This window comes from Corticimicrobacter populi (assembly GCF_003123725.1).
In the GTDB taxonomy this organism is placed as follows: Bacteria; Pseudomonadota; Gammaproteobacteria; order Burkholderiales; family Burkholderiaceae_B; genus Corticimicrobacter; species Corticimicrobacter populi.
This window is the reverse complement of sequence record NZ_QETA01000005.1, coordinates 173,014-271,485: the sequence shown is the minus strand read 5'-3', so window position 1 is coordinate 271,485 and position 98,472 is coordinate 173,014. Positions and strand designations below refer to the sequence as shown.

General features: G+C 62.1%; 97 protein-coding genes, 2 tRNA genes, 1 other RNA gene, 1 pseudogene and 1 riboswitch (1 of these 102 only partly in view). Of the genes and pseudogenes, 67 read left to right on the top strand and 34 right to left on the bottom strand.

The genetic code is table 11. The features are described 5' to 3' along the window. Positions 1-145: 145 nt before the first annotated feature. Positions 146-688, bottom strand: a complete 543-nt coding sequence (msrA, locus tag DD235_RS13065; protein WP_109062529.1) for a peptide-methionine (S)-S-oxide reductase MsrA — start codon at positions 686-688, stop codon at positions 146-148. A 172-nt stretch (positions 689-860) separates the two neighbouring features. Between msrA and lgt the strand changes: the two genes are divergently transcribed. Further along, entirely contained in the window at positions 861-1,655 is a 795-nt protein-coding gene (gene lgt / locus DD235_RS13060) for a prolipoprotein diacylglyceryl transferase (RefSeq protein WP_109062528.1), read from the top strand. On the opposite strand, the gene DD235_RS13055 is transcribed toward lgt, so the two are convergent. The 5 genes from DD235_RS13055 to DD235_RS13035 all read right to left on the bottom strand — a co-directional run bounded on the left by DD235_RS13055 (position 1,609) and on the right by DD235_RS13035 (position 4,060). Further along, a complete protein-coding gene (locus tag DD235_RS13055) occupies positions 1,609-2,382 on the bottom strand; it encodes an SIMPL domain-containing protein (protein ID WP_109062527.1) in 774 nt (257 codons plus the stop codon). The genes lgt and DD235_RS13055 overlap by 47 nt on opposite strands. A 79-nt stretch (positions 2,383-2,461) precedes the next feature. Then, a non-coding RNA gene (ssrS, locus tag DD235_RS13050) (6S RNA) lies at positions 2,462-2,646 on the bottom strand. A gap of 4 nt (positions 2,647-2,650) precedes the next feature. Then, entirely contained in the window at positions 2,651-2,947 is a 297-nt protein-coding gene (locus tag DD235_RS13045; protein ID WP_109062552.1) for a cell division protein ZapA, read from the bottom strand. Continuing rightward, on the bottom strand, positions 2,947-3,396 hold the full coding sequence (locus DD235_RS13040; protein ID WP_109062526.1) for a hypothetical protein: 450 nt from the start codon (positions 3,394-3,396) through the stop codon (positions 2,947-2,949). The genes DD235_RS13045 and DD235_RS13040 overlap by 1 nt, the downstream gene beginning before the upstream one ends. A 124-nt stretch (positions 3,397-3,520) precedes the next feature. Next, the gene (locus DD235_RS13035) at positions 3,521-4,060 is read right to left on the bottom strand and encodes an RNA pyrophosphohydrolase (protein ID WP_109062525.1); all 540 of its coding nucleotides are present in this window, start codon (positions 4,058-4,060) and stop codon (positions 3,521-3,523) included. 98 nt (positions 4,061-4,158) lie between these two features. On the opposite strand from DD235_RS13035, the gene DD235_RS13030 reads away from it, so the two are divergent. The 25 genes from DD235_RS13030 to DD235_RS12910 all read left to right on the top strand — a co-directional run bounded on the left by DD235_RS13030 (position 4,159) and on the right by DD235_RS12910 (position 28,659). Further along, a complete protein-coding gene (locus DD235_RS13030; RefSeq protein WP_109062524.1) occupies positions 4,159-5,895 on the top strand; it encodes a proline--tRNA ligase in 1,737 nt (578 codons plus the stop codon). 20 nt (positions 5,896-5,915) lie between these two features. Further along, entirely contained in the window at positions 5,916-6,356 is a 441-nt protein-coding gene (gene ybgC, locus DD235_RS13025; protein ID WP_109062523.1) for a tol-pal system-associated acyl-CoA thioesterase, read from the top strand. Positions 6,357-6,425: 69 nt separating this feature from the next. Beyond that, a complete protein-coding gene (gene tolQ / locus DD235_RS13020; RefSeq protein ID WP_109062522.1) occupies positions 6,426-7,103 on the top strand; it encodes a protein TolQ in 678 nt (225 codons plus the stop codon). Beyond that, positions 7,103-7,558 carry a protein TolR gene (gene tolR / locus DD235_RS13015; protein WP_109062521.1) on the top strand — a complete coding sequence of 152 codons (456 nt, stop codon included), beginning with the start codon at positions 7,103-7,105 and terminating at the stop codon, positions 7,556-7,558. Before tolQ ends, tolR begins: the two co-directional genes overlap by 1 nt. Positions 7,559-7,577: 19 nt before the next feature. Then, positions 7,578-8,705: a cell envelope integrity protein TolA gene (tolA, locus tag DD235_RS13010; RefSeq protein WP_109062520.1), complete on the top strand. Its 1,128-nt coding sequence runs from the start codon at positions 7,578-7,580 to the stop codon at positions 8,703-8,705. A 21-nt stretch (positions 8,706-8,726) separates the two neighbouring features. After that, positions 8,727-10,043 carry a Tol-Pal system beta propeller repeat protein TolB gene (gene tolB / locus DD235_RS13005; protein ID WP_109062519.1) on the top strand — a complete coding sequence of 439 codons (1,317 nt, stop codon included), beginning with the start codon at positions 8,727-8,729 and terminating at the stop codon, positions 10,041-10,043. Positions 10,044-10,096: 53 nt separating this feature from the next. Continuing rightward, positions 10,097-10,609 carry a peptidoglycan-associated lipoprotein Pal gene (gene pal / locus DD235_RS13000; RefSeq protein ID WP_109062518.1) on the top strand — a complete coding sequence of 171 codons (513 nt, stop codon included), beginning with the start codon at positions 10,097-10,099 and terminating at the stop codon, positions 10,607-10,609. A 149-nt stretch (positions 10,610-10,758) separates the two neighbouring features. Beyond that, positions 10,759-11,427: a tol-pal system protein YbgF gene (gene ybgF / locus DD235_RS12995; RefSeq protein ID WP_109062517.1), complete on the top strand. Its 669-nt coding sequence runs from the start codon at positions 10,759-10,761 to the stop codon at positions 11,425-11,427. A gap of 8 nt (positions 11,428-11,435) precedes the next feature. Further along, positions 11,436-12,497 (top strand): FecCD family ABC transporter permease, encoded by a 1,062-nt coding sequence (locus DD235_RS12990; protein ID WP_109062516.1) that lies wholly within the window; start codon positions 11,436-11,438, stop codon positions 12,495-12,497. A 77-nt stretch (positions 12,498-12,574) separates the two neighbouring features. Continuing rightward, positions 12,575-13,384, top strand: coding sequence for an ABC transporter ATP-binding protein (locus DD235_RS12985; protein WP_109062515.1), 810 nt, complete (start codon positions 12,575-12,577; stop codon positions 13,382-13,384). Then, on the top strand, positions 13,381-13,944 hold the full coding sequence (locus tag DD235_RS12980; RefSeq protein ID WP_109062514.1) for a TlpA family protein disulfide reductase: 564 nt from the start codon (positions 13,381-13,383) through the stop codon (positions 13,942-13,944). The genes DD235_RS12985 and DD235_RS12980 overlap by 4 nt, the downstream gene beginning before the upstream one ends. Positions 13,945-14,013: 69 nt before the next feature. After that, on the top strand, positions 14,014-14,457 hold the full coding sequence (aroQ, locus tag DD235_RS12975; RefSeq protein WP_109062513.1) for a type II 3-dehydroquinate dehydratase: 444 nt from the start codon (positions 14,014-14,016) through the stop codon (positions 14,455-14,457). 86 nt (positions 14,458-14,543) lie between these two features. Next, positions 14,544-14,990, top strand: coding sequence for an acetyl-CoA carboxylase biotin carboxyl carrier protein (gene accB, locus DD235_RS12970; protein ID WP_109062512.1), 447 nt, complete (start codon positions 14,544-14,546; stop codon positions 14,988-14,990). An 8-nt stretch (positions 14,991-14,998) separates the two neighbouring features. Continuing rightward, a complete protein-coding gene (accC, locus tag DD235_RS12965) occupies positions 14,999-16,345 on the top strand; it encodes an acetyl-CoA carboxylase biotin carboxylase subunit (protein ID WP_109062511.1) in 1,347 nt (448 codons plus the stop codon). A gap of 30 nt (positions 16,346-16,375) precedes the next feature. Continuing rightward, positions 16,376-17,290 (top strand): 50S ribosomal protein L11 methyltransferase, encoded by a 915-nt coding sequence (prmA, locus tag DD235_RS12960; RefSeq protein ID WP_109062510.1) that lies wholly within the window; start codon positions 16,376-16,378, stop codon positions 17,288-17,290. Positions 17,291-17,304: 14 nt separating this feature from the next. After that, positions 17,305-18,381: a zinc-ribbon and DUF3426 domain-containing protein gene (locus DD235_RS12955; RefSeq protein ID WP_109062509.1), complete on the top strand. Its 1,077-nt coding sequence runs from the start codon at positions 17,305-17,307 to the stop codon at positions 18,379-18,381. Between the two features lie 12 nt (positions 18,382-18,393). After that, the gene (locus DD235_RS12950; protein ID WP_109062508.1) at positions 18,394-19,332 is read left to right on the top strand and encodes a carbohydrate kinase family protein; all 939 of its coding nucleotides are present in this window, start codon (positions 18,394-18,396) and stop codon (positions 19,330-19,332) included. Between the two features lie 11 nt (positions 19,333-19,343). Next, entirely contained in the window at positions 19,344-19,784 is a 441-nt protein-coding gene (locus DD235_RS12945) for a YbhB/YbcL family Raf kinase inhibitor-like protein (protein WP_109062507.1), read from the top strand. A gap of 5 nt (positions 19,785-19,789) precedes the next feature. Continuing rightward, positions 19,790-21,226, top strand: a complete 1,437-nt coding sequence (gene mpl, locus DD235_RS12940; protein WP_109062506.1) for a UDP-N-acetylmuramate:L-alanyl-gamma-D-glutamyl-meso-diaminopimelate ligase — start codon at positions 19,790-19,792, stop codon at positions 21,224-21,226. A 30-nt stretch (positions 21,227-21,256) separates the two neighbouring features. After that, positions 21,257-23,149 carry a ribonuclease catalytic domain-containing protein gene (locus tag DD235_RS12935; protein WP_109062505.1) on the top strand — a complete coding sequence of 631 codons (1,893 nt, stop codon included), beginning with the start codon at positions 21,257-21,259 and terminating at the stop codon, positions 23,147-23,149. Between the two features lie 43 nt (positions 23,150-23,192). Beyond that, positions 23,193-24,095 (top strand): energy transducer TonB, encoded by a 903-nt coding sequence (locus DD235_RS12930; protein ID WP_109062504.1) that lies wholly within the window; start codon positions 23,193-23,195, stop codon positions 24,093-24,095. Continuing rightward, positions 24,092-24,976, top strand: a complete 885-nt coding sequence (aroE, locus tag DD235_RS12925) for a shikimate dehydrogenase (protein WP_109062503.1) — start codon at positions 24,092-24,094, stop codon at positions 24,974-24,976. The genes DD235_RS12930 and aroE overlap by 4 nt, the downstream gene beginning before the upstream one ends. Before the next feature lie 20 nt (positions 24,977-24,996). Continuing rightward, complete coding sequence (gene mtgA, locus DD235_RS12920; protein WP_109062502.1) at positions 24,997-25,716, top strand: monofunctional biosynthetic peptidoglycan transglycosylase; 720 nt, start codon at positions 24,997-24,999, stop codon at positions 25,714-25,716. Positions 25,717-25,727: 11 nt separating this feature from the next. Then, a complete protein-coding gene (pgi, locus tag DD235_RS12915; protein ID WP_109062501.1) occupies positions 25,728-27,296 on the top strand; it encodes a glucose-6-phosphate isomerase in 1,569 nt (522 codons plus the stop codon). Positions 27,297-27,369: 73 nt separating this feature from the next. Continuing rightward, complete coding sequence (locus DD235_RS12910) at positions 27,370-28,659, top strand: NCS2 family permease (protein WP_109062500.1); 1,290 nt, start codon at positions 27,370-27,372, stop codon at positions 28,657-28,659. 91 nt (positions 28,660-28,750) lie between these two features. Here DD235_RS12910 and DD235_RS12905 read toward each other — a convergent pair whose 3' ends face one another. Both DD235_RS12905 and DD235_RS12900 read right to left on the bottom strand, forming a co-directional pair. Then, positions 28,751-29,650 carry a TPM domain-containing protein gene (locus DD235_RS12905; RefSeq protein WP_109062499.1) on the bottom strand — a complete coding sequence of 300 codons (900 nt, stop codon included), beginning with the start codon at positions 29,648-29,650 and terminating at the stop codon, positions 28,751-28,753. Then, a complete protein-coding gene (locus tag DD235_RS12900; protein ID WP_109062498.1) occupies positions 29,650-30,270 on the bottom strand; it encodes a LemA family protein in 621 nt (206 codons plus the stop codon). The genes DD235_RS12905 and DD235_RS12900 overlap by 1 nt, the downstream gene beginning before the upstream one ends. 382 nt (positions 30,271-30,652) lie before the next feature. Between DD235_RS12900 and DD235_RS12895 the strand changes: the two genes are divergently transcribed. The 5 genes from DD235_RS12895 (at position 30,653) to DD235_RS12875 (ending at position 38,340) form a co-directional block, all read left to right on the top strand. Next, positions 30,653-32,092, top strand: coding sequence for a catalase (locus DD235_RS12895; protein WP_109062497.1), 1,440 nt, complete (start codon positions 30,653-30,655; stop codon positions 32,090-32,092). A gap of 89 nt (positions 32,093-32,181) precedes the next feature. Continuing rightward, positions 32,182-32,985 carry an exodeoxyribonuclease III gene (locus DD235_RS12890; RefSeq protein WP_109062496.1) on the top strand — a complete coding sequence of 268 codons (804 nt, stop codon included), beginning with the start codon at positions 32,182-32,184 and terminating at the stop codon, positions 32,983-32,985. A gap of 242 nt (positions 32,986-33,227) precedes the next feature. Next, entirely contained in the window at positions 33,228-34,571 is a 1,344-nt protein-coding gene (gene gdhA, locus DD235_RS12885; protein WP_109062495.1) for an NADP-specific glutamate dehydrogenase, read from the top strand. Between the two features lie 96 nt (positions 34,572-34,667). Continuing rightward, positions 34,668-37,442: an HAD-IC family P-type ATPase gene (locus tag DD235_RS12880; protein WP_109062494.1), complete on the top strand. Its 2,775-nt coding sequence runs from the start codon at positions 34,668-34,670 to the stop codon at positions 37,440-37,442. A gap of 19 nt (positions 37,443-37,461) precedes the next feature. Continuing rightward, the gene (locus DD235_RS12875; protein WP_109062493.1) at positions 37,462-38,340 is read left to right on the top strand and encodes a universal stress protein; all 879 of its coding nucleotides are present in this window, start codon (positions 37,462-37,464) and stop codon (positions 38,338-38,340) included. Here DD235_RS12875 and DD235_RS12870 read toward each other — a convergent pair. The 3 genes from DD235_RS12870 to metX all read right to left on the bottom strand — a co-directional run bounded on the left by DD235_RS12870 (position 38,319) and on the right by metX (position 41,525). Then, positions 38,319-39,554 carry a muropeptide transporter gene (locus DD235_RS12870; protein ID WP_162300494.1) on the bottom strand — a complete coding sequence of 412 codons (1,236 nt, stop codon included), beginning with the start codon at positions 39,552-39,554 and terminating at the stop codon, positions 38,319-38,321. The two genes, DD235_RS12875 and DD235_RS12870, sit on opposite strands and share 22 nt — an antisense overlap. Beyond that, a complete protein-coding gene (metW, locus tag DD235_RS12865) occupies positions 39,551-40,168 on the bottom strand; it encodes a methionine biosynthesis protein MetW (RefSeq protein WP_239990147.1) in 618 nt (205 codons plus the stop codon). Before metW ends, DD235_RS12870 begins: the two co-directional genes overlap by 4 nt. A gap of 91 nt (positions 40,169-40,259) precedes the next feature. Continuing rightward, a complete protein-coding gene (gene metX, locus DD235_RS12860; RefSeq protein ID WP_109062491.1) occupies positions 40,260-41,525 on the bottom strand; it encodes a homoserine O-succinyltransferase MetX in 1,266 nt (421 codons plus the stop codon). Then, positions 41,515-41,593: riboswitch (SAM riboswitch) on the bottom strand. Its footprint overlaps the gene before it by 11 nt. 383 nt (positions 41,594-41,976) lie before the next feature. On the opposite strand from metX, the gene DD235_RS16880 reads away from it, so the two are divergent. Next, complete coding sequence (locus tag DD235_RS16880) at positions 41,977-42,189, top strand: helix-turn-helix domain-containing protein (protein WP_420810466.1); 213 nt, start codon at positions 41,977-41,979, stop codon at positions 42,187-42,189. Positions 42,190-42,222: 33 nt separating this feature from the next. Beyond that, positions 42,223-43,806 (top strand): glutamate--cysteine ligase, encoded by a 1,584-nt coding sequence (gshA, locus tag DD235_RS12850; RefSeq protein WP_109062490.1) that lies wholly within the window; start codon positions 42,223-42,225, stop codon positions 43,804-43,806. Here gshA and DD235_RS12845 read toward each other — a convergent pair. Beyond that, complete coding sequence (locus tag DD235_RS12845; RefSeq protein ID WP_109062549.1) at positions 43,764-44,660, bottom strand: LysR family transcriptional regulator; 897 nt, start codon at positions 44,658-44,660, stop codon at positions 43,764-43,766. The two genes, gshA and DD235_RS12845, sit on opposite strands and share 43 nt — an antisense overlap. Before the next feature lie 161 nt (positions 44,661-44,821). Here DD235_RS12845 and DD235_RS12840 point away from each other — a divergent pair, with 161 nt between their 5' ends. Continuing rightward, complete coding sequence (locus DD235_RS12840; RefSeq protein ID WP_239990141.1) at positions 44,822-45,556, top strand: sulfite exporter TauE/SafE family protein; 735 nt, start codon at positions 44,822-44,824, stop codon at positions 45,554-45,556. Here DD235_RS12840 and DD235_RS12835 read toward each other — a convergent pair. From DD235_RS12835 to DD235_RS12805, 7 genes are all read right to left on the bottom strand, one after another. After that, positions 45,501-46,952 (bottom strand): sensor histidine kinase, encoded by a 1,452-nt coding sequence (locus DD235_RS12835; RefSeq protein WP_239990140.1) that lies wholly within the window; start codon positions 46,950-46,952, stop codon positions 45,501-45,503. The two genes, DD235_RS12840 and DD235_RS12835, sit on opposite strands and share 56 nt — an antisense overlap. Next, on the bottom strand, positions 46,942-47,610 hold the full coding sequence (locus DD235_RS12830; protein ID WP_109062488.1) for a response regulator transcription factor: 669 nt from the start codon (positions 47,608-47,610) through the stop codon (positions 46,942-46,944). Before DD235_RS12830 ends, DD235_RS12835 begins: the two co-directional genes overlap by 11 nt. A gap of 14 nt (positions 47,611-47,624) precedes the next feature. Beyond that, positions 47,625-47,924: a PepSY domain-containing protein gene (locus DD235_RS12825; protein ID WP_109062487.1), complete on the bottom strand. Its 300-nt coding sequence runs from the start codon at positions 47,922-47,924 to the stop codon at positions 47,625-47,627. 107 nt (positions 47,925-48,031) lie between these two features. Further along, complete coding sequence (locus DD235_RS12820; RefSeq protein ID WP_162300493.1) at positions 48,032-48,292, bottom strand: hypothetical protein; 261 nt, start codon at positions 48,290-48,292, stop codon at positions 48,032-48,034. A gap of 156 nt (positions 48,293-48,448) precedes the next feature. After that, a tRNA-Arg gene (locus tag DD235_RS12815) sits at positions 48,449-48,523 on the bottom strand. Between the two features lie 40 nt (positions 48,524-48,563). Then, the gene (gene bfr / locus DD235_RS12810; RefSeq protein ID WP_109062486.1) at positions 48,564-49,037 is read right to left on the bottom strand and encodes a bacterioferritin; all 474 of its coding nucleotides are present in this window, start codon (positions 49,035-49,037) and stop codon (positions 48,564-48,566) included. Between the two features lie 217 nt (positions 49,038-49,254). Further along, positions 49,255-49,557 (bottom strand): (2Fe-2S)-binding protein, encoded by a 303-nt coding sequence (locus DD235_RS12805; RefSeq protein ID WP_109062485.1) that lies wholly within the window; start codon positions 49,555-49,557, stop codon positions 49,255-49,257. 135 nt (positions 49,558-49,692) lie between these two features. Here DD235_RS12805 and rpoN point away from each other — a divergent pair, with 135 nt between their 5' ends. The 20 genes from rpoN to DD235_RS12705 all read left to right on the top strand — a co-directional run bounded on the left by rpoN (position 49,693) and on the right by DD235_RS12705 (position 71,700). After that, on the top strand, positions 49,693-51,021 hold the full coding sequence (gene rpoN / locus DD235_RS12800) for an RNA polymerase factor sigma-54 (protein WP_109062484.1): 1,329 nt from the start codon (positions 49,693-49,695) through the stop codon (positions 51,019-51,021). Between the two features lie 56 nt (positions 51,022-51,077). Then, complete coding sequence (locus DD235_RS12795) at positions 51,078-52,766, top strand: ShlB/FhaC/HecB family hemolysin secretion/activation protein (protein WP_109062546.1); 1,689 nt, start codon at positions 51,078-51,080, stop codon at positions 52,764-52,766. A 323-nt stretch (positions 52,767-53,089) separates the two neighbouring features. Beyond that, positions 53,090-54,406 carry a collagen-like triple helix repeat-containing protein gene (locus DD235_RS12790; protein WP_109062483.1) on the top strand — a complete coding sequence of 439 codons (1,317 nt, stop codon included), beginning with the start codon at positions 53,090-53,092 and terminating at the stop codon, positions 54,404-54,406. A gap of 212 nt (positions 54,407-54,618) precedes the next feature. Next, the gene (locus DD235_RS12785; RefSeq protein WP_420810465.1) at positions 54,619-54,801 is read left to right on the top strand and encodes a Flp family type IVb pilin; all 183 of its coding nucleotides are present in this window, start codon (positions 54,619-54,621) and stop codon (positions 54,799-54,801) included. Between the two features lie 85 nt (positions 54,802-54,886). Then, positions 54,887-55,387 (top strand): prepilin peptidase, encoded by a 501-nt coding sequence (locus DD235_RS12780; protein ID WP_109062481.1) that lies wholly within the window; start codon positions 54,887-54,889, stop codon positions 55,385-55,387. Continuing rightward, a complete protein-coding gene (locus DD235_RS12775) occupies positions 55,384-55,956 on the top strand; it encodes a TadE/TadG family type IV pilus assembly protein (RefSeq protein ID WP_109062480.1) in 573 nt (190 codons plus the stop codon). Before DD235_RS12780 ends, DD235_RS12775 begins: the two co-directional genes overlap by 4 nt. After that, the gene (locus DD235_RS16830; RefSeq protein ID WP_162300492.1) at positions 55,953-56,483 is read left to right on the top strand and encodes a TadE/TadG family type IV pilus assembly protein; all 531 of its coding nucleotides are present in this window, start codon (positions 55,953-55,955) and stop codon (positions 56,481-56,483) included. The genes DD235_RS12775 and DD235_RS16830 overlap by 4 nt, the downstream gene beginning before the upstream one ends. Continuing rightward, positions 56,480-57,448, top strand: a complete 969-nt coding sequence (gene cpaB / locus DD235_RS12765) for a Flp pilus assembly protein CpaB (protein WP_109062479.1) — start codon at positions 56,480-56,482, stop codon at positions 57,446-57,448. Before DD235_RS16830 ends, cpaB begins: the two co-directional genes overlap by 4 nt. A 15-nt stretch (positions 57,449-57,463) precedes the next feature. After that, on the top strand, positions 57,464-58,810 hold the full coding sequence (locus DD235_RS12760) for a type II and III secretion system protein family protein (protein WP_109062478.1): 1,347 nt from the start codon (positions 57,464-57,466) through the stop codon (positions 58,808-58,810). Between the two features lie 31 nt (positions 58,811-58,841). Next, the gene (locus DD235_RS12755; RefSeq protein ID WP_109062477.1) at positions 58,842-60,116 is read left to right on the top strand and encodes a CpaE/TadZ family protein; all 1,275 of its coding nucleotides are present in this window, start codon (positions 58,842-58,844) and stop codon (positions 60,114-60,116) included. A 22-nt stretch (positions 60,117-60,138) separates the two neighbouring features. Next, positions 60,139-61,494: a TadA family conjugal transfer-associated ATPase gene (locus DD235_RS12750; RefSeq protein WP_109062476.1), complete on the top strand. Its 1,356-nt coding sequence runs from the start codon at positions 60,139-60,141 to the stop codon at positions 61,492-61,494. Continuing rightward, entirely contained in the window at positions 61,494-62,435 is a 942-nt protein-coding gene (locus DD235_RS12745; RefSeq protein WP_109062475.1) for a type II secretion system F family protein, read from the top strand. Before DD235_RS12750 ends, DD235_RS12745 begins: the two co-directional genes overlap by 1 nt. Positions 62,436-62,437: 2 nt before the next feature. After that, positions 62,438-63,430, top strand: coding sequence for a type II secretion system F family protein (locus DD235_RS12740; protein ID WP_109062474.1), 993 nt, complete (start codon positions 62,438-62,440; stop codon positions 63,428-63,430). Beyond that, positions 63,431-64,327: a tetratricopeptide repeat protein gene (locus tag DD235_RS12735; RefSeq protein ID WP_109062473.1), complete on the top strand. Its 897-nt coding sequence runs from the start codon at positions 63,431-63,433 to the stop codon at positions 64,325-64,327. 24 nt (positions 64,328-64,351) lie between these two features. Beyond that, complete coding sequence (locus DD235_RS12730; RefSeq protein WP_109062472.1) at positions 64,352-64,768, top strand: DUF3613 domain-containing protein; 417 nt, start codon at positions 64,352-64,354, stop codon at positions 64,766-64,768. Then, positions 64,746-66,962, top strand: coding sequence for a pilus assembly protein TadG-related protein (locus DD235_RS12725; RefSeq protein WP_109062471.1), 2,217 nt, complete (start codon positions 64,746-64,748; stop codon positions 66,960-66,962). The genes DD235_RS12730 and DD235_RS12725 overlap by 23 nt, the downstream gene beginning before the upstream one ends. A gap of 20 nt (positions 66,963-66,982) precedes the next feature. Beyond that, positions 66,983-68,401 carry a sigma 54-interacting transcriptional regulator gene (locus DD235_RS12720; RefSeq protein ID WP_109062470.1) on the top strand — a complete coding sequence of 473 codons (1,419 nt, stop codon included), beginning with the start codon at positions 66,983-66,985 and terminating at the stop codon, positions 68,399-68,401. 57 nt (positions 68,402-68,458) lie between these two features. Further along, the gene (locus DD235_RS12715) at positions 68,459-69,214 is read left to right on the top strand and encodes a DUF2968 domain-containing protein (protein WP_109062469.1); all 756 of its coding nucleotides are present in this window, start codon (positions 68,459-68,461) and stop codon (positions 69,212-69,214) included. Positions 69,215-69,607: 393 nt separating this feature from the next. Next, positions 69,608-71,323: a 2-isopropylmalate synthase gene (leuA, locus tag DD235_RS12710; protein ID WP_109062468.1), complete on the top strand. Its 1,716-nt coding sequence runs from the start codon at positions 69,608-69,610 to the stop codon at positions 71,321-71,323. A gap of 101 nt (positions 71,324-71,424) precedes the next feature. After that, positions 71,425-71,700 carry a YkgJ family cysteine cluster protein gene (locus DD235_RS12705; RefSeq protein ID WP_164497346.1) on the top strand — a complete coding sequence of 92 codons (276 nt, stop codon included), beginning with the start codon at positions 71,425-71,427 and terminating at the stop codon, positions 71,698-71,700. A 69-nt stretch (positions 71,701-71,769) separates the two neighbouring features. Here DD235_RS12705 and DD235_RS12700 read toward each other — a convergent pair whose 3' ends face one another. Together DD235_RS12700 and DD235_RS12695 are read right to left on the bottom strand one after the other, a co-directional pair. Further along, positions 71,770-71,991, bottom strand: coding sequence for a hypothetical protein (locus DD235_RS12700; RefSeq protein ID WP_204524242.1), 222 nt, complete (start codon positions 71,989-71,991; stop codon positions 71,770-71,772). 367 nt (positions 71,992-72,358) lie between these two features. After that, a complete protein-coding gene (locus DD235_RS12695; RefSeq protein ID WP_239990138.1) occupies positions 72,359-73,615 on the bottom strand; it encodes an MFS transporter in 1,257 nt (418 codons plus the stop codon). Between the two features lie 250 nt (positions 73,616-73,865). Between DD235_RS12695 and DD235_RS12690 the strand changes: the two genes are divergently transcribed. The 3 genes from DD235_RS12690 (at position 73,866) to DD235_RS12680 (ending at position 78,277) form a co-directional block, all read left to right on the top strand. Then, positions 73,866-74,993 (top strand): 5-methyltetrahydropteroyltriglutamate--homocysteine S-methyltransferase, encoded by a 1,128-nt coding sequence (locus DD235_RS12690; RefSeq protein ID WP_109062465.1) that lies wholly within the window; start codon positions 73,866-73,868, stop codon positions 74,991-74,993. A gap of 358 nt (positions 74,994-75,351) precedes the next feature. Further along, entirely contained in the window at positions 75,352-76,905 is a 1,554-nt protein-coding gene (locus DD235_RS12685) for a DEAD/DEAH box helicase (protein ID WP_109062464.1), read from the top strand. A gap of 151 nt (positions 76,906-77,056) precedes the next feature. After that, positions 77,057-78,277 (top strand): class I SAM-dependent methyltransferase, encoded by a 1,221-nt coding sequence (locus DD235_RS12680; protein ID WP_109062543.1) that lies wholly within the window; start codon positions 77,057-77,059, stop codon positions 78,275-78,277. A 16-nt stretch (positions 78,278-78,293) separates the two neighbouring features. Here DD235_RS12680 and DD235_RS12675 read toward each other — a convergent pair whose 3' ends face one another. The 5 genes from DD235_RS12675 to hemA form a co-directional block, all read right to left on the bottom strand. Next, positions 78,294-78,863: a UbiX family flavin prenyltransferase gene (locus tag DD235_RS12675; RefSeq protein WP_109062463.1), complete on the bottom strand. Its 570-nt coding sequence runs from the start codon at positions 78,861-78,863 to the stop codon at positions 78,294-78,296. Next, positions 78,863-79,189 carry a Grx4 family monothiol glutaredoxin gene (grxD, locus tag DD235_RS12670; protein ID WP_109062462.1) on the bottom strand — a complete coding sequence of 109 codons (327 nt, stop codon included), beginning with the start codon at positions 79,187-79,189 and terminating at the stop codon, positions 78,863-78,865. The genes DD235_RS12675 and grxD overlap by 1 nt, the downstream gene beginning before the upstream one ends. Before the next feature lie 143 nt (positions 79,190-79,332). Next, positions 79,333-80,193 carry a peptide chain release factor N(5)-glutamine methyltransferase gene (gene prmC, locus DD235_RS12665; protein WP_239990137.1) on the bottom strand — a complete coding sequence of 287 codons (861 nt, stop codon included), beginning with the start codon at positions 80,191-80,193 and terminating at the stop codon, positions 79,333-79,335. Between the two features lie 5 nt (positions 80,194-80,198). Next, the gene (prfA, locus tag DD235_RS12660; RefSeq protein WP_109062461.1) at positions 80,199-81,278 is read right to left on the bottom strand and encodes a peptide chain release factor 1; all 1,080 of its coding nucleotides are present in this window, start codon (positions 81,276-81,278) and stop codon (positions 80,199-80,201) included. Between the two features lie 150 nt (positions 81,279-81,428). Then, entirely contained in the window at positions 81,429-82,703 is a 1,275-nt protein-coding gene (gene hemA / locus DD235_RS12655) for a glutamyl-tRNA reductase (protein WP_109062460.1), read from the bottom strand. 294 nt (positions 82,704-82,997) lie between these two features. Here hemA and DD235_RS12650 point away from each other — a divergent pair. Next, positions 82,998-83,073 (top strand) — tRNA-Phe (locus tag DD235_RS12650). A 62-nt stretch (positions 83,074-83,135) separates the two neighbouring features. Here the strand turns inward: DD235_RS12650 and mqo are convergent. The 4 genes from mqo to DD235_RS12630 all read right to left on the bottom strand — a co-directional run bounded on the left by mqo (position 83,136) and on the right by DD235_RS12630 (position 87,945). Then, the gene (gene mqo / locus DD235_RS12645; RefSeq protein WP_109062459.1) at positions 83,136-84,851 is read right to left on the bottom strand and encodes a malate dehydrogenase (quinone); all 1,716 of its coding nucleotides are present in this window, start codon (positions 84,849-84,851) and stop codon (positions 83,136-83,138) included. Between the two features lie 140 nt (positions 84,852-84,991). After that, the gene (locus DD235_RS12640) at positions 84,992-86,479 is read right to left on the bottom strand and encodes a tripartite tricarboxylate transporter permease (RefSeq protein ID WP_109062458.1); all 1,488 of its coding nucleotides are present in this window, start codon (positions 86,477-86,479) and stop codon (positions 84,992-84,994) included. Next, positions 86,479-86,985, bottom strand: coding sequence for a tripartite tricarboxylate transporter TctB family protein (locus DD235_RS12635; protein WP_239990136.1), 507 nt, complete (start codon positions 86,983-86,985; stop codon positions 86,479-86,481). The genes DD235_RS12640 and DD235_RS12635 overlap by 1 nt, the downstream gene beginning before the upstream one ends. Further along, positions 86,986-87,945 (bottom strand): Bug family tripartite tricarboxylate transporter substrate binding protein, encoded by a 960-nt coding sequence (locus DD235_RS12630; RefSeq protein WP_109062457.1) that lies wholly within the window; start codon positions 87,943-87,945, stop codon positions 86,986-86,988. It abuts the gene before it with no gap. A 259-nt stretch (positions 87,946-88,204) separates the two neighbouring features. On the opposite strand from DD235_RS12630, the gene DD235_RS12625 reads away from it, so the two are divergent. Next, a complete protein-coding gene (locus DD235_RS12625) occupies positions 88,205-89,404 on the top strand; it encodes a ParB/Srx family N-terminal domain-containing protein (RefSeq protein WP_162300491.1) in 1,200 nt (399 codons plus the stop codon). Positions 89,405-89,439: 35 nt separating this feature from the next. Here DD235_RS12625 and ehuA read toward each other — a convergent pair whose 3' ends face one another. The 4 genes from ehuA to ehuB are packed head-to-tail and all read right to left on the bottom strand — an operon-like array spanning position 89,440 to position 92,510. Next, positions 89,440-90,291 carry an ectoine/hydroxyectoine ABC transporter ATP-binding protein EhuA gene (gene ehuA, locus DD235_RS12620; RefSeq protein WP_109062456.1) on the bottom strand — a complete coding sequence of 284 codons (852 nt, stop codon included), beginning with the start codon at positions 90,289-90,291 and terminating at the stop codon, positions 89,440-89,442. Next, the gene (ehuD, locus tag DD235_RS12615; RefSeq protein WP_109062455.1) at positions 90,288-90,980 is read right to left on the bottom strand and encodes an ectoine/hydroxyectoine ABC transporter permease subunit EhuD; all 693 of its coding nucleotides are present in this window, start codon (positions 90,978-90,980) and stop codon (positions 90,288-90,290) included. The genes ehuA and ehuD overlap by 4 nt, the downstream gene beginning before the upstream one ends. Before the next feature lies 1 nt (position 90,981). Then, complete coding sequence (ehuC, locus tag DD235_RS12610; RefSeq protein ID WP_109062454.1) at positions 90,982-91,653, bottom strand: ectoine/hydroxyectoine ABC transporter permease subunit EhuC; 672 nt, start codon at positions 91,651-91,653, stop codon at positions 90,982-90,984. Continuing rightward, complete coding sequence (gene ehuB, locus DD235_RS12605; protein WP_109062453.1) at positions 91,653-92,510, bottom strand: ectoine/hydroxyectoine ABC transporter substrate-binding protein EhuB; 858 nt, start codon at positions 92,508-92,510, stop codon at positions 91,653-91,655. The genes ehuC and ehuB overlap by 1 nt, the downstream gene beginning before the upstream one ends. A gap of 628 nt (positions 92,511-93,138) precedes the next feature. Here ehuB and DD235_RS17285 point away from each other — a divergent pair. The 8 genes and pseudogenes from DD235_RS17285 to cydD all read left to right on the top strand — a co-directional run. Next, positions 93,139-93,387: pseudogene (locus tag DD235_RS17285) on the top strand (methyl-accepting chemotaxis protein); the annotation flags it as partial. 45 nt (positions 93,388-93,432) lie between these two features. Then, positions 93,433-93,804 (top strand): CZB domain-containing protein, encoded by a 372-nt coding sequence (locus DD235_RS17280; RefSeq protein ID WP_239990145.1) that lies wholly within the window; start codon positions 93,433-93,435, stop codon positions 93,802-93,804. Positions 93,805-93,939: 135 nt separating this feature from the next. Next, on the top strand, positions 93,940-94,323 hold the full coding sequence (locus DD235_RS12595; RefSeq protein ID WP_109062451.1) for a DUF2946 domain-containing protein: 384 nt from the start codon (positions 93,940-93,942) through the stop codon (positions 94,321-94,323). Between the two features lie 78 nt (positions 94,324-94,401). Further along, positions 94,402-95,991: a cytochrome ubiquinol oxidase subunit I gene (locus DD235_RS12590; RefSeq protein WP_109062450.1), complete on the top strand. Its 1,590-nt coding sequence runs from the start codon at positions 94,402-94,404 to the stop codon at positions 95,989-95,991. 1 nt (position 95,992) lies between these two features. Beyond that, a complete protein-coding gene (gene cydB / locus DD235_RS12585) occupies positions 95,993-97,129 on the top strand; it encodes a cytochrome d ubiquinol oxidase subunit II (RefSeq protein ID WP_109062449.1) in 1,137 nt (378 codons plus the stop codon). A gap of 18 nt (positions 97,130-97,147) precedes the next feature. Next, positions 97,148-97,252 carry a cytochrome bd-I oxidase subunit CydX gene (gene cydX / locus DD235_RS12580; RefSeq protein WP_109062448.1) on the top strand — a complete coding sequence of 35 codons (105 nt, stop codon included), beginning with the start codon at positions 97,148-97,150 and terminating at the stop codon, positions 97,250-97,252. Next, complete coding sequence (locus DD235_RS12575; protein WP_109062447.1) at positions 97,242-97,841, top strand: Crp/Fnr family transcriptional regulator; 600 nt, start codon at positions 97,242-97,244, stop codon at positions 97,839-97,841. The genes cydX and DD235_RS12575 overlap by 11 nt, the downstream gene beginning before the upstream one ends. After that, a protein-coding gene (cydD, locus tag DD235_RS12570) for a thiol reductant ABC exporter subunit CydD (RefSeq protein WP_109062446.1) crosses the window boundary here: on the top strand, positions 97,838-98,472 show its 5' end (the start). Its footprint extends 1,168 nt past the window's final position; only the first 635 of its 1,803 coding nucleotides appear in the window; its start codon is at positions 97,838-97,840; its stop codon lies off the right edge, out of view. Before DD235_RS12575 ends, cydD begins: the two co-directional genes overlap by 4 nt.

Below are 98,472 nucleotides of genomic sequence, written 5' to 3'. Positions count from 1 at the left end.
TCTTCAGGTACCGCATCCGGCATATTTATTTCAAACCTCAAAACAAACCTGCCAAATCCCTTCACATCCCCAACTACCACCTGGGCGTTTGCCTCAAGGTCTGGTTCGTCTGAACTGCGAAGGAGCGAGACTATAGCACCGCAATTCAGGAAACGTCAAGAAGGGCGGAAAAACGTTTTCGAAACGCGGCCACCTTGGGTGCGATCACCATGTTGCAGTAGCCCTGCTCCGGGTGCTGCGCAAAATAATTGTGGTGATAATCTTCGGCCGGCCAGAATATTGGCGCAGGCAACACCTGTGTCACGATGGGTTTCGCATAGACCTGTTCACGCTCGAGCTCGGCGATCACTTCCCGCACTTGCCTATGCTGCATCTCATCCCGATAGAACACGACGGAACGATATTGGATGCCAGCATCCGCCCCCTGCCGGTCTTGCGAAGTCGGATCATGAGTCGCAAAAAAGATGCGCAGCAGGTCAGCATAGGACACCAGACCTGGGTCGTAAACGATCTCCACGACTTCGATGTGCCCGCCCTCGCCCCGACACACGGCCTGATAAGAGGGTGACGAAGTCGAGCCCCCCGCATATCCGGGCACGACAGCAGTGACACCACGCACATGCGAAAAAACAGCTTCGGTGCACCAGAAGCAACCACCGCCAAACAAGGCCTTGTCATGCTGACTCATAAGTTCTCTCCTCTTATATATATAGGCAACCACACGATGGCCCCTATCACTCACCCTGGCCCTATACGATACAGCCATCCGCCATCGACAGGCAGCGCACCCCCGGCAAGCATTGGTGCCGCCTCTCCACGATCCGGTTATGATGCCCTATCCATTTTCATCGCGACCTCCCATGCTGCAACATCCCGTCTTCGATCCCATTGCCTTCAGCATCGGCCCTCTGGCCGTCCATTGGTACGGCCTGATGTACCTGCTTGGCTTTTCCCTGGCCTGGCTGCTGGGGCGATGGCGCATCAACCATGGTCTGAGCAGGCTATCACTGCGCGATCTGGAAGATCTTATCTTCTATTGCGTAGTGGGCGTGGTCCTTGGCGGCCGCCTGGGCTATATCCTGTTCTATAAGTTCGATTATTACCTGGCACACCCCGCCGACATACTCAAGGTATGGGAAGGCGGCATGGCTTTCCATGGGGGGTTGCTCGGTGTTGTGATTGCATTGCTGCTGTTCGCCCGCAGTCGGAAAATGTCGTTGCTGGAAGTAGGCGACCTGACCGCCCCGCTGATCCCGCTCGGCCTTGCCGCCGGCCGATTGGGCAACTTCATCAATGGAGAGTTGTGGGGTCGCCCCACCGATCTCCCCTGGGGCATGGTTTTCCCGCAAGCCGGCGACGGCATTGCCCGCCATCCCTCCCAGCTTTACCAGATGGGCCTCGAAGGCCTACTGCTGTTTGCAGTGTTGTGGTGGTTTGCCCGCAAGCCCCGGCCTATCGGCCAGGTATCGGCAGTTTTCCTGATCGGATATGGGCTGTGCCGGTTTGTTGCGGAATTTGCCCGCGAACCGGATGACTTCCTCGGACTGCTGGCCGCCAACCTGAGCATGGGACAGTGGCTGTCCCTGCCCATGATCGCGGCTGGCGTCGTTATTTTCCTGTGGACCCGGCGCCCTGCAGCTCAACTTCACCATTGACAGACACGCTGACACTGACGGTATCGGCCTCGAGCGGCACCGGCGCACTATCGGCCTTGAGTGACATCATGGCCGGGGCCGCCCCCATCCGAACACGCGACTGCTCGTAGGCCATGCCGCTGCCACTCAGGTCAAGCTTGCGAATCTGGTAGCCGGCAAAGCCAAATGCCTCAGCCGCCTCCTGGGCACGCTCACGGAATGCCGTCGCAGCCTGGCGCAACAACTGCTTTTCCTGCGCAGCCCGGGCCTGCTCCGACAGCGAAAAGTAGATACCGGCAATCGGCATCTCAGCGCTGACCTCTGCCGCGAGCCGGGATGCCGCACCAAAATCCGTAGATTCCAGATTGACTTCGGCACGCCCCCGCCAGGCAGTAATCTTGCCATCCCGGTCCGTATTGGGCCAGATCCGATAGCTGCCAGTATGCGCCTTGACGTTCGGCACACGCTTGGCCGCTTCCATGACCTTGGCCATGCGCTGCGCCAGAGGCTCGCTGACCGCATCCTCGCTGGCCGCCTCCACCTCGGAAGCCAACGTAATATTGACGGTATCCTGCTGAACCTCCGTCGAAGCGCCGGCTTGCAATGTCAGTCGCGTAGCCCGCTCATGCCGCTCGAGCGGCCGTTCTCCGGGTGCGCCAATCGCAGCGCCCATGCTGCCTGTCAGCAGTAATGCGCCCAGCACCGCGTGCCTGCCGAATCGTGAGGTTGCAATGCGTGTGGTTGCCATGGGTATCCCCCTCTGGTTTCATGTGCCGAATCGGCAATAAAAAAAGGGCCTGCCAGCTTGATGCTGACAGACCCCATGTATTTGCCCCGCCTGTGCCGTCTAGGTCGGCATCTCGAACCCTCAGGTTCAAGTTGGCCACTTTCAGGGCCGCTTCGGGTTCGTCTGACTAGAGACGATCTCACCTACGACCGATCCTGCAGCCGTTTAGCCATATGGCATAGGTTCAGAGAATATATGACCAAGTCACGAACACGGCAGGGACTTAAACTTACGAATTCAGGACACCATCAATCATGGTGTTCATGTCTTCAATTTTACGCTTGAAGTCGCCAATCGCCAAGCCACCCAGGGGTCCGTCAGGTGCCTTCATGGTCAGCAACTCGCCGGCTATGGCAATCGCTGCCATGACCGCAATGCGTTCATTGCCAGAAATCTTGCCGGAAGCATGGATACTCCCCATCAGGCGATCGGCATGTTTTACGGCAGCCAGCAAGGACTCGCGCTCGGATGCGGCGCATACGAGCGAGTACTCCCGGCCAAGAATCGTGACATCAACGCGCTCCATCATGCACCTCCTTCCTGGACCTGGCCGCCGGGCAACCGGGCCAACAGTGCATCGACACGTTCGCGGGCCTGATGGGCCGCAAAACGCAATTGACCGGAATCCTGTTCCTGGTCCTTGATCTGACGAAGCAGTGCCTGCTCACGAGTCTCGGCAGCCGCACGCTCACTTTCGAGCTGGACCCGCAACTGCTCGGCTTGCCCTCGGGCATCCTGTTGCCCCGCTTCGAGCTGGGTACGCAGATCGGACATCTCGGACGCATGCTCGCCCGCCTTGGCGCTGAGCGTCATGAACTGTTCGTCGAGTTCGGCACAGCGACGCTCCAGCGCCTGCCGCTCGGTATCGGCCCGCGCCAGGCGAGCATGCAGGTCGGTGCGCTCGGCCTGGAGCTGGCGCACGGTCTGGACCAATTGCCCGATACGGGCGGCGAGTTTATCTAGGTCTTGCAACATGGGCGTTATCGTAAACCATCACAGTCCGGCACGCGGCGGTGCCCGGCAATTTGCCTTAATTTTTTACCGAACTTCACCTTCTGATCCAACCTCGGGTGCCTGCACGACAGACACCCGCCATCGGTCAGCTCTGGGCAGCCGCCGTTACAGCAGGCCGCACCCGCTGGCGGAGATAGCGGGCATCGCTCTGGCGACGAAACAGGATGCCGGAGAGCTCGTTGAGCGCCAGCGTATAGACCTCACGCTTGAATTCGATCACGGACTCCAGAGGAACCCAGTAATCGCTCCAGCGCCAGGCGTCGAACTCGGGATGCGAGCAGGCCCGCAGGCAGACATCGGAGTCCTTGCCAACCAACCGCAGCAGGAACCAGATCTGCTTCTGGCCTTTGTAATGTCCCCGGCAATCGCGCCGGATAAAATGTTCAGGAACGTTATAGCGCAACCAGTCACGCGTGCGCCCCAGAATGCGGACATGCTCGGGCCTGAGGCCCACCTCCTCGTGCAGTTCACGGTACATGGCCTGAGCGGGACTTTCACCATGCTTGATCCCACCCTGGGGAAACTGCCAGGAATGCTGCCTGATGCGTTTGCCCCAGAAGACCTCATTTTTGCCGTTTACGAGGATAATGCCGACATTGGGACGGTAGCCTTCACGATCCAGCATGGCCGCCTCCAGCGAATTCAATACAATTGAAGTTGATTATACGTACCTCCGACCCTTTTTAGAGTCTTTTCAGAACCGATCACTGGCAACAATCTTCCATGCGTGCATCCAAATATCACCTGAACACCCTCAAAGAGGCGCCTTCCGAAGCCGAAGTCGCCAGCCACCGCCTGATGACGCGGGCCGGCATGATACGCCGTCTGGCTGGCGGGATCTATACCTATATGCCGCTGGGCCTGAAGGTGCTGCGCCGGATCGAGAAGATCGTGCGCGAGGAGATGAACGCAGCCGGTGCCATCGAGCTGCTGATGCCCGTGGTGCAGCCCGCCGAGCTGTGGGTGGAGTCTGGGCGCTGGGAACAGTACGGCCCGGAACTGCTGCGCATCAAGGACCGTCACCAGCGCGACTTCGTGCTGCAGCCGACGTCCGAGGAAGTCATCACGGATATCGCCCGCAACGAAATTCACAGCTGGCGTCAACTGCCGCTCAATTTCTATCATATCCAGACCAAGTTCCGTGACGAACGTCGGCCGCGCTTCGGCCTGATGCGTGGTCGCGAATTCACCATGAAGGATGCCTACTCCTTCGACCGTTCGGCAGAGGCCGCACAAGCCAGCTACGATGCCATGTACGCAGCCTACCAGCGCATTTTTTCGCGCCTGGGGCTGGAGTTCCGCGCCGTGGCAGCAGATACCGGATCGATCGGCGGTTCGCGCAGCCATGAATTCCAGGTGATTGCCGACACCGGCGAAGATGTGATCGTGTATGACCCTGATTCGGACTACGCCGCCAACATCGAACTGGCCGCCGCACCATGCCTGATTGCCGAACGTGCCGCAGCCGCCGAACCTCTGATCAAGACCTCCACGCCCGGTGCCGCCAAATGTGAAGCCGTGGCCGACCTGCTGAGTCTGCCGCTGGCCCACACCGTCAAGTCGCTGGTACTGGCAACCGACCACGCAGACAAGGCTCCGACGATCTGGCTGCTGCTGCTGCGCGGCGATCACGACCTCAACGAGATCAAGGCAGGCAAGGTACCCGGGCTGGACCAGGGCTTTCGCTTTGCATCCGAATCCGAGATCGTCGAGCATTTCGGCTGCCTGCCGGGTTACCTGGGGCCAATCGGAACGACGCGCCCCGTCAAGGTGGTGGTCGATACCACGGTTGCCAACATGCACGATTTCGTCTGCGGTGCCAACGAAGTCGACTTCCACTACACCGGCGTGAACTGGGGCCGCGACCTGCCCGAACCTGAGCTGGTCACGGACCTGCGCAATGTGGTCGAAGGCGACGTGTCCCCTTCCGGCAACGGAAGCCTGCTGATGCAGCGTGGCATCGAAGTCGGCCATGTCTTTTTCCTGGGCGACAAGTACTCATCGGCGCTCAAGGCAACCTACCTGGACGAGAACGGCAAGCCGGCCGCCCTGCAGATGGGCTGCTATGGCATCGGCATCAGCCGGATCGCCGCTGCGGCCATCGAGCAGAACCATGACGAACGTGGCATTGTCTGGCCGCGTGCCCTGGCACCTTTCGAAGTGGTGATCTGCCCTGTCGGCTGGAACAAGAGCGAAGCCGTCCGGGCCGAAGCCGAGCGTCTGTACGAAGGACTCAAGGCCGAGGGCATCGATGTAATCCTGGATGATCGTGATCAGCGACCGGGTGTCATGTTTGCCGAATGGGAGCTGATCGGCGTGCCGCTTCGTGTAACAGTTGGAGAACGCAGTCTCAAGGAAAATATGATTGAATTGCAGGCACGCAAACAGGCCGAGAGCCAGCAGGTACAGACCAGCGACGCTCTCGACGTCATTGTGGCCCGCCTCACCGAGCTGGGCTGACCAAGGAGCACACGACCCTCATGAACCAGGCAGCAACGCACGCTTCGGGCTTTGTCTTCCCCGTACGTATCTATTATGAAGACACCGACGCGGGTGGGGTCGTGTTCTACGCCAACTATCTTAAATTCATGGAACGGGCCCGCACCGAATGGCTGCGAGCCCTGGATTTCCACCAGCACGAGATCGCCGAACGCGAACAGGCGATTTTCGTGGTCCGGGCACTGGACATGGATTACCGCAAGCCGGCCCGGCTGGATGACCTGCTCGAAATCCGCAGTGACATCTCCACGCTGGGCCGCGCATCGGTCACGTTTTTTCAGCAGGTCTGGCGCGACGGGGAACTGTTGACGCAAGGCAATATCAAAGTCTGTTGCGTGAACACATCCAGCATGCGGCCAGCTCCCATACCCGAGACGCTGCGCGCTACACTTGCGTCGCACGTCCGCCCGTCCCTTCCGTAGACGGTCCGGATTTTTTTACGCCCATACCTTTTACACGAACCGCTCTCGATCGAGGAATACCTCCCCATCATGGAAGCCACACACGATATGTCGATTCTTTCGCTGGTGCTGCAGGCCAGCGTGCCTGTACAGCTGGTGATGCTGTTGCTGGTGGCCATATCGGTCGTTTCATGGACCTATATCTTCAGCAAGCACCGCGCCATCAAGGATGCCGACGCGCAGACACGACGCTTCGAGAAGGACTTCTGGTCGGGTGGCGACCTGTCGATGCTCCAGCAATCCATCAGCCGCCAACGCGACGAGCATGGCCCGCTGGCGCGCATTTTCGATGCCGGCATGACCGAATTCCTGAAGGCTCGCAACAAATCCACGTCCGATCCCCACGCGCCGCTCGACGGTGCCCGTCGTGCCATGACGGCCGCGTACCAACGCGAAGTCGACGAGCTTGAGTCGCGCCTGAATTTCCTGGCATCGGCAGGCTCGGTCAGCCCCTACATCGGCCTGCTCGGCACGGTCTGGGGCATCATGCACGCCTTTGTCGGCCTGGCCAATGTGCAGCAAGCCTCGCTGGCCTCGGTAGCACCTGGTATTGCGGAAGCCCTGATCGCCACCGCCATTGGCCTGTTTGCCGCCATCCCGGCCGTGGTCGCCTACAACCGTTTCACGCATGCCGTCGATCGCCTGTCGATCCGCTTTGAAAGCTTTTCCGAAGAGTTCCTCAACATTCTGCAACGCCAGGTGCGCTGATGTCTTCGATACGTGCGGGCAGCCGCCGCGGCCAGCGGCGCATCAAAAACGAGATCAACGTCGTGCCCTATATCGACGTGATGCTGGTATTGCTGGTGATCTTCATGGTGACCGCGCCACTGGTCACCCCCGGTCTGATCAATCTGCCCACAGTCGGCCAGGCGGAAAGCATTCCTCGCAAGCCCTTTGAAGTGCAGATCGATGAAAAAGGGGCATTTGCCGTGCGCGACCGGGATACCGGCGGCGCAACCGAGCAGGTAGCCGCCGACCAGTTGACTGCCACGGTATTGGCCCGGCTGCAGCCTGAACAACCCGTGGTGATCGCTGCCGATGGCAAAGTACCCTATGAAACTGTCATGAAGGTGATGGACGACCTGCGCCGCAGCGGTGTCAGCCAGCTCGGCCTGCTGGTCGACCAGAAGAGCGAACACGCCCCCGGCCAACGCCGCCCCTGACACGGAGGCTCCTGCAGCCATGTCCCGCGATAACCACCCCTCCCAGTCAGACCATATCGAGCCCCCCCGGCACGAGGATAGCCGCCGCGCCCTGCTGCAATCTCTGGGCGTGCACCTCGGGCTGGTCCTGGTCATCTGGCTGGGCACGATGCTCAGCACACCCAACGATCCCAATCCGGTACAGATCACCCTCTGGGCCGACGGCAACTCGCCCGATAACGCCCCTGAGCCAGTGCCGGAACCGGAAAAGCCCGTGCCGACGCCGACCGAACCGGCCCGGCCCGAACCGCGTCCCGAGCCTCCACCAGAACCGGAGCCAGTGCCACAGCCAACGCCCGATGTCCGGCCGGATCCGCAGCCCGATCCGGAGATCGCGCTCGAGGAAAAGCGCAAGGAAGAAGCCCGCAAGCAGGAAGAAGAACGTCGCCAGGCTGAACAGCAACGCCGCGAGCAGGAGCGCCGCAACCAGGAACGCCAGGAGCAGCAGCGTCTGCAACAGGAGCGTCAGGCTGCGGAGCGCGCCGAGCGCGAAAAAATCGAGCAGGAGCGCAAGCAGGCCGAGGAAGAGCGCCAGAAACGCCAGGAAGAACAGCGCCAGCGCGAGCAGGCAGAAGCCGAACGCAAGGCGGCAGCAGACAAAGCCGCAGCCGAGAAAGCAGCGGCTGAGAAAGCGGCGGCTGAGAAGGCTGCTGCAGAGCGCAAGGCCGCCCAGGACAAGGCAGCCGCCGAGCGCCGCGCCCGCGAAGAGGCGGCACGGCGCGAGCAGGAAGCCCGCATGCAGCAACTGCGCGACAGCATGCGTGCCGACGCTACGGGCGCTGCGGGTATTCCTGGCGGCACCGCCGACCGCAACCAGGCGGGCGGCCAAAATGATGCCGGCTATGCAGGACAGGTTCGCGCCTGCATACAGCCCGGCGTCTCGTTCGCCTCGCCGGCGCGCACCGGATCCAACAATCCGGTTGCGCAATTCCGGGTACAACTCGACAGCAGTGGCCAGGTCACCAATCTGGCCCTGGCACGCTCGTCCGGCAACCAGGTGTTCGACCGCGCTGTCGAAACCGGTATCCGCCGCTGCTCGCCGTTCCCAAGGCCCCCGTCAGGACGGTATCCTTCGTCCATCGACGTTGTGTATAGAATGTACGACTAACCTTTCGGAGTGCACACCATCATGATAAAAGCCACCACAGGCGTTCGTTACGCCCCGACAGGCTGGGCTCGCGCAGCCGGCGCGGCGGCCTTGTTCGGCCTCGCCAGCATGACCCCGGCGCAGGCGCAACTGCGTGTCGACATTTCCGGCACGGGTGCCACGCAATATCCGATCGCCATTGCCGACTTTGGTGGTGCCGGTGCCGAAGGCACCGCCATGACCGAAGTGATCCGTGCTGACCTGACGCGCACCGGCCAGTTCCGACTGATCGGCACCGGCGGTGCCACGCTGTCTGCCGATACGCCGCCTGACTATGCCGAATGGCGCAACCGTGGTGCCGATAGCATTGCCTACGGCAGCATCAGCCTGGGAGCCGATGCCCGCTACGACATCCGCTATCGTCTGGCCGACACCATCCTGCAGGATCAACTCGACGGCGTGGCCTTCTCGGGTACGGCACAACAACTGCGCCGCATCAGCCACCAGATCGCCGACCGCATCTATGAAAAGATCACGGGCGTCCGAGGTGTCTTTTCGACCCGACTGGCCTACGTGCTCAAGCAGGGCAATACCTTCGAACTTCAGATCGCCGATGCCGACGGCCAGAACCCGCAGGTTGCACTGCGTTCGCGCGAACCGATCATTTCGCCGACCTGGTCGCCCGACGGTACGCGTCTGGCCTATGTCAGCTTCGAATCGGGCAAACCCGTCGTCTATGCACACAACCTGTCCACCGGACAACGCGTGCCGGTCGCCAACTACAAGGGCAACAACAGTGCTCCGGCTTGGTCCCCTGATGGCAGTCGCCTGGCCGTGGTACTGACCCGGGATGGCCTGTCCCAGATCTACACCATCAACTCCAGCGATGGCTCGGGCCTGCAACGTGTAACCCAATCTGGTGGAATTGATACAGAACCCGTCTTCACGCCCGATGGTCGTTCCATCATATTCACCAGCGACCGCAGCGGTAGCCCGCAGATCTACCGCGCCAGCCTCGATGGCGGCAACGCCCAGAGACTGACGTTTAATGGCAACTACAACATCTCGCCACGCATCTCACCGGATGGCAACACGTTGCTCTACGTTGCACGGCGAAACGGTGATTTCCGCATCGCATCACTGGATCTTGCGACAAATCAGGAAACATTGCTGACGAATGGTCGCGATGATCTTTCCCCCAGTTTTGCCCCCAATGGCATGCAAATCATTTATGCTGCGTCGCTAGGTGGGCGCAGTGTGCTTGCCGCCGTATCGAGCGATGGCCGGGTTCGTCAGACCCTGTCCGTTCTGAACGGTGAAGTGCGCGAACCGACCTGGGGACCTTTCCCCAACAACTGACAATTTGTGCATCAATCAATAAACCTTCGACCCTTCATCAGTAAGGAACCATCATGAAATTTCGTCTTGCCAAACTTGCCTCCCTCACTGTGTTGGCTTCTGCTTTGGCAGCTTGCAGCACGGTATCGCTGGATGACCAGGCCGCCAATGGCTCTGGCACATCCGGCAGCGGCACGGGTGCCGGCGCCAGCTCGGGTCAGATCCTGGACCCGTTCAATCCGCAAAGCCCCCTTGCACAGCAGCGCTCTGTCTATTTCGGCTTCGACAGCTATGTCGTCGAACCCGAATACCGCGACATGGTCGAACTGCATGCCCGCTACCTGACCAACAACCCGCAGCAACGGGTTCGTCTGGAAGGCAATACCGATGCGCGTGGCGGTACGGAATACAACCTGGCTTTGGGCCAGCGCCGCGCCGAAGCCGTGCGCCGCACGCTGACCCTGCTGGGCGTGAACGATGCGCAAGTCGAAGCCATCAGCTTCGGCAAGGAAAAGCCCAAGGCGCTGGGCAACACCGAAGCCGACTACGCGGAAAACCGTCGTACCGACTTCAACTATCAGCGCTGATTTTCGCGCAATGTGCGCTGGTCGCAAGGCCAGCGCACGCAAACCGCCGGCGGACCCCGGGTGCATCGGCATTCATTCTTGCGTGCCTGTAAAATGAATGCCGATGCATCCTGGCAATTCGCCGGCATTGTCATGACTGGAGTATCCGTATGCGCCTATTCTCTCGTTCCGTCCTGGCCGCAGCCCTGCTGGCCATCCTGCCTCTGCAGGCCCATGCATTCGCCGATGACGAATCGCGTCGCGCTATTCTCGAACTGCGCCAGCAGATCCAGCAGATGACAGAACAGAACCAGCGCGCACGCCTGCAACTGGCAGACCAGATCGAGAACCTGCGCCAGGAGATCACCCGCCTGCGCAATCAGGTTGAGCACCTGGACCAGCAAGCCGCACAGGCCTCTGCTCGCAATGCCCCCCCTGACGATGGCACACCGCGCGTCAGCGACGAGCAGGAACAACAAGCCTACGATGACGCCATCGACCATTTCCGCAATGGCCGATACCGCGAAGCCGCGGAACTCATGACAGCGTTCACTGCACTCTATCCAAGCAGCGCACTGGAGCCACTGGCCCGTTTCTATCTGGGCAGCAGCCACTACGCGCTCAAGGACTACAAGGCTGCCATCGAGTCCCTGGACGCCATGCTCAAGAGTGCGCCGACCAACCCGCGGGCACCTGACGCACTGCTGGTCATTGCAGGCAGCCAGATCGAACTTGGCGACTATGCCGCTGCCAAGACTTCGCTGCAACGCATCGTGCGCGAATATCCAGGCACACCCGCGGCCGAAACGGCAAACAACCGGTTGCAACTTCTGCGATAATCCGCAGCATGGCACCGGCAAAAGAATCTCATTCAGTCTCCTCTTCCGTTCTATATCGCAGTATGACCCGCCGGCGCGTGGTCATGCTGCTGGGCATGACGCTGGCAATCATCGGCGCACTGCTGCTGGATTTCACGATGGGAGCCACGGGCCTGCCTCTGGGCCAGTTGATCGACACACTGCTGCACCCCGGTGATGGTGCCGGCAACCCCATCCACGTCATTGTCTGGGATATCCGCCTGCCTTCGGCGCTGATGGCCGTGATCGTCGGCATGGCGCTGGGTCTGGCCGGTGCCGAGATGCAAACCATCCTGAACAACCCGCTGGCCAGCCCCTTCACGCTGGGGCTGTCCTCCGCTGCGGCCTTCGGTGCCTCGCTGGCCATCGTGCTGAACATCGGCATTCCCGGACTGCCGCCCGAGTGGTTCATCACGCTCAATGCTTTCGTCTTTGCCGTCATTTCAGCGTTGCTGCTTGATGCCGTGGCGCGCTGGGGCGGCATGAGTGCCTCCGGCGTGGTGCTGTTCGGCATTGCGCTGGTGTTCTCCTTCAATGCCCTGGTGTCGCTGATGCAGTACATCGCCAGCGCAGAGGCACTGCAAGGTCTGGTGTTCTGGACCATGGGCAGTCTGTCGCGGTCGACCTGGGCCAAGGTCGGAGCCCTGACGCTGGTGCTGGCACTGATCCTGCCACTCTCGCTGCGCAATGCCTGGAAGCTGACCGCGCTGCGCCTGGGCGAGGATCGTGCCGCCAGTTTCGGTATCGATCTGGGCCGAGTCCGCCTGGGCACGCTGGCGCGCATCAGCCTGCTGTCGGCCCTGGCCGTCTCTTTTGTCGGCACGATCGGCTTCATCGGCCTGGTCGCACCGCATATCGCCCGCAGGCTGTTCGGCGAAGACCATCGCTTCTACCTGCCAGGCAGCGCGCTGACGGGTGCACTAATCCTGTCGATGGCTTCCGTCGCCTCCAAGAACATTGTCGAGGGCTCCATCGTACCGGTCGGCATCGTCACTGCATTGGTCGGCATCCCCTTCTTCCTTGCCGTCGTGCTGCGACGCAGGCTGCCCTGATCCAGCATCGAACCGCCATGTCCGTTTCTTCTCCCGAAATAACCCCGGCCATCGGGTCTGCCGCGCCCGCCACTCCGATGTCAGCCCTGTCGGTCGATGATCTTTCCGTCGCCTATGGCCGACGCCGTATCATCGACGGTCTGACGGCCCAGCCCATCGAGGCTGGCCGTGTCACCGCACTGCTCGGCCCCAATGGCAGCGGCAAATCCACATTGCTCAAGGCACTGGCAGGACTGGTCCGCACCGTCTCCGGCAACATCCGTCTCGGCACCCAGGACCTGACACACGCCAGTTTTGCCGAACGCGCGCGCCATGTCGTCTATCTGCCGCAATCGCTGCCAGCCTCGGTACACTTGCGCGTATTCGAATCGGTCCTGGTGGCAGCTCACGCACAGGCCCAGGCCACGCACCGGCCCGACCTGGACGCCGTCGAAGCGTTGCTGGAGCGCCTGGGTATCGCCCATCTCGCCTCAGCTTACCTGGATCAGTTGTCAGGAGGCCAGAAACAGCTGGTCGGACTGGCCCAGGCCCTGATCCGCAGGCCACGTGTGCTGCTGCTCGATGAACCCCTGTCTGCGCTCGACCTGAACTACCAGTTCCACGTCATGGATCTGCTTCATCAGGAAACACAAGCGCACGGCTTGATCACGGTCATTGTCCTGCACGATATCAATATCGCCCTGCGCCATACCGATCATGCCCTGATGCTGCATCAGGGTAAACTGCTGACGGACGGTCCTTCAGCCGACGTGATTTCCAGCGAAACGCTGCGTACCGTCTACGGCGTGCAGGCCCGTGTCGAGCGCTGCAGCCACGGTTTCCCCCATGTCATGATCGATGCGCTGGATACGGCGCACGGTTCACATCCAGGGAGTCAGTCGTCATGAAACGCCTGCTGATCCCGGCACTGCTCGCAATCGCAGCCGCCGGCCTGCTGTTCTTCTACCTGCAACCCAGCACAGGGATCAATACACCTGTCGCGGCCACCCCAATGCCCGAGACCCCACAACCTGATGCGCTGGGTGCCCTGACCGTACGTGAATTCCAGGATCTCGACGCACAAGGCCAGCAGGTCCGCCAATGGATAGGACAGCCCATCGTCATCAACTTCTGGGCGACCTGGTGTGCCCCCTGTGTACGCGAAATGCCTGATCTCGAGCGACTGCAACAACAGCATCCAGGTGTTCGCATGGTTGGCATCGGCATCGACTCGGCAGACAACATCCGGGCCTTCCTGCAAAAAGTCCCGGTGACCTACCCGATCCTGCTGGCCGGCCCCGGCGGCACGGACCTGATGCGCACGCTGGGCAATCCCATCGGTGGCCTGCCCTTCACGCTGGTCCTCAATGCCGACGGCAGCCTGAATCGCGCCATCATCGGCGAAATCAACCCCAGCGATCTGGCTGCTACACTATCGGGCATGACTCCTGAATCGACGCATTCCTGACGCTTCTGCTGGACAAAAGACGTCATTTGGCAGTAAAAACGCCCCTCATCGACAGGTTTTCGGATTTCAATGCCCAAACGCGCCCTCATCCTGAACGGCCCCAACCTGAATATGCTGGGCCGTCGCCAGCCTGAAATCTATGGCAGCACGACCCTGGCGGATATCGACCGCAAGCTGGTCGAGCTGGGCCAGGGGCTGGGCGTCGAGGTCCTGACCTTTCAGAGCAATCACGAAGGAGAGCTGATCGACCGCATACAGGCCGCCCGCGACGATGGTACCGATATCATCATCATCAATGCGGCCGCCTACACGCACACCAGCATTGCCTTGCGCGACGCCTTGGCCGCAGTGGAACTCCCTTTCATCGAGGTCCACCTGTCCAACGTCCACCGGCGCGAACCCTTCCGCCATCACTCGTATCTGTCCGACCTTGCCGTCGGCGTCATTGCGGGCCTGGGCGAAGAAGGCTACATGGCGGCACTGCGCTACGCAGCCACGCTGAAACGAGCGTAGTCCGCCAGCCTGCACGGGTATAACCGGGGCGTCCAGGCTCCAACCAGCCGAACCGCCCGCACACTGTAAATTTTTCAGGAAACTCCATGGATCTTCGAAAACTGAAAACCCTGATCGACCTGGTTGCCGACTCCGGCATCGCCGAACTGGAAATCACCGAAGGTGATGGCACGGTCCGCATCGTCAAATTCGCCCAGGCCTCTGCTCAACCCGTGATGATGGCCCAGCCGGCCACCACGGTCGTCGCAGCCCCGGCTGCCGCCGCACCAGCAGCGCCTGCTGCGCCGGCCGCACCGCAGGGTCATGCGGTCAAGGCCCCCATGGTTGGTACGTTCTATCGCGCCCCCAACCCTGAAGCGCCTCCGTTTGTCGAAGTCGGCCAGACCGTCAAGGAAGGCGACGTGCTGTGTATCATCGAAGCCATGAAGCTGCTCAACGAAATCGAAGCCGACAAGTCCGGCGTCATCAAGGAAATCGTGGTCGAAAACGGTGGCCCGGTTGAGTACGGCCAGCCCCTGTTCATCATCGGCTGATCAAGCGTATGTTCGAGAAACTCCTGATCGCCAACCGGGGCGAAATCGCATTGCGCATCCAGCGTGCCTGCCGGGAACTGGGCATCAAGACCGTGGTGGTGCACTCCGAAGCCGACCGCGAGGCCAAGTATGTCCGCCTGGCCGATGAGTCGGTCTGCATCGGCCCTGCTCCCGCGACGGCCAGCTACCTGAACATGCCAGCCATCATTTCGGCAGCGGAAGTCACCGACGCCGAGGCCATTCACCCCGGATACGGTTTCCTGGCAGAGAACGCTGACTTTGCCGACCGAGTCGAGAAAAGCGGCTTCGTGTTCGTCGGCCCTCGTCCCGACTCGATCCGACTGATGGGCGACAAGGTCAGCGCCAAGCACGCCATGATCGAAGCCGGCGTACCTGTCGTGCCCGGCTCCGACGGAGCCCTGCCCGATGATCCTCAGGAAATCCAGCGTATCGCCCGCGAAGTTGGCTACCCGGTCATCATCAAGGCTGCCGGTGGTGGTGGCGGACGCGGCATGCGCGTGGTCCATACCGAGGCAGCACTGCTGACCGCGGTGGCCATGACCCGCTCCGAAGCCGGTGCGGCGTTCAACAATCCCGAGGTCTACCTCGAGAAGTTTCTCGAAAATCCCCGCCATATCGAAATCCAGGTACTGGCCGACGGCGTGCGCAACGCAGTCTGGCTGGGTGAGCGCGACTGCTCCATGCAACGTCGCCACCAGAAGGTCATCGAAGAGGCACCGGCCCCCGGCATCCCTCGCAAGCTGATCGAGCGCATCGGTGAACGCTGCGCCGACGCCTGCCGCAAGATCCAGTATCGCGGTGCCGGTACGTTCGAATTCCTGTATGAAAACGGCGAGTTCTATTTCATCGAAATGAACACCCGCATCCAGGTCGAGCACCCGGTCACCGAGCTGATTACCGGCATTGATCTGGTCCAGCAGCAAATCCTGATCGCCGCCGGCGAAAAGTTCACGCTGCGCCAGCGCGACATCGTATTCAAGGGTCACGCCATCGAGTGCCGCGTCAACGCGGAAGACCCCGAGCGTTTCGTGCCCTGCCCCGGCCGCATCACCAACTGGCACGCACCCGGCGGCCCTGGCGTGCGCGTAGACTCGCACATTTTCAACGGCTATTTCGTGCCGCCCAACTACGACTCGATGATCGCCAAGATCATCACCTACGGCGATACCCGTGACCAGGCCCTGGCCCGGATGCGCATTGCCCTGTCGGAAACGGCGGTCGACGGCATCCAGACCAACATCCCGCTGCACCGAGAACTGCTGGCCGACGCCCGCTTCATCGAAGGTGGCACCAGCATCCACTACCTGGAAGAAAAGCTGTCGCAACGCCATTGAGGCGTATGGCAGCCCCCTACGGAAACCGATATGCGTGAACTGGTCTTCGATTGTCCCGGACAACAGGCCGAGGCCCTGTCCGATGCGTTGCTGGAGGCCGGCGCGCTTTCGGTGTCCGTAGAGGATGCCGACCGCGATACAGAGGATGAACAGCCCCTGTTCGGCGAGCCGGGGCTGGAACCCGACAGCCATGCCTGGCAGCGCAACCTGGTCGTTGCCCTGCTGCCCGACGGCGTGGACCCGGCCCAGCTGTTCGAGCAGGCATTGAGCATTCACCAGGAAAATGGCAGCACGCTGCCGGAATCCTGCACGGACTGGCAACTGCGCGAAGTGCCCGACGCGGACTGGGTCCGACTGACTCAGGCGCAATTCGCCCCCATCCCGGTCGGTGACCGGGTCTGGATCGTGCCAAGCTGGCATACGCTGCCCGCCGAGGCCCGACCCGATGCCATTGCCATCCAGCTCGACCCTGGCCTGGCTTTCGGCACCGGCAGCCATCCCACCACGCATCTCTGCCTGCAATGGTTGGTGGCGCACCTGCAACCGGGTACCAGCGTACTCGATTACGGCTGCGGATCGGGCATCCTGGCCATCGCCGCCCGCAAACTGGGGGCCGGCACCACGCATGCCATCGATATCGACGAGCAGGCCGTACAGGCCACCGGCGACAACGCGCTCAACAACCAGGTCGAACTGATTCCAGGCCTGCCCAACGCCTTGCCGGCCGGCACCCACGATCTGGTCATCGCCAACATCCTCTCCAACCCGCTCAAGGTACTTGCCCCCATGCTGTCGGGCCGCGTCGCCCCCGGCGGTCATCTGGTGCTGTCCGGCGTGCTCGAACGCCAGGCCGAGGAAGTGGCGGCCGTCTACGCGCCCTGGATATCCCTGTCGGTCTGGCGTGCCCATGATGGCTGGGTCTGCCTGCACGGGCAACGTTCCTGAGTCGAGGCCTGAGCATGGGCCTGCAGACACGGTGTCCGGCATGTCATACCGTTTTCGGCATCACCCCCGATCTGCTGGCTCGCCGTCATGGCATGGTGCGCTGTGGGGCCTGCCTGACCGTGTTCGATGGTCGCCAGTCACTGTCCGACACAGACGACCTGCCACTACTGACCGAAACCGTATCGCCCTCTGAGCCCCCCCCATCATCACAGGCCGAAGCACCAGCGTTACCTGTCGATGAGCCAGTAGCGGCAGAAGAGGCTTCTTTTCGTGGCACACCCTCGCCCGATCCCTGGCATGAAGAAGCAGATTTTTCCACCGGAATAGACCCGGACACTCCCGTCCATGTCATCACTCCGGACCGGGAAAAAGAAAAAGACGCCCCCCGCCACTGGCTGGGCGACCCACCCGCCACAGGGACAAACGACGACGACCGCGCGAACGACACGCCAGGCTATGTGGAGCCGCCCCGCGACCCGGAGCTCGACACACCCGCTGACAGCTTCCTGCTCGATGAAACAGATCGTCGTGCCGGCCTGCCCGAGTTCCTGGATGACGACACGCAAAACCGGCAGCGCCACCATCAGGGACTCTGGACGGTGCTGTGTGTGCTGGCGCTGGCCCTTATGCTGCTGCAACTGTTCTGGCAACAGCGCGATTGGATTGCCTCATGGCACCCTGCAGTGCGCGGTGTGATCGAACGCCTGTGCGACCCACTGGGCTGCAAGGTTGGTTACCTGCGACATCCTGACCAGTTGCAGATCGTGTCCTCGTCGCTGCAAACCGCCACGCCAGCCGCTCCGGACGGCTCCCGCCAACTGACGCTGCCGGGCGAACAGCATAGGCTCGATCTGAACCTGCGGTTGCGCAACGGTCATCATTCGCCACAGCCCTGGCCGGGTATCTTCCTGAGCCTGACAGATTTTTCAGATACCATAGTGGCCCGCAAGGCGCTGTTGCCTGCCGACTATCTGCCACCTGACCGGCTGTCCCGGCCCTTTGCTGCCATGAGCAGCCTGGACCTGTCGATCCCGCTGACGCTGGACGACCTGACCGTGAGCGGCTACCGGCTCGAACTTTTCTTTCCATAGCACACTGCAGATATGACCAAGACTGTACTGATTTGTGGCTCCATGGCCTTCGATACGATCGCCATCTTCAACGGCCGTTTCAAGGATCATATCCTGCCCGACAGCATCCATGCCCTGAGTGTGTCTTTCCTCGTGCCATCAATGCGCAAGGAATTCGGTGGCTGTGCCGGCAATGTAGCCTACAACCTCAAATTGCTGGGCGGTACACCGCTGCCGGCCGCGACCATCGGCGAAGATGCCGGTGACTATCTGGAGCGTTTTCGCAACCTGGGGATCGACACCCGTCTGCTGAAGATCCAGTCGGACACATTCACTGCCCAGTGCTTCATCACCAATGACCTGGACGATAACCAGATCACGGCTTTCCACCCCGGTGCCATGGAGTTTTCCGCCCAGAACGATGTCTCGGGCAGCGGCGCACGCTGGGCCATCGTCGCGCCCGACGCAAAAGAAGGCATGTTCGCGCATGCAGAGCGCCTGCACGCCGAAGGCACGCCTTTCATTTTCGATCTGGGCCAAGCCATGCCGTTGTTCGACGGCGCGGACCTTGAACGCATGCTGACGCTGACCCAGGCCCTGACGGTCAATGACTATGAGGCCCGCGTGGTGGAACAACGCACAGGCAGGTCGCTGACAGATATTGCCAAAGGCCTGCAGGCCGTAGTGGTCACGCTCGGTGCCGATGGTTCGCGCCTGATCACGCAAGGCCAGGAATATCATATCCCGCCCGTGGCGGCCACCGAGGTCGTTGACCCGACCGGGTGCGGCGACGCCTATCGCGGTGGTCTGCTCTATGGCCTGGTCGAAGGCTGGAGCTGGCAAGACAGTTGCAAACTCGCCAATGTGATGGGAGCCATCAAAATCGCCTCGCGCGGTCCGCAGAACCACACGCCTTCACGCAGCGAAATTGCCGACACGCTTCTGGCCCAGTACGGACTGACCCTGTCCTGAGGAGATACAGCATGACATTGCCCGTTGTCGCACTGCGCCGGCTTGCCGTCCCCCTGCTGCTGGTATCCGCCCTGGCGGCCTGCAAGACCGTCGAGCAACGCGAAGCGGCAGAAGCCCGCTACCAGGTGCTGGACATCTCATTCTCGTGGAGCGATACCGCTGCCTGCGGAGACACGGCGTCGCCGCTTTTTTCGATCCGAAACGTACCGAGTGGCACGCAGAGGCTGCGTTTCACCATGGTCAACGCCATGACGCCGTCGGAAAACAGTAGCGCTGAAATCGACTATACCGGACGTTACGGACGGGTCGCCATCACGCGCGGGGCATTTGAATACACCGGTCCCTGCATTGACGAAGGAACCAAGCGCTACCAATGGACCGTGGAAGCACTGGACGCAGAAGGCAACTTCCTGGGTGGAGGCAAGCTCGTTCGCCCCTTCCCGGATCGGTAAAGGCCATGCATCTTCATATCCTCGGCATTTGCGGCACATTCATGGGTGGACTGGCGTTGCTGGCCCGCGAAGCGGGCCATCGCGTGACCGGCTGCGATGCCGGCGTCTACCCCCCCATGAGCACTCAGTTGCAGGAACAGGGCATCGAACTGATCGAAGGTTTTGCCCCCGACCAGCTGGCATTGAAGCCCGATCTCTATATCATCGGCAACGTCGTGTCGCGCGGCAATCCGCTGATGGAAGCCATCCTCGAGTCGGGTGCCCCGTATATCTCGGGCCCCCAATGGCTCGGCGAACATCTGCTGCAGGGCCGGCATGTGCTGGCAGTTGCCGGCACCCACGGCAAGACCACGACCAGTTCAATGCTGGCCTGGGTGCTGTCACAATGCGGCCTGCAGCCTGGATTCCTGATCGGCGGCATCGCACCAGGGCTGGAAGTCTCGGCCCGGCTGGGTCAGTCGCAACCTGCAGCAGGGCAGGCCCGCCCCCTGTTCGTCATCGAGGCTGACGAATACGACACAGCATTCTTCGACAAACGCTCCAAATTCGTGCATTACCGGCCTCGCACGGCCATCCTGAACAATCTGGAATTCGACCACGCCGACATCTTTGCCGATCTGGAGGCCATCGAAACCCAGTTCCACCATCTGGTACGCACCCTCCCTGCCAGTGGCCGCATTATTCATCCGGCGCACGACGCCGCATTGGAACGCGTCCTGGCGCGAGGCTGCTGGTCCGGCACACGTCTGCTCGACAGCCCTGCCGGCTGGCAGGCAGGCGAACCGGATGAGCAGGATCATTTCGATGTATTCCGTGACGGCCAGCCAGTCGGTCGCATCACCTGGTCGCAGACCGGCGCTCACAATCGCATGAATGCGCTGGCCGCACTGGCCGCCGCCGAGCATGTCGGCGTCGCGCCCGACACTGCCATCACTGCCCTGAGCAGCTTCGGTGGCGTAAAGCGCCGCATGGAGTTGCGCGGCACAGTGCGTGGCATTGCCGTATACGATGACTTTGCCCATCACCCGACGGCCATCGCCACCACGCTGGCAGGACTGCGCCATAAGGTCGGCCCGGCACGTATCCTGGCCGTCCTGGAGCCCCGCTCGAATACCATGAAGCTGGGTACCATGGCGCAACGCCTGCCTGCCGCGCTGGGAGGCGCCGACCTGGTGTTCTGCTACGGCGAAACCCAGGGCAGGCATGCACTGGGCTGGGATCCTGCTACCGTACTGGCTCCGCTGGGCTCACGCGCCACTGCTTACAGCGACATCGACGCCCTGGTACACAGCGTAGCGGCACAGGCACGCCCCGGAGACCATGTCGTGGTCATGAGCAACGGCAGTTTCGGTGGAGTGCATGAACGGCTGCTGGCCGCGCTCGACCCTGTGATTCCCGGCAGCCAGCCTTCGCATACTGCAACCGCGACCCCTTCGCCCTGATTTTTCCAAGCAATCCAGATCCGAGTTTCAATGTACGTACTTTACGAAGAAGATGGCAGTTTCAAGGGCGGGCGCATCCTGTCCGAGGCAGATTCCAGCCTGCAGGTCGAAGCCGCCAGCGGCAAGCGCAGCAAGATCAAGCGCAACAATGTCGTCATGGAATTCGCAGCGCCCGATCCCGACAGCCTGCTGACACAGGCCCAGTCTGCGGCAGAAGCGATTGATCTGGATTTTCTGTGGGAGTGTGCCCCCCAGGAAGAGTTCGACGTGGCTGCACTGGCCCAGGACTATTTCGGTCATGCACCCAGTGCTCTGGACCAAGCCACACTGCTGTTGCGCCTGCACAGCGCGCCTGCCTATTTCCATCGGCGCGGCAAGGGCCGCTACCGTCCGGCACCACCGGACATACTTCAGGCCGCACTGGCCGCGATCGAGAAAAAACGTCTGCAGGCCGAGCAGCAGCAAGCGTGGACCGATGCCATGACGACGGGCACGCTACCGCCGGAGATTGCCGAGGTCGCGCCATCGCTCCTGCTACGTCCTGACAAGAACAGCCTGCAGTGGAAGGCGCTGGATGCAGCCTGCCAGCAGACCGGCAAAACACCGGATCAGTTGCTGCTGCAGCTGGGCGCATGGCCTCACCCACTGGCACTGATGCGATTCCGCTTCCTGGCGCAACAGTTCCCCAAAGGAACCGGCTTTGCCGAAGTCACGATGCCCGAGCTGCCCGACACACTGCCCGAGGCGGATGTCGAAGCCTATTCGGTCGATGATGTCAGCACAACCGAGATCGATGACGCACTTTCGGTCTCGGTCCTGCCCGATGGCAACATCCGCGTCGGTGTCCATATCGCAGCACCGGCGCTGGCCGTGACGCGCGGCAGCACCCTCGACGAAATCGCCCGCCAGCGCATGTCCACCGTGTACATGCCTGGTCAGAAAATCCCGATGCAGCCACCTGGGCTGATCGAAGCCTTTTCCCTTGATGCGGGGCGTCCGGTACCGGCACTCTCGCTGTACGTCACAGCCAATCCGGAAACTGGCGACATCCTGGAAACAACGACCCGTCTCGAACGGATCCAGGTCCGGGAGAATCTGCGCCACAACCATCTGGATGCGGACATCACCCCGGAGCGCCTGGCGGCCGAAGACCCGACACTGCCCTACGCGCATTGGCTGCTGCCGCTCTGGAAACTGGCGCTGGCACTCTCGCGCAAACGCGATGAAATACGAGGCAAGCCAGAAGGCAATAACCGGGTCGAGTACAGTTTCGAACTCGACGGCCCCGCCGACGATCCCGATACACCGGTCAATCTGGTACCACGCCGCCGGGACGCGCCGCTGGACCGGATGGTGGCCGAATACATGATCCTGGCCAACAGCCAGTGGGGAGCACTGCTCGACCAGCACGGCGTACCCGGCATCTATCGTTCCCAGCAGATGGGACGCGTGCGCATGAGCACCCAGGCGCTCCCGCATGAAGCCATCGGCGTCAAGCAATACATCTGGTCCACATCGCCGCTGCGGCGCTATGTCGACCTGGTCAACCAGCAACAGTTGCTGGCAGCAGCCGAGCACGGCATCTCGGCACGCTTGGTCGCCCCCTACAAACCTCGCGATGCCGATCTGTATGCACTGATCAGCGCTTTCGATGGTCAATACACCGCCATCTCGGACTTCCAGCGCACCATGGAGCGTTACTGGTGCCTGCGCTGGCTGAAGCAACAAAACATCACCCGCTGTCGGGCCAGCTTCATCCGCGACAACCTGGCACGACTTGAGATCGCCCCCCTGGTGGTGGAAATCAACGGCATGCCAGAACTGGCTCGCGGCCAACAGATCGAAATCGAGATCCTGGGGCAGGACGAGATCAATCTGACACTGGACTGCCGTTACCTGGAAGCGATTCCGCAGGAATCCTGAGTGCAATTCACCCAGGTGCCAGACTTACACTAAAATCCGCAGGGTGAATGCCCTGCGCCCCGCCCCCTCGCGCCAGTCTCTGAACTGGCTACGCGCCACACCTGCCAGTAGCCGATATCTGCATATCGGTATTGGTCTCTCGTTGCTGCTGCATGGCGTGGCCCTGACCCTGCATTTCGGGTCAATGTCGCGTACGCCGCAGATGGCCCCCATGCTTGAGGTCGCTCTCGTCAACGCCAGTACTGATACCGAACCCTTGCAGGCCCAGGCGCTGGGACAGGCCGCCCTCGACGGCGGCGGTGATGGTGAACAAGGCATGGCACGCTCACCACTGCCTCGCACCGCCCCCTCGGCTGACGATATCGTGCTGGCCGCCATGCGCAAGCGCCAGGCCGAGCTGGAAGCGATGCAACAACAACTGCTGACCGTACTCGAATCCGAACAAAGCGTGGCTCAGGCTCGCCCCGAGACTTACCCCTGGCCCGAAGCCGATCGTCCAGGCCAGGATGAGCAGGATCAGGAGGCGCAGTTGCGCACAGCCCGCATTGCGGCACTCTCGGAACAGGTCCAGACCTATACTCGCCAGCCACGCACACATATCTATGCACCGGCAGTATCGCCCTGGCCTTATGCTGAATACGTGGAGCAATGGCGCAGTCGCATGGAAGACATCGGCACCCGTCATTACCCGACCGGGAACCAGGGCAGGCTCTACGGCGTCCTGCAGGCCACGGTTTTCATCCGTGCCGACGGCAGCCTGGAAGATATCCGCATCGATCAGCCGGCCCGCAATGGGGCCCTTAACCAGGCGGCGCGACGGATCGTGCAACTGGCAGCCCCCTTCCCGCCATTGCCACCCGAGCTGGCACGCGAAACCGATATACTCGCCATCACACGCACCTGGCGCTTCACCAACGATACGCTCCACATGCAGGCTACCGAATGACCGACTTTCCGACCATTGCCCGCTATGCCGTGATCGGCAATCCGATCGCGCACAGCCGTTCCCCGGACATCCATCAGTTGTTCGCTGCCCAGACGCAGCGTACGCTGGAATACGACAAAATCCTTGCCGAGCCCGATGAGTTCGGAACGGTCATGCCCGCCTTCTTTGAACAGGGCGGCCTGGGCCTAAACGTCACGGTACCTTTCAAGCAGGAGGCCTATGCTCTGAGCCAGATCCTGAGCGCACGCGCCGCTGCTGCCGGTGCAGTCAATACGCTGTGGCTCCAGAATGGCCTGCTACATGGGTGCAATACGGACGGCATTGGCCTGGTCCGTGACCTGACCCGTCTCGATGCCCAGCTCGACGGTGCCCAAGTACTGCTGGTCGGTGCAGGTGGTGCCGCACGAGGCGTGCTGCAACCGCTGCTGGAAGCCGGCTGTGCACATATCCACATCGTCAACCGTACCGAACGCCGTGCACACGAACTGCGTGAAGACTGGTTGAGTGCACTGGCCGACCACGGCCTGCCTGCCGCGCATTTCGACGAGCATGCCCTCTCGGCGGGCAACCTGCTCAGCGCCGGCACAGGCAGTTGGGATATCGTGATCAATGCCACTGCCAGCAGCCTGCAGGGGCAGGCCCCCGAGTTGCCTCCTGATATCTACCGCCCCGACAGCCTGGCCTACGACATGGTCTACGGCCCGGAAGACACACCCTTCATGCGCGTAGCCCGCATTCATGGCGCGGCACGTTGCGCCGACGGACTGGGCATGCTGATCGAACAGGCTGCCGAGAGCTTCTACCTCTGGCACGGACTGCGCCCGGATACACAGGCCACGCTTGAAACCATGCGTGCAACCTGGTCGGCCGCCCGCACCTGAGCCGGACACAGGCACCTGCCATGACAGGCATTCGGCATCCATGGCTGCACCGCATCATGTTGGCACTGATGGCGCTGGCATGCCTGTTTCTGCTGGCCCAGTTCTGGTTCTTTGCCCAGGTCATCTGGTACCAATACAAAACGCCCGCACGCACGCCCATCATGCAGGAGCAACTCGATATCCTGCGCGACAAGCGCCCCGACGCCGAACTGCAATACCGCTGGGTCGATTACGATCGGATCAGTGCATCGCTCAAGCGTGCCGTGATTGCCGCCGAAGATGCCAATTTCATGCAGCATGGCGGCATCGAGTGGGAAGCCATCCGCAAGGCCTGGGACTACAACCGCCAGCAGCGTGAAGATGGCAGTTCACGCGTTCGCGGCGGCTCGACGATCACGCAGCAACTGGCCAAGAACCTGTTTCTCTCGGGCACCCGCAGTTATCTGCGCAAGGCCCAGGAAATGATACTGGCCTATATGATCGAGCACGTCATGGACAAAGAGCGCATCCTGGAGCTGTATCTCAATGTGGCTGAATGGGGCAACGGCATCTTTGGTGCCGAGGCGGCTGCACGGCACTATTTTGGCACCAGCGCCGCACAGTTGAGCAGCGCCCAGGCAGCCCGGCTGGCAGCCATGCTGCCCAACCCGCGCTACTACGACCAGCATCGCAATACCCGCTACCTGAACGGGCGTACTGCCACGCTGCAGCAACGCATGCGCATGGTCGATATTCCTTAATCAGAACCATCATGACGTCTCCCTCTCCGCTGCCCCATCCACCCGAACTCACCACACTGCCCGAATGGCAGGCTTTCGTGAGCGCCACCGGGCAGACCCACCGTCATGCGGAAATGCTGCGCATCCTGCCTGCTGCAAGCCTGCACATCGATGTCAGCGCCCAGCCGCTCTCTCCCGCTCTCGATCAAGCGGCCAGCGACCTGCTGACCGTACGCGGTTTCGAGCAGGCCCGCGAGGCGCTGTTTGCAGGCCTGCCCGTCAATGTCACGGAGCAACGTGCGGCCTGGCACACCATGCTGCGAGCCCCTGCTCCCATCGCCGAGGTCGTGCAGGCGCGTCAGCACATGCTGGACTTCGTCCACCGTGCCGATACAGAACGGCGCTGGCGCAATATCGTGCACATCGGCATCGGCGGCAGCGACTGGGGCGTCCGGCTGGCGGTGGCGGCATTCGGCAACACTGGCGTCTGGCGACAGATCCGCTTCGTCTCCAATATCGACGGCCATGCGATCGAAGGCGGCCTGGCCGGGCTGGACCCGCACCAGACCCTGGTCGTGGTGGCATCGAAATCATTCGCCACGGCAGAAACGCTCGAGAATGCCCGACGTGCCCTGGAGTGGATGCGCGCCGCCGATGTCCCGCATCCCGAGCAGCAACTGGTCGCCATCACCGCCCAGCCGCAGCGGGCCCAGGACTTCGGCGTCCCGAGCGCGCACATCTTTCCCTTCTGGGAATGGGTCGGCGGGCGTTTCTCGCTCTGGTCCTCCGTCAGCCTGTCGGCCGCACTGACTGTGGGCACCGACGTGATCTCCGGCATGCAGGCGGGCGCAGCAGCAATGGATCAGCATTTCCTGCAGGCTCCACCAGTCAGCAATGCCCCCGTGCAGATGGCACTCGCAGGCATCGCCAACCGCAGTGTGCTGGGGTATGGATCCCTCAATCTGGCGGTCTATGATTCACGATTGTTCTATCTGGTGCCCTACCTGCAACAGCTCGAGATGGAGTCGCTGGGCAAGTCGGTCGATATCGGCGGCCAGGCCGTGCAGGTCGCCACCGGGCCCGCCGTATGGGGCATGCCGGGCACCGACGCACAGCATACGTTCTTCCAGTGGCTGCACCAGGGCAGCGATGGTGCACCGACGGACTTCATCGTCTGCCAGCATGCCGATCACCGCTGGCCCGGCCACCACCAGCAGTTGCTGGCCCATTGCCTGGCCCAGCGCGAAGCACTGCTGCGCGGCAAGTCGTACGAAGACGCACTGACCGAAGCACATACGCTGGCCCCCGATGATCCACAGCGACAGGCCTGGCTGGCGCAACACAAGACACACACAGGAGGCAGGCCCTCCAGCCTGATCGTACTGCCACGCCTGAGTCCTTATACGCTGGGCGCACTCCTGGCACTGTATGAGCATAAAATATTTGTCCAGGCGCTGATCTGGGGCATCAATCCCTTTGACCAATGGGGTGTCGAGTTCGGCAAAAACCTGGCCAGCCGCATCCTGCAAGAGTGGGCAGGTGCCACGCCTGCCGCCGAGCACGATGCCTCGACCCGGCACTGGATCGATACCCTCTCCTGATACGACAGCATGGCCTACAGATCAGGTCATGCCACGCATTGAGCATCAACCACTCACCTATCCTGGATCCATCATGCTGGAAAAACTGTTCGGCCTGCGTGACCACGGCACCAACTTCCGCACGGAAGTCACCGCCGGCATCACGACCTTCCTGACGATGTCTTACATCATCTTCGTCAATCCCGATATTCTTTCATCGACCGGCATGGACAAGGATGCCGTTTTCGTGGCGACCTGCCTGGCGGCGGCCCTGGGCTCGATCATCATGGCCCTGGTTGCGAACTGGCCCATCGGCATGGCACCGGGCATGGGCCTGAACGCCTTTTTCGCTTTCACCGTCGTAGGCGTACTGGGCTTCACCTGGCAGCAGGCGCTGGGAGCCGTGTTCATCTCCGGCCTGATCTTCATCGTGCTGACCGTAACCGGCGTACGCGCCTGGCTGCTGGCCGGCATCCCGACCTCTCTGCGCAGCGCCATCGCGGCCGGGATCGGTCTGTTCCTGGGCATCATCGCCCTGTCGAGTGCCCAGATCGTGGTCGACCATCCCGTCACCAAGGTCACGCTGGGCAACCTGCGCCACCACGAACCCTTGCTGGCCATTCTGGGCTTTTTCCTGATCGCCGCGCTGGATGCGCTGCGCGTGCGGGGTGCCATCCTGATCGGCATTCTGGTGGTCACGGTGCTCAGCATCCTGCTGGGCTACAACAGCTTCCAGGGTATTGTCGCAGCCCCTCCCAGCATCGCCCCCACTTTCATGCAACTTGATATCGTCGGGGCCTTCAATGCCGGCATCGTGCAGGTCCTGCTGGTGCTGGTGCTGGTGGAGGTCTTTGACGCCACGGGTACCCTGACCGGCGTGGCCAAGCGGGCCGGCCTGCTGGAGCCCGGCCGCAGCAACCGCCTGGGTCGCGCCCTGTTTGCCGACAGCACAGCCATTACCGTCGGCTCGCTGATGGGCACCAGCAGCACCACGGCCTATGTGGAAAGCGCCTCGGGCGTGCAGGCTGGTGGTCGAACCGGTCTGACCGCACTGGTCGTGGCCCTGCTGTTCCTGGCGGCCCTGTTCTTCGCCCCGCTCGCCAGTTCGGTGCCTGCCTATGCCACGGCCCCGGCCCTGCTGTACGTGGCAGGCCTGATGATGCGCGAACTGATCGAGATCGACTGGAATGATGTGACCGAGGCCACCCCGGCGGCCCTGACAGCCCTGGCGATGCCCTTCACCTACTCAATCGCCACGGGCCTGGCCTTTGGCTTTGTGAGCTATGTCGTGCTGAAGACTGCCACTGGCCGTTTCCGCGAAGTGCATGCTGCGGCCTGGCTGGTCGCCTTGCTGTTCGTGGCGCGCTACGCTTTCTTCGACTGACGGGATACCACAGCCCCCTGATGTTGACGCGGTATTCAACATCAGGGGAGAACAAACCGGGGGCATCACCGTGGCATCACTTACCAGCGGCTTACCAGCGCCCCGAAGCACCTCCGCCACCACTGCGGCCACCACCGCCCCGAAAGCCACCTGAAGAACGGCCGCCGCCCCGGCCCATACCGCCACGCCAGCCACCCGGTGCGCCGCCTCTGCCGGCGCTCTTGCGGATATGCTGGCGCAGGCCGGATTTGCCAATCAGTGCACTGACCAGAAATCCGGCCACGGCACCACCTGCCGCAAACAGCCAGTTGCCGGCCAGCAACCATCCGGCCAGCGCACCGATCAAACCACCTGCCCATGCCGGCAGGACCAGCAGGAACATCAGCAACGCCAACCAGGCCTCGCCCATGCCCTCGTCGGCCCCGGATTTGGCAGGCGCTGCCGGCGGTGGCAATGCCTCGCCCTCAATGAGCCGGGTCAGGCCATCGACCCCCGCCACAATGCCGGCGTCATACTGGCCCTCGGCAAAGCGTGGCACGATCTGCTCCCGGATGATGCGGCCACTCTGGGCGTCCGTGACCGCGCCCTCCAGCCCGTAGCCAACCTCGATACGCACAGCGCGGTCGTCCTTGGCCACCAGCAGCAGGATGCCATCGTCCACATCCTTGCGCCCGATTTGCCACTGTTCGAACAGGCGCACGGCATACTGCTCGATCGTGTCACTGCCCGTGGTCGGCACCAGCACCACCACCAATTGCGCCCCCTTGCGCTGTTCGAGACCGACCAGCGAGGCATCAAGCTGCTGGCGTTGCGCGAGCGTCAGGGTATCCGTCAGGTCTGTCACCCGGCCCTGCAAATCAGGCAACGGAACTTCCGCCGCCTGCACCGGCAACAGGCTGGCCAGTATCCAGCAGGCCAGTGCCAGATATCGCAACACATGACGATGCAACAATCTTGCACCGCCTATGCAGCACGTAGCAGCGACCACCATTACTGCGCCCCGGCCGTGCCCTGCGCAGGCGCACCGAAGTCAACGCTGGGGGCCTGCGAAATGGCCGCCTCGTTCTCGACACTGAAGTTGGCCTTGGGCGCATACCCCAGCACTTTGGCAGTCAGCACTTCGGGGAAGCTGCGCACCAGCACGTTGTAGTCCTGTACCGCCTTGACATAGCGTTCGCGTGCCACGGCAATGCGGTTCTCGGTGCCCTCAAGCTGCGTCATCAGATCCCGGAACAGGCCATCAGCCTTGAGCTGCGGGTAGTTTTCGCTCACGACCAGCAGGCGCGACAGGGCCGAAGACAGTTCGCCCTGGGCCTGCTGGAAACGCTGCATCTGTTGGGGGTCGTCGAGCTGATCAGCCGTGATGTTGATCGAACCGACCCGCGCACGTGCATCGGTCACTTGCGTCAAGACCTGCTGTTCATGGCTGGCGTACCCCTTGACGGTGCTGACCAGGTTGGGCACCAGGTCGGCACGCCGCTGATACTGGTTGAGCACATTGGACCAGGCAGCCTTGACCTGTTCGTCTGCGGACTGAATGGCGTTGTAGCCGCAGCCCGACAGCAACGAGGCAAACAGCAAGGCACCAAGAAGGGACAAGTAGCGTTTCATCGATGGTTTTCCAAAGAAGTCGAGAAATGAGGACAAACAGAGCTCCTGACATTAAAGCAGTTTCCATGGTCACGGGCCAAGACAGGAAGTGTCAGGCACTTGCCGACACGTGAGGCCGGCAACCTTAAATCATATTCAATTCATTGATCCGAAAGGAGTTTGCATGACTTTCAGGATGGAAGACCATGGTGATTTCATGTATGGTGGGCACAAGACTGTGCACTTTTGGCAAGGATTTCATCCCCTATCCTCTTGAAAAAACCTATAGCCTCAAACAATCAAAATCATCACATATATAAATTTGATCAATCAACAAAGATCAATTAATCTTCTCTATGAATAGCGAGTAACCATCACACAACCCTATTGAAGGAGTGTTGCCATGCAGAACAAAGACACGTTGACCGCCGCCAACGGCCATCCGATTGCCGACAACCAGAACACCCAGACAGCCGGCCCTCGCGGCCCGGCCCTCATGCAGGACTTCTGGCTGCTCGAAAAGCTGGCACACTTCGACCGCGAACGCATCCCCGAGCGCGTGGTCCATGCCAAGGGCTCCGGTGCCTACGGTACCTTTACCGTGACCAAGGATATCTCCTGTTATAGCAAGGCCGCCATCTTTGCCGAAATCGGCAAGGAAACCCCGGTGTTCTTGCGCTTCTCGACCGTCGCCGGCGAACGCGGGGCAGCAGATGCCGAGCGCGATGTGCGTGGTTTCGCGCTCAAGTTCTATACCGACGAAGGCAACTGGGACGTAGTCGGCAACAATACGCCGGTCTTCTTCATCCGTGACCCGCTGAAATTTCCGGACTTCATCCATACCCAGAAACGCGACCCCCAGACCAACCTGCGCAACAACACGGCTGCCTGGGATTTCTGGGTACGCCATCCCGAGTCGCTGCATCAAGTCACTATCCTGATGTCCGACCGCGGCCTGCCGCTCAATTACCGCCAGATGCACGGTTTTGGCAGCCATACCTACAGCTTCCTCAATGCTGCCGGCGAACGCTTCTGGGTCAAATTCCATTTCAAGAGCCAGCAGGGCATTGCTACCCTGACCGATCAGGAAGCCGCCAAGATCGTCTCCGGCGACCGCGAATCGGCGCAGCGCGATCTTTTCTACCAGATCGAGGCCAGCAACTTCCCGCGCTGGCGCGTCTGCGTGCAGGTCATGCCCGAAAAGGACGCGGCCGACTATGCCATCAATCCGTTCGACCTGACCAAGGTCTGGCCCCATGCCGACTACCCGCTCATCGAAGTCGGCATGCTCGAGCTGAACCGCAATCCCGAGAACTACTTTGCCGAAGTGGAGCAGGCCGCCTTCACGCCCGCCAACGTCGTGCCTGGCATCAGTTTTTCGCCTGACAGGATGCTGCAGGGCCGGATTTTCTCGTATGGCGACACCCAGCGTTATCGCCTGGGGATCAACCACCATCAGATTCCGGTCAATGCCCCTCGCTGCCCGTTCGCCAGCTTCCATCGCGACGGTGCCATGCGCACCGATGGCAACCTGGGCGGCAAGGTCAACTACCAGCCCAACCGGTTCGGTGCCTTTGCCGAGGATCCCTCTGTCGCAGAGCCGTCGCTGGCGCTCGACGGTGCCGCCATGCGCTACGATCACCGCGAGGACAGCGATTACTACAGCCAGCCACGCGCCCTGTTCCGCCTGATGTCGGACGAGCAGCAGCAACAGCTGTTCGGCAATATCGCCCGCCATATCGGCGGCGTGCCCCAGGAGATCATCGACCAGGCTCTCGCACACTTCGAGCAGATTGATCCGGCCTACGCTGCAGGCGTGCGCCAGGCGCTCAAGACAGCGTAAACTCGACTCCTGACCACAGGCGGGGCACCCGGCCGCAACTGCCGGGTGCCCCTTTTCATGACGGCCATCCCATACCACAGGAGTCCCTCTTGCTACGCATCATCTCGCTCAATCTCAATGGCATCCGCTCCGCTTTCCGCAAGGGTCTGCAACCCTGGCTGGCACAGCAACAGGCCGACATCGTCTGCCTGCAGGAGCTCAAGGCACAGGATGCCGACCTGACCGATGACATGCGTACCCCGCTGGACTACACCGGCCATTTCTTTTCGGCCGAGAAAAAAGGCTACAGCGGCGTGGGCCTCTATCTGCGCCGGCCTGCCGAACGGGTGCTCGATGGCATGGGCTGCGAAGAGTTCGACACCGAAGGGCGGATCATCCGCGCCGACTGGCCGGGACTGTCGGTGATCAGTGCCTATCTGCCCTCCGGCTCCAGCGGCGACGAACGGCAGCAGGCCAAGTACCGCTTCCTGGATCATTTCGGCCCCTGGCTGGATGCGCTGGCTACCGAGCATCGCGACACCGGACGCGAGTTCGTGATCTGCGGTGACTGGAATATCGCCCATCATGAAATCGACCTCAAGAACTGGCGTGGCAACCGCAAGAACTCAGGATTCCTGCCCGAAGAGCGCGCCTGGCTGAGCACCGTCTTCGACCAGCGAGGCTTCGTGGACGTCTACCGCAGCCTGCATCCCGAGGCGACCGACGCCGCCTATACCTGGTGGAGCAACCGCGGCCAGGCCTGGGCAAACAATGTCGGCTGGCGCATCGACTACCAGATCGCCACGCCAGGCATCGCTGCCCTGGCGCGGCACTGCGCCATCTACAAGGATGAGCGGTTTTCCGACCATGCACCATTGATCATTGATTACGATTGGCACGGTTTCAGCGCCTGAAAATAGGGACGGAGAGGAAGCGTCGCACGACTATTCCAGTCATTCACTCCCTTGCGTCCCCATTAACAAACCCAACATCTACAGGGATTTCAATATGTCCCCAAATTTATATTGAACGGTCATCCAGATCACGACAGGCATTTTGCTCGTAGAATTTTTGCACCAATGATGTGCCGCACCATCAAGGTGCCGCACCGCACAGGTGCAAATCACGCAATCGCTGTCAGATACTGGAGAAGATTTTGAACGAGCAGACGCTGGACGGATTCCTGCAATATGTTGCCGCGCGGGACCCCCATCAACCGGAATTCCTGCAGGCCGTACGCGAGGTCGTCGGCAGCCTGTGGCCGTTCATCCAGGCCAATCCGCGTTATGCCCGCCATGCGCTGCTCGAAAGACTGGTAGAACCCGAACGCGTCATCCAGTTCCGCGTCTCCTGGGTTGATGACAAGGGCCAGGCCCGCGTCAATCGCGCCTTCCGCATCCAGCACAGCTCGGCCATCGGTCCCTTCAAGGGCGGCATGCGCTTTCACCCTTCGGTCAACCTGTCCATCCTCAAGTTCCTCGCTTTCGAGCAGACTTTCAAGAATGCCCTGACCACGTTGCCGATGGGCGGCGGCAAGGGCGGTTCCGACTTCGATCCCAAGGGCAAGTCGGATGCCGAAGTCATGCGCTTTTGCCAGGCACTCGCCACTGAACTGTTCCGCCACCTCGGCCCGGATACCGATGTACCTGCGGGCGATATCGGCGTCGGCGGCCGTGAGGTCGGCTTCATGGCCGGCATGTACAAGAAACTTTCCAATTCCGCTGCCAGCGTATTCACCGGCAAGGACCCGGCCTTCGGTGGCAGTCTCATCCGCCCCGAAGCCACCGGCTACGGCACGGTCTATTTCGTGCGCGAAATGCTGGCACGCAACGGCCAGAGCCTTGAAGGCAAGCGCGTCTCCGTTTCCGGTTCGGGCAACGTCGCTCAATACGCCATCGAAAAAGCGCTGGAACTGGGTGCAATCGTCGTGACCGCATCCGACTCGGCCGGTACCGTCGTCGACGAAGCCGGTTTCACCCCCGAAAAGCTGGCAGCCCTGATGCACGTGAAAAACGAGACGCGAGGCCGCATCGAAGACTATGCACGCGAACATGGCTTGCGCTACGAAGCGGGCAAGCGGCCCTGGCATGTCCCGGTCGATATCGCACTGCCCTGCGCAACCCAGAACGAGCTGGATCTCGACGACGCGCGCACCCTGATCGCCAACGGTGTCCAGTGCGTGGCCGAAGGTGCCAATATGCCCTCCACCCTGGAAGCGGCCGAAGCCTTCATCCACGCCGGCGTGCTGTACGCTCCCGGAAAAGCCAGCAATGCCGGCGGCGTGGCCGTATCCGGCCTTGAAATGAGCCAGAACGCCATCCGCCTGTCCTGGGCACGCGATGAAGTCGACCAGCGCCTGCGCGGCATCATGCACAGCATCCATGAGTCATGCCTGCGCTACGGCAGCCAACCCGATGGCACGGTCAACTATCTCAACGGTGCCAATATCGCCGGCTTCGTGAAGGTTGCGGATTCCATGCTGGCCCAGGGTATCGTGTAATCTTTCTCGGGCATAAATCCCCACTCGGAGTCAGGATAATGTAAGCTTGCGGACAGCCCAATCCACTCAAAGCCCCCGTTTTGAGGAGCAAGCCGTTTGAAAGCAGCAGTATCCGACTCCAGCACACCCCCATCTGACTGGCATCATCTAGACCCCGACACCGTCTGCTCCTTGCTGGACAGCGCCCCCCTGGGGCTGTCACAAAAAGAAGCGGCACAGCGCCTGCAGCGCTTCGGCCCGAACACGCTGCCCGCAACAAGCAGGCGACCTGCCTGGCGCAGGCTGCTGGCTCAGTTCCAGAACAGCATCATCTACCTGATGCTGGCCGCTGCGCTGGTCACGGCGTTCCTTCAACACTGGATCGATACCGGCGTGATCCTGGCCGTGCTGGTCGTCAACGCCATCGTCGGTTTCCTGCAGGAAGGACGGGCCGAGCAGGCACTCCATGCTCTGCGCGACATGCTCGCCCCGCATGCCCAGGTTCTGCGGGCAGGCTCCATACTGACCGTACCCGCAGCCGATCTGGTGCCCGGCGACATCGTCCTGCTCGAGGCCGGCGACCGCGTGCCTGCCGACATGCGTCTGCTGCAGGCACGCCACCTGCTCATCGACGAATCCATCCTGACCGGCGAATCCCTCGCCAGCGAAAAGAACACGGCCGCAGCCCCCCTCGACTGTCTGCCCGGCGATCGTACCTGCATGGCGCATTCCGGTTCGCTGGTGCTGGCAGGCCAGGCCCGCGGCATGGTCACTGCCACGGGACAGGCCACCGAAATCGGCCGCATCAACAGCCTGCTGGCCTCGGTCGACATGCTGCAGACGCCACTGTTGAGACAGGTGAATCGCTTCAGCCAGCGGTTTACCGGACTGGTGCTGGGTGGCGGGCTGGTCCTGATGCTGTTTGCCGTGTTCGTGCGCGAATATGCCTGGTCCGATGCCCTGCTGGCCGTGGTCAGCCTGGCAGCATCGATCGTGCCCGAAGGCCTGCCTGCGGTGATGACCATTACGCTGGCAATCGGCGTACGGCGCATGGCCACGCGCAACGCCATCGTCCGCAACCTGCCGGCTGTCGAGATCCTCGGTGCCACGTCCATCATTTGCTCCGACAAGACCGGCACCCTGACCTGCAACGAAATGACCGTGCGCCGCCTGCAGATGTGCGACCGGCTCTATCATGTAGAGGGCAGTGGCTACGCACCGACGGGCCAATTGCGCGAAGACTGCTGTGGCCAGCCAGGAACTGCCATGGCCCACACCAGCGAAGCGTCAGGCGGCTGGCCGGCCGGCATGCGACACCTGCTGCACGCCGCCACCCTCTGCAACACGGCTCGCCTGCGTTGCCGGCAAGGAGAATGGCAGGTCGAGGGCGACCCCATGGAAGGTGCCCTGCTGGCAGCCTCCCTGAAGGCCGGTATCGATCCGGACACGCTGCGCAATGCCTGGCCCGAACAGGACCAGATTCCCTTCAATCCGGAAAAGCGCATAATGGCATCCTTGCACATCATGCGCCCCGACCTGGCACCACACTGGCACCTGCCGGACGGCCAACGCTTCGTCTACGTCAAGGGAGCCCCGGAGCAACTGCTGCAATGCTGCGTGCAACAGATGGCCCATGATGGCACGCTGGCCCCACTGGACACCGATGCCTGGCTGGCAGCCATCACGGCTGCCGCCGACCAGGGAGAGCGCGTGCTCGGCTTTGCAGTACGGGCCGCCAATCCTGCCAAAGATCATTTCACCAGCGAACATCCGGGCGACACCCTGACCTTTCTCGGCCTGGCCAGCCTGATCGACCCGCCGCGCCCCGAGGCAATACGTGCCATCGCCGAATGCACCACTGCGGGCATCCGCGTCAAGATGATTACCGGCGACCACGCCCTCACGGCTGCCGCCATCGCACGCCAGCTTGGGCTGGGAGCACAGCCCACCGTGCTGACGGGAGCCGACCTCGACGGCATCGCCGACGCCGAACTGCCCGCACGCGCCATGGCCACGACGGTTTTTGCGCGCACCAGCCCCGAACACAAGCTGCGTATCGTCCGGGCCTTGCAGTCGCAGGGTGCCGTGGTCGCCATGACCGGCGACGGCGTCAATGATGCGCCCGCACTCAAGCAGGCCGACGTCGGTGTCGCCATGGGCAACAAAGGCACGGAGGCCGCCAAGGAGGCTTCTCGCATCGTGCTGGCGGACGACAATTTTGCCTCGATCGCTGCCGCCGTCCATGAAGGACGTACGGTCTACGACAATATCCGCAAGGTGATTGCCTGGACACTGCCCACCAACGGCGGCGAGGTCCTGTTCCTGATCCTGGCATTGCTGCTTGGCTACACCCTGCCCATGACCCCGGCGCAGATCCTGTGGATCAACCTCGCCACCACGGCAACGCTCGGCCTGGTGCTGGCCTTCGAGCCTTCGGCCCCCGACGTCATGCGACGCCCGCCGCGCCCGGCCAATGCGCCGCTGCTGTCACGGCCGCTGATCTGGCGCATCATCCTGGTCTCTGTCTTTTTCCTGATGGGTGGCCTGGCCATGACCGCCTATGCCGACCATCACGGCTATACCACCGAACACTGGCGCACACTGGTCGTCAACGTGATCGTCGGCATGGAAATCGCCTACCTGTTTTCGGTACGTGGCCTGCATCAACCGCATCTCGACTGGCGACAACTGCTCGGCACCCGGGCCACGCTGGCCGCGCTGCTGGCCATCACGCTGCTGCAGGCCGCGTTCACCTACCTGCCCTGGATGAACACCGCATTCCAGACCGTGCCGCTGTCGCTTGCCGACTGGTTCGCGATTATGATGGTTGCACTCGTCCTGTTCCTGATCCTGGAGGCGGAGAAAAAAATCGCCTCACGCTTTGCTTCCTGAATCCATACGGAGAACTTCAATGTCGTCCACGTCCACACAGGCCATTCCCTCCATTCTCCTGGCAACCGACCTGAGCGCCCGTTGCGACCGCGCCCTGGATCGCGCCGTGCAACTGGCCGGACAGCGGGGTGCCCGTCTGGTCGTCCTGCACGTCCAGGAACCCAGCGCCCTGGCACAACTGACCATTCCCTCATGGCGGCGCGTCAACGCCAATCACCAGGAGGTCGCCACCCGCCGACTTCGCAAGGATCTGGCCGGCACGAAAATCGACCTGGAAGTCGTCGTCAAGGCCGGCAAGGCCGTCGAATCCATCATCGAAACGGCACAGAGCCACGGCTGCGGCCTGATCGTCACCGGGATTGCCCGCGATGAAACCCTGGGCCGGCTGATTCTGGGCACCACAGTGGAAAAACTGGTTCGCACCGCCACCATCCCCGTGCTGGTCGTGCGCAACAAGCCACATGGAGCCTACCGCAATGCACTGCTGGCCACGGATTTCTCCGATGGCTCACGCCACGCACTGTCTGCAGCACGTCCCTGGCTGCCCGGCGTCGATATCACACTGTTCCATGCCTTCAATGCGCCCGCCAGCAGCACCGGCGAAACGCATGCGCAACAGGTCGAAGGCTTTCGCAAGGCAGCGCAGGAGCAGGCCCAGGCCTTCGTCGCCAGCCTGCCCGGCACCGAGGCCGGCAACAAGGTAGAAGTTGAATATGGCCAGCCGGAAACACTGCTGTCGGCCCGCGCATTCGATGATGATGATACCGAGCTGGTCATTGCCGGCACGCACGGCCTGACCGGCATTCTGCGCACGTCGATCGGCAGCGTGGCCGACAGCCTGCTCGAGTCGTTGCCCTGCGACGTACTGGTGGTACGTCAGCCAGCTGCAGCGGCCTGATCAATCCTGTCGATATCCTGGCGCCGCCGGTACAGCAGCGCCAGGCCCGGCACGGAGATCAGCACGGTCGCCAGGAAAAATCCCGGCCAGCCCCACCATCCTACAAGCACCGGCGTCAGAGGGCCCGCCAGATAGGTACGGCCCACCGCCGACAGCGCCGACAACAGCGCAAACTGCGTGGCTGCGAAGCGGGCATCACACAGCCCCAGGCACAACGCCACGAACGCCGCTGTTCCCAGCCCACCGCACAGGTTCTCGAAACCCACCGCCGCGCCCATGATCCAGATATTCTTGGGTGCCACGGCCACGACCCAATAACCCAGATTGGACAGGGCCTGCAGAATACCGAACAGCATCAGCGCGCGATACAGCCGCAGGCGCGCCATCAGCGCCCCTCCCGCCAAGGCACCCACGATGGTGGCTGCCAGGCCCAGGACCTTGTTGACCATGCCCACTTCCGCCGGACCATAGCCGCCACCACGAATCAGGAAGGTGGTCGACAGTGCGCCGGCAAAGGCGTCACCCAGCTTGTAGAGCACGATCAGCAATAGCAATGCCCAGGCCTCGCGGCGGCTGAAGAACTCGCGAAACGGTTCAATCACCGCCGCCCGCAGCGTCCGGGGCGCGGACTCGACCCGCTCCGGCTCGGGTGCCACCAGCGCCGCCAGGGCACCAATCAGCATCAGTCCGCCCATCAGGAAATAGGTGTTGTTCCAGCCCAGCCAGCGATCCGCCAGCACCAGCGCAAGCCCGCCCGAGGCCAGCATGCCGAGCCGATAGCCCATCACGGACAGGGCCGCACCCGCTCCTCGCTCTTCTTTCTTGAGAATATCGACGCGATAGGCATCGTAGGCAATGTCCTGGGTCGCCGATACGAAGACAACCACCGTGGCCAGCAAGGCCAGGGGCCACAGCGACGAGGCCGGCGACAGCATGCCCATCAGCATCAGACCGGCGATCAGCAGCAACTGGCTCATGAAAATCCAGCCACGCCGCCGCCCCAGCCAGGGCAGGCGATAGCGGTCCAGTAGAGGTGCCCACAGGAACTTGAGGGTATAGGCCGAGCCGATCAGGGTCAGGAAACCGATTTCCTGCAGGGAAACATTTTCGACCGTGGCCCACGCCTGCAACGTACCGCCAGTCAGGGCCAGCGGCAGCCCGCTGGCAAAGCCCAGCGGCAGGAGCGGCCAGACATTGCGGCGAAAATAGATCACGCGCCGTCCGCCGTCTTGAAGGGAGACATGAAGCGGTACACGGCCAGGGTACTGCGCCACTGCGGCAACAGGCGGGTTTCATGCCGCCCGTTGAAGGTTGCCCGCTCCAGGATGGTAAAGCCCAGCGTACGTGCCAGATCCTCGAAATCGCGCAGCGTGCACAGGTGAATGTTGGGCGTGTCATACCATTGGTAGGGCATCTGCCCCGTCACCGGCATGCGCCCCCTGAAGATCGACCAAACGTGCGGCCAGTAGCCGAAGTTCGGGAACGAAACGATACCGTAGCGCGCGACCCGGCCCATTTCGCGCAGGATGTGCTCGGTATGATGCATCGACTGCAGCGTCTGCGACAGCACGACCGTGTCGAACTGCTGGTCATCGAACAGGGCCAGTCCCTGCTCCAGATTCTGCTGCAGCACACGCACACCACGCCGGACACAGGCAATCATGCAACCATCATTGATCTCGATACCTGTGCCCTGCACCCGCCGCACATCACGCAGATAGGCCAGCAGAGCACCATCACCACACCCCAGGTCGAGCACCTTGCTGCCCGGTTCGATCCAGCCCGCGATCCGCGACAGATCGGCACGCAACAGCGGAACGCGCTGGATGGTGTCCGGCCCCTGACCTTCGGCCACGCTGGATGCCAACGGGGTCCTGTCCGGGGAGGCAGCACCTTCGCGGAGTGCTGCGGGCGAGAAATCAGGTTGCTGCACGGGGTTCTCCTGCCCTGACCCGCGCCGGCAGACCGAGTTCCAGGGCAATGCGATCATAATAGCCGGCCACCACAGCATGGTAACGCGCATCATCAAGCAGGAAGGCATCATGACCATGAGGCGCATCGATTTCAGCGTAGGTCACGGGGTGGCCGTTCTTGAGCAGGGCACGCACGATTTCCTGTGAACGCTCGGGCGGAAAACGCCAGTCGGTCGTAAACGAAACCAACAGGAAACCAGCCTGGGCCGGCTGCAACGCACGGGCAAGATCCCCGCCCGTGGTTCGGGCTGGATCGAAATAATCCAGCGCGCGCGTAATCAGCAGGTAAGTATTGGCATCGAAATACCGGGAGAATTTTTCGCCCTGGTAGCGCAGGTAGGATTCGACCTCGAATTCGACATCGTAGCCATAGCGATAATCACCATTGCGCTCCTCTGCCGCCCGCTGGTTGCGACCGAACTTGCGCGCCATGTCATCGTCGGACAGGTAGGTGATGTGGCCGATCATGCGGGCCACGGACAGGCCGCGCCCCGGCACGCTGTCGTGCGCGTAATAATGACCACCGTGGAAATCCGGATCGGTGATGATGGCCCGCCGGGCCACTTCGTTGAAGCCAATGTTCTGCGCCGACAATCGCGGCGTACTGGCAATCACGATGCAATGCCGCACCCGCTCCGGGCAGGTCACGGCCCAGCTCAGGGCCTGCATGCCCCCCAGCGAACCGCCCATCACGGCGGCAAACTGCTGGATGCCGAAATAGTCGGCAACGCGGGCCTGGGCATGTACCCAGTCCTCGACGGTCAGGACGGGAAAATCGGCTCCCCAGGGACGACCCGTAGCCGGATTGATGCTGGTCGGCCCGGTGGAACCGAAGCAGGATCCCAGGTTATTGACGCCAATGACAAAAAATCGGTCCGTATCCAGCGGCTTGCCGGGCCCGACCATGTTGTCCCACCAGCCGATATCCTTGGGATCATCGACGGCAATCCCCGCCACGTGGTGGGAGGCATTCAGGGCATGGCAGACCAGAACGGCGTTGGTGCGGGCCTCGTTGAGCTGGCCGTAGGTCTCGACCACCAGTTCATAGGCAGGCAGAACCTGCCCGCTGGCAAGCCGCAACGGCTCGTCAAAAGCGATACGTTCGGGGGTCACGACACCGGCAGAACCGATGGCAGGTGCAGCAGGGACGCGGCAGGTATCAACGAGTGAAGTCGTCGCTCCATGATCGGGGAGCAGTGCAGGTGTGGTCATACGGACCTCTTTAGCTGGATTTATGGGGCGCCCGCAAGCGGATCAGGCAAATCGGCGCCGGAATGTGGCAAATATTCTAGCATCAGCACACGCCGCCAGGCCAATGCCCTTGCTGCCCGCCGGCCATTGCAGACCGGATCTGCCCGGCTCCGATGTGCTACAAAAAGCAACTTCCACCCCAGTAAAAATCACACAATGAAACACATATGACATCATCCAGGCGACCACCGATACTGTGAAATTTTCTCTTTCCAGATCAAAGATTCAGTACCTTTCTCATGAATCGATAGCGCCTTCTGTCTGCGGCAATTCTGCAGACGGATATCGGTAACGTGATGAAGCGATATGCATATCATTTTCAAGAATCGATCTGTCAGGTCTCGTTATAGTCTTTCAAAAAATCACAACCGCAGCAGCCCCCTGCTGCCCACTCCAAAAAGAGAGCCCTATCGTGCCCCTGGACATCAAGAAGCCACTTTCCCCTCGTGAACTCGATTGCCTGAACTGGATCGCACAAGGCAAGACAAGCTGGGAAACCTCCCGCATCCTGCAGATGAGCCAGCGCACCGTCGACTACCATATCCAGAGCGCCTGCACAAAACTCAATGCAGCCAACCGCACTGCTGCCGTTGCCTGCGCCATCCGCAGGCGGCTGGTCGAGTAAAATCGAGCGATCAAATGACCGAAGAATACGACTGTGACTGCTGACACCCTACACCGCCGGCTGGAAAGCCTGGACGCCCACCCGGCTCTGCTGACCGGCATCCAGCGCGGTATCGAACGAGAAGGCCTGCGCACCGACGGCATCGGCCAACTGGCCATGACGCCACATGCAACCAGCCTGGGGTCGGCGCTGACGCACCCCCGCATCACCACCGACTATTCGGAAGCCCTGCTCGAACTGATCACCGGCGTCCACGGCAGTACCGACGCCCTGTTCGACGAACTGGGTGCCACGCACCGCTATGTTCAGCAGAACCTGGGCACCGAGCTGCTCTGGGCCCATTCTATGCCCGCCGGCCTGCCGGGTGAGGCACAGATCCCGATTGCCTGGTATGGCACGTCGCACAGCGGCATGCTCAAGCATGTCTATCGTCGGGGGCTGGCTGAACGCTATGGCAAGGTCATGCAGTGCATTGCCGGGCTGCACTACAATTTTTCGCTGCCCGAGACCTTCTGGGACACACTGGGCTACGCTGGCGACACGTCCAAGTCCCGTCGTTCCAGCGCCTACATCGCGCTGATCCGCAATTTCAGCCGCTACAGCTGGCTGCTGATGTATCTCTTCGGTGCCTCACCTGCCGCCTCGAGCTGTTTTCTGGAGGGTCGCCCCCACCACCTGCAGCGCCTGGACCGCGACACCTGGTTCCTGCCGCACGCCACCAGTCTGCGCATGAGCGACCTGGGCTACCAGAACGAAGCCCAGTCCAGGCTCAAGCCCTGCTACAACGATCTCGACACCTTCATTGCCCGCCTGCGCGAAGCAGTGACCGAGCCCTGGCCGGCCTACGAGGCCATCGGTACGCATCGCGATGGCGAATGGATACAGCTCAACACGTACATCCTGCAGATCGAGAACGAATACTACTCGGCCATCCGCCCCAAGCAGACCGCCGCACGCGGCGAGCGTCCGCTCACGGCGCTGTCCGAACGGGGCATCCAGTACATCGAAGTGCGCTGCCTGGATCTTGATCCCTACGAGCCACTGGGTATCGGTGCCACCACCAGCCATTTCCTGGATGCATTCCTGCTGTACTGCGCCCTCCTCGACAGTCCGCATTGCGGCCCCGCGGGCTTCTGCCAGACCAGTGCCGACAACTTCAAGGCAGTGGTCGAGGCCGGTCGCCGCCCCGGCCTGATGCTGGAGCGCAACGGGGAAAGCATTGCACTGACAGACTGGGGGCATCAACTGTTGGATGGCATCCTGCTGTGCGCCCAACGCCTGGACGCAGCCAACGGCGGCACGCATCATGCAAATGCCGTGGCCCAGCAACGCGCCAAGATCGACCGGGTAGACCTGACGCCTTCGGCACGCGTGCTCAATGACTTGCAGCAACGCGGCATTTCGCTGCACCAGCATGCGCTGGAGCTGAGTCACCGACATGCCGATACCCTGCGGGCACAGCCGCTGCCGGCCGGACTCGACGCCCAATACCGGGCCATGGCACTGACATCGCTGGATGCACAGGTTGAACTGGAACGCGCCGATACCGGGACATTCGACGAATACGTCGCGCGCTACGAACGGGCACTGCCGGGTGCCACCACCTCGGCCAGTTGACGCACATACAGCGGCAGGATCGACAGGTCACGGGCACACAGCACCAGTGACCTGTCGGCCCAGGCATCGACCAGCCGCACGCAACGGATCCCGGCGGTACGGCGACAACGCTGTGCCACTGCCTTCGGCACGATGCCGACGCCAATGCCCTGCCCTACCATGCGGCACACCATATCCAGACTGCCGACTCGCAGCCGGAAGCGCAACGCGCCCCCCAGCATGCGTGCCTGACGGACGATATGGCGCTGCAATGCGCTCTCTCCCGCCAGCCCGACGAACTCCGCTGCCATCACCTCATGCAGTGACACGGATGTCCGTGCAGCCCAGTCATGCCCCGCAGGCACGACCAGTGTCAGCGGATCCGGGGCAATGGGCCAGACCGACAGGCCTGACAGATCGACCAGATCGGACAGGACACCGAGATCACAGGCCTGGCTGCGAACCGCAGCCGCGATCTCATGGCTGGCCCGCTCTTCGAGATCGACGGAAATGCCGGGATGGGTTGCCAGGAATCGACTGAGCATCACAGGCAGATGCTCGCTCAGTGCGGAGGTATTGCACAGCACGCGTACCATCCCCTTGCGACCCTCCCCATACTCACCCAGGTCGTCCGCCAGCAAATCCATCTGGCGGATGACCTCTCGGGCATGATGCAACAAGGCGCGCCCCGCCTCGGTCGGCATCACGCCGCGTCGGCCGCGCAGCAACAGGGCCGCTCCCACGGATGCTTCCATGCCGCGTACGCGCTCGCTGGCGGATGCCAGCGTCATGCAGGCCCGCTGAGCCCCTGCCGTGATGGAGCCGGCCTCGTCGATATGCAGGAACAACCTCAGATCTGTCAGGTCGATGTTCATGAGCATGACCATACCATGCCAACAGCCCTATCAGCCTCAGGTAGAAACTGAGCCTGACTACGTTTTTTACGCATTTTCAGGCAGCGTCCGGCAAGCCAGAATCATGAACATCACATTCCTGCCGGTTGCCTGCCATGTCCATCTCGCCCGATATGCTTTTCATGTTGACACTCGCCGCCGCCATCTTTTTCATGGCGGGGATCGTCAAGGGCGTGGTCGGCCTGGGCCTGCCCACCATCTCCATGGGCCTGCTGGCCCTGGCCATGCCGCCGGCGCAGGCTGCCGCCTTGCTGGTCCTGCCCTCACTGGTCACCAATGTCTGGCAGTTGCGTCCCTGGTCTACAGTACCTCCGTTGCTACGTCGCCTGATGCCGATGCAGATTGCCGTCTGCGCCGGCACGCTGGCAGGTGCCTGGCTGCTGGGTGCGCCTGCCGGCACCTGGGCAGCGCTGGCACTGGGGGCCACATTGGTGATTTATGCCGCCTGGGGACTGGCAGGGCTGCAGCCATCGCTGCCCGCCTCCGCAGAACGCTGGGCTGGACCACTGGTCGGGCTGGTCACGGGCCTCATTACAGCGGCAACAGGCGTCTTCGTCATTCCTGCCGTGCCCTACCTGCAAAGCCTGCGTCTCGGACGCGACGGCCTGATCCAGGCGATGGGCATCTCGTTTACTGTCTCGACACTGGCGCTGGGCCTCGGACTCTACCTGAACGGGCGCTATCCGCTCACCACGCTGGGGCATTCCCTGCTGATGCTGTTGCCGGCGCTGGTCGGCATGTCGGCAGGCCAGCATCTGCGGAGCCTGTTGTCACCTGCCGTGTTCCGGCGCTGTTTCATGCTCAGCCTGATACTGCTGGGGGCCTACATGGTCTGGTCCAATCTCCCGGCAGCCTGAGTTCGATGCGCAGCCCGCCCAGCGGGGAAGCCAGGGCAACGACACTGCCCTGATAGAGTTCGACCATTTCGAAGACAATGTGCAGTCCCAGCCCCGATCCGGGCACGCGTTCATCCAGACGAACACCACGCTGGAAAACTGCCTGGCGATCCTCCTGGCGCAACCCTGGGCCATCGTCATCGACGTGCAGTATCAGCCAGTTTTCCTGCCGATATCCCGACACCCGTACCCGACCCGCAGCCCATTTGCTGGCATTGTCCAGCAGGTTGCCCAGCATTTCGTGCAGATCCTGTTCTTCACCACAAAAGGCGATCAGTTCATCCGGCACCGACACCTCGATATCCAGTTGCCGGTCCGCATGAAGGCGGCGCATGGTTCGCGCCAGCGCCTGCAGCACCGGGGCCAGCGGGGTACGCATGCCGCCCGCCTGCATGGCTGCCGCTACCCGCGCCCGTGCCAGATGCCAGTCGATCTGACGCCGGGCCGCATCGGTCTGCTCGGCCACCAGCCGGGCAAACGGACTGTCCTGTGCATGTGCGGCATTCTCCAGCACCGTCAAGGGTGTCTTGACGGCATGCGCCAGATTGCCGGCCTGCGTGCGAGCCCGCTGGACGATTTCGGCATTGGTTGCCAGCACCCCATTGAACTCATCCACCAGCGGCTGGATCTCGCTGGGAAAACGGCCCTGAATATGCACCACATGGCCGGCTCGGACATCAGCCAGGCGACGACGCAGCATATCCAGTGGGCGCAATCCGCCCAACACCAGGATGACGGCAGCGACCGCCATGCCCAGTGCCAGCATGCCCAGCGCAATGATCATCATGCCCGTGAAGTGTGCCACCGGCCCGGTCAGGTTGCTGCGATCCGAGGCCATGATCAGCCGCCAGCGGATATCTGGCTGCAGGTTCTCGCCGACCTCGACGGTACGGGCCAGCAACCCCAGTGCAGGCAGGGCACCGGAACCTGTCTCGTAGAAAACATCCCCGTCCAGTTCGCCACCCGCATTGTCCGGTGGAGCCGGCAACATCTGATCCCAGGTCGAACGGGAGCGCAGCACGCCGGCCTGCAACGTCGCGCCTTCGGCCGATACCCGATCAATCTGCCAATACAGCCCGGAAAGCGGCTGCTGCAGCCGAGGATCGCTCAATGACATGGACAAGTCGGCGCGGCCGGTCTCGTCAAGCCGGAATGCCGCCGTCAATTGATTGAGGTGTACGGCCAGCTCACCCTGGAACTGTCGGGTTGCATGCTGGGTAAACAGATAGTTCAGCCCCCAGCCGGCAAACGCCACCGACACCAGTATCCAGGCGACCGCACCGGCCAGCAGGCGCCATCGCAGGGACGGGGCACTCTGCACGCCATTGTCCTGCCCCTCCATGGCATCAGGCCGCATCGGCAATCACCAGTCTGTAACCCATGCCGCGCACAGTCTCGATCGTCCCGGCAGGCAGTTTCTTGCGCAAGCGTGCGATGAACACGTCGATGGTGTTGGAGTCCCGGTCGGCATCCTGTGCATAGATATGCTCGCTCAGCGTGGTTCGGGAAATCACTTCGCCGGCATGCTGCATCAGGATGGTCAGCACCTTGTATTCATGGCTGGTCAGCACCAGCGGCTGATCCTCGACCGTGACCCGGGCTGCTGCCGTATCCATCACGATGGCACCACAGCGCCACTGCGCACTGGCATGCCCCCCGACCCGTCGGATCAACGCTCGCAGGCGCGCCAGCAGCTCTTCCATGTGAAATGGCTTGGTGAGGTAGTCGTCCGCCCCCGCATCGATGCCGGCGACTTTTTCATACCAGTTGTCGCGCGCCGTCAGGATCAATACGGGCATGCTGCGCCCCTCGGCCCGCCAGCGCCGCAACACGCTGAGGCCATCCATCACCGGCAGGCCGAGATCCAGTAGAACGGCATCGAACGATTCGACGGTCCCCAGATAATGGGCATCCCCGCCATTGCCTGCCATATCGACGGTATATCCGGCCGCCCGCAGTGCCTGCCCAAGCTGACCGGCCAGGGTCGGCTCATCTTCCACCACCAGGATACGCATGCCTGCCTCCGTCGTCAGTCGCGCCGTCTGCTCTTGGCCTCGACGATCTCGCCGGTACGCGCATCAAGGTCCAGCTTGACCAGCCGCCCACCTTGCTGCAGCACCTTGATCTCGTATTGGAATTCACCATCGTCGTGCTCGAACTCGACCTCCACGACCTGTCCCGGATACTGTTTTTCCACGATATCAAGCACCGTACGCAGGGGCAGCACCTCACCCGCCTCAAGGGCGCGCCGTGCAATCTCGTGATCATCATCGCCTGCCGCCACCGGCCCGGCAACCAGTACCATCAGGCCACAGCACAGCGCGGCCATCACGCCACCGTACGATATTCGCTTTCCGCTTGATCTCATCGATACACCTCCAGCCGGCGTTATACGACAGACTGGATGAATGCAGAATGAATGGACCGCCAACCGGGCTACTTGCCTGCGCTGCGCAACAACCGCTCGTATTCGGCCCGGTTCAGGCGGCGAGCCTCTTCTTCGGCGTAGTCTCGCTCACCGACCTCGTAGGGCCCCTCGTACATGCAGGGACCGGGATTGCGCTGGCACTCGGTGCGCGTGTCAGCGCTGCTGCCACTATGGCTACTGCTGCCACCCAGATCAATCACTGAACAACCGGAAACCAGCACCACCAACGACAAGGCCACCGCACGACGGCCAAAGACTTGAACGGACATGCACCATCCTGAAAAAGAGACGTCAGCCGTTTTTATAGCAGATTCACGATCCGGCTCGGCCCGAATCCCCTGCGCCGATCATCAAGAAAAACAAAGACCCGCTCATGCGCGGCATGCAGCGGGTCTGTGCCCGAGGCGATTGCCTCGGTGATGTTCTGGCGCGACCGACAGGAATCGAACCTGTATCGAGAGCTTCGGAAACTCTAATTCTATCCATTGAACTACGGTCGCGTAGCCGAGCATTGTACCCGGTTTTGGACCGTAGTGGATATCACTCGTCGCCGATCTGACTCTGCAGATAGTTCGCCAGGCCCACCGCGCCGACCAGATCGATCTGGGTCTCGAGCCAGTCGATATGTTCCTCGGTCTCATCCAGCAGTTTCTGCAGCAGGTCACGCGATACGTAGTCCTGCACGGATTCGCAGTGCGCGATGCCTTCCTTGAGCGTGGCCTGGGAAATGGTCTCGAGCGCCAGGTCACAGGACAGGATTTCGGGCACGTCTTCGCCGATGCGCAGCTTGTGCAAGTCCTGCAGGTTGGGCAGGCCATCGAGCACGAAGATCCGCTCGATCAGCTTGTCGGCGTGCTTCATTTCCTCGATGGACTCTTTGTATTCGTGCTTGCCAAGCCGGTCGAAACCCCAGTGGTTGAGCATCCGCGCATGCAGGAAATACTGGTTGATGGCCGTCAGCTCATTCTTGAGCTGCTGGTTCAAGAGTTGAATGACCTTTTTGTCGCCTTGCATGATATCGCTCCTGTGCCGTGTTTGAACGCCACGACGCCTGGCAGCGGCGCGGACCATATACGCAGGCTATCATCCAAACGGGACAGGGTACAGTCGGACTATGCAGGTGATAAACGGCTTTACAAGCCGTAGCGGTAAGCGACGAGAAAACGAGAATGACTCTGCCTTTGCGAAGCACTGCAAAGACAGGTGTGTGCCCATGCGGGCTTGCCGCCGATCAGAGGGCGGGAACAGCCTCCAGGACATGGGAAAAACCCAGCCGATCCTGCAGACGCTCACCACGGGACGAGCCGGATTCGACGACAGGTGCGACCGGCATGGCCGTTGCACAGTCACAACAGCCCCCCGCGCATGCGCAGGCCGAAGCACAGGGCAGGTAGCTTTCGGCCATCTCGGCACAGCAACCGCAGCAGGTGGCAACGCCCAGGTCGGCCTGCAGGTCGGACAGGGTCCGAGCCCCTCGCGCTACACTGGCATTAACCTGCCGTTCGGTCACGGCATTGCAGATACAGATATACATATATCAAAGAAAGGCAAATCTCACTTGTTCTCGTTTATAGCATGATTATGTCGGTCCAGCTATCCCAAATCGTCAAGCCGTGTTATTAAGATGCCGCATGCAAACTGACGTTTATCTCCGCGCCGCGATCACGCCATGAGCCAGCTTTCCGTTTCGCTCCAGCTCGGCCAGCGCCTGTCGCTGACACCGCAGTTGCGGCAGTCCCTGAGACTGCTGCAACTGTCGACGCTTGCGCTGCACGAAGAGGTGGTCCGCCTGGCCGACGAAAACCCCCTGCTGGAACTGGCCGATGCCGGCCCGGCAGCACCGGCCTATGACGATGACATGGTGTTCGAAGAGGCGGCACCGGTCACCCTGCGCGACCACCTGCTCGAACAATTGACGTTCCAGCCAGCCGACGAGCGTCGCAAGGCACTGGTACAGGTCCTTATCGATGCACTGGACGATAGCGGCTGGTTGCCCGACACGCTCGACGATATCCGCACCTGGCTGCCCGATACGCTGGCCATCGAAACGACCGAACTCGAAGCCGCCCTGCACCTGCTGCAGTCCTTCGATCCACCCGGCATCGGTGCGCGTTCGCTGGAAGAATGCCTGGTCCTGCAACTGCAGGCCATGGATACCCATGCCTTCCCCTACGCAGATGACCCGGCCGTGGTGACCTGCGCCCTGAGCATCTGCCAGTCGCATCTTGATCTGGTCGCTGCGCGCAAACTGAACCAGTTGCGCACACTGCTGCCTTTCGACGCCGGCACGATCCAGCATGCCTGCGAACTGATCGCACATTTGTCACCACATCCCGGGCACGACTGGACCCGGCCTGCTGCTGACTATGTCATCCCCGACATTCTGGCCACACGTGATGCCCGCGGCCGCTGGCAGGCAGAACTCAATCCTGCCGCACTGCCCCGCATCAGTCTGAACCAGCAATACGCCAGCCTGCTTCAGGCTCAGGATGCCCGCGAACACAGCGCCATGCACGAGCAGTTGCAACAGGCCCGCTGGCTGCTGCGCAGCCTCGGGCAGCGCTATGACACCCTGCTGAAAATCGGGCAGGCCGTGGTCCGGCGCCAAGCCGGTTTCCTGGATACAGGCCCCACTGCCATGCAGGCCATGACGCTGAAGGATATCGCTCAGGACATCGACATGCACGAGTCCACTGTATCGCGGGCCATCGCCCAGAAATACATGCATACGCCGCACGGACTGGTCGATTTCAAGCAATTCTTCAGTGCCCGGCTGGCAGGCGCGGACGGTACTCAGGACTCCACCTCTGCCACGGCCGTGCAGGCCCTGTTGCGTGAGATCATCGCAGCAGAATCGCCCGACAAGCCCGTCTCCGACAATCAACTGGCCGACCTGCTGTCGGCTCGCGGCGTCGCCATCGCCCGCCGCACCGTTGCCAAATACCGCGAAGCACTGCGGATCCCGCCCGCCTCGGCCCGCAAGAGGCCGCCCACCTGAGGAATCTGCGCATGATCCAGTCTGACCGCCGTACGTTGCATCCCTATCGATACATCATGTTGGCATCTGGCTGGATCTTGCTGGCCATGCCGACCCATCAGGCCCAGGCGGCCGCACCACTGCGCGGCAACCCGCTCGACGGGATCGAAATTCCTGCACCGAACGAACTGGCGAGCCAGCCCCCGCCTGCCGCCACACAGGCACCACCGCCCAGCCAGGAAGGCGTTCAGAACCTGCTGGCGCAGCGCCTGACCATCCGGAACTTTGATGTCAGCGGTGCCCGCACCCTGCCCTTTGCAGAAATTTCCGCGATCCTGGAGCCCCTGGCCGGCCGTACCGTCACGGTGTCCGAACTGGCCAGCGAGGTCAATCGCATTACCGAGCTGTACCAGCAACAGGGTTACCTGCTGTCCTTTGCCATGCTGCAGCAGCAGGACTTTGCCGATGGCCTGGTCAAGGTCACGGTCGTGGAAGGCTACATCGGTGAAGTCCTGATCCAGGGCGAAGACAACCCCGCCGTGGATCGCCTCGATACGCTGGCACAGGCCCTGGTTGACGAAAAACCCCTCACCCGCAGCACACTCGAGCGCACGCTGGGCCTGATGCGTGCCGTCCCCGGCATCCGGATCACCCCCAAGCTGGATATGCCGCGCCGGGCCAGTGGTGCCACCGACCTGGTCCTTGACGTCAGCCATCAGGCATACGCGCTCTCCGGCGGCGTCACCAATCTGGGTGGCAACATGCAGGGGATTGCATCGATCAACCTCAACAGCCTGACGCCACTTGGGGAGCAGACTCGCCTGACAGCCGCCATCCCCACGGCAAGCCGCAGCGTACGCTACTACCAGGGTGAAATCACGGTACCGATCGGGGCCGACGGGCTGGCCCTTGAGGTCAGCGGCTATCACTACAAGGCCGAGCCTGAAGATGCACAGTTGGAAAGCCTGGGATACACGCGAAAAATCTATAACGAGCGGCTCGATGTCGGTCTGACCTATCCGTTGCTGCTCGACAATACCCGCCGCCTCGACCTGCGTGCCGGTTTTTATGGCGTGCAGACACTGGACGACTATACGCATGAGTCCGGACGCCTCTGGCTTGAGGAAAAAAACCGTCTGCGCGTCGCCCGGGTCGAATTGCGCTACCAGGGACAGTCCGCCACCCAATCCCATCATCTGCGCCTGGGGATGAACCAGGGTTTCGATGCCTTTGGCGCAAGCAAATCCCTGACCTCCAGCGCACCCGGTACCTTGGAGCCCCCTGCCCATGATCTCGACTTCAAGCGCTACCACATGTCGGCCGAGCAGAACTGGGTTCTGCCAGCACAGTTCGGACTGACACTGGCCGGTACGGCCCAGTACAGCAACGATATTCTCCCTTCCATCGAACAGATCTCCTTCGGCAGCTGGAACTACGGCCTGGGATACCCACAGGGCGAACTGGCCGGAGACAAGGGCTATGGCATCGCAGCCACCCTGCGCAGGCGCTTTGTGGCCGACCTGGACTACCTGAAGGTCGTCGAACCCTATCTGCGCCTCGATCACGCACGCGCCTGGTACAACGCACCCGCCTGGCGTGTACTGGAGCCACGCCGCCTGGCCTCGGTTGCCCTGGGCATGAAACTGACCGATGACCGCCGCTACCTGCTCGATATCAATATCGCCCAACCCGTGGGGGATCGCCCAATCGGCCGGGATGATCGTCGCCCCCGCTTCAACGCGAACTACTCGCTGTTCTACCAGTAGGCTCGACCGCCAGTACCCTGTGCGGCCTGCAGAGGATTCGCTACGACCCACCGTTACCGATTCAGGTAACGGTTACGCCCCCGTTCCCTCAAACCCACCACAAATCGTAACGCAGATACGATCTTGAAATGGTTTTCAGACGCTGAGACTGACACGACAAAGCAAATTTTTAAAAAATAAAACTCATAAAAAACAAACAACTAAAAAAAATATTATCACCCCTGAAAAGAAATACAGCAGGTCTGGGTAGAACTGGCATCGAATTTGCTTCGATCCCTGCACCCCCCTCATTGACTGCTGCACACCTTTCCAAGGAGACCGTCATGTCGCGCATCGCATCCCCCAGCCTTGCTCCCATTTTCCGTAAAACCCTGGCTGGCAGCCTGCTGCTTGCGGCCTTCGCGCTGGCTGGCTGCGCCAGTTCGGGATCAAGGGACAACAGCAGCCCCACCCCGACCAATCCCGGCACGGGTACGCCGACACCGACACTGCCGGACGGCAATGGTGGCGGTACGCCTCCGGGCAATGGCAACGGTGGTAACAACAACGGTGGCGGCAATCCCGGCGGTGGTACCGATAACGGTGCCACACCCGACTTCGGTGTCGGGTCGCCACAGGCAGGAGCTGTGGAAACCCTGTTGGGCAATACCGGGACTGTTGCAGACAATCTGACAGGGACCGGCCTGGGCGGACCACTCGGCGACCTCGGCAACTCGATCGACCCCCTGATCGAGCCTGTACTGTCCCCGCTGACTCAACTTACGCAACGCATCGGGGCCGAGACCGGCCTGGGAGCCCCGATCAATGATGCTCTCGGCCAGACCGGTAACCTGCTGGGACAGACCGGCCAGGCTCTTGGAACCAGTGGTCTGCCCCTGAACCTCGACAGTGGAGCTGAGGGCTTGCTGACCGGCTTGGGCGATACAGTTGCCAGTCTGGGTGGCCTGCTGCATGCCACGCCGGACCAGGGCATGCCACTGGCCACGACACTGGGTCATGCCACCGGAGCCCTGGATGCACTGGCCAGTGCGCTGGTTGCCGATGGCGGCCTGTTGCAACCCCTGGCGGCTCCCCTGCAAAACATCACTACCACGCTGATGCCTCCAGGCCAGACCATCGCCATCCTGGAGCCAGCCCTGGGCAATACCGGCGCGGCCCTGGACAATCTGGTACCACTCAATCTGGGCAGCGTACTCGGCAACACCGGTGCCGTGCTTGACCAAGCCGCCGTACCTGCCGGCATGGCCGTGGTCGGGCTGACACAGCAAGTCGGTGCCGCCACTGGTCTGGCGCTGCCCGCAGACCAGGTACTCGGTAGCCTGGGCGATGCCCTCGGGACCGTAGGCAGCCAACTCGATCAGGCCCTGCCTGTCGGCGGTGTCGGTCATCTGGTCCAGCAGGTCGGCGCAGGCGTTGCCAGCGCCGGTGGCATCCTGAACCCGGATCACGCACAGGCAGGCAACCCGCTCGGTGCCACGCTCGGACATGTCACCAACGGCGTCGCTGGCTTGACCTCGGGGCTGGCCCAGGGCCTGAGCGATGGTCTGACAGGCGGACTCACGGGCACCAATGCGCAGGAAGGCACGACGGGCGGCCTGGGAGGATTGCTCGGCGGTGGACTGGGCATTCTCAATCGTTGACATCCTCCCCCTCCTGGCTGTATCTGGAAGACCAGCCTGGCGTTGTCCGGGCTGGTCTTTTCAAATGTCGAAACATATTGCAAGGCCTGCAATGTTTTAGTAATCTGACCCGACATTAAATAAAAAAAGATGCACTGTTTCACCACCGACTGTTTCCCGTTGTTCACGTAGCGCCTGCAGCACCCTTTGACCCCCAGAAGGAGAGCAGCATCATGAATACACTCAAACAGTTCTGGCACGATGAGCAAGGTGCCACCGCCATCGAATATGGCCTGATTGCCGGCCTGATCGCTGTCGTGATCATTGCGGCCCTGACCGCCCTGGGCACTGATATCCGGGGCGTATTCGAAGACATCAGCGCAGCCATCACCGGGGAAGGCGACGGCGAGGGATGACATTTTTTGCATCCGTCATTTTCTCAGCCCGGCAGGCGCATTGACCTGACTCCCTGCGCCTGACTCAACCTGCACCGGAGTACCCATGACCAGCAGCCTGGCCTGGTGGGGCGCATTCGTGCTGTTTGCCCTGCTCGTCATCCTGGAAGATCTGCGGCACCGCCGGGTATCCAACCGGCTGCTGCTGTTCGCGCTCGCGTTCCAGAGCCTCTGGCTGCTGGGCAATCGGGCAGGTTGGCTGGCACCTGCCGGCGACGGTGCCTCGGCGCTGTCGGGTGGCTTGGCCATGGCATTGTCGCTGCTGGTGTTCTGGCCACTCTGGCGTGCCCATCTGATGGGTGCGGGTGACATCAAGTTCCTTGCTACGCTGGGATGGCTCACCGGCCTTGAAAACTGGCTGATCATCCTGATGCTGGGGAGCATACCGGGTGCGCTGCATGCGCTGACCCAGGTCATGCTGCTGCGACGCGAGGCAGTATTGCCCGTGCGTTATGCCATCACCCGGCGCGGTATCCCATACGCCGGCTATCTGGCCGCAGCCGCCTTGCTGTGGAGTGCCTGGTGGCATTGGGGACGCATCTCATGACAAGACACGCCTCCCTTCCAGCACAGTACCAGTCGGGCAACTATGCCCTGGAATATGCGCTGGTCTTTCCGCTGTTGTTTCTTGCCATCTACACCATGCTGTCGTTCGGCATGATCTATACCGCCCAGCAAAGCCTCAACATGGCGGCGCAGGAAGGGGCCCGTACCCTGTTGCGCTGGTGGCCGGACAATGAGCCGGATCGTGAGGCAAGTTGCACGGCATGGCGCGGGCTGGCCACCACGCAGACCACAGCCCCCCTCGAATTGCGCGCAGAGCGCGCCAGAAACTGCAGCCTCAGTCACCTGGCCTGGCTGCTGCGCAGCACGGGCCCCGACGGACTGCAGATTCATGTCTGCAACCGCAGCGGCCCCCTGGCCGGCCCAACCTCGCCAAGCTGTGGTGCAGTCCCTCTGGCCGAAAACGAGGTCGAAGTCCTGATCCTTTACCCCTACAGCCGCCACCCGATCGTGCCGGAATTGGGACTGGGACGCCTGTTCGGTATCTCGCTGCTGCCGGACACGCTCGAAAGTCGTGTCCGCATCCTCGCGGAAACGGGGGCAGCCACATGAAACACACACCATCTGGCCTGTTCGCCCAGCGTGGCATTGCCGCCATGGAGTTTGCCCTGGTGCTTGTCCTGATACTGGCGCTGCTGTTTGGCGTCATTGCCTTCGGTTCGATCCTGTGGGTACAGCAGACCCTCGCGTTTGCAGCGGGAGAAGGCGCACGCAGCATCCTGCTGCACTGTGAATACGCTGAGAATGCAGGGCAGGCCGGCCCATGCCCCTCACCTGCCGTCCTGGCACGTGGATGCGAAACCGCCGTCAACGCGGCAGGCTGGTTCTCCAGGGCAGCCATCTGCTCTACGCAAATGGCTGCCATCGAATGTCCTGACGGCTACTCAGCCACCGCCAGCACCACACCAAAGCCGCAACGATTGCGCCTGGATATGGCCTTCGACAGCCGTCGCTGGCCTCCCATACACACTGCAGCACAGGCTGCCGGCATGATCGGTATCGATGATCTGGCTCCGGCCACCCTGCGTGCCCGCAGCACCGTTGTCCTGACCCCGCATGGAGCCTGCCTGCCATCATGAGTCGACTGCACCGAATCCTTGCCGTGATCCTGGTCCTGCTGGCGTTGCTGCTGGGGCTGTGGGCACTACATCTGGCACGCAACCCGGCAACGCCTGCGCCACAACCTGCGCTGGAAAACACGCAGGATGCGCCGGCTCCAGTCCTTTATCCCGTCGTGCTGGCCGCCCGTACCATTGATGCCGGTCAGGTCCTGACAGCGACTGACCTGCGCGTCGAATACTGGCCAACCCGCCCTGTACAGGCTTTCGATGATCCTGCCACACTGATCGGTGCCAGCATGCGCCATCCGCATGCAACCGGAGAGCCCTTGCTGGCCTCCTCCCTGAAACGCGGCCTGGCCCACCACCTGGCACCGGATGAACGCGCCTTGACCATCCCCATCGACGACATTGTCGGTGCCGGCCGGCATATCCTGCCTGGCGATCATGTCGATGTGTTCATCACGCTCAACCGCAGCCACGAGGTCTCGCATACGCAATCCCGCCTGCTGATGCCCCGCTTGCGGGTCCTGGCCTATGGACAGCAGACACTGGAAACCCCCGAACCCGCACCGGCATCCAGCACCACGACAACGGCACGAGGCACTGCCCAGCCGGCAGCCATCCGCTCGGCCATCCTGGCCGTTCCTGTAGGACAGGTCAATGAGCTCCTGTTGGCCACCCGCAACGGCAAACTGCAGCTGGTTCTGAGAGCCCCCGACGACACCGCTCTGCCTGACACGGAGTTATTCGCGCCACGCAATCCGGTACTGAGCGGGCGCAGCAACCTGTCTCCCCAGGAGCGTACAGCCCTGGACAGCCCCAACAACCAGGCCTATGCAGGCGAAAGCCTGCCACAACTGGCCGGCAACCCACAACAGCCTGCTCCGCGCCAGCAGGAGCAAACCCGGCCCACGCCCACATCGACTGCGTCCCGCTCCCTGGAAATCATCCGCGCGGGACAGCGTGAAACCGTACATTACTGAGACAGGAACCCTCCCATGCAGCCTACTCCGGCCCGCCTGATCGCAATCCTGCTAACCTGCCTCGCATCATTGCCATGGCCAGTCGCTGCGCAATCCGCTCTGCCGGATACCACGGCCGTCCGGCCCATGCAGGAAATCCGCCTGCCTGCACGCGGCCAGCAAGCCCTGCCCTTGTCCGGCACACCGGTACGCATCGCCGTCGACAGCCCGGAAATCGCCGATGTACGCATTCTGCCGCCGGCTGGCGACCGCAATGGGGCCGTCATGCTGATTGCAGGCCAACCGGGCACGACACGGCTCCAGGTCTGGCTGCGCGGCCAGGCCCAGCCTGAACAGTGGCGTATCCATGTCGCCAACGAAATCGAACAGGCGCTACCAGCAGGGCCGGAAACTCGGGCACAGGTCGCCATCGCCGGCCAGGGTGCCGTCCTGAGCGGCACCTCGGCATCGTTGCCGGATCACCAGCAGGCATTGGCCGCGACCCAGGGAGCCAGCCAGACGGTCGATGCATCCGTCATCGATGTCGGTGGCATGGTCCAGGTCGAAGTCAAAGTGGTCGAACTCAATAGTTCCGTGATGAAAGAGGTCGGCATTGACTGGTCGGGTGGCCGTGCTGGGGGAAGCTGGTCATTCGCAGGCCGGGTCGGCCAGTCCAACAGTGCCAGCCGGACACTGATGGATGGTTTCAAAGTCATCTTCGGTGGATCAAGGCACTTCCGGGCAGAACTGGATCTGCTGCAGGCCAACAGCCTGGCCCGCGTCCTGGCCGAACCCACCCTGGTCGCCCTGTCGGGCCAGAGTGCCAGCTTCCTGTCCGGCGGCGAAATCCCGATCCCGACCTCGGCCGGCCTCGGTACACAGACGGTCGAATACAAACCGTTCGGTATCGGCCTGACCGTCAGCCCGACCGTCCTGTCCGGCGACCGCATTTTCCTCAAGGTTGCGCCCGAGGCCAGTGAGCTCGACTACACCAACGCCATCCAGCTCTCCAGTGGAGATGACCGCATGCTGCTGCCGGCATTGCGCACACGTCGGGCCGATACCACGATCGAGCTCGGACATGGAGAAAGCTTCATCATCAGCGGGCTGGTCTCTCGCCAGACCATTGCGAATGTCAACAAGCTGCCGTTTCTGGGCGATCTGCCTGTCATCGGCGCCTTTTTCCGAAGCATGCGCTACAACCAGACGGAAATGGAACTGGTCATCGTGGTCACGCCACGCCTGGTGCGACCTATCGCGCGCAATGTCCCCATCCCGCTGCCGGGACAGGATCGCGATCCGCCGGACACCATCGGCAATGCGTGGGGACAGTACCTGCTGGGCGCAGGCAGTTCCCAGGTCATGCCCGGATTCTCACGCTGACAGATACCGTTTATCGAGAGGAAGATTCACCGTGCCCGACAATCTGCAGTCTGCCCCCTACCGGTTCCTGCTGTATGCCGACAACGACGCACTGCAGGCTCACCTGAATACCGTGATCGGCGATCTGGGCGTCATCCTGAGCACGCGGGATGTAGGTGCCCGGTTGGCCGAGAAACCCGGCAACATGGACGCACTGCTGCTGGACTTCATGCCGGATCCCGAGCAGCCCGACAAGCTGCGACAGAGCGCAGAACAGGCCCGCAAGCTGGCGCTGGCACAGCCTGATCTGCCGCGGATCGCCCTGGGCTCGCAGGCCCATCCCGACAGTGTCATCACGGCCCTGCGCGCAGGCGTCAGCGAATTTGCCGATCCAAGTTGCGCCGACGAGTTGCGCCATATCCTCGAACAGTTGCTGTGCCCGCATCTGACCGCGCGACAGGCTGCCAAGAACAGTGCCAACAGTATCCTGTTGCTCGGCGTACGGCCTGGCGTCGGCACCAGCACCCTGGCCGTCCATATGGCAACGTCCCTGCAGACCCGCCTGGCCCAAAAAGGACAGGGCAACGACCCGTCGCGGCCTGAAACTGACATGGAGCACCGCGTCTGCCTGCTGGATCTGGGCACCCCTGTCGGCGATTGTCTGCTGCATCTGGGACTACCGGATACATTCGACTTCACTGAAGCGGTCCGCAACCTGCGCAGGCTGGACGATACGTTGCTGGACGCCGCCCTGCCCCGCACAGCCAGCGGCCTGAGCGTGCTGTCACTGCCACGGGATCTGGAGCGCATGCGTCGCATCTCGCAGGAAGAATCATTGTTGCTGTACGCCAGCCTGCAACAGTACTACGGGTGTGTGCTGATCGATGCCGGCGGGCTGGTCAATCCGGACTTTGCCAGCGCACTGGCGCGTTCGGCCGCCGCCACCTGGCTGGTCACGGATCAAAGTATCGGAGCCCTGGTCTCTCTGGCAGATCGGCTGGATGAGTTGGAACACCTGCATGTGCCACGCCATACGCTCCGCCTGCTGGTCAACCGGTACGACGAACGTTACGGCATGGAGGCTGCTCAGATTGCCGAAAAATTCGGGCTGTCGGTCTACGCCACCCTGCCTGACCGGACCCTGGCGCTCATGTCCGGAGCCAGTCAGGGCAAGCTGCTGTTCGAAACCGCGGAACGCGACCCCTATCTGCGCAGCATGGACAGCCTGATTGACCAGACCATAGACCTGCCGCGCAGCGATGCGCCCCGCAGCAGCTGGTTCAGCACTCTCTTGCCAGGCACACGCCGCACCTCCCCACGCCCCTGATGCTCTGCCCCCAGGAACTGCCATGATCCATGCTGCCAACACCCCCTTCAGTCCCGACGAAAGCCGTCGTTCCGACGACGCTCAGCCTTACCTTCGGGTCAAGGCGGCCGCGCACGAGCACCTGCTCGAACGGATCGAAGAGCTGGGGGCAGAGTTCGGGCGCTGGTCGCGCGAGGCCATCGGAGAATTCGTTGCCATCGAAGTGGCGGCCTTCACCCGGCTCAAGCGCCTGCCGATCAACGAAATGGAGCAGCGTCGCATCACGGACGTCCTGACCAAGGAGCTGTCGGGGTTCGGGCCGCTCGAAGACCTGCTGTCGGATCCCGGCGTGGAAGACATCCTGATCAATGGCTATGACCACGTGTTCGTGTCGCGCCAGGGCATACTGGAAGAGGAGCCGCTGGCTTTCAACGACAATGCCCATGTGCTGCGCATCGTGCGACGCATCCTCGCCCCATTGGGGCGCAGGCTGGACGAATCCTGCCCCATGGTAGATGCCCGCCTGCCCGACGGCGGGCGGCTCAACGCCATCATTGAACCCCTGGCCGTCGACGGCCCCATGGTCTCGATCCGGAAATTTCGGCGCGATCCGCTCAAACCGGAAGATCTGCTGGCACTGGGGACATTCGACGAGCAGATCCTGCGCTTTCTGCGCCTTGCCGTGGAACAACGATGCAACATCATCATCTCCGGCGGCACCAGTTCGGGCAAAACATCCCTGCTCAATGCGCTGGCCTTCTGCATTCCCCAACGCGAGCGGATCATCACGGTCGAGGATACTGCCGAACTGGCCCTCAACCACCCGCACGTGGTACGTCTGGAGTCGCGCCAGGGGGGCTTCGATGGCACCGGCATTGTCTCCATCCGCGACCTGATCCGCAACAGCCTGCGCATGCGTCCTGACCGGGTGATCGTAGGCGAAGTACGCGGTGCCGAAGTCATGGATATGCTGCAGGCGATGAACACAGGCCACGACGGTTCGATGGCCACGATCCATGCCAACTCGCCACGCGAATGCCTGTATCGGATCGAGATGCTGGCAGGCTTTGCCGGCTTCCAGGGCAGCGAGGACAGTCTGCGGCGGCAAATTGCCAGCGCCGTCGATTTCATCATCCAGATCGGTCGCATGTCCAACGGCAAGCGACGCATCCTCTCGCTCACGGAAATCACCGGCGTGGGTGACGGAATCATTGCCACGCAGGAGCTGTATCGCCATGAAACCGTCCTGGATGCCGATGGGGCAGAACTCGAGCGCTGGCACAGCCTGGGCATCCAGCCACACACGCCCAAGCTGGCCCCCGTACGCCACGCACTGCGCGATCCCGACACCGGCACACCCCCGCCGGAGTCGGGAGGGTTCTGGTTCAGGAGATCCTGATGACACCCGCCCTGCTGCTGATCGCCAGCCTCATTTTGCTATTGCTTGCAGCCGCACTCTGGCTGTGGCGCATGGGTGCTGCCCAGCAGTCCAGCGATGCCAGCGCACGCTTCATTGACCAGCAACTACAGCAACGGCACCCTCATGCGCATGCTGCGCCTCCAGGAAGCGCAGCACCTCTGCGCTTGCCGGCCGGCCCCACATTCTGGCAAAGCCTGTTACTGCAGGCGGGTCAACGCCCCAGCCTGCGGTTCTACATCATGCTGGACGGCGTACCATTGCTGCTGGCCCTTGTCGTCAGCCTGCTCGTCCATCCCCTGTCCGGACTCTTGCTGGGCCTGCTGCTGTTCGGCATCCAGTTGCTGCTGTTGTGGCGCCGCGCCGCCATCCGTCGCCAGCGCATGGCCGCCCAGCTCCCTGATTTCCTGGAATCCATGGTACGGCTGCTGACGATCGGCAACAGCCTGGGAGCTGCATTCCAGTCAGCACTGCGCACGGTCGAACCACCACTGCGCGATGCGCTCGATCGCATCGACAGTCTGGTGCGCTCCGGCAAGGATCTGGACAGCGCCAGCAAACAGGTAGCCGGGCAGTACCGGATGCATGAACTGTATCTGGTCGCCGCCATCATCGGCATTGCGCTGCGATACGGTGGCCGCAGCGATCAGGTTCTGGAAAGAATGGCCCTGTTCATGCGCGATCTGCACCAGGCTCGACACGAAATGCGGGCACTCTCGGCGGAAACACGCCTGTCGGCCTGGATACTGGCGATTCTGCCCCTGGCGATTGCCGCCTACACCGTCATCGTCAACGGCACGCTGTTCATGAACATGTGGCATGACGCACTGGGCGGCAAATTGCTGCTGCTGGCAGCCTTCCTTCAAATCGCCGGCACATGTTGGCTATATCGCCTGGCCAGCGCCATTCAGGACGAAAGATAAACATGGACTTCCTGAACAATCCCACCCTGCTCGCTGCGCTGGCTGTCGCCTGCCTGGCCATTGCCCTGTTGCTGGCAGGCCTGGGGCTGCTGCACAGGCAATGGCGACAATGGCGACTGGAGCGGGTTATGGATCGCACCCTGGACAGCCATCGGCAAACACGGTCGGCAGCAACATCCAAGGCCGCGCCGCAGTCGCGCTTCGCCTATTTCATGGAAACCGTTACGACACTGGGCGGACGCTGGGCACGCAGCCGTTTTGGCGATCTGTTATTGCCGCGCGAAGACAGACAATTGCTCGAACAGGGCGGCTTTGATCATCCCGCGCGCACCAAGGCACTGTTCGTTTTCGGACGGACCTTGCTGGCGCTGGGTCTGCCACTGTTTTCCTGGCTGGCGGCAGGGCGTGTCACCCTGGTCGGCAGCGCGATACTGGGCCAGACCGCCCTGCTGTTCGCCTGCTTTGCTCTGGGCTGGATGCTGCCCAAATGGCTACTGCTGCGTCATGTGCAGGCGCGACGCGCCGCCGTCAGCCGGGAACTCCCCTTGCTGATAGACGGATTGCGGCTGCTGCAGGGCGTCGGCCTGTCGATGGATCAGAGTCTGCATGTCATCGTCGAGGATTTTGCACCTGCCATGCCGGTGTTGAGTCGAGAACTGCAACTGGCGCTGAACCAGTACAGCCATGGCCGCACCCGTGAACAATCATTGCAACGACTCGGCAGTGCCTTCGGCAACGACGACCTGTCCGCCCTGTGCCGCCTGATTGCGCAGGTCGATCAACATGGTGGAGCGGTCCAGGAACCTCTGACACGATTCAGTGCCCGCCTGCGTGAACAGCGCAAGCTCGACCTGAAGGAAAAAATCGGTCACCAGACCGTCAAGATGACGGCCGTCATGGTGCTGACGCTCATGCCCGCACTCATCATTGTCACGGGTGGTGCCGGCTTCATTGCCATCATCCGCGGGCTGGCCCGTGTCACAGGAGGTCAGTAAATGACAGTCCGATTGCCGAATACCCTCCTGCTTTCAGGCCTGCTCGGCATATTCCTGTCCGGTTGCAGCATGTCGCAGGCCGACAGTGCCTGGCAGTTCATGCAGGAACAACAGGCACAACAGGCGCAGATGCGCCAGCACGAATTCGACGAAGCCCGTCGGCAGGCCCAGGATACGCCCGCCATGCTGGTGCGCCTGATCCGGGAGAACCAGCAGCAGGGCCGCTATTTTGCGGCACTGGCCTATATCAATGTGCACCAGGCCCGGTTCGGCCGCACACCTGAACTGACAGCGCTGGAAGCCGAATCGCTGCGCCGCACCGGGCAGATCGCACCCAGCACACAGGCCTACCAGGCCTTGCTGCGTACACCGCTGGCTGCCCAAGGCTGGCATGGACTGGGTTTGCTGGCTGCCGGCAATGGTGACCTGATCCAGGCCATCGAGCATCTGGAGCGTGCGACCGGCATGGAGCCTGCCAATCCGGAGATGCTCAATGACCTGGGCTATGCCCGGCTGGCAGCAGGTGATCCTGCAGGTGCCCGTCTGCCTTTGGGACAGGCGGCCGAACTGGCCCCGGACAATCCCGTATTTCTCAGCAACATGGCCATATTACTGCTCATGCAGAACGACCCTGCGGCCGCTGGCCGACTGATGGATCAAGCCGGACTGGCCGAAGATACGCGCCAACATATCCAGGACACGGCAGCACGCCTGGGCCAGATGATGAGTAGCGCCACTGCCATCGCCACCGTGACATCCACCGACACGCCAACTGCGCCCGATACCAGCCGGCCAGTCACTGCATCCAGAGAAGCGGCCCGGTCGTCCATAGCCCCTCAGGACACGGGCCTGGCCCTGGGATCGCTGCTCGAACGCCTCTCCCGCCCATCCCCCTGACCGCCTTGCCCCAGGAGAACAGACATGACTTGCCCCCTCCTTTCAAGACTACCGGAGACTGCCCTGCTGGCAACGATCTGGCTCGGTCTCTCCGGCGTACCGCATGTGTATGCACAACCCACCGATCAAGCGGGCACAGGGTCTTCGGCCACATCCAGCGCCAGTACACCCGAGCGTCCCGTGGTGCGCAGGATCGTCGCGCCGGGGCAGACTGCAGACACCGCACAGCCCGACTCGGCCAGCACGCCGGCAGCATCGGGGCGTTCTCCCGCCATCGGGGAAACGACACGACGCCTGCTGGCTGCGCAAGCCAACCCCGACCGGCCAGGGTCTCACCTGCCCATTCTGGGTGCCACGGCACAACTGAGTTGGCAACGCTATCTGGACAGTTTCCGCCAGCCACTGCCGGAATGGTTCGATGAGCGGCTCGAAAAAGACTGAGCCCTGCGCCATGAGGATTTCGCCACGGCCTGCCCGCACGGGCAATGCACACCATGGATACCAGCGCGGTTCAGTCCTGCTGCCGGCTGCAGCCTCGATCCTGGTGGGCCTGGTCCTGCTCGGCACGGCACACCTTGCCTACCTGTTCTATATGAAGCGGGAACTCCAGAACGCAGCCGATATGGCCGCACTGAGCGGCGTGCAAATGTTACGTCCGGCCTGGCCGGGCAATTGCGCTGCAGCAATCGAAACCGCCCAGGCAACCCTGGCGGCTCAACCCGCCCTGCAGAACGCCAGTGAAGTCGAAACCGATATTGCCTGCGGCGTATGGGATCCGACCGCGCCCGCCACTGCAGTTGATCCGGCCCAGCAAGCGCTGCACTTCAGCCCGACGGACAACGCCCCCGGTCAGGCCATCTATGTATCGCTACGCAGCAACATCCCTGCTTTCGTACCGCTGATGCAGACAGCTGCCCTCCAGGCAAAAGCCATCGCCCGCCTCGAGCCTGGCGAACCCCTGGCGGCCTTCAGTGTCAGCCCACAGTTGCTGGCCCTGGACGACGGCCTGCTCACCAACCTGCTGGCCAGTATCGGTGCAGATCTGCGTGGCACCACCGTTGCCGATCGCAACGGCCTGGCCAATGTCATGCTGACACCGGCAGGCCTGCTACAGACCCTGGGCGTCGACCTGCCCGCCGACCTGACCGTCGCCAGCCTGAACGAACTGTTGGCACTCGATAGCGTAGCTCGGGTCGGCGGTGCCGAACTGCTGCGCGCCGCACTGGAACTCGCCCGCAACGGAGGCTCGAATCCTGCGCCCGGTACCGAGTTGACAACCGTCCAGCTCTCCCTGCTGGAAAGCCTGATCGATGCGCTGGTCGTCGCCGACCCCGTCATTCAGCTTGGCAGCCTCGCCAATGGCCCGCGCGGCCTGTTCGCCCACATCAACGCAGACGATCCGAATGCCGCCCTGAATACCAGGATATCGCTGGGCAGCATCGTCGACAGCGTGCTGGCCTTTGCAACGAGGGAAAGGGCAATCGATGTGCCTGCCGAACTCAACCTGTTGGGCGTACTGCGTGGCTCCGTCAAGATCGGTATCGTCGAGCCTCCCTCTATCGGTATAGGCGGAGCCGGTACGACGGCCTATGGAGCCCAGATCCGCGCCTTCGTCGAACTCTGCGCCAGCCTCGGCAATTGCTCGACAACCGGCGGCGGCATGGTCCCGGCAGGACTGCTCGACCTGGGCGTACACATCCCGATCGGACTGGAACTCGTCACCGGTCACGGTACGCTCGACAGCCTGTGCGAAGAATACGATGAGCAAGGCCAGGCGCTCGCCCGGATCACCGTCCAGGCCAGCCTGGCCAATGCCTGCATCGGCAACATCAGCGCCAGCGACGCTTTCTCGACCAGCTTCAGTTGTCGCACCCCGCTGGATAGCAAGGAGCTGCTGCGGCTGCGGCTGCTGGGCCACAATCTGCTGTCACTCAACACATCCATATCAGGCATCGCACTGGAAGATGTCTCGACCGTTACCCTGGCAGCAGGCGAGACCGCAGATGTGCCGGCAAACGGCAATGCACTGGCCATCGGCACGACCCTGGCCAGTCTAACAGACGAACTGCTGTCCAGCCTGGCAGGCAAAACCCCGGCCAATGGCTCCGGCACCCGGCCTGGAGCACAGCAGATATGGAACGAAACTCTGGCCGCAGAAAACTGCAACCCCGCCTCCGGCCCATTCAACGGCCAGGGATTTGCGTGCCGGAAAGCCGTTGAGGCCAAGGCTCTGCGCAAAATCGAGACAGGATTTAACGGGCTGATCGGCAATATCGTCGATAACCTGCTCAGACTTGACCTCCTGAACCTTGTCGGCGACCTGTTGGGTGACCTGCTGGGCGTCTTGCTGCCAACGGACACATGCGCGGGAGCCACACTGAGCGGGCTGCCACCTTATGCCGGCACGGCATCCGGCTGTGTCGACAAGCTCAACAGCGTGCTGCAGAAAACAAACAGCCAGACCGGCGTGCCCTTGTTGCTGCAGATCGTACTCGACATCCTGCGCGCGCCCCTTGATGCCCTGGGCCAGACGCTGTCGAACCTGCTTGCGAACCTCGGCATCAACCTGGGTCAGGTCCGCACCGAATTGATCTCCCTCGAGTGCGGTCGCCCACGCGCGCAACTCGTGCACTGACAAAAATGGAAAAGCCCGGCATGAACGACACGCCACTCAACCAGGATTTCGATCTCTACATCTGGGAAGGGAGCTCCGATCTGGGCTCGCGTGTCATGCGCAGCCTGGCCGACTTCGACATCAACCTGATCCGCGCCGATGCCGAACCCGAGCTGCTGCCGGCACGTGACACAGGGCGCACCGCCATCGCGATTGTCTCTGCGTCCGTCATGACAGACCCCCGTTTCCGGGGGCAGGACTGGCTGCGCGCCCAGGCCATTCCCGTGATCTGGGTCGCGGCCCACGACCGGGCACAGGACCCCCGTTTTTTTCCACCTGCCTACTCCAACACCCTGCCCCTGCAGTTCAATGCAGCAGACCTGCGCGCCCTGCTGTTTCGTCTGGCCGGCATCGCACAGGCCACCCTGCGGCCGGCCCCTGCACGCCCCTTGCCGCTGGTCACCGGCTCTCCGATCATGCAATCCGTAATCGACGAAGCCAGAATGTATGCTGCCTGCGACAACAACGTGCTGATACACGGTGCCACCGGTGTCGGCAAGGAACGCATCGCCCGACTGCTGCACGACGCCTCGCATCGCGCAGCGGGGTCATTCATCGCCGTCAACTGCGGGGCCATTCCCGACGGGCTGTTCGAGGCGCATTTCTTCGGCCATGCCAAGGGAGCCTTCACCGGTGCAGCCGGCTCGCACAAGGGCTACTTCGAACAGGCGCATGGCGGCACCCTGTTTCTCGACGAGATCGGCGACCTGCCGCTGCACCAGCAGGTCAAACTGTTGCGCGTGCTGGAGCAGAATACCGTCACGCGGCTGGGGGCCACACAGGAAATCATCGTCGATTTCCGGCTGGTGTCAGCCACTCACGTCGATTTGCCCGCCCAGGTCGCCGCCGGACGCTTCCGGGAAGACCTGTACTACCGGCTGGCTGTCATCGAGCTGGACATTCCCGATCTCGATGCCCGCGGGCCGGCCGAGAAGGTGCTGTTGTTCCGCACCCTGGTACGCCACATCCTGGAGAGCACCGACGAACCCCCCGTCTGGCTGACCGAACGGATTGCCAACATGGCATTTCCTGGCAACGTGCGCCAGCTCGCCAATCTGGCAGAGCGTATCGCCCTGGTACGACGCCTGTGCGGCCACTGGGACGACGATCGCCTGGAACGTGCGCTACGCCAGGCCATGCAGGCCACCGCACCATCGCGTACGCCATTGCGCCTGTCGCAGATTCCCTCGACCAGCATGCCGGGCCTGAGCGAAGCCGATGTCATCGAGCGCGAACGCATCCTGCAAGCGCTGGCACAGAATGACTGGCGACGCCAGGCCACGGCCGATACATTGGGCATCAGCCGCAAATCGCTATGGGAAAGAATGCGCCGCCTCATGATCGAAGACAAAGAGACCGAAGACAGGGAGACTGTCGATAGCCCTGCTGAATCAGAGTGATTTATGTATCATCTTGCTTTCAGGTGTTTCCAACCACGATATCTCGGGATTTTCGGCATGAAAAACCACGGCATCCGCCCGGCGCTGCTCGCCCTGGCCATCATCAGCATTCCCCTGGGCGGTTGCGCCCAGGCACAGGACAGCCGCCCGGCTGATGCGCCTGTGGTACGCCAGGTCGACAGCGCGGCCACGCCGGATGCCGACAACAGCGCGACCGCAGTCGTTGTCCAGCAGGATACGACAGCACCGGCCCCCGTTCAGCCGGAGATCCGCACGCCGGCCGCCGAGCATACCCTGGCCAGCGAACTGCAACGCCTGATCCAGGCCGGCCAAGTACATGAATTGCGTACCACCTACAATGGCCAGTTCGGTGCCAGCCTGCTGTTTCAGCCTTCCGATCTGCGCTATTACGTTGCATTGTTCCAACAAAAGAATTTCTGGCGCGTGATCCGCACCGATGATTTTGCCCAGGCCGAAAACACCTACCGCAATTTCAGCCGGCAAACCGTGGAACTGGCCCAGCCCGACATCGAACGCATTCGCTTCGAAGCCGAATACGCCCACACCGAACGACAACTGGCCGCCAGCAGCACCGAACTCAGCAATCTGCAGAATGACCTGGCCACTCAACGCCAGCAAGAGCGCAGCATCGCCGCCCAGCAGGCCCAGGCCCGCCAGGAAGCGGATCGCCTGAATAGCCAGCAACAGGAAGCGCGCCAGCAACTGCGGGCCCTGCAACGCCAGATCGAGGCGCTGGAAGCCCAGCAGAATGCCGATACCGCGGCCAGTGGCAACCGCGCGAACAGGAAATAATGTAGCCACAGCAGCACAGCCCCACACTTGCCACCCAGGAAGCCGTGGGGCAACCAACCGGCGACAAAACCCTTGCCTGACAGCCTGCTTTGTGGTTGACTATCGTCTTATGAACAAGCCAGCGATCTTCTCCATCGACACCCGTGCGCATGCAGCCGCACGGGCTGGCTTGCGTGCCACCGCCGCACAACTGCTATCCCTATCCCTAGCGATCGGGGGCCGGGCCTAGTGCCCTGTGGCAGTCCGGCCACCCTGTCTCGCCACGCGTCTTTTCGTTCCCCGATTTCGTTTTATCGCCTGTACACAGGCTCCGCCATGGTGGTCGTGCGCCGTCCCATCCAGACGTGATGCGCGCCCTGCCATTGCCGGTCTTACCATCTGACTGAGGTTCCCATGCTCGCCCATCCGGAGAAAAAGTACATCCCCTTCCAGCCGTTCGCACAGGACTATGCCGAACGCACCTGGCCCAGCCGCCGCATCAGCCATCCACCCATCTGGATGAGCACCGACCTGCGTGACGGCAATCAGGCGCTGATCGAGCCGATGAGCGTCGAGCGCAAGCTGCGTTTCTTCGACCAGTTGATCCGGATCGGCTTCAAGGAAATCGAGGTCGGCTTTCCCTCCGCCTCGCAAACCGACTTCGATTTCGTGCGCCGGTTGGTCGATGAAAAGCGCATTCCAGACGATGTCACCATTATTGTCCTGACCCAGGCCCGCGAAGACCTGATCGCCCGCACTGTCGAGTCTGTCGCCGGAGCCCGGCAGGCCATGGTTCACATGTACAACGCCGTGGCCCCCGCATTCCGCCGCATCGTCTTCAACATGAGCAAGGACGAAGTCAGGCAGATTGCCGTCCAGGGCACGCAGTGGGTCAAGCAGTACACCAGCCGCCACCCCGAAACCCAATGGCGCTATGAGTACTCGCCCGAAGTCTTCAGCACCGCCGAGCCCGAGTTCGCACTCGAGGTCTGCAACGCCGTCGGCAAGACCTGGGGTGCCACGCCCGACAACAAGATTGTCTACAACCTGCCGGCCACCATCGAGGCCACGACGCCCAATCTCTATGCGGATCAGATCGAGTGGATGCACCGCAACCTCGACAACCGCAACAGCGTCATCCTCAGCGTGCATCCCCACAACGATCGGGGCACCGCCGTGGCCGCCGCCGAATTCGCCATGATGGCCGGAGCCGACCGCGTCGAGGGCTGCCTGTTCGGCAGCGGTGAACGCACCGGCAACGTCGACCTCGTCACGCTGGCGCTCAACCTGTACACCCAGGGCATCCATCCCGGCCTCGACTTCTCCGACATCGACGAAGTCCGCCGCTGCGCCGAGTACTGCAACCAGTTGCCGGTACACCCGCGCCATCCCTACGCCGGTGATCTGGTCTTCACCGCGTTCTCCGGTTCGCACCAGGATGCCATCAAGAAAGGCTTTGCCAAACAGGATCCCGACGGCGTCTGGGAAGTTCCCTACCTGCCCATCGATCCTGCCGACCTGGGCCGCAGCTACGATGCCGTGATCCGCGTCAACAGCCAGTCGGGCAAGGGCGGCGTGTCCTACCTGCTCGAACAGGAGCACGGCCTGGTCCTGCCGCGTCGCCTGCAAATCGAATTCAGCCGCGCCATCCAGAAGGTGTCCGACGAAACCGGCCGTGAGGTCACGGCCGAGAATGTCTACGATGTCTTCCAGAGCGAATACCTGGGCCAGCATGCCCCCTGGAAGCTGATCCGCCACCGCATCGCCGGCACGCCGGAAGCGGGCGAAGGCCGCCAGTTCCGCATTGAAGTCGATCTCGAGCACGATGGCCAGCCGGTCACCGTTACCGGCGAAGGCGACGGTGCCATCTCGGCCTTCGTCGCGGCACTCGACCTGCCCATCCGCATCATGGACTACCATGAGCATGCCATCGGCACCGGTGCCGACACACGTGCCGCCAGCTATGTCGAGCTGCGCCTGGGTGAATCGGCGACCGGCTTCGGCGTGGGAGTGAACCGCGATATCGTGACGGCATCGTTCCACGCCGTGCTGAGCGCTGTCAATCGTCACCTCGGCCAGGAAACCACCGACGCAGACATCGCCGCCACGGCAGATGCCTCGGCGGCCTGAGCACCCCGGATGACTGTTCCCAGTGTATCTGGCGCAACCCACGCCCCGACACCCGCCGATGCCTTGCGCCACAAGCGCAAAGCGCATCGGGCCGTCAGCCCATGAGCGCGACCGCGCCCCTGTCCTGCCGCGATGACTGCGGCGCGTGCTGCATCGCCCCGTCGATTACCAGCCCGATCCCCGGCATGCCTGATGGCAAGCCCGCTGGCGTACGCTGCATCCAGCTCGACGCCAGCCATCGCTGCCTGATCTTTGGCCGGCCTGAACGGCCCGCCTTCTGCGGTGGCCTCCAGCCTGCGGCCGACATGTGCGGGCCACATCGCGAACACGCCATCCGATGGCTCGGCGATCTGGAGCGGGCCACCGCGCCTGCCTGATCAGCGCTGCCCGCGCAGTCTTCACGCCGCCTTCGGCGGCACCATTTCAACGCATACGCATGGATGTCATTATTTAGAAATAATAATATCTGGCATGCCCAGCGATTTGTTAACAGCAAAGTCCTTGAAGTGTTCACTCCCAAAGTTTTCATGCTCCCTCATTAAAAGGAGGGTATTTTTCATGAATTCAATCAACTCATTCAACTCATCAATCGACACTTGAAGCGTGATCTCTTGCAAACCAATCAACTCGCTCTCTGCCGATTCATAACCATATATATTCATATTCACGCCCTATTCAGGTGGCGTCCAGCAAGGATTTCACCAATAGATTCCCAACTGGCCTTGACACATCACGCTGGCGAAAAATCCAGCCGGAGGCCTCAACGCGAATCGTATCGCCTGACTGAATTTCGATCTCGAACACACCCTCTTGAGATTGCCGGATACGATTGATTGACGACGATGCGCCCCAGCTTTCATAGCGTGGAATTTCAATTTTCGTGAATCAATCGAATATCAATACATGCGATGGCATATTCACAGGAGATAGTCGCAACTCACATTGCGCCAGATCCCATCTGAGGTGAATACCGGTCAGCACCGCATCGTGCAAGGGCAAGGTACCAACAGGCATTAATTCCACTCCATCAATAAATCAGCGCTGCCCGCGCAGCATCCACGCCCCTGCCGCAGCCAGCAGCAACGGCGCGCCCAGCGCCATATAGTAAGCCGGTCGTGTCCACTCGGCAGCAATCATCAGGCCAGCCAGATACGGCCCGGCCGTGGCCCCCAGGCGGCCGATCCCCAGCGCCAGCCCGGTGCCCGTCGTGCGTACTTCGGGCGGAAACACGACTGGAGCCAGCGCATACAGACCGACGATGCTGCCATTGGTAAAGAAACCGATCAGGGCAGCCAGCGCCAGCAAGAGCGGCAGCGGTCCGGCAATCCAGCCGAATCCTGCCACGCAGACAAAGCCCGCCAACAGGCTGGCGGCCGTCAACCTGCCCAGCCCCCGGCGATTGGCCTGCCAGCCCAGCCACAGGCCACCAGCCACCCCACCCAGATTCATGATGACGGCACCCGAGATGCCTGCGCCTACCGGCAGACCCAGGCTGACCAGGATCTTGGGCGTCCAGTTGAGCAGAAAATAGAACGACACCATCAAGGCGAAATAGCTGCCACAGATCAGCAATGTCGGACGCCACAGGCTCGGACCGAACACATCCCACAATCGCGCAGGACGTTGTCGCGCAGGTGCGGGCGGCAGCACATCCTGCGCCGGCAGGCCCATCCGCTCCAGCACGTCATTGAGCCGCACCAGTGCATTGCGCGGTCGGCGGGTCAGCAGGAAATCCAGCGACTCCGGCATGCAACGCCAGACCAGCGGCAACATCAGCAACGATGCCGCACCTCCTGACACGAACACGCTGCGCCAGCCGATATGCTCGATCAGATAGACGGACATCAGCCCGCCCAAGACCGCACCAATCGGATAGCCGACTGCCATGCAACTGATCGCCAGGCTGCGCCGCCACAGCGACGAGAACTCGGCCACCACCGTATTGATTGCCGCCAGGATGCCCCCCATACCCAGCCCGGTGTAGACCCGCAGCCAGGCCAGCTCCTCCAGTCCTCGCGCCCAGGCCGAGGCCAGCATGCCGCTGGCCAGGATCGCCAGGCACACCAGGATGATTCGGCGACGTCCGAACACATCGGCAAGCGGTGAAATGACCAGGGAGCCGACCACCATCCCGGCCAGGCCAGAACTGAAAAGCACCCCCAGCTGCGCCGGTGCCAGCCCCCATTCATGCGAAATCGTCGGCCCGACAAAGGCGACCGAAAGCACATCGAAACCATCGATCATGCTGATCATGACGCAAATCGAGACCGCCATGACCTGGAACGGGCTCATGGCACCTTGCTGCACTGTCTGTCTGATATCCATAACCCAGGAAGAGTGAAAAGAAAAACCCACAAACCATGAGGAGAATTCATATTAAATATGAAATATACTCAAGGAAATATCATTTTCAATCATAGACATACATCAAAACTGTCTATATTCATGCTGATTGACGCGGCATTATAATGAGCTGATCACAACTTTTCTGCAGACCTGTCCTATCCATCGGAATGGACCGCAGCAATCTCCGGAGTCTCGCTTGACCACCCCGCACAATCCCCCCTTCCGCGCCGAACACGTCGGCAGTTTCCTGCGCCCCGCCTACCTGCTCGAAGCCCGTGAGCGCTTTGCACGCCATGAGATCGATGCGACCGCGCTGCGCAGTGTCGAAGACCGGGCCATCGCCGAAATCGTCGCATTTCAGGAAGATCTGGGTCTCAAGAGCATCACCGACGGCGAGTTTCGCCGCACCTATTTTCACGTTGATTTCCTGCGCCAGCTGGGCGGCGTCGAGAGTGCCGAGCCCGTCACCATCATCCGCCCCGACGGCAGCCAGGAGCTGGCCCCGCCAGTGATGCGCGTGGTCGACAAGGTTCGCCATGTGCGCGACATCCAGCGCGCCGACTTCGATTTCCTGCAAAGCGTCATCAAACCCGGCCAGGGCAGCGTTGCCAAGGTCACAATCCCGTCGCCCACCATGCTGCACTTTCGGGGCGGTCGCGCCGGCATCAGTGCCACACACTATCCCGAACTCGATCCGGCCTTCTACGACGATGTCGCTCAGGCCTATGCTGCAGAACTGGCCAGTCTGGCGGCAGCCGGCTGCACCTACGTCCAGCTCGACGACACCAATCTGGCTTACCTGTGCGATGAAAAAATGCGCGAGGCAGCCCGCCAGCGCGGCGACGATCCCAATGAACTACCACACCGCTACGCCCGCTTCATCAACAAGGTCGTGGCACTCAAGCCGGCCGGCATGACCCTGGGCATGCATCTGTGCCGCGGCAACTTCCGCAGCACGCACGCAGCGTCCGGCAACTACGAACCCGTTGCCGAAGCCCTGCTGGCCGAAATGGATCTGGATGCCTATTTCCTCGAATACGACGATGACCGCTCGGGTGATTTCCGTCCGCTGCGTTTCCTGCCCAAGGGCAAGGTTGCGGTCCTGGGCCTGATCACATCCAAATTCGGCACACTGGAATCGGCCGACGCCATCAAGCGCCGCATCGACGAAGCGGCGCAATATGCACCGCTGGAGCAACTGGCACTGTCACCGCAATGCGGCTTCAGCAGCACCGTGCACGGCAACGATATCGCCGTCGCAGACCAGCGCAGGAAACTCGAACTGGTCGTCAAGGTGGCCCGCGAGGTCTGGGGCGACGCCTGACCCTTCAGTCAGATCAGTGTTCGACATCACTGCCCTTGCAAAGCACGGGCAGTGATGCGTACACACGACAATCAGGGAGTCGTCAGTAGAAAACCACCATGAATCGACAATTTTGATAGCAACATGGTAGAATCCCCGATTGCCTGAACAAACATCACATTGTTCAACAGAATAGAGACAGATGCCGCACTGATTGCCAGACAGGTAAATCGCAGCATCGCTCTTTCGGTAAATGCGCAGCACCCTGCTGCCCCCATCGCTCCCTGACCTTTTTCCTGACGCCTGCTGCACTGTGCGGGCGCACACGGTTGATCCGGTCGGCACGATGATCGATAACCCGTGTGATAAAAGGAACACCATGTCTTTTGAAGACCTGGGGCTGGCCCCTGTATTGCTTTCCGCATTGCGTGAAGCCGGTTTCACTGCCCCCACCTCCGTGCAGCAGGCCTCGATCCCGCCTGCACTCGAAGGCCATGACCTGATGGTCTCGTCGCAGACCGGCAGCGGCAAGACCGCCGCCTTCATGCTGCCCGCACTGCAACGCATCTCCCAAAAGCCCGCCAATGGCGGCAAGGGCGTGCAAGTGCTGGTGCTGACCCCCACCCGCGAACTGGCGCTGCAGGTCCACGCCGCCACCCAGAACTACGGCAAGAACCTGCCCGGCCTGCGCTGCACGACCGCCGTCGGCGGTATGCCCTACGGCGCGCAACTGCGCGCCCTGTCCAAGCGCGTGGACGTACTGGTTGCCACACCCGGCCGCCTGATCGATCACCTGCAATCGCGCCGCGTCGACCTGTCGTCGGTACACACCCTGGTGCTGGACGAAGCCGACCGCATGCTCGACATGGGCTTCATCGAAGACATCGAAAACATCGTCGAGCGCACGCCTGCCGCACGCCAGACACTGTTGTTCTCGGCTACGCTGGACGGCACGGTGGCGCGCCTGGCGCAGAAGATGATGCGCGATCCGCAACGCATCGATATCTCCAACCAGCGCCAGCAACACACCAACATCACCCAGAGCGTGTTGTTCGCCGATGACCACAGCCACAAGATGCGCCTGCTGGACCACCTGCTGCGCGATGTCGACATGAGCCAGGCCATCGTCTTCACCGCCACCAAGCGTGGTGCCGACGATCTGGCCGACAAGCTGGCCGAACAGGGCTTTGCTGCAGCAGCGCTGCATGGCGACATGAGCCAACGCCAGCGCACCCGCACACTGACCCAGCTGCAACGCGGCCAGTTGCGCATTCTGGTGGCCACCGACGTGGCCGCTCGCGGCATCGACGTGCAGGGCATCAGCCACGCCATCAACTATGATCTGCCCATGCAGGCCGAAGACTACGTGCACCGCATCGGTCGTACCGGTCGCGCCGGTCGTGATGGCCTGGCCTTCACGCTGGCTGTCCATGCAGAGCGTCACAAAGTGCGCCGCATCGAGCAATACATCGGCCGGCCGATTCCCCCCCAGACCATTGAAGGCCTGGAGCCGCGCGCCGCGGCACGCCCATCCGGCCCGCGCAGCGGCAAGCCGCGTCCCGGTGGCCGTCCTGGCCAGGGCCGCCCCGAGGGTGCCCGCAGCCGTCCCGGCAAACCCTATGGCGAGCGCAGCTTCAGCGACCGCGCACCGGCCAGCCGCCCCTTTGGCGACACGCCGCGTGGTGGCCCGCGTTTCCCGGATGCAGCAGAACTGGGCGGCGACAGCGCCCCCCGCCACAGCAAGCCGGCCTTTGACCGGGACAACCGCTACGGCGACAAGCCCGCCGCACGCCAGGGCGACCGTCCCGGCGGTTTTTCGCGCCCCGGCAAGCCCGGCGCACCCCGCCGTGCCGAAGGCCATGCGCCGGACCGCCGCGCCGGCAAGCCGGCCCCCCGTCGCGAAGGCAGCCGCAACCCGCGTCCTGCCCACTAAGCATACGACCTGAGGCAGGGCAGACCCTGCCGTTACAGCCGGATGCCATGCCGGCCCCATTTCAGGGGCCGGCATTTTTTTGTCTCGGTCTACAATGGCCATCGACATCACGGGCGCAACAGCGCCCGGCCAGACTACCGCGACACACCCCATGCACCGTTCTTCGCCGCCCTCCGCCTCACGCCCGCCCTTGCCCCCTGCCGATCCCGATGCCCTGGCCCACAGCGAACGCCTGTCGGCTCACCTGCGCACCCTGATCCGACAGAACGATGACTGGCTGCCTTTCGACCAATGGATGGAACAGGCACTGTATGCACCCGGGCTCGGCTACTACGCAGCCGGTAGCGCCAAGCTTTCTCCTGCATCTTCCGGCCCTCAGGTCACCGCCGGCGATTTCATCACCGCGCCCGAACTGAGCCCATTCTTCGGCCGGACGCTGGCGCGCGAGGCCGCCCGGGTCCTGACAGCCTGCGACAGCCTGCATGTGCTGGAGTTCGGTGCCGGCACCGGCCGTCTGGCTGAAGACGTCCTGACCGAGCTGCATCATATGGGCATGCCGGTACGCTACTCCATTCTGGAAGTCTCGGCCGATCTGCGCCAGCGCCAGCAGGCGCGCCTGGCCCCCTGGCAGGATCAGGTCGAGTGGCTGGATGCACTGCCCGACGCCTTCAGCGGTTGCGTGCTGGCCAATGAAGTCCTTGATGCCATGCCAGTCAAGATCGTCGGCTGGATCGCCGACAGCGAGGATCTGTCGACACCCGCACAACCTGTGGAATACGGCATCGCGCTGGATGACGACGACCGCTTCATCTGGCAGGCAAGGCCTGCGCAAGCCACACTGGCAACACGCATCGAGCAGCGGCTGCTGCCCTATCCCGGCTACCGTACCGAAATCAACCTGCAAGCCGAAGCCTGGATCGGCCAGATGGGCCGCTGGCTGCAGCGTGGTGCGGCGCTATTGATCGATTACGGCTTCCCCCAGCACGAGTATTACCACCCACAGCGAGCCACTGGCACCCTGATGTGCCACTATCGCCACCACGCCCACCCTGATCCCCTGCTGCTGCCGGGGCTACAGGACATCACAGCGCACGTCGACTTCACCGCCATGGCCGATGCAGCACTGCGTGCCGGGCTGGATGTGTCAGGCTACACCTCGCAAGGACGATTCCTGATGAATGCAGGCTTGCCCGAACTGCTGTCCGAACTCGATCCGCGCGAAACGGCACTGTACGCGCAGGCTGTCGGCCCGGTCCAGAAACTGCTGGGCGAAGCCGAGATGGGGGAACTGTTCAAGGTATTGGCACTGAGCCGGGGACTGCCCGCATCGCTGCAGGGCTTCGCGCGAGGCGACCGACGCCACACACTCTGATTGCGCGGCCCACCCCTTAAAGGGTGCCTGTCCATTCCGGGCCGGCCACCTTGATGCCTACCAGATCCAGCGCCTTGGCAACCGTATGGTCCACCATCTCCTCAATGGACGCAGGCCGGTAATAGAAAGCCGGCAGGGGCGGAAATACGATGCCACCCATTTCCGTGACAGCCGTCATATTGCGCAGGTGCGCCAGGTTGAAAGGCGTCTCGCGCACCATCAGCACCAAACGACGCCGCTCCTTGAGCGTGACATCTGCAGCCCGCGTCAGGAGATTGTCGGACAGGCCATGAGCAATGGCAGCCAGGGTTCTCATCGAGCACGGAGCCACGATCATGCCATCGGTATGGAAGCCGCCGCTGGCCAATGCTGCCCCCACGTCGCGCACACTGTAGACATGATCGGCCAGCGCATGAATCTCCTGGCGCGACATGTCCAGCTCATGCCGGATATTGAGCACCCCCGATGCCGACACCACCAGATGGGTTTCGACATCGGTCTGGGCGCGCAGCACCTGCAACATGCGCACCGCATGGATGGCCCCCGTGGCACCGCTGATCCCGATGACCAGCCTGCGCGCAGCCATCAGGCGGTGGCTCCCGCCTCGTCGAGCAACGTCTTGAGTTCGCCGCTCTCGCTCATTTCGCCCATGATGTCGGCACCGCCGATGAACTCACCCTTGACGTAGAGTTGCGGAATCGTCGGCCAGTTCGAGAATGTCTTGATACCGTTGCGGACCTCTTCATCTTCCAGCACATTGACCGTGATCAGTTGCTTGACGCCACAGGCCTTCAGAATCTGGATGGCACGACCGGAAAAGCCGCACTGGGGAAACTGCGCCGTCCCCTTCATGAACAGCACGACGGGATGATCGGTCACGGTCTTGCGGATGAAATCCTGAATTTCGCTCATTGCTTGCACCTCATGTATCCAATGTCTGTTGAAAACCAACGGACCAGTGTAAACCCGTCCGGACTGCCATGGGGGCAATCCCCTACGCCGCTTGCGTATTGGCAGCAATCGACCTGCTGCTCAGACGCCCACAGCCGCACGCATCATCGCCGTCCACCCGAAATCCGCTCGATACCCGCCAGGTCGCACCGACTGCCCACTTCGGCAAAACCATACGTCAGCAACAATGCCCTGACAGCCTGCGCCTGGTCCCAGCCATGCTCCAGCCAGAGCCAGCCCCCAGGCTTCAGCCATGCGCCCGCGCCCTGCACGATCGCTCTCAAAGCCTGCAGGCCATCAGCCCCATCCGTCAAAGCCGTGGTCGGTTCAAAGCGCAGATCGCCCTGCGCCAGGTGCGGATCCTCGCTCGCAATATAGGGAGGATTGGAGACGATCAGGTCAAAACCCGGTTCCACATCAGCCAGCGCCGCATACCAGTCACCCTGGTGCCACTGTACAGCCGCATTCAGCCGCTCACCATTGCGCCGGGCCACCGCCAATGCAGCACGGCTGGCATCGCTGGCATAAACGACCGCATCCGGGCACATCAACGCCAGCGATATGGCAATCGCACCACTGCCCGTTCCCAGATCAAGCACCCGAACTGCGGGACGATCACGGATAATGTCCTGCGCAGTGGCAACCAGCGTCTCGGTATCCGGCCGGGGAATCAGCACGTCCGGGGTAACCTCGAACATCCATCCCATGAACTCACGCTCGCCCAGCAGATAGGCCATGGGTTCACCCGCCTCGCGCCGCCGCACCCACTCCAGGAACAGTTGCACGGCAGCCTCCGGCAACGGCTCATCATCATGGGCCAGCAACCAGGCGCGCGGCCGACGCAAGGCCTGCTCCAGCAACATGCGCGTTTCCAGTCGAGGCAGGCGACAGGCGGCAGTCAGCGATCGCACAGTTGACACAGTCACTGCGCCACGCTCCGGCATGGCTGTCGCATCAACACCCATGGCGCTCACTCCAGGCTCAATGCGGCCAGTTGCTCGGCCTGGTGCTCGGCGATCAGGGCGCGCACCAGCTCACTCATGTCACCATCCATGATCTGCTGCAACTTGTAGAGCGTCAGGTTGATCCGATGATCGGTCAGTCGCCCCTGCGGAAAATTGTAGGTTCGGATACGCTCAGAGCGATCTCCCGACCCCACCAGACTCTTGCGCTGCGCAGCCTCCTTGCTCTGGCGTTCGCGCTGCTCCTTGTCCTTGAGCCGCGCAGCCAGCACCTGCATGGCTTTGTCGCGATTGCGGTGCTGCGAGCGATCATCCTGGCACTCCACCACCAGCCCCGTCGGCAAGTGAGTGATACGGACGGCCGAATCCGTCTTGTTGACGTGCTGCCCTCCCGCGCCGCTGGCACGGAAAGTATCAATCCGCAGGTCATTGGTATTGATCACGATGTCGCTGGTCTCGTCGGCCTCCGGCATCACGGCTACGGTGCAGGCCGACGTATGGATGCGCCCCTGAGATTCGGTCGCCGGCACGCGCTGTACCCGGTGCGCACCCGACTCGAATTTGAGCTGGCCATAAACGCCTTCGCCATCGAGGCGCACAATCACTTCCCGGTAACCACCCAGTTCGGAAGGACTTTCCGACATCAGTTCAACGCGCCAGCCCTGCTGCTCGGCATAACGTGTGTACATGCGCAGCAGGTCACCGGAAAACAGGGCACTCTCATCACCGCCCGTGCCGGCCCGGATTTCCAGAAACACGCCACGTCCGTCATCGGGATCGCGCGGCAGCAACAGGATCTGCAGCTCACTGTCGAGCCGTTCCAGACGTTCGCGTCCGGCCAGCAACTCTTCCTGCGCCATGTCCTTCAACTCAGGATCATCCAGCATCTCCTGGGCAGCCGCAATATCGGCCTCTGCGCAGGCAAAGGCCTGATAGCCCATCACCACCGGCTCAAGTTCGGCCCGTTCACGCGATATTTTGCGAAAGCGGTTCATATCGTCGGCCGCATCGGGCTCGGCGAGCAACGCGTCGATCTCCAGCAGGCGATTCGACAGTTGCTCCAGCCGGTTGCGCATGGATGCTTTCATCTTCAGGGTCTCCGTCGCGGCGGCGACGGGAGCCGGCGACCAGGCAAAATGATAAAGGCGGAGAACTGTGCAAGCGCCGTCGCGTCCCGTCCACGGCCGGCACACAGTCATGCGCGCAGCGCATACTGTACTGCGGGTCGGACAGCGGCGCTAACGGCGCTGGTCGAGTGGGGGAAACAGGCGCGGCAGCATGGCCAGCAGTTGCTGGCGCTCGGTATCACTGCCGTGATGCAGCGCGGCCAGCGGGCCGTGCATGTATTTCTGGGTCAGGCCATAGGCCAGTTGCTCCAGCACAGCCTCGGCATCGTCACCACGCGCCAGGGCGCGGCGTGCGCGATCAAGTTCGAACTGGCGCAGATCGTCAACCGAGCGATGCAGATCGACGATCGCCGGCACTGCTGCACGGGCCTGCAGCCAGTGCATGAAATTGCGCACTCGTGTCTCGATGATGGCTTCGGCCTGCACCACGGCCGCCTTGCGCGCATCCGCACCACTCTGGACCAGACGGCCCAGGTCATCGACCGAGTAGAGGTAAACGTCGTCAAGCCGCGCCACTTCGGGCTCGATATCTCGCGGCACTGCCAGATCGACCATGACAATGGGCTTGCGCCGACGCATGCTGGTAGCGCGCTCGACCATGCCCAGCCCCAGGATCGGCAGCGAACTGGCCGTACAGGACACCACCACGTCGTATTCGGCCAGCCGTTCTGGCAAGTCCGACAGGCGCATGGTATCGGCGTTGAACCGGTTGGCCAGCGACTCGGCACGCTCAAGCGTCCGGTTGGCCACCATCATGGCCTGCGGCCGCTGGGCCGCGAAGTGCGTGGCACAGAGTTCGATCATCTCGCCCGCCCCGATGAACAGGGTCCGGGTTTCGCTCAGGTCACCGAATACACGCTCGGCCAGCCGCACTGCGGCAGCAGCCATGGAGACCGAATGGGCCCCGATGGCGGTCTGCGAACGGACTTCCTTGGCAACGGAAAACGTACGCTGGAACAATTGATGCAACAGCGTACCCAACGTGCCAGCCTCGCCTGCGACACGCACGGCATCTTTCATCTGCCCCAGGATCTGCGGCTCGCCCAGCACCATCGAGTCCAGCCCACTGGCGACGCGGAAAGCATGGCGCACGGTTTCATCGCCGCTGTGGCGATACAGGTGGGGCTGCAGGCTGCCGGCATCGAGGCTGTTGAACTCTGCCAGCCAGAGCGGCACTTTTTCTACGGCATGGGACTCGGCCGCACAGTAGATCTCGGTGCGGTTACAGGTCGACAGGATGGCAGCCTCGCGCACTGCACCGCCAAAGGCCGCACGCAGGCCTGCCAGTGCCGGCTTGATGACATCAAGGGGCACGGACACCTTCTCGCGCACCGAGACGGGTGCCGATACATGGTTGAGACCAAGACTGAGAACCTGGACGGACATAGGTTGCAGCGATTGCGAGTTTGAAAGCAATATTTTCTATAGATTATAGACCGCTTGACAGCTTATGGAAATTCATGCAACTGAAGAAAAACTGTTCTCAAATGCAGACATCCGCCGTCACCACGATGATACGTGCCACGCGTGCTTTCTCTGTTGATCTGTCACAACCCTTGACGTCTTGGCAGTAGATTCCGGGCCACTGCCAAGACGACCTTGCAACATCGATGTCGACTTTCCTTCAAAAACCATTTGACAGGCCTGAAGAGTGCGGTTTATTATTCCGCTTCTTCGCGTGGCCTTGTAGCTCAGTCGGTAGAGCAGAGGATTGAAAATCCTTGTGTCGGTGGTTCGATTCCGCCCAAGGCCACCACAGATTAAACGCCCAGCTGTTACCAGCTGGGCGTTTTCATTTCTGCCCTGGCCTTGTCTTGTCTACAAGGCTTGCAACTCGGTTTCCTGATGACCGGGACGCCCGCCAGCCACTGGCAACTCAACCTCTCCTGCCGTGCTGCTATCCGGGTCGGCAGCGGTGCCATCGCTGCCTTCTGTCAGCACGTCAAGATACGGCAACTGCAGTGCCTGGCTCGTTGCCCTGCGAATTTCGTTGGTCAAGGCAGCACTGTCGTTGATCTTGCGCCCGTAGGAGGGAATGATCTCGGTCAGGCGTGTTTTCCAGCGTGTCTCGAACTGCTCCGGGAATGCCTGGGACAACACCCGCAGCATGATGGGTGGCGAGGTCGAAGCACCAGGGGATGCGCCCAGCAGCGCAGCGATGGTATGGTCGCGATCGGCCACGACCTCGGTGCCGAACTGCAACACGGTGCCCTGCTCCGGATCCCGCTTGATCACCTGTACTCGCTGGCCTGCCGTCACCAATCGCCAGTCTTCGGGATGCGCCTGAGGATAATACTTGAGCAACTCGGCCTGTCGATCGGTGTCCGACAGCATGGCCTGCCCCATCAGGTAACTGACCAGATCCAGGTTATCGAGACCCACGCGCAACATGCCACCCAGGTTATCGTGATTGACCGACGAAAACAGATCAAACCATGACCCCTCTTTGAGGAACTTGGTGCTGTACAGCGCGAATGGTCCGAACAGAACCACGGGCTTGCCATCAAGCTTGCGGGCATCAAGATGCGGTACCGACATCGGTGGCGAGCCCGTTTCGGCACGACCATAGGCCTTCACATCATGGCGTCCGGCGATATCCGGCGCATCGAATGCCAGGAACTGCCCCCCCACCGGAAAGCCGGCGTAATTGCGTGCCTCGGGGATGCCCGACATCTGCAGCAGCTTGAGTGACGCACCGCCCGCACCAATAAATACAAAGCGCGACTTGATCGTACTCTCCTGCCCCGTTTCCAGATCCCGCACAGTCACGTTCCAGGTCTTGTCGTCGTTCTGGCGCAGGGCCGTCACTTCGTGCGCAAGGCCCAGATGAAAGTTCGGATTACGTTGCAGTGCCTGGGTCAATTGCGTGGCGATCACGCCGAAGTTCACGTCAGTACCCAGAGGCATATAGGTCGCGGCCACTTTCTGCGCCGGATCACGTCCCTCGATCAGCAGGGGTGCCCATTGGCGAATCTGCTCAGGGTCCTCGGAGTACTGCATGCCATAGAACAGCGGATGACGAACCAGTGCCGCATGGCGCTTGCGCAGGTACTCGATGTTCTCATCACCCCAGACGAAACTCATGTGCGGCGTCGGATTGATGAAATCGGGCGGCGACGGCAGGCGTCCCTGCTCGGCCTGATGCGCCCAGAACTGTCGCGACACCTCGAATTGCTCGGCGATATCGACGGCCCGGCCAGTCTCGATGGAGCCATCAGGAGCCTCGGGTGTGTAGTTCAGCTCGGCAAAGCCGGAATGCCCCGTACCGGCATTGTTCCAGCCATTGGAACTCTCGAGCGCAACCTCATCAAGCCGCTCGAACATGTACACCTGCCAGTCCGGTTCCAGTTCCTGGAGATAGGTTGCCAGCGTCACGCTCATGATGCCACCACCAATCAGCACGGCATCGACAGGCTCCTCGTTGCTGGCAGGCGGCACTGACCGCTCGTAGAGTGGCCAATAGAGAAACAGGCCAAAAGCCAGCACAGCCACGGAAACGGTACCAGCCAGATATTTGATCAGTTTTCTGCGCATATGCACCTCGTCAAGGATAAGATTTTCCAATCCAACATATAGTCACGATAGTATCTTTGACAGATGCATCTTGCCCGCATACCCACTGGGCAAGCAAGGTTACGGCCCACCAAACACCCCTGCACGCAAGACAGCAGCAATCAGGCTGCCGTGCGCAGACGACGCAAAATAATGGGCACGAAGAGGGACAGCAACGCCAGCGACAGGAAGATCATTGAGACAGGCGTCTCGACCAGCACGGATAGCTGCCCCTGTCCTGCAGCCAGGGCCGTGCGAAGCTGGTTCTCGGCCAGCGGCACCAGGATCAGCCCGATCAGCAGCGGCGGAATCGGAAAACCATAGACCCGCATCGCATAGCTGAGCAAGCCTAGCACCGCCATCAGCCCCAAGTCGAACACCGACCCGGAAACACCCCAGATACCCATCATCGCAAACACCAGGATGCCGGCATACAGCTGCGGCTTGGGGATATACAGCAGCCGTACCCACAGGCCGACCAGCGGCAGGTTGAGCACCAGCAGCATGAAGTTACCGATATACAGGGATGCGATCAGTCCCCATACCAATTCAGGGTTGCCGGTAAACAGGAACGGACCCGGCTGCAGGCCATAGTTCTGGAATGCAGCCAGCAAAATGGCAGCCGTAGCCGAAGTCGGCAGCCCCAGCGTCAACAATGGCACCAGAATGCCGGCAGCAGCGGCATTGTTGGCCGCCTCGGGTCCCGCCACGCCTTCGATGGCCCCTTTGCCGAACTCGTCCTTATGCCGCGACAGCTTTTTTTCCAGGGAATAGGACAACATGGTCGGTATTTCCGAACCGCTGCCGGGGATGGCCCCCATCGGAAAGCCAATCGCCGTGCCACGCAGCCAGGGCTTCCAGGAGCGACGCCATTCGTCCCGTGTCATCCAGGCCTTGCCCTTGATCGGGATGATTTTCTCCTGTCCGTGCGAATAGCGGCTGGCCACATACAGAATCTCGCCCACGGCAAAGACCGATACCAGCACCACTGTCAGTTCCACGCCATCAAGCAGGTCGGCCATGCCGAACGTCATGCGCGGCTGCCCCGTCATGGCATCGATGCCGATCACCCCCAGCGCCAGGCCCATGAACAGGGAAACGAAACCACGTACACGCGAGGCACCCATCACGACGGCCACCGACGTGAACGCCAGCACCGTCAGGGCAAAATAATCGGCAGGCTTGAGCACGAATGCCAGCTCGGCCACGACGGGAGCGGCGAAGGTCAACAACAGGGTAGCAATCGTACCCGCCACAAAGGAACCGATGGCAGCCGTCGCCAATGCGGCCGCACCTCGACCGGCACGCGCCATCTTGTTGCCTTCCAGCGCGGTCATCATCGAACCCGCCTCGCCCGGCGTATTGATCAGGATCGAAGTGGTCGAGCCGCCATACATGGCCCCGTAGAGCACACCGGCGAACATGATGAATGCCGAGACCGGCCCCACCGAAATGGTGACCGGCAACAGCAGCGCAATGGTCAGCGCCGGGCCGATGCCCGGCAAGATACCAATCGCCGTACCCAGCACAGATCCCAGGAATGCCCACATCAGATTGGCTGGTGTCAGCGCCACCTCGAAACCCTGCAGCAACAAGCCCAGCGTATCCATCACAGCCCCGTCAGCGGCAGGAAGCCGCCCAGTTGCAAGCCCAGCCAGCCGAACAGCAACCAGCTGATCGTCCCCAGGCCAAAGCCAGCGGCCAGGTCAAACAAGACGTGCCTCGAACCGAAAGCACGCGCCACCAGCATGAACGACAGCATCGCCGTTACCGGCAATCCCAATGGTTCCATGGTCAGCGCCGGCAGCACCGCTGCCAGCAAGGCCGTGCAGAAGGCACGCCGGTCCATTGAACGGCCGGCTTCGGCATTTTCGGCATCCTGGGGTTCGAACACCTCGCCCCGCGCAATCTGCACCAGCAGCATAATTCCCAACGCCACCAGCCCCAGGCCGATCACCACGCCGAACATGCCCGGCCCGATGCCTGCATAGCGAGCTGTCACAGGCAGGGCCGACGCAGCATAGGCGCAGATGCCGCCCATCAGTATCACGGCCAGCCCCAGCCACCAGGGGCGTCTGCGCAATACGGGCGTACCGCCGCACTCCGCCGCCGACACTTATTGCTCCGCCAGGCCGGCGTCCTTGAGGACCTGATTGATCCGCTCGCTCTCGGCCTGGATAAAGGCACCGAACGCATCACCCGCCAGGAAATAGTCATCCCATCCCTGCCTGGCCAACACAGCGCGCCATGCCTCGCTATCGTTGAGACGCGTGAATCGTTCGACCCACTCCTGGCGGTTGGCCTCGGGCATATCGACGGCACCGAGGATGCCGCGCCAGTTTGCAATCTCGACATCGTAGCCAGCCTCCTTGAAGGTCGGCACACTTTCCAGACCTTTCATGCGCTCAGCCGTAGTAATGCCAAGAATTCGGATCCGCCCGCTGTCGGCAAACTGCCGGAACTCCGAAATACCGGAAATGCCGGCTTTCAGGGTGCCATTGACAATGCCCGTTACGGTATCCGCACCACCCGCCTGCGGAATGTAATTCAGCGCCGGCACCGACGCCCCGGCGCTCTGCGCCAGCAACGCCAGCGCAATGTGATCCACGCCGCCCGCCGAGCCACCGCCTACAGGCGTGCCTCCCGGATCGCGCTTGAGCGCCTCGGCGAAATCAGCCAGGGTGGCATACGGGGAATCGGCCTTGACGGCCAGCACCAGGTACTCGGCAGTCAACCGCGCAATCGGTGCGAACTTATCCAGTTCGACAGGAGAGTGATTGAGCGTGATCGCCCCCACCGTAATCGCACCAAACACGGCCAGGGCATCTGCCTTACCCTTCTGGGCACGCTGGAACTCGGCCAGCCCGATGGTGCCGCCGGCCCCGCCGCGATTGGAAAAATTGACCGTACCGGTATAAATGCCGGCCTGGTTCAGAGCCTGGAACGCCTGTCGCCCGGTGGCATCCCAGCCCCCGCCAGGATTGGCCGGCAGCATGACGCTGACCTGCGCCTGGGCCGTACCGACGCACAGCACGGCCGTAGCCGCCAGCGCCTTGAGAATATGGCTGATCCGCATCGCGTGTGTCTCCTCGCTAGAGGCCGACAGGTCAGGCCGTCGGCCAGCATGTTTTTTATATATTTATTGGATGTTCCGCAGAACATGCCATTCAGATTATGCGCGGCACTGGAGCAGTGTCAATCGGGCCGATCCCTGCCTGCTGATCAACATACCTTGCTGCCATGGGCATACGCGCCCTCTGCTGCGGCACGCACGTACAATCATCTGCACGTGCGCCGTCCCCACCTTGTCTGCCCCTGCTCATGGAACCCACTCTATGACTGCCCCCCTACGCATCCTGGCCGCTTCTCTGGCAGCCTTTCTCATGCTGGCATCATCAGGTGCAGGCAGCACGGAGCCAACACAGCAGGTGCGTGACACCTCGCCATCCCGGCTCAGCGGCAACATCCTGCAGGTCAGGTTGTCCAAGCTGCGACCGACACAGGGTGCTGTAGGCCACGACCAGATCCATGCCATCCTCGGCCGCTGGCAGGGGGGCCCCATGCCTGCGACCAGGCAAGACGACCCAGACCTGTTCATGCGCTACCTGGGGCAGACGCTGCGCAAAAAATTCGACGATTACTGTGCCGCCAACGGACAGAGCGGCCTGGCGACAGGCACGCTGGAAGATCTCGACACGCTGTACGCCGCCCGCATCGACACCCCCACCAGCTTTACCTGCACCGACGCACCTGGCACCCATACCGCCGCACTCAAGACCGTCATCATCGGGCCGGGCAATGTACTCTACCTGACCGATGGGCATCACACATTCACGTCGTTCTATGAAACCCGCGATGGCGGGCCGGACGTAGCCGTGCATGTCAGGATCGATGCCGATTACAGCCATCTCGACGACGCCACCTTCTGGTCCCGGATGGTCGCGGAGCGCAAAGCCTGGCTGCGCGACGGACACAATGTCCCGATTGCGCCAAACCGGTTGCCGACCCGCCTTGGGCTGGCCACCCCCGAGCAGCCCGATGGCCTGCAGGATGACCCATACCGCTCGCTGGTCTACTTTGCACGTCGCATCGGCTACGACAACGAGGGCTTGCCGGAATTTGCCGAGTTCATGTGGGCCGACTGGCTGCGCCCCCGTCTGAATCTCAGCCGCTACCGAACCTCGCCACCCGCCGCACCCGACACCATATTGGCCCCGGCGGACCTGAGCAAACGGCACCTGGCACCCGAGGGCAGCCACGACAGCTATGCCGCAGCCGTACGCGATGCCGCACTGCTGATGAGTGCACAACCCGACGATGCCCCTGTGGCGGCAGGTTATACAGCCACCGAACTGGGCCGCATCCATCTGCAACCAGATGCGCCAGCTGATTCACCCACCAGTCGGGCACGCCGCAACCTGATCGAACTGACCCGCAGCAATACGCGCCCGGACGATACACCTCGCACGGCAGGACGGCTGTGGTACGCCGTCATGTACCAGCCTGTCAGTCAGCCGACACCGCAACAACCTTAGTGTGTATCGAGCTAGCTCGATCCGCAGGCCTGGCCTCAACCCGGTTGCAGGCAACCGCTAAGGAATGCCTGCGTTCGGGCCTCGCGGGGCGCGCTCATGATCTGTTCGGGCGGCCCCTGCTCGACGATGCGTCCTTTGTCGAAAAAGCAGACCCGGTCGGAGATCTGCCGGGCAAACGCCATTTCGTGCGTGACCAGCAACATGGTCAGGTCATGTTCGCCTGCCAGTCGCTGGATGACGTTCAGCACCTCGCCCACCAGTTCGGGATCGAGCGCCGATGTCGGTTCGTCGAACAGCATGATGCCCGGCCGCATCGCCAGCGCCCGGGCAATCGCCACGCGCTGCTGCTGGCCACCCGACAACTGACTCGGAAACTTGTCAGCCTGGTCGGACAACCCGACCAGCTCCAGATATTCATCCGCACGCGCCACGGCTTCGGCACGAGACAATCCCAGCACATGCATGGGTGCCTCGGTAATGTTGCGCCGCACAGTCATGTGAGGAAACAGATTGAACTGCTGGAACACCATGCCCATTTCCTTGCGCATCATGCGCAGGTGTTCCTCCCCGGCCGGCACCAGCGTGCCATTGCGCGCCTCATGCCAGAGCGGCTTGCCGGCCACATGGATCACGCCGCCGTCGATCTGCTCCAGTGTCATCAGGATACGCAGCACCGTGGACTTGCCTGAGCCGGACGGACCGATGATGGTGACCTTCTCGCCCTTGCGCACCTCGAAATCGAGCGCATCAAGCACCGTCACGTCACCGAATTTCTTGGTGACGGCATCGAAACGGATCACGGGCTCACGCCCAGTGGTATCCCCCTCGGCAAGCGACGACTGCCCCTCGGCGACAACCCCGTCATTGATTGTGGAAATATCGGTCATTTCAGAGGCACCCCCTGCTTGGGCAGACGCGCATCGAGCCAGCGCACGCCCGCAGACGCCACCAGCGTCATAATGAGATAGAGGCCGCCCACCATGGACAGCGGAATCAGGTAATCAAAGGTCCGGTCACCGATGATGCGCGCCACGTTGAGCATCTCCAGCACGGACACGACCGACAGCACCGGCACATCCTTCATGATCGACACCAGATAATTACCCAATGCCGGAATGATGCGCGGAATGGCCTGGGGCAGCACGATGGCTGAAAAAATCCGGCCAGCCGACAGATCCAGGGCGCGGGCCGCCTCGTACTGCCCGCGTGGCACGGATTCGATGCCGGCCCGGTACACCTCGGACGTATAGGCGCTGTACTGCAGGCCCAGCGCCAGCGCCCCGGTCAGGAACGCCGGCAGTACGATGCCGTACTCGGGCAGGACGTAGTACAGAAAAAACAGCTGCGCCAGCAACGGTGTGTCGCGCAGGAACTCGGTGATGGCACGGGCCGGCCAGGCAATGGCGCGACAGTGCGAGGCCTTGAGCATGGCCAGCAGCAATCCCAGAATGGCCGCCAGCACGAAACCGACTACCGTCGCCTGCAGGGTGACGATCATGCCGCGCAGCAGGATGGGCAGGATGGACCAGGCAAAGGCCCATGCGCTGCTGGTGTCCCATTCGATTCCAAACAGCATGTCAGCCTCCCGTGGCGCGCCAGCGCCCGACCGAACGCTCGAGCAGGCGCATCAGCGCGGTCAACACCAGCGCCATGCCGAAATACATGAGCAGCAACAGGGTATACACGGTCGTGCTGTCCTGCGTGAAATTGCGGATCTGCTCCGCCCGGAACGCCAGGTCACCCAGGCTGATCAGCGATACCAGCGCCGTATCCTTGAGGTTCTGCACGGCCAGGTTGCCGAAACTGGGCATCATCTCGGGAATCGCCTGCGGCAGGCTGATGCGCCACAGCGTCTGGCGCGGCGTGAAATCAAGTGCCTTGGCCGCTTCGAGCTGAGCAGGTGGCACCGCCTGCAACGCGCCTCGCACCACTTCCGCGCCATAGGCGCCGATGTTCAGGCTGAGCGCCAGCACCCCCACCACGACAGGCGGCAGACGCCAGTCCAGGCCCAGAGCCTGCCCTGCCAACGGCAGGGCAAAATACAGCCAGAACAGTTGCACCAGCAGCGACGTCCCGCGAAATACCTCGATCACGCAGATCGACAGCCAGCGCAATCCGGGATGGGAGGCCAGCCGGCCCACGCCCAGCAGAAACGACAGCAGCCCACCCAGGAGGGTCGAATACAGTGTCAGCTGTACCGTGACCCAGGCTCCCTGCAGCAGCGGATCGAGATAGTTCAGCCAGTCCATCACTCAGTGCACAGCTCGGCCGTCGTGCGCTGGAATGAGCCTTCGGCATCCGCCTCGCTGAAACCATACTCGGTCAGGATGGCACGCCACTCGGGTGTCTGCTTGAATGCCTGCAGCTCGGTATTGACCGCATCACGCAGTTTTTCGGAACGCTGCGCAAAGGTAAAGCCCCCCCAGCTGCGCACCGGCTGGCCATCGACCACAGGATCACGGAAGCTGCCAGCCCCCTCGACCCGGCCGCTCTTGTCGGCCAGGCCGCTCACGGTCAGGCTGGTGGCCGCATAGGCACTGGCACGCCCGGTCGATACCGTGGAAATGGCGTCGGCATTGTTGGCAATCGTCACCATGCTCGCTTCGGGCACACCCAGAGCCTGCAGCATTTCCAGCTGATCGGCCCCAGCCATGATGGCGACCTTCTTGCCGTTCCTGGCGAAATCCTCGTAGGCATGGATATCGTCGGGATTGCCGGCAGCCACCAGCAGCCCCTCGCCGTAGGAGCTATTGGGCTCGGAGAACAGAACCTGGCGGCAGCGCTGCGGCAGGATCGCCATTTCCGCGGCCACCATGTCGAACCGGTCTGCCTGCAGGCCCGGGATCAGCGAACTGAAACCGGTCGCCACCCATTCAATCCGGCCAATGCCGAGGCGTTCAGCGAGTTGCGCCGCGACATCGGGGCCAGCCCCCTTGGCCGTACCATCGAGGTCAATGTAGCCGTAGGGAATTTCGTTGGCGACAGCGATGCGGATAACGCCGCGCTCACGGATCTGGTCCAGGTCAGCCGCATGCGCGGCACCTGCGACCAGAGTGGCACCCACGGTCAGGCTTCCCAGGATATGTTTGATTTTTGCTGAGTTCATGTCGACGCCCTCCTATTTGTTCATCACAATGGATTTCTGAACAAATAATACACAGACAAATCATTTCAACTCAAATTAAATGCCTGAAGAAATTGGGCTGAATATGCCTCAATCCCTGTCAGCATCCCTGCTCAGGGCTTTATGTTTAAAATGATGAAATAATGTTACTAAATTGCAAATATCGGGATAATTTCAATTTAGCCCCTTGTGTACAAAGACGGAACGGAGAGCAGCCAACATGTGGGTCAGCGCCAAATGGAAAAAGGAATGCCTGGAACTCAGGACCGAACTGGCGGCACTCAAGGCCGAGCTACCCACGCTGCCGACCGCCCAGTCCGGTCATGACCATGGCAGCAATGCGGTTGGCGTGGCTGGGCTTTGTCGCAGCCAGCTCATGGGCAGCCACATGCTGCAGGGCATTGGCGCGGGCATGGTATCGAGTGCCGACATGCTGCTGGCAGAGCGGCAAAAGCTGGCCAATCTGACCGAGATTTTCGACCAGGCCAAGGAGGCCATCCAGCGCCTCAACCGGCGCTCGGCCCTGGTCATGGAGCACACGACCACCAGCACGCAAACTGCCGTGTCGCTGGACAGGACTGCCCAGGATATTCAGAAACTGGTGTCGAACATCCAGGAAATCGCCGACCAGACCAACCTGCTGGCACTCAATGCCGCCATCGAAGCGGCACGCGCCGGCCCGGCCGGTCGGGGTTTTGCTGTCGTGGCGGGCGAAGTACGTCACCTGGCTGGCAAAGTCGCGGAGGCCAGCACTGGAATCCAGGCACTGGTCTTGAAAGTCAGCACCGAAACCGCAGCCATCCGTAATGTAGTCGAGGCCACCACCCGCTGCGCACACGATATCGCGGCATCCTCGCAACAGATCGACAGCGAGGTCGGCGCGGTGATCCACCGCTCCGAACGGATGCAGCACGTCATCCATCACACGACGACCGTCTCTTTCCTGAACTCGGTCAAACTCGACCACGCCATCTGGAAGAACCGTGTCTACCAGCACATTGTCGATGGCGATTTCAATGCCGCGCTCAGCACGCACACGGCCTGCCGTCTCGGCAAGTGGTACTACGAAGGCTATGGTGCCCAGCATTACAGCCGACGCGCCGGTTTCGTGGCCATCGAGAAGCCGCACGCCGAAGTCCATCAGCATGGTCAAGCGGCCCTTGAGGCCGCAGGCCAGGGCGATGGCGAAGGCATGCTGTCTCATCTGGTCGCCATGGAACGGGCCAGCGATCGTGTCGCACAGGCCATTGACCGGCTCCAGCAGGAAGTGCTGTAGCCGGCGCGTCAAGCCCAAAAACAGACTGGATATTGCGCCATCACAAACTCAAAGGCAGATCTGAAACGATTAGATGCTATTATCCTAATATATAGATAGAACCATCCACTGTTTCGACGGGTTGCCTCCATTCTCATGCGCGCGTTTCACGCCTCTCGCCGCCTGACCGCCTGGTTTGTCTGCATCGCACTCATGCTGGGAGCCTTTGCCCCGGCAGCCATGCAGGTCCTGTCGGTGGTGGCACCCGATGCCGAATGGGTGGAGATCTGTACCAACAGCGGCAACAAGCTGATCCGCGTCGATAACGCCGAACAGCCCCAATCCATCATCCAGCAACACGGCACCTGTGTCTGGTGCTCGCTGCATGCCGACATCGCCATTCTGCCGGCGTATGTCGTGGCCGCCCTGCCGGCCGTCCTGCCCAACCTGCAACTGCCTCTGCCGCAGGCCGACCGGCCACTGCGGCCACGCTTCATCCACACCACGTTCGCGCCACGCGGACCCCCTGCACAGGCCTGATCCAGCCTTTCGCAACAAGGCATGCCCCGCCCTGAGCGGCCGGGCATGGCCGCCCGCCATCCCTACCAAGGATTCGCAATGAGTGAAACCATTGTTGACTTGTCACGGCTGCAATTCGCGACCGTGGCGCTCTACCACTTCCTGTTTGTTCCCCTGACGCTGGGCCTGTCTTTTCTGCTGGCGATCATGGAGACCACCTATGTCATGACCGGCAAGGAAATCTACCGTGACATGACCAAGTTCTGGGGCAAGCTTTTCGGCATCAACTTCGCCCTGGGGGTCACCACCGGACTGACCATGGAATTCCAGTTCGGCACCAACTGGTCGTACTACTCCCACTACGTCGGCGACATCTTCGGTGCACCGCTGGCCATCGAGGCACTGGTCGCCTTTTTTCTTGAATCGACATTCGTCGGCCTGTTCTTCTTCGGCTGGGATCGTCTGTCCAAGGTTGGGCACCTGACCGTCACCTATCTGGTCGCCATCGGCTCCAACCTGTCCGCCCTGTTCATCCTGATCGCCAACGGCTGGATGCAGAACCCGGTGGGTGCAGAGTTCAATCCGTTCACGATGCGCATGGAAATGACCAGTTTCTGGGACATCCTGTTCAATCCAGTGGCACAGGTGAAATTCGTGCATACCGTCAGTGCCGGCTATGTCACCGCTTCGATATTCGTACTGGGGATCAGCGCCTGGTACATCCTCAAGGGGCGTGATCTCGACTTTGCACGTCGCTCCTTCCGTATCGCCGCCTCGTTCGGCCTCGCGGCCACCCTGTCCGTGATTGTGCTGGGTGACGAGTCCGGGTATACCGCTGCCGAAACACAACAGGTCAAGATGGCTGCGATGGAAGGCATGTGGAAGACCGAGCCGGCCCCTGCCGGCCTGACCCTGTTCGGCATCCCCGATCAGGAAAACCAGACCACGCGGGCCGCCATCCATATCCCCTGGGTACTGGGCCTGATCGGCACGCGCAGCCTCGACACCGAAATCCCCGGCCTGGATCAACTCGAGCAACGTATCGCTGCCCGTATCGCCCGCGGCGCAATGGCGGTATCCACGCTGGAAGCCCTGCGGGCCGACCGTGAGAATCCGGAACTGCTCAAGCGCTTCGAACTGTTCCGCGACGACCTGGGCTATGGCCTGTTGCTCAAGCGCTATACCGACGATGTCAGCCAGGCCACGCCCGACATGCTGCAGGCAGCCGTCAAGGATGCCGTCCCTCGCGTTGCCCCGCTCTTCTGGAGCTTTCGCATCATGGTGGGGCTGGGCTTTTTCTTCCTGCTCCTGATCGGCCTGTCGTTCTGGCATGCGGCACGCGGCACGTTCGAACAGCGACCACGCCTGCTCAAGACGCTGCTCTACAGCATCCCCCTGCCCTTCCTGGCGTGTGAAATGGGCTGGTTCCTGGCTGAATACGGTCGCCAGCCCTGGTCGATCGAAGGCGTATTGCCCACCTTCCTGTCGGCATCAGACCGGACGGCCACCGAACTCATTCTCTCGATTTCGGGCTTCGTGCTGTTCTACACCATCCTGCTGATTGTCGAGTTGTACCTGATGTTCAAATTTGCGCGCCTCGGGCCGTCCAGCCTGGGCACCGGCAAATACCACGGCGAACGCCCGGAACCGGCCCCCCAACTGACCCGCCCCGCAGCGCAGGAGGTTTGACATGATTGACTACGAGATCCTCAAGATTATCTGGTGGCTGCTGGTCGGCATCCTGATGCTGGGCTTTGCCATCATGGACGGCCACGACATGGGCGTCGGCACGCTGCTGCCTTTCGTGGCCCGCAAGGACGAAGAGCGCCGGGTGCTGCTCAACAGCGTCGGCCCCCATTGGGACGGCAACCAGGTCTGGTTCATCACGGCGGGCGGCGCGCTGTTCGCTGCCTGGCCGCTGGTCTATGCCACAGCCTTCTCGGGTTTTTACTTCGCCATGATGGCCGTACTCTGGGCCATGTTCTTCCGGCCCGTCGGTTTTGACTATCGCAGCAAGATCGAGGACCCGCGCTGGCGTACGACCTGGGACTGGGGCATCTTCGCCGGCAGCGCCATCCCGTCGTTGCTGTTCGGCGTCGCACTGGGCAATGTGCTGCAGGGCGTGCCCTTTTCCTATGACGATACGATGATGATGCGCTATACCGGCAGCTTCTGGGCACTGCTCAATCCGTTCGCCCTGTTGGCCGGGGTCGTCAGCCTGAGCATGATCATCGCCCACGGAGCCAACTACCTGCTGATGCGCACCGAAGGCGTCATCCAGGCGCGGGCTCGTCGCGCGTCACAGATCGCCGTCATCGTCATGCTGGCAGGATTCGCAGTGGGCGGCCTGTGGGTGGGTTCCCTGCCCGGCTACGTGATCACCTCGTCACTTGACCCGGCTGCGCTGCTGAGCCCGCTCGACAAGGAAGTCGCCCTGCAGACGGGTGCGCTGCTCAACAACTTCCGGGCGCATCCCGTTCTGTGGCTGATCCCGGCCCTGGGCTTTCTCGGCGGGCTGGCCAGCCTGCTGTTCGCCAGCCTGCGCCGCAATGTCTGCGCCTTCATCGCCACCGGCGTAGCCGAGCTGGGGATCATCTTCACGGCCGGCGTGGCCCTGTTCCCATTCGTCCTGCCCTCGAGCAGTCATTTTGCCAGCAGCCTGACCCTGTGGGACGGCGTCTCGAGCCACCGCACCCTCAACATTATGTTCTGGGTGGCCATAATCATGACGCCGATCATTATCAGCTACACAAGCTGGGCGTATCGTGTCATGCGTGGCAAAGTCACCGTTGAGCACATCCGTGCCAACGAACACAGCGTTTATTGACCGAAAGGAGCGTGCATCATGTGGTACTTTACATGGATTCTGGGCACTGCCGCCGCCATCCTGTTTGCGGTCGTCAACGCTATGTGGCTGGAGGCGCAGGAGGAAAAACGCCGTGGCAACTAAACCGCATCGCATCACACGTCCGGGACAGATCACACACCCGGTGTCCGCCACGCGCTATGTCCGGCGCGGTGGCGAAATCTGCCGTCCCGGCGCAGCAGGCCGGCCATGGCGAGTCCTGCAGGGCAGCATCCGGCTTGATCATGTCATCGACGATGAACATGCCCTGGCAGGACTGGCCGTGGCCGGCGACATCATCGGGCTGGAAACCCTGCTCGACAACCGCTACCGCTATCAGGCTTCGGCCCTGGTGTCCTGCCAATTGGAACCCTGGTATCCGGATACGGTCGAAGAACCGGCGCAGGCCTCGCTGCAATGGCTGATTGCCAGCCAGGCTCGCACCGTCGACATGCTGGCGCTGCGAATCGGGCGAGCCCATGAACGGATATGTCGTCTGTTCGCCATGCTGGGCCACATGCCCGTGGAGCTGCCCCGGCTGCGCGATATCGCTGAAATCACCGGTCTGGTGAAGGAAACGGTTTCGCGCACCATGACCGAACTGCATGCGCAAGGCCTGCTCCGGCAGGATGTCCGTCCCAGGCAGTCCCGCGTGCGACGTTGCAGCAGCCACGACGCCATCATGTACGCATGAGCGGCAGCCCGGACAGAGACCGTAGCCGACAGGCGCAGCGCTGGCTGCGCGCCTGTGTCCGGGCCGGCCATGCCGGTGCATGGAACGGGATTGCGATCCTGGCCGGGGTCATCCAGACCCTGGCCGCCATTGCCCAGGCCGGCATACTGGCCTGGCTGCTGCACGGCCTGATCATCCTGCACCTGCCCTGGGCTGAACTGGCTCCGGCCTGGTATGCATGGCCTGTCAGCATTGCCGTGCGGGCACTGGCCGGTGTCGTCCGCGAATATGCCGGCCAGCGCGTCTCGGCCCGGATACGCCAGCATGTCCGTACGCAACTGCTGACCCGTCTGCAACAGTTGGGGCCCGCCTGGCGCGAGCAGCAGCAAAGTGGTGCCCTGAGCAATCTGCTGCTCGAGCAGACCGATGCCCTCGATGGCTACTTTGCACGTTACCGACCACAGCAGTGGCTGGCTGTCGTCGCGCCCGTCCTGATCCTGCTGGCGGTGCTGCCGCGCAGTTGGGCTGCTGCGGTCATCTTGCTGCTGACCGCACCGCTGATCCCGATATTCATGATGCTCGTGGGCTGGGGGGCCCAGGCGCGCCAGACCCGGCAATTCATGGCGCTCAAGCGCATGAGCGGCTATTTCCT

Excerpts from the sequence above, each read along its gene's own strand:
- msrA (WP_109062529.1), bottom strand. The coding sequence starts at position 688 with ATGAGTCAGCATGACAAGGCCTTGTTTGGCGGTGGTTGCTTCTGGTGC.
- lgt (WP_109062528.1), top strand. The coding sequence starts at position 861 with ATGCTGCAACATCCCGTCTTCGATCCCATTGCCTTCAGCATCGGCCCT.
- DD235_RS13055 (WP_109062527.1), bottom strand. The coding sequence starts at position 2,382 with ATGGCAACCACACGCATTGCAACCTCACGATTCGGCAGGCACGCGGTG.
- DD235_RS13045 (WP_109062552.1), bottom strand. The coding sequence starts at position 2,947 with ATGGAGCGCGTTGATGTCACGATTCTTGGCCGGGAGTACTCGCTCGTA.
- DD235_RS13040 (WP_109062526.1), bottom strand. The coding sequence starts at position 3,396 with ATGTTGCAAGACCTAGATAAACTCGCCGCCCGTATCGGGCAATTGGTC.
- DD235_RS13035 (WP_109062525.1), bottom strand. The coding sequence starts at position 4,060 with ATGCTGGATCGTGAAGGCTACCGTCCCAATGTCGGCATTATCCTCGTA.
- DD235_RS13030 (WP_109062524.1), top strand. The coding sequence starts at position 4,159 with ATGCGTGCATCCAAATATCACCTGAACACCCTCAAAGAGGCGCCTTCC.
- ybgC (WP_109062523.1), top strand. The coding sequence starts at position 5,916 with ATGAACCAGGCAGCAACGCACGCTTCGGGCTTTGTCTTCCCCGTACGT.
- tolQ (WP_109062522.1), top strand. The coding sequence starts at position 6,426 with ATGGAAGCCACACACGATATGTCGATTCTTTCGCTGGTGCTGCAGGCC.
- tolR (WP_109062521.1), top strand. The coding sequence starts at position 7,103 with ATGTCTTCGATACGTGCGGGCAGCCGCCGCGGCCAGCGGCGCATCAAA.
- tolA (WP_109062520.1), top strand. The coding sequence starts at position 7,578 with ATGTCCCGCGATAACCACCCCTCCCAGTCAGACCATATCGAGCCCCCC.
- tolB (WP_109062519.1), top strand. The coding sequence starts at position 8,727 with ATGATAAAAGCCACCACAGGCGTTCGTTACGCCCCGACAGGCTGGGCT.
- pal (WP_109062518.1), top strand. The coding sequence starts at position 10,097 with ATGAAATTTCGTCTTGCCAAACTTGCCTCCCTCACTGTGTTGGCTTCT.
- ybgF (WP_109062517.1), top strand. The coding sequence starts at position 10,759 with ATGCGCCTATTCTCTCGTTCCGTCCTGGCCGCAGCCCTGCTGGCCATC.
- DD235_RS12990 (WP_109062516.1), top strand. The coding sequence starts at position 11,436 with ATGGCACCGGCAAAAGAATCTCATTCAGTCTCCTCTTCCGTTCTATAT.
- DD235_RS12985 (WP_109062515.1), top strand. The coding sequence starts at position 12,575 with ATGTCAGCCCTGTCGGTCGATGATCTTTCCGTCGCCTATGGCCGACGC.
- DD235_RS12980 (WP_109062514.1), top strand. The coding sequence starts at position 13,381 with ATGAAACGCCTGCTGATCCCGGCACTGCTCGCAATCGCAGCCGCCGGC.
- aroQ (WP_109062513.1), top strand. The coding sequence starts at position 14,014 with ATGCCCAAACGCGCCCTCATCCTGAACGGCCCCAACCTGAATATGCTG.
- accB (WP_109062512.1), top strand. The coding sequence starts at position 14,544 with ATGGATCTTCGAAAACTGAAAACCCTGATCGACCTGGTTGCCGACTCC.
- accC (WP_109062511.1), top strand. The coding sequence starts at position 14,999 with ATGTTCGAGAAACTCCTGATCGCCAACCGGGGCGAAATCGCATTGCGC.
- prmA (WP_109062510.1), top strand. The coding sequence starts at position 16,376 with ATGCGTGAACTGGTCTTCGATTGTCCCGGACAACAGGCCGAGGCCCTG.
- DD235_RS12955 (WP_109062509.1), top strand. The coding sequence starts at position 17,305 with ATGGGCCTGCAGACACGGTGTCCGGCATGTCATACCGTTTTCGGCATC.
- DD235_RS12950 (WP_109062508.1), top strand. The coding sequence starts at position 18,394 with ATGACCAAGACTGTACTGATTTGTGGCTCCATGGCCTTCGATACGATC.
- DD235_RS12945 (WP_109062507.1), top strand. The coding sequence starts at position 19,344 with ATGACATTGCCCGTTGTCGCACTGCGCCGGCTTGCCGTCCCCCTGCTG.
- mpl (WP_109062506.1), top strand. The coding sequence starts at position 19,790 with ATGCATCTTCATATCCTCGGCATTTGCGGCACATTCATGGGTGGACTG.
- DD235_RS12935 (WP_109062505.1), top strand. The coding sequence starts at position 21,257 with ATGTACGTACTTTACGAAGAAGATGGCAGTTTCAAGGGCGGGCGCATC.
- aroE (WP_109062503.1), top strand. The coding sequence starts at position 24,092 with ATGACCGACTTTCCGACCATTGCCCGCTATGCCGTGATCGGCAATCCG.
- mtgA (WP_109062502.1), top strand. The coding sequence starts at position 24,997 with ATGACAGGCATTCGGCATCCATGGCTGCACCGCATCATGTTGGCACTG.
- pgi (WP_109062501.1), top strand. The coding sequence starts at position 25,728 with ATGACGTCTCCCTCTCCGCTGCCCCATCCACCCGAACTCACCACACTG.
- DD235_RS12910 (WP_109062500.1), top strand. The coding sequence starts at position 27,370 with ATGCTGGAAAAACTGTTCGGCCTGCGTGACCACGGCACCAACTTCCGC.
- DD235_RS12905 (WP_109062499.1), bottom strand. The coding sequence starts at position 29,650 with ATGGTGGTCGCTGCTACGTGCTGCATAGGCGGTGCAAGATTGTTGCAT.
- DD235_RS12900 (WP_109062498.1), bottom strand. The coding sequence starts at position 30,270 with ATGAAACGCTACTTGTCCCTTCTTGGTGCCTTGCTGTTTGCCTCGTTG.
- DD235_RS12895 (WP_109062497.1), top strand. The coding sequence starts at position 30,653 with ATGCAGAACAAAGACACGTTGACCGCCGCCAACGGCCATCCGATTGCC.
- DD235_RS12875 (WP_109062493.1), top strand. The coding sequence starts at position 37,462 with ATGTCGTCCACGTCCACACAGGCCATTCCCTCCATTCTCCTGGCAACC.
- metX (WP_109062491.1), bottom strand. The coding sequence starts at position 41,525 with ATGACCACACCTGCACTGCTCCCCGATCATGGAGCGACGACTTCACTC.
- DD235_RS12845 (WP_109062549.1), bottom strand. The coding sequence starts at position 44,660 with ATGAACATCGACCTGACAGATCTGAGGTTGTTCCTGCATATCGACGAG.
- DD235_RS12840 (WP_239990141.1), top strand. The coding sequence starts at position 44,822 with ATGTTGACACTCGCCGCCGCCATCTTTTTCATGGCGGGGATCGTCAAG.
- DD235_RS12835 (WP_239990140.1), bottom strand. The coding sequence starts at position 46,952 with ATGCGGCCTGATGCCATGGAGGGGCAGGACAATGGCGTGCAGAGTGCC.
- DD235_RS12830 (WP_109062488.1), bottom strand. The coding sequence starts at position 47,610 with ATGCGTATCCTGGTGGTGGAAGATGAGCCGACCCTGGCCGGTCAGCTT.
- DD235_RS12825 (WP_109062487.1), bottom strand. The coding sequence starts at position 47,924 with ATGGCCGCGCTGTGCTGTGGCCTGATGGTACTGGTTGCCGGGCCGGTG.
- DD235_RS12820 (WP_162300493.1), bottom strand. The coding sequence starts at position 48,292 with ATGTCCGTTCAAGTCTTTGGCCGTCGTGCGGTGGCCTTGTCGTTGGTG.
- bfr (WP_109062486.1), bottom strand. The coding sequence starts at position 49,037 with ATGCAAGGCGACAAAAAGGTCATTCAACTCTTGAACCAGCAGCTCAAG.
- DD235_RS12805 (WP_109062485.1), bottom strand. The coding sequence starts at position 49,557 with ATGTATATCTGTATCTGCAATGCCGTGACCGAACGGCAGGTTAATGCC.
- rpoN (WP_109062484.1), top strand. The coding sequence starts at position 49,693 with ATGAGCCAGCTTTCCGTTTCGCTCCAGCTCGGCCAGCGCCTGTCGCTG.
- DD235_RS12795 (WP_109062546.1), top strand. The coding sequence starts at position 51,078 with ATGTTGGCATCTGGCTGGATCTTGCTGGCCATGCCGACCCATCAGGCC.
- DD235_RS12790 (WP_109062483.1), top strand. The coding sequence starts at position 53,090 with ATGTCGCGCATCGCATCCCCCAGCCTTGCTCCCATTTTCCGTAAAACC.
- DD235_RS12785 (WP_420810465.1), top strand. The coding sequence starts at position 54,619 with ATGAATACACTCAAACAGTTCTGGCACGATGAGCAAGGTGCCACCGCC.
- DD235_RS12780 (WP_109062481.1), top strand. The coding sequence starts at position 54,887 with ATGACCAGCAGCCTGGCCTGGTGGGGCGCATTCGTGCTGTTTGCCCTG.
- DD235_RS12775 (WP_109062480.1), top strand. The coding sequence starts at position 55,384 with ATGACAAGACACGCCTCCCTTCCAGCACAGTACCAGTCGGGCAACTAT.
- DD235_RS16830 (WP_162300492.1), top strand. The coding sequence starts at position 55,953 with ATGAAACACACACCATCTGGCCTGTTCGCCCAGCGTGGCATTGCCGCC.
- cpaB (WP_109062479.1), top strand. The coding sequence starts at position 56,480 with ATGAGTCGACTGCACCGAATCCTTGCCGTGATCCTGGTCCTGCTGGCG.
- DD235_RS12760 (WP_109062478.1), top strand. The coding sequence starts at position 57,464 with ATGCAGCCTACTCCGGCCCGCCTGATCGCAATCCTGCTAACCTGCCTC.
- DD235_RS12750 (WP_109062476.1), top strand. The coding sequence starts at position 60,139 with ATGATCCATGCTGCCAACACCCCCTTCAGTCCCGACGAAAGCCGTCGT.
- DD235_RS12745 (WP_109062475.1), top strand. The coding sequence starts at position 61,494 with ATGACACCCGCCCTGCTGCTGATCGCCAGCCTCATTTTGCTATTGCTT.
- DD235_RS12740 (WP_109062474.1), top strand. The coding sequence starts at position 62,438 with ATGGACTTCCTGAACAATCCCACCCTGCTCGCTGCGCTGGCTGTCGCC.
- DD235_RS12735 (WP_109062473.1), top strand. The coding sequence starts at position 63,431 with ATGACAGTCCGATTGCCGAATACCCTCCTGCTTTCAGGCCTGCTCGGC.
- DD235_RS12730 (WP_109062472.1), top strand. The coding sequence starts at position 64,352 with ATGACTTGCCCCCTCCTTTCAAGACTACCGGAGACTGCCCTGCTGGCA.
- DD235_RS12725 (WP_109062471.1), top strand. The coding sequence starts at position 64,746 with ATGAGCGGCTCGAAAAAGACTGAGCCCTGCGCCATGAGGATTTCGCCA.
- DD235_RS12720 (WP_109062470.1), top strand. The coding sequence starts at position 66,983 with ATGAACGACACGCCACTCAACCAGGATTTCGATCTCTACATCTGGGAA.
- DD235_RS12715 (WP_109062469.1), top strand. The coding sequence starts at position 68,459 with ATGAAAAACCACGGCATCCGCCCGGCGCTGCTCGCCCTGGCCATCATC.
- leuA (WP_109062468.1), top strand. The coding sequence starts at position 69,608 with ATGCTCGCCCATCCGGAGAAAAAGTACATCCCCTTCCAGCCGTTCGCA.
- DD235_RS12705 (WP_164497346.1), top strand. The coding sequence starts at position 71,425 with ATGAGCGCGACCGCGCCCCTGTCCTGCCGCGATGACTGCGGCGCGTGC.
- DD235_RS12695 (WP_239990138.1), bottom strand. The coding sequence starts at position 73,615 with ATGAGCCCGTTCCAGGTCATGGCGGTCTCGATTTGCGTCATGATCAGC.
- DD235_RS12685 (WP_109062464.1), top strand. The coding sequence starts at position 75,352 with ATGTCTTTTGAAGACCTGGGGCTGGCCCCTGTATTGCTTTCCGCATTG.
- DD235_RS12680 (WP_109062543.1), top strand. The coding sequence starts at position 77,057 with ATGCACCGTTCTTCGCCGCCCTCCGCCTCACGCCCGCCCTTGCCCCCT.
- DD235_RS12675 (WP_109062463.1), bottom strand. The coding sequence starts at position 78,863 with ATGGCTGCGCGCAGGCTGGTCATCGGGATCAGCGGTGCCACGGGGGCC.
- grxD (WP_109062462.1), bottom strand. The coding sequence starts at position 79,189 with ATGAGCGAAATTCAGGATTTCATCCGCAAGACCGTGACCGATCATCCC.
- prmC (WP_239990137.1), bottom strand. The coding sequence starts at position 80,193 with ATGGGTGTTGATGCGACAGCCATGCCGGAGCGTGGCGCAGTGACTGTG.
- prfA (WP_109062461.1), bottom strand. The coding sequence starts at position 81,278 with ATGAAAGCATCCATGCGCAACCGGCTGGAGCAACTGTCGAATCGCCTG.
- hemA (WP_109062460.1), bottom strand. The coding sequence starts at position 82,703 with ATGTCCGTCCAGGTTCTCAGTCTTGGTCTCAACCATGTATCGGCACCC.
- mqo (WP_109062459.1), bottom strand. The coding sequence starts at position 84,851 with ATGCGCAGAAAACTGATCAAATATCTGGCTGGTACCGTTTCCGTGGCT.
- DD235_RS12640 (WP_109062458.1), bottom strand. The coding sequence starts at position 86,479 with ATGGATACGCTGGGCTTGTTGCTGCAGGGTTTCGAGGTGGCGCTGACA.
- DD235_RS12630 (WP_109062457.1), bottom strand. The coding sequence starts at position 87,945 with ATGCGGATCAGCCATATTCTCAAGGCGCTGGCGGCTACGGCCGTGCTG.
- DD235_RS12625 (WP_162300491.1), top strand. The coding sequence starts at position 88,205 with ATGACTGCCCCCCTACGCATCCTGGCCGCTTCTCTGGCAGCCTTTCTC.
- ehuA (WP_109062456.1), bottom strand. The coding sequence starts at position 90,291 with ATGACCGATATTTCCACAATCAATGACGGGGTTGTCGCCGAGGGGCAG.
- ehuD (WP_109062455.1), bottom strand. The coding sequence starts at position 90,980 with ATGCTGTTTGGAATCGAATGGGACACCAGCAGCGCATGGGCCTTTGCC.
- ehuC (WP_109062454.1), bottom strand. The coding sequence starts at position 91,653 with ATGGACTGGCTGAACTATCTCGATCCGCTGCTGCAGGGAGCCTGGGTC.
- ehuB (WP_109062453.1), bottom strand. The coding sequence starts at position 92,510 with ATGAACTCAGCAAAAATCAAACATATCCTGGGAAGCCTGACCGTGGGT.
- DD235_RS17280 (WP_239990145.1), top strand. The coding sequence starts at position 93,433 with ATGCAGCACGTCATCCATCACACGACGACCGTCTCTTTCCTGAACTCG.
- DD235_RS12595 (WP_109062451.1), top strand. The coding sequence starts at position 93,940 with ATGCGCGCGTTTCACGCCTCTCGCCGCCTGACCGCCTGGTTTGTCTGC.
- DD235_RS12590 (WP_109062450.1), top strand. The coding sequence starts at position 94,402 with ATGAGTGAAACCATTGTTGACTTGTCACGGCTGCAATTCGCGACCGTG.
- cydB (WP_109062449.1), top strand. The coding sequence starts at position 95,993 with ATGATTGACTACGAGATCCTCAAGATTATCTGGTGGCTGCTGGTCGGC.
- cydX (WP_109062448.1), top strand. The coding sequence starts at position 97,148 with ATGTGGTACTTTACATGGATTCTGGGCACTGCCGCCGCCATCCTGTTT.